This is a genomic window from Streptomyces sp. NRRL S-340 (genome assembly GCF_000720185.1).
In the GTDB taxonomy this organism is placed as follows: domain Bacteria; phylum Actinomycetota; class Actinomycetes; order Streptomycetales; family Streptomycetaceae; genus Streptomyces.
The window spans coordinates 1-115,343 of record NZ_JOIY01000027.1 but is presented as its reverse complement, the minus strand read 5'-3'; the positions used below and the strand labels follow the sequence as shown (position 1 = coordinate 115,343).

Sequence of the window (115,343 nt, the reverse complement as noted above, 5' to 3'; positions counted from 1 at the left end):
GCCTCGTCGTCGAGGACCGTCCAGCGTTCGTAGGAGCGCAGCAGCTCCGCCCAGCTCGAGACGCCGTCGGGGAAGTCACCGAGGCGCAGCCGGACGCCGGGCACGTCGGGGCTGGTGTCGGGGAAGAGCCGCAGCCTGATCCGGCGCGGGGAGTCGGTGCCACCGTCCAGCACGTCGACCTGGCCGTTCCACAGGCAGCACAGCAGCCGGTGCAGGATGGTCTGCCGGTCGTCCTCGGTGCTCACCATCCAGGTGTCCCTGAAGCCGAGCCGCTGACGCCACCGCAGCACGTCCTGGGCCTGCTCGTTCTCCTTGGCGCGGGCCCACTGGCGCAGCACCTTGCGGGCCTCGGGCACCTGGGTGAGGCTCATCTCGCTGCGGAAGAGGACCACGGTGACGGAGTCGCTCTCCACGCCCCGGTACTCGACGGAGTTCTTCGCGTCCGAGGGCAGCCGCAGCGTCTTGCCGAGGAACTCCTGCACCTCGTCCACCGCCTGCACCCGGGGGTAGGTGACCAGGACCCGCAGCGGCCCGGTGCCCTCAGGGGTGAAGCCCACCGGCAGCAGTCCGGCCAGCTTGCGGCCGAACACGTCGAGCGCGTCCTTGCTGACCTGGTCGCGGGCGTCGGCGTCGCCCGCGGCGGCGGCCAGCAGCGTGCCCATGGCCGGCAGCAGCGGACGCTCCTCCAGATGGGTGCCGCTCTCGGCGAAGAGCCGGGTGATACGGCCCTCCAGCTGGCTCTTGATGCGGGCGACCGCGCCCTCCGGGTCGCGGCGGCTGAGGGTGTGCACCTGGCGCCAGGCGTCGCCGTCGATCAGCTTGAGCAGCAGCGCGGAGACGTGGTCCTGCTCGCGCAGGTTCTCCCGGTGGCGCAGCCGGGCGACCACGTCCTCGTAGAAGTGGTTGAGGGTGCGCTGCGGCGGCAGCAGGTAGGAGATGCCGGTGCGGTCCTCGTAGAGTTCGCGGCCCTTCTGCTGCGAGGCCTTGCGTTCCTGGTCGCTGTGGCCGAGGAAGGCCCGCACCAGGCGGTCGAGGTCGATGCCGGCCACGTCCGCCTGGGGCTGCCAGTGCTGCTGCTGTTCGCGCCAGGCCTCGTGCCAGATCGAGCGGCAGCGCCACTGGTACCAGGTGTTCTGCTCCTGAAGGGCGGCCTGGACGTCGTCGTCGCCCCAGCGGGCCGGAGCCAGGCCGGCCAGCTGGCCCTTGATGCGGGGGATCTTGGGCGGCTGCTCCGTGACGCCCGGCGGGCGCTGCGGGGCGCGGGCGCGGCTGTCCAGCATGCCGAGGAAGCCGAGCCGGGCGATCTGTTCCTCACTGTCCGGGACACCCCGGACGACGCGTTCGACGAGGAAGGGGTCGGCGCTCTGCAGGAGTTTGTCGATGGCGGGGCGCGGGGCGAACCGGTCGGCCATCACGGCGGCCTGCCGGCTCGCCTCGGCCCGCAGGTCGGACAGCAGCGCCTGCATGTCGGTGATGCGCTGGCCGAGGGCCTGCTCTATGTTGCGGCCGCCGCGCGGCAGCGGGTCGGGTTCCGGCACCGCCAACTGCCGCCGCTCCCAGAGTTCTTCGAGGTGGGAGTCGGCGAACAGCTGCCGGATCATGGGGACGGCGCCCTCGCGCAGTTCGGCGCGCGGCCGTTCCACCAGGTCGGTGACGGCCTCCCGCAGCATCCGGCCGGCCACCAGGTCGGCGAGCTGGTCCATCGGGGCGGTCATGGACGCCACCAGACTGGTGGACACGCCGCGCCTGCCGATGCCGGTGGGCGAGATGGAACTGCGGGCCACGCCGCGGTTGATGAAGCTGGCGGCGAAGGTCTGGTAGTCGTCGTCGGCGGCCATCTTGCGGCCCTGCGGGCGGCCGTCGCCCAGTTCCGTGCCGACCAGCGACATCACCAGGGAGACGATGGAGCGGCGCAGGTCGTCGGCGCGGATCCCGGCGGTCGGGCTGAACAGGAAGGCCGTGGGCAGGATGCCGGTGCGCAGCCGGACCGGGGTGATGCCCGGGTAGCGGATGCCGAACTTCGCCTCGTGGTCGAGGTCGCCGATGTCGGGGCGTTCGACCGGCGCGTTCTGCTGGTCCACCAGCCGGAACAGGTCGACCAGGGCGCGGGCCGCGTTCAGTTCGGCCTCGCGTCCGCCGCCGGTGGCGGCGGAGAACGACGACGGCATCACGACCAGCGGGTAGATCTTCACCCCGTCGAAGCTGCGCAGCCGGAAGGCGTGGTTGATGAGGTGCAGGTAGTCCAGGAAGATGCCGGCGCCGGTGCCGCCGGCCACCGAGAAGGCGACGAACACGTCGCAGCCGTTGACCTTGCCGCCGCCCAGCTCGCTCAGTTCGCCCGCCGACTTGGCGATGGCGTCGATGGCCTGCAGGAGGGGCTCGAGGACCGGGGCGAGGCTGTGACGGAGGGTGGCGAAGAGGGCGGCGCGGCCGACGGTGGGCAGTTGTCCGGCGCCGTTGTGGAGCGGGGTGACCTCCGGTTCGCCGGTGATCGGCGGCAGCCAGCCGGCCACCTCCTCGCGGAGGCTGGCCCGGAGCATCTTGGTCACTTCGGGTGAACTGTCGAAGTTGGGCAGCAGGTTGTGGGTGGCCCGTGAGGTGCGGGCGTAGGCGGCGCGCAGCGAGGGGTCGACGTTGAACTGGGGCAGGCGCTGGAGGTCGCTCTCGCTGTAGTCGGCGTACACGAACTGGAGGCAGTCGGGCAGTTGGAAGGGGGCGTGGCCGTTCATGCGGCTCAGGGCCATGCCGTCCGGACCGCACAGTTCGACGCGGAGCCGGCGTTCCAGTTCGGCTCCGACCAGTCCTCCGGTGCCGCCCAGGCCGACGAAGAGCATCGGCTGGAAGATCTTCATGGTTTCCTCCCCGCTCGCGGCCGGGCCGGCCGCGGTTCGTGCTCGGTGCGTTCGTGGATTGCGTGCGGTGCGGCGACCGCGGCGCGCGGCAGGACCGCGGCGGCGTGCGCCGCGACCGGCGCCGTGCGCGGTACGGGCGCCACCTCGTGCGCCGTGACGGTGACGGCCTCGGGCAGCGTGACGGCGACCGCCCCGGGCACCATGACGGCCGCCGTGCGCGGTGCGGCCGCCACCTCGCGCGCCGTGACGGCGACCGCCCCGGGCGCCGCGACGGCCACCGCTTCATACGCCATGACGGCCGCCGCCGCCCCGCGCGCCCTGGCGGTCCCGGCGTGCGGCCGGGTCCGGCCGGACGTCGTGCCGGTCACAGGTAGTCGCCGTACGCGCTGTTGCCGCCGTCGCCGTCACCCGGGGCGGGCACGGCGGTGGGCGTCCGCGGGGTCCCGCCCGGGTGCGGGTCCTCGCCCAGTTCCAGGTACAGCCGGTCGGTCAGCTGGACGCGGCTCCCGGCGCGCAGCGGCATCCGGCCGCCCTGTTTGCGCAGGACCGCTCCGCCCTCGGGGTTGCGCCGGACGGCGTACGGGCCGTGCGGGCGCTTCTCCAGGCGGGGACTGCGGTGGGCCTCGGCGACCGCGAACTCGTACCACTGCTTCTTGCTGCCGTGTCCGGCCTTGTGCTCGCCCAGTACGTCACCGTCCTCCGCCACCAGGCGCAGCTTCAGCCCGTACGGGTCCCGGCGGCGCCGGCGCAGCCGGACCCAGGCGGCGGTGACCACGACGAGCGCCACGAGCACGAGGACCGCGATCAGGAACGCCCACCAGTACTGGTCCCAGATGCCGGGCGCGGGCGTCACCCGCAGGGAGAGCGGGGTGGCCGTCAGCGCCCGGTTGCCGTCGGTGGCGTCGGTGACCTTGACGGTGGCGGCGAGGCTCAGCCCGTCACCGAGGCGGTCGCCGAAGACACCCGCGGGGGCCACCTCGACGCTCACCTTCCGGGTGCCTGACTCGCCCGGCGCGAGGGTCACCGTGGCCGGGCTGACGGACAGCAGCCCGGCGCGGACGTCGGCGACGGACAGGTGCAGGGTGTGCGCGGTGGAGCTGCTGTTGTGGACGTCGAGGGTGCCGGTGACGGTCGCGCCGGGGTGGACGTCGGCGGCGGGCAGGTCGAGCGGCGCGGTGACGGGCGGGGGCCCGGGCGCCACGTCGATGCCCAGGTCGCGGGTGTCGGCCTTGAGCCCGGAGGCGGTGAGGGTGGCGCTCACCTTCAGCGTGCCCCGTGCGCTGCCGGGGATCTCCACGGTGCCGGTGAAGAAGCCGTCGCCGGCCGTGCGGTCGGCCCCGGTGCCGTCGTCGGTGAGGTTCAGCGTCTGCGGGCCGACGCCCTCGCCGGTCAGCCGGCCGGCGACGCGCAGCCCGGCGTAGTCCCGCGGGTCCTTTATCTGATAGCCCTCGCGGGTCTGCAGCCGCATGGCGACGGTGACCTTCTCACCGGCCTGCGGTGAGGGCGGGTCGGCGGTGAGGGCGCCGCGCAGTTCTCCCTGCCACAGCACGCTGACGGCGACGGGCAGCGAGCGGTGTCCTTCCGGTGCCTCGGCCTTCACCTTCCAGGTGCCGGGCAGCGGGTCGACGACCTTGAGCGCCTCCACGGTGCCGGAGCCGCCGGCGAGTTCGAAGGTGGACTTCTCGTACGTGCCGTGCGTCGGGACCTTGTTGCCCCGCGGGTCGTAGTACGTGATCTCGACGGCGGGATCGCCCTTGTCCACGACGATGCTGCCCACGGTCGCCAGCGGGGAGATGCCGATCCGGAGGGTGGCCGGCGGGCGTTTGCTGGGTCCCTGCTCGTGGCGCAGGCAGTGGGCGGCGGCGAAGATCTCCTCCAGGGTGCTGCCGATGTCCTTCGCCCCGGAGACCTTGTGCGCCTTCGGGGCGGCGGAGGGCAGGGCGACGCAGCCCTTCTGGTAGCCGCCCGCGGCCATCCGGTCCAGTTGGTCCTTGTCCGGATCGGCCCCGAAGCCGAGCGGCCAGATCTGCACGCCGTGGGAGGCGGCGTTCGCCAGTTCCTGCTTGAGCTGGCTCTCGCCCTCCGCGGTGCGGTGCGCGGGGTCGCCGTAGGCGGGGCTGCCGGTGACGTCGAGCTTCCCGTCGGTGAGCAGGAACAGCACCCGCGGCTGGGAGGGGTCGGTGCCGTCGGTGAGGTCGTGCACGCCCTGCCGTATCGCGCTCGGGAAGTCGGTGCCGGTGCCCTCGTCCTTCTTGCGGCCGCGGAGCTTGCCGACGCACGCGTCGATCGTCTCGCGGCCCGCCGCGTCCAGCGCGGTGCGCGGGCAGACCGGGTCCACCGCGCGCTGGTCGGCGGATTCCGCGGCGGCGAATCCGTAGACGGTGACGTGGGAGTCGGAGGAGACGTCGCCGAGCGCGATCCGGGCGGCAGCGGCCTTCTCCGCCTTCATGTCGTCGGCCGTGAGACTGGCCGACTCGTCCACGGCGACCGCGTAGTTGACGGCCGGGAACGCCGGGGCGGTGTCCGCCACCGGCACGGCGTCCCGGCCGGCCGGTGCCAGCAGGGACACGAGCACCGCGGCGCCGCCCAGCACCGAGACCGCGGCGCGGCGCGCCCGGCCTCTCCCCGTCTGCCGTCTTCCCGTGACTCTTCCCACGGCATCCCCTGTTTCCTGGTGCGTGTCGGTGGTTCTTGGTTCGCGAGGTGGTTCTTGGTCCGTGACGTGCTGCTTGGTTCGTGACGTGCTGCTTGGTTCGTACCGGTGATCGGTGACCGCGGGCCGGTCGCCGGCGGGCCGGCCGTCGGCGGTCGGTGGTGGTGGTCAGTTGTCAGTTGTCCGTGGCCAGTCGTCACTCCCCGGTCGTCGCTTGCCAGTTGTCAGTGGTTCAGTGCGAGGTCAGGCCCCAGATCAGGGCCAGGGCCGAGGACGGGGCGAGCGCGCCCACCCCCCAGCGGATGGCCCGGTACTTGGCGGACAGGATCGAGCTGACGTCCACCGCCTGGACGAGCAGCCACCGGGTGGGATCGAGGCCGGCCTCGGTGACCCGGGCGGACAGCCCCGCGAGGTCGCGGGGCGCCACCAGGTCACCGAAGTACGTCACCCCGTCCCCGCCCCGGACCGTGCCGGTACGCGGCAGCAGCGCACCGACCAGCGCGCCCACCGCGACGGCCCAGAACACCCCGGCGAGGACCAGCGTCACGTCCGCCGGACCGTGCCAGCCCGGGGTGCCGTGCCAGCCGGCCAGGAACGCGGGCAGCGCCAGCGTCCCCGACAGCAGCACGGCCGCCTTGGAATCGGCGCGGCCGAGGTCCTCGCGGACCGTGCTCAGCAGGCGCTCGGCGATGCGCTCCTCCGCCCGGTCGTGGCTGTGCCGACCCCCGTTCGGCACGGGCACGACCGGGTCGGAGGAGGTCTGTGACCCGCCCTGGGCGCTCATCGGTCCTCGTCCACCCAGGACCAGCCGTCGTCCTCGGCGCGGCTGCGGCGCGGCGGCGCGGGATCCGGTTCGTCGTCCTCGGGGTGGTAGGGCTCGGGCCGGTGGACGCGCTCGGGCGGCGGATCGTGCCGGACGTCGTCCGCCGGCCGGCGCCGCGGCCGGTCGGGTCCGGGCTCGTCCCAGGGCGGCTCGGGCCGGCGGGGCCGGCGGCGGGGCGGCTCGTCCGACGCCCACTCCGGGGTGAACTGCCGGTCACCGGCGGCCGGTTCCAGCTCGCGCGGCTCGCGGCGGGCGGGCAGTGAGCCGATGGGGCCCTGGATGGGGCGGCGCCGGTCGCGGTTGAGGAGGTTGAGGACCTGTGTCTCCACGTCGGCGGCGTGGAGTTCACCCGCCATCGCCATGGAGTACAGCCGGTCCAGCCGGTCCTTCTCGTCCTGCCGGCCCTCCTGCCGGATCTTCTCCAGGAAGTCCTTGGCACCGGCGGGGTCGGCGGCCAGCATGTAGGTGAGCTGCTCCATGTCGCCGCCGCGCAGCATCCGCCGGAACTCGTCCTGGCGGACCCGGGTCACCTCGGCGTCGGCGTGCACCTCGCGCTTCTTCTGCGCGTACGCGATGGCCTCGTCGTCCACGCCCAGCCGGACGTAGAGCCTGACGCGCAGGCCGAGTTCGGCGCCGAGGTCGCTCCAGCGTCCGCCGACGCACTCCTGGGTGATGACGCGGTTGGCCTGGTCGGCCTCGGTGACGCGGTGGCCGAGGGTCACCTCCCGCAGCCGTTCCAGCACCGGGGAGGTGAGCCGTGCGGCGACGTCGGTGACGACGTTGACGGCGACCAGGTGCGGGTCGGTGACCTCCCATTCGATGTCCACCTCGGCCTTGAAGAAGCTGGTGCCGCCGGAGGCGGGCAGGTCCATGTCGAGGGTGGTCACGAAGGTGCCCTGGGCGATCTCGCACACGGTGTAGGGCCGGGCCAGGGCGCGTTTGCCGACGTGCTGGATCCCCGAGACGGTGATCACGCTGTAGCCGCCGTTGCGGTAGAACACCACGGAGGCCCGCTGGGCGCTGACCGGCGGGTAGCCGCCCGTCGGCGCGTACTCCCGCAGGAAGGGCCCCGCGGGAGCCGTGCCCCCGGTACCGGCCCGGTTCTCGTCCTCAGCCATGCCTCTCCTCCTCGCGCGTGCTCTCCCGGCGGGTCCGCTCCTGGCGCGGTGGTTCGTGGCGCGCCGGTCCCTGGCGCGCCGGGTCCTGGCGCGGGGCTTCCTGACGCGCCGTGTCGGGGCGCGGCGGCCGGCGGCTCGCGGGGTCCTGGCCCGCGCGCCGGGCCGGGGTGACGGCGAGCCACCACAGTTCGCGCGCCCGTGCGTCGGACAACGGCTTCTCCGGGTCGTTCATCATGCGGCGCAGCAGCCAGTCCAGCCGCCGCCGGTCGTACTCGTCGCCGGCGAGCGCGGGCAGCAGCGCCGCCAGTCCCCGCCGGGTCCACTCCGTGCCGTCCTTGCGCACCGCCGACCGCAGCAGGGTCTCCAGCGCGTCCGTCGCCACGTCCTTGGAGCGGGCGGTGTTGAGCGCCGTCCACATCAGGTCGGCCATGGGGCCGACGAGTTCGGGCCGGTCGGCGGCGAGGGCGAGCGGCAGCGGCCAGTCACCGCGGTCGGCCAGCGGCGAGTCCGGGTCGTCCGTCAGCACCTCGTCGACGGTGGTCAGGGCGAGCCGGACGGTGGTGACCAGGCCCATGTCCTGGTAGGGCGGGCGCTTGTGGTGGGTCCAGTCGGCCATCCGCGCCAGCACGCGGCCCCCGTCCCGCAGTGCCAGCAGGCGTACGACGTTGAAGGAGGCGACGGCGAGCTGGTCCCCGTCCTGGTGGATGCCGATGCGGGCCAGGGCGTCCAGGGTGTCGTCCGTGGTGGCGGCCGCGTTGCCGTAGCCGAGGGCCATCGCCGCCGTCCAGCGCAGCGTTTTCGTGCCGTGCCGGCTCCACTCGCCGACCAGCCGGTGCACGGCCGCGCGGTGCGAGTCGTGCCGTGCGGCCTGGTCGAGCGTGGTGGCCGCGAAGATCCGCCGCAGTGGTGTGGCCGCCTCGGCCAGCGGGCGGACCAGCTCCGTGTAGCCGTGGTCGAAGTCGCGGACGCAGAGTTCACCGGCGGCGACCGCGGCGCGCATCCACACCTGGGGGCGCGGATCGTCGGCCAGCAGCCGCAGCCAGCGCATCACCGGCGCCCGCGCCGGGAAGTGCCGGTCCCACAACTCGGTCAGCACGGCGGACGGCAGTGCGGAACCCCGGTACCAGATCAGCCGGGCCGGCACCTGCGCACCGGCCACCTCGACCTCGCCGTCGGTCAGTTCGGCGCGCGAGAGCGCCAGGTCGGCGTCCGGGTCGTCGCAGAACAGCGGGCGGGCCGGGGTGTGGTCCGGGTCGCTCTGCACGGACAGTTCCCAGGTCAGCAGGTGGGCGGCGGAGGCCACCGCGCTGTGCGGGGCGCCGCCGAGCACGGCCAGCGCGATCCGGAACGCCACCGGGTGGAACAGGGTCGCCGTGCCCGGCCGTCCCGTCTTGCCGTCCGGGTCGGCCGCCGGGGCCGTCAGCGCGCGGTCCACGCCCGCGAACCACTCCTGGGCCTGGGCCGCGGCCAGGCTCCGGCAGCCGGACAGCAGGTCCTCGCGGGTGACGTCCCCGAGCACGTGCCCGGCCAGCAGGGAGGCGAGCAGTTCGGCCTCGGCGGGACGCAGGTCCTTCAGGCCGACGGCGTCCTTGACCTCGTCGCGTTCGGCGAGTGCCTCGGCACGGGCCAGCAGCCCGGCCGGGCCGGCGCCGTCGCCCTGCGGTGCCGCGCCCGCGTGGCGCTCCAGCCGCTCGCGCAGCCGGGTGCGGAGGAGTTCCTCGGTCGGCGCGGGCGGGCACAGCATGCCGTACCGGCCGGCGAGCAGCGGGCCGGCCGCCGCCCCGACGGCGACGACGACCACCGCGAAGGCCTCGCGGCGGTCCAGGGCCGCGGCCAGTTCGTCCAGGTCCATCTCGGCCGGGGGCAGGACACCCGGCCGGGTGAGGGAGACCTCCAGCAGGTACCCGCCGCCGGAGCGGCCCTCCTCGTCCTCCCCGGCGTGCGATCCGGCCAGCAGGGCGGCCAGCCGGCGCACTCCGTCGTCCGGGTCGACCCGCCGTACCCGGTGGCCGGAGGCGGACTCGGGGCCGCTGCCGCGGGCGGCGCCGGTGGTGACCTCGTCGAGCAGGGAGAGCGCGGTGCTCGTCCGTCCGGTGCCCGGAGCGGCGCCGAGCACCAGCAGGCGGCGGGTCCTGAGCGCGTTGCGCAGTTGTACGTACCCGTCGGGCTCCACGTGGATACGGCGCAGCCGGCGCAGTTCCTCGTCGGGCACCGGTCCGCTGCGCATGCCCGCTGCCGGACGGCGGCTGTCCAGCAGCAGGTTGACGTCACCGATGTGGGCGCTGCGGAAGTAGTTGCGGTCGAAGCTGGTGTGGTCGCGGCCGACGTCGAACAGCCGGTGGGTGGCGCGGCGGGTGCGGGCGGCGGCGGCGAGGTCGGTGGGGCCGTCCTCGCTCTCCTCCTCGGCCAGCGGGTCGCGGGTGTGCTCCTTGAACCGCCCGGCGGCGCGCTCCCGTTCCCTCTCCCGCTCCCGTTCCTTCTCCCTTTCCTTCTCCTTGTCCCTGTCCCGTTCCCCGGCCTTGTCCGGGTCGTCCTCGTCGTCGGTCCGGGACGGGCGTCCGCCGCCGGCGGCCCCGTCGTCGCGGGGCCTGTCGTCCTTGTCCCGCTTCTCCTCGTCCTGCGGCGGGCGCGCCCGCTCCGGCTTCCGGTCCCGGTCCGGCTGCTCGCGCCGCTGCGGCCTGTCGGGGGCCTCCCCGGCCGGGCCGTCCGCCCGCGCATCGTCGCTCACGCGGCTCAGCCCTTCCGCTGCTCGGTGTCGCGGCCGCTGATCCGGCCGATGTGCACGGGCTGGTGGTAGACGTTGTCGTGGTGCTCGGACATGTCACCGTGGACGGTGTACCGGGTCCCGGCCTGACCCCCGGTGGAAGAGGCGGCGGGCCCGCCCGCGGACGGCTCTTCGGCGGGGTGCGGCTCTTCGGCGGGGGCGGGTGCGGCCTCGGGGATCCGGGGAGCGGGCCGGCCGGGCAGGTGGAACCAGGCGGTGACCTCGCCCTCCTTGAGTTCCAGCCGGGCGGGGGCGTAGCGCTCGGGCTCGATGAACTTGCCGCCGCTCCTGACCACGTCCTCGTACAGGGACGAAGAGGTCACCAGAACGAGGTCGGCGTCCTCGGCGTCCAGGAGCTGCCGGGCGAGCGGGGAGTCGGCGAGCCGGCAGGCGAGGTCGACGGCGCGTCCGCTGATGCCCCGGTCGTCGTGGCGTACCGGGCCGACGTGCATGCCGATCCGCAGTCCGAGGGGGACCCGCAGACCGCGGTTCTCGTCCCGCAGCTTCTCGTGCACCTCGATCAGCCACAGGCCGAGCATGCGGTCGGCCGCGATCCGGCCCTGCACCGCGAGCAGCACGCCGTCGCCGCGGTCCTCGGTGTGCAGGGCGTCCGGCGGGACGGCGGCGTGCGTGAAGGCCGTCTCCAGCACGCGGTAGATCCGGGCGCGCATCCGCTGCTTGTCGACGTCGTCGTACTGGCCCGACCGTCTGGCGTCGACGCTGACGACCAGCTCGTAGTGCGCCTCGGTCGGTTCGGTGGCGTCGTGGTTCACCCGTGTCCCCCTGCAGGTCCTGTGCGCTTGCCGAAGAGGTGGTGGTGCTGGTCGTGCCGGTCGCTCCGGGGGCCGTCGCGGCCCTGGTGGTCCGTCCCCAAGAGCGTGTCCTGCGGGGCGGGAGACGTCTGTAGCCGTTTACACACGTGGGGGCGGGATCTCCTCGTGATGGCCGTCCGCGAGGAGTGCGAGCAGGTCCGGGTCGAGGATCTCCACCATCCGGTTGCCGGTGCGCACGATGTTCTGGCCGCGCAGCAGCCGCAGGGCCTTGGCGACGGCCTCGCGGGTGGCGCCGACCGTGGCGGCCAGTTCGTCCTGGGCCAGGTGGACGACGGGGCCCGCGGGTCCCGGGCCGCCGGGCGCGGGACCCGCCCGGGAAGGGGCGTAGGGGCCGGAGGGGGCGGCCGCGGACAGTTCGGTGAGCCGGCTGGCCAGGCGTTGCAGCACGGTGAGGGAGGCGAGCGCGGACCGTTCCTGGTCGGCGCTGCGGAGCCGGAAGGTGAGCTGGCGTATCACCAGCCCGCTGACGCGGGGGTGCAGGGCGAGGAAGCGGCGGAAGGCGTCGCCGGGTATGAGGCGGGCGTCCACGGGTCCCAGCGCGCGCACGGTGGCGCTGCGCGGGTGCGGGTCCAGCGCGGCCATCTCGCCGAGCAGTTCACCGGGGCCGCGCAGGCCGAGTATGAGCCGGGTGGCGCCGCGGTCCGTCGACACCGAGACCGTCACCCACCCGCGGTCGAGGATCATGACGTGGCTCGACCGGTCCCCCTCCGTCAGGAGATGGGTGTCGGCCGGGTAGTGCCTGCGGCTGCCGAGCGCCATCACGCTCTCGCGTTCCTGGGCAGTCAGGGCATGCGCGAATGCCAGCTCACCGCCGAGCAGCCCCATGCCACGCCCCCCGCCGCAGTCCGGATGCCTGTGCCTCGTTGGCGATGATGGTGACAGAGAGTCGATTTAGGGCGAGTGAATTACGCCACATTGTTGTACTGGCCAGTAGGGTACGAGCTGGCAGGTGGGCCGCCCGGTCGTCTCACGGCCCTGCGGCACGGCGCCGGTCCGGGCCCGCTCGCGGCCCCTCGGCACCGCGCGGCCCGTACGGACGAGGGTGAGGTCAGACCCGGCCCGGCGGCGGCGCCGGCCCCCGGCGGCGCGAGGCGGGCGCCGAACCGCTTTTGGCGAAAACTCAGGTTTCCCCGCCGCGGAGGCGGTGACGGCTCCGTGGTGAGGTCGTGAGAGTACGGTGACGCCCCGCCCGCCCGGCTCGTTCCGCTTACGCCCGCGCCCCGCGCACCCGCCCGCGTGCCCCGCCCCGCACCCGCCCGCGCACCCGCCGGCGCGTCCGGCCCGGAACCGGGCGCGGCGCCTGCCGCTCCCCCGCGGCCGCCCGCGCACGCGTTCGCGCGGTCGGCTGGGGGCGGAGTGCGGCAGGGGCGCGGCGGGGCCCGGCCGGCGGTGGGGGGCCGTTCTGACGCGGCGCCCGCCGCCGTGCCCGGCGGCCGCGGGACGGGCGTTCAGTTCAGGTGGCAGGCGTGGCCGTCGAGCGTGAAGCCGTACGGCCCGCCGCCCGCGGCGTCCCCGGCGCCCGAGGACCCGGCCGGTCCGGTGGCGATGAAGCCGAAGGAGAGGGTGCCGCCCGCGGCCACCGAGCGGTTGTAGGCGACGGAGGTGGCGGTGACCCGGGTGCCGCTCTGCGCGACCGTGGCGTCCCACATCTGTGTGATGCGCGGCCCGTCGCCGAAGGTCCAGCCGATCCGCCAGGTCTCCAGCGCCCGGCCGGTGGTCACGGTGACGGCGGCCTGGAATCCGCCCGGCCACCGGTCGACGAGGTCGTAGCGGACCCGGCAGCCCCGCGCGGTCGCGGCGGAGCCCGAGGCGCCGCCCGCGGCGGCGGCCGAGGGGGTGCCCTGCGGCTTTGGACCGGGGGCGTGGCGGCCGGGGCCGTGCGCCGCACCGCTCGCGGTGGACCGGCCGGACGGGGACGCCGTGACCCGGCCGGGGGCCGGCGGACGCCCGGCGGACGGCGGGACGGTCGTGGAGTCGGCGACCGCCCGCCGGTCCGCGTCGCCGTGGGCGGCGTCGCTCGCCGCGCCGTCGAAGGGCATCAGCGAGACGGCCAGGGCCAGCGCCGACAGCGCGACGGCCGTGGCGAGCAGACCGCCGCGCAGCAGCCGCGCCCGTCCCGCGCCGTCGGCCCGCGGGTCCCGGTCCGCCGCGCCGGCCGCCGGCCCGCGCGCGCCGAGGCGCACGTCGGCCGCCCGGCGGCGGCGCTCCAGGTAGGCGAGGCCGCCCCAGCCGATCACCCCGCCGGCCAGCGCGGCGGGCAGGGTGCCCGCGTGCGGCCGCAGGCAGGCGGCGGCCTCGGCGCACCCGGCGCAGGTGGCGAGGTGCCGGGAGAGGTCCTCGGGGGTCTCGACGGGCGCCGCCGGCCGGGTCACCGCGTCCAGCAGCCGCGCGTAGCCGCGGCACTCCGGGTCCATCGGCGTGTCGAGGTGGCCGCGCCGGCAGCGGTCCCGGAACAGGCCGCGCACCTGCTCCAGTTCCTCCGAGACGCGGGCCGGGTCGAGCCCGAGCCGGCGGGCCGCGACGACCAGCGGCAGCGCCTCCACCTCGGCCAGCCACAGCAGTGCCGCGTCCGCCTCCTGGAGGTCGCGCAGCGCGCGCAGCGCAAGGGGCCGGTGGAGCGGCGGGCCGGGGTAGCGGGCGGCCCGCGGGGAGTTGAGCCACAGGCGCAGGTCGGGGTCGAGCCGGTCGCCGAGCCCGGCGGCCTCCCAGGCCGCGGCGGTGGCGCGTACCGCGGTCAGCATCAGCGGGAGCGCGGGCAGCCGGGGCGTGCGGCGGCCCCGGGAGGCGCCCGCGTCCGCGGCGCGCACCTCGCGCAGGCCGAGCGCGAAGGCCTCCGCGGCCAGTTCCCCGGCCGCGGAGGAACCGGCCGTGCACAGGTCGGCGTAGGAGAGCACCGCGTCCCAGCACTCGGACAGCAGCGCGGCCTCGGCGGTGTCCCGGGGACTCGGCTGGTCGGGCATGGCTCTCCTGCGTCCACGGGCGGGGGGTCAACCGACCCCGTTCAGAACGGAGTTGAGGCAACTCTCGCGGTGGACGCCGAGCTTTTCACGTGTTCGACACAACTGACAAGCCACGTCTCCACATCGCACGGAGGACGTGGCCCGCACTCACGGCGGGGTCAGTTCCTCTCCCCCGCCGCCTCCCGTGCGCCACCGTCCGCGCTCGCGGCCGCGCTCCCGTCCGCGTCCTCCTGCGCCGGCAGGCTGTCCATGAAGGAGCTGACCGAGAAGACGGCGCGGCCGGGTCCGGGCGGGCCGTAGCCGGGGGGCGAGGAGAGGCCGAAGTCGTCCATGGTGTTGCGGTAGGCCTCCAGCAGCCGGATGTGGTACTCCAGCGGCGCGCCCTGCGGGTTGGCCTTGCCCAGCGGGGTGGTGGGCTCGGGGCACCAGGTGGTGAAGCGCGGCGTGATGCCGTGCGACATGAAGAAGCGCAGGCCCTCGGTGGTGGAGGCGATGGCCTCGTCGACGGTGGTGAAGCCGAACGGCTCGGCCATCTCGACGCCCGCCACGAAGTTGGGGATCACGTTGCGCGCGCCGAAGATGTCGGCGGAGTCGAGGATGCGCCTGTGCCACTCGTCCCGGCCGACGTAGCGCTCCTTGCCGGGGCAGTACAGCTCGAACAGACGGCGGTCCCACACCTCGAAGTTGGGGTGGTAGATCTGCACGCCGTAGTCCTTGAACCGCTGCACGTCGTCCTTGGGCAGCGCCTGCGCGACGACCTTGCCGATCCAGCGGCCCGGGAAGCGCTCCTCGATGGCCTTGGCGTAGTGGCCGTAGAAGTCGGCCTCGTCGCGGCCCGCCACCTTCGACGTGATCGCGCCGCCGGTGAGCGTGTAGGCGGTGGAGGCCTTCTGGGTGTCGTACCGGTCGATGATCTCCAGCGCCTCCAGGACCTCCTCGACGTCCTTCACGCCGGTGTAGGGCCGCCCGGCCGCCTTGTGCTGGCGCCAGTTGTGGTTGATGTCGCAGTACTGGCACTCCTCCTTGGCGCCGAAGTACTGGCAGACCCGGAAGACGGTGAGGTAGATCAGATAGCCCCACTGGATGGTGGGCGCCACCTCCATCACGGACTTCCCGCTGGCCAGGGTGTGCCGGTAGTACTCCGGCATGGGCGGCACGCCGACGTCGGCGATCCGCTTGCCGTCGAGGTAGAGCCCGAGCAGGCCCTCGTCGTCGGCCGCCACCCGGTAGGGCGAGGCGGGGTTCACCCGTACGGAGACGACGGTGCGCCGCAGGCCGTAGGGCCCGCCGGTGAGGATGATCTCCTCGGGCGGGCGGCGCAGCGCGGCCTCGCCCAGCTCGGGGAGGGTGCCGTGGTCGAAGGAGAAGATGAAGTACGACTTGGGTTTCACCTCCCCGCCCTCGTTGTCGCTGAGCGCGGAGGGGTCGAAGGCCACACCGCCTCGCAGCAGGTCCTCCTTGAAGACCGCTTCCCTCGGCACGTGCGGGAAGCGGTCCATCAGATCCTCGACCAGCGCGGTACGGCTGCCCATCCCGTCTCTCCTCCTGGCTCGTACGTACGACTCCTCACGGTATGCCCCCGCGACCCGGAGGGCGGTGCCGGGTCCCCCACTCGCGGGCGGCGCCGGCGGACGAAGGCCCCCACTGAATTAGTATTGTCAATTGACAAATTACGTGGCACCGTCGGCGGTCGGACGGGGCCCCGCTGCGGCCGGGCCCGGAGCGCTGGAGGGACGACACGATGACCGAGGCCGTGACCAACTGGGCGGGCAACATCACCTACACCGCCGGCCAGGTGTGCCGGCCGGAGTCGGCCGGCGCGCTGCGGGCGCTCGTCGCCTCCGGCGCGAAGGTGCGCGCCCTGGGCAGCGGGCACTCCTTCAACACGATCGCCGATCCGGGCGCCGGCGGCGTACTGCTCTCGCTGGCGGCGCTGCCGGCCGAGGTGGAGGTGGACACCGCGGCCCGCACGGTCCGGGCCGGCGGCGGTGTGCGGTACGCGGAACTGGCCCGCCGGGTGCACGCGCACGGGCTCGCGCTGCCCAACATGGCCTCGCTGCCGCACATCTCGGTGGCCGGGTCGGTGGCGACCGGCACCCACGGCTCGGGGGTGGCCAACGGCCCGCTCGCCGCCGCCGTGCGCGAGGTCGAACTGGTCACCGCGGACGGCTCCACCCTGCGGATCGGCCGGGGCGACGCCCGCTTCGGCGGGGCCGTCACCTCCCTCGGGGCACTGGGCGTCGTCACCGCCCTCGTCCTCGACCTCGAACCGGCCTTCGAGGTGGAGCAGCACGTGTTCACCGAACTCCCGCTGGACGGGCTGGACTTCGAGACGGTGGCCGCGGCGGCCTACAGCGTCAGCCTGTTCACCGACTGGCGGGACCCCGGTTTCCGGCAGGTGTGGCTCAAGCGGCGCACCGACCAGCCGCTGCCGGACTTCCCGTGGGCCGCGCCCGCCCGCGTCGCGCTCCATCCGGTGCCGGGGATGCCGGCGGAGAACTGCACGGAGCAGTTCGGCGTGCCGGGGCCCTGGCACGAGCGGCTGCCCCACTTCCGGGCGGAGTTCACCCCCAGCAGCGGCGCCGAACTCCAGTCCGAGTACCTGCTGCCGCGCGCTGACGCCCTGGCGGCCCTGCACGCCGTCGACGCGGTCCGCGAGGCGGTCTCCCCCGTGCTGCAGACCTGCGAGGTGCGCACCGTCGCCGCCGACGAACAGTGGCTCGGCCCGAGCCACGGCCGGGACACCGTGGCCCTGCACTTCACCTGGATCGAGGACACCGCGGCGGTGCTGCCGGCCGTGCGGCGACTGGAGGAGGCGCTGGAACCGTTCGGCCCGCGGCCGCACTGGGGCAAGGTGTTCACCGTGCCCGCCGCCGCGCTGCGCGAGCGCTACCCGCGGCTGGCCGACTTCCGCGCCCTGGCGCGCGAGCTGGACCCCGACGGGAAGTTCACCAACGACTTCGTACGGGACCTGCTCACCGACTGACAGACGCACGGAACCCGCCCGGCGCCCGTACGAGACGTGCCCGCCGCCCGCCGCCCGTACGAGACCTGCCCGCCGCCCGGCGCCCGTACGGAACCCGGTCGCGGGGCGACGGCCGCCGCCCCTTGATTCCTGCTCTCACCAGGCGCCATCCTAGAGGCTCTAGGAAACGCGAAGGCGGGGCGGCGCCCCGGACAGCCGAGGGGGCGGGAACCGCATGGCCCGAGCCGGACTCACCGCGGACCGCATCGTCGCGGCGGCGGCCGAACTCGCCGACGAGGCCGGCCTCGACGGTGTCAGCCTGTCGGCGCTGGCGCGGCGCTTCGGCGTCAAGGACGCGAGCCTGTACTCGCACGTCAGAAGCGTCCAGGACCTGCGCACCCGGCTCGCGCTGCGGGCCGGCGGCGAGATGATCGACGCGATCGCCGCCGCGGTGGCGGGCCGGGCCGGGAAGGACGCGCTGGCCGCGTTCGCCGGTGCCTACCGGGCGTACGCGCACCGCCATCCCGGCCGGTACGCCGCCACCCGGATCCGCGTCGACCCCGCGACGGTGACCGACGCGCCGGCGATGCGGCGCACCGCCGAGATCACCTACGGAATGCTGCGCGCCTACGGCCTCCAGGAGCCCGATCTCACCGACGCCGTCCGGCTGCTGCGCAGCACCTTCGACGGCTTCTGCGCCCTGGAGGCCGCCGGCGCCTTCCACGCGGGCCGGGACGTGGACGCCTCCTGGGACAAGGCCGTCGAGGCCCTGCACACCGCACTCAGCAACTGGCCGAGGGAGACTCCACGCCATGCACGACACGACTGACTTCCACCACGACGTGCGCGGCGACGGGCCGGTGCTGCTCGTCCTGCCGGGCGGGGCGGGGCACCCGATGGGGCTGGAGGCGATGACGGCCCGGCTCGCCCGGCGTTTCACCGTCGTCACCTGCGACCCGCTCGGCCTGGCCCACGGCCGCCTCGGGCAGCCCGTCGCCGACCAGCGCGTCGAGGACTGGAGCGAGGGGGCGCGGCGGGTGCTCGACGCGGTGCTGCCCGAGGGCGAGTCGGCTTACGTGTTCGGCACCAGCGCGGGCGGTGTCGTGGCGCTCGACCTGCTGGCCCGGCACCCGGAGCGGCTGCGGCACGTGGTCGCGCACGAGCCGCCCTGCGTGGGGGTGCTGCCGGACGGGACGCGGCAGCGGGCCAGGATGCGCGAGGTGTACGACGTCTACCGCGCGGCCGGCCCGCGGGCCGCCGGTGCGCGCCTGGCCGCCGTGCTGGCGGAACGGGAGGCGGACGGCACCGGGGAGCCCGGCGCCGGGGGCACCGTCCCGGGGTCCGGCCCCCTGTCCCGCGAGGAGGAACTGTCCTCCCCCATGGCCCTCTTCCTCGCCCATGTGCTGGTGCCGTTCACCGGCTACGTCCCGCCGCTGCCGGGGGCGGAAGCGGGCCCGGGGGCGGCGGCCCCGCGGGGCGGTGCGGCGCTCGTCACGCCGGCCGCGGGCGAGGACCCGCACAGCCGGCTGCTGCACCGCACCGCGACCGCCCTCGCCGAGCGCCTGGGCGCGGGGGTGGCCCGCTTCCCGGGCGGTCACATCGGCGCCGTCCAGCAGCCGGAGGCGTTCGCGGACCGGCTCGCCGAGGTGTTCGACCGGGTCCCGGGAGGTCAGGACAGGTCGCCCACCGCGTCGGCGTAGTACGTGGACTCGGCGAGGTGGCGGGCGAGTTCGCGGAAGGTCCAGCCCTCGCCCGGGGAACGGTCGAGCTGGTCGGCGGTGAGGGCGTCGAGCCGGACGGCCCAGATCCTCGCCAGCCGGGTGAGGCGGCTGCGGGCCTCGTCGAGGTCCTGCCGCGTGAAGGGCGCGAGGTCCGCCCCGGTCGTGATCGTGGAGGCGTGCCAGTGGTCGGGCTGCGGTGTCTCGCCCGCCAGCCGCGCCTCCAGCTCCGCGAGGTGGTCCACCATGTGGTCGGCTACCCGGCGGACCGCCTTGTGCGGGGTGTAGACCCGGTCGTCCGCGGGCAGCGGCGTGCCGTCCCAGGCGGTCCAGGTGGCGGCCAGGGCCAGCACGTGGCCGACCATGCCGGTCACCGCCGCGGCGGGCGTGTCGTCAGGAGTGATCTCGCTCATGCGGCCACCGTAGGAGCCGGTCCGTTCGGTACCGGCCGAACTGTGGGCGGCGCACGGCGGCGGCCCGCCCGCCGCCGTACGCGGCCCGCGCCGCCGCCCGCCCGCCTCCGTAGCGGCTCAGTCGCCGCGCTCGGCGGCGCTGCGCTCGACGCAGAACTCGTTGCCCTCCGGATCGGCGAGGACGGCCCAGCCGGTGCCGTCGGCCCGGCGGCGGTCGTCGACGAGGGTGGCCCCCAGGCCGAGCAGCCGCTCGACCTCCTCGTCCCGGGTGCGGTCCTGTGGCTGGAGGTCGACGTGCACCCGGTTCTTGACCGTCTTGGCGTCCGGCACGGTCACGAAGAGCAGGCCCGCGCCCTCGATCAGCACCTCCTCGTCACCCGGCCGGTCGTCCTCGTGCACGGGCAGGTCCAGGACCCGCGACCAGAAGCCGGCCAGGCCGTACGCGTCCGAAGAGTCGATCGTCACATGGCGGATCCTCGAAGTCATGCCCGTGATCCTGCCAGGCGCTCCGCTGACGCGGGTACGGGATGTCCCGGCGGCACGCCGGCCGGTGCCGCGCCAGGAGCACGCCGTGCCGCGCGCCGGGGGCGTGCCGTCGAGGAGGCAGGTGTCGACGGCCCCGGTCACACGGGAGGTGTACGGGCAGGAGCCGTGGCCCTCGGCCCGCACCGTCAGCAGGGCGCCGGCCTCCTCGCCCGGCTCCGCCGCCATGTGCCGGCCGCCCTCGTACGGAGTCGTCGGGTCGCCGGTGCCCGCGACGACGAGGACCGGAGCCGCGCCGTCCGCGCGGACGCCGCGGCGGCCCGCTCGCCCTCGACCGGCCAGTCGTAGCAGAGGTGGACGCCCGTCGACCAGGCTTCACCGAAGACGGGCGAGGCCGCCTTGATCCGCTCGATCATCTGCTCGGCCTCGGTGGATCCGGGACGGCTGCCGGAGCCGGCGCAGTTGATCGCGACATAGGCGGACACGTTGTTGTCGTCGCAGGGGCGGGGCGGCGGCGGAGGCCGGGGCGGCGCCCGAGGCCGCAGCGGCGGAGGCGGGGACGGCGGAGGCCGGGGCGGCGCCCGAGGCCGCGACCTCGCCCGTCGTCCGCCCGGCGGGCGGGCCGCGCGGCGTCGGGCGCGTGCTCCGGGTGTGGCGGGAGTGCGGCACGGGGTCGCCCGGTGGGCGGGAATGCGACGGCAGGGCCTAGCGTCGTGGCATGACACACGGCACGAACGGCGCGCCCCCCACCGGACTCGCCCAGGCGCTCGCCGCCGGGCCGGTCGTGCTCGACGGCGGGCTGTCCAACCAGCTCGAGTCGGCCGGGCACGACCTCGGGGACGACCTGTGGTCGGCCCGGCTGCTGGCCGAGCGGCCCGAGGCGATCACGCAGGCGCACCTCGCCTACGTCGAGGCGGGCGCCGACGTGGTGATCACCGCCAGTTACCAGGCCACCTTCGAGGGGCTGGCGCGGCGCGGGTTCGGCCGCGACCGGGCCGCGGCGCTCATCGCGTCGAGCGTCGCCCTGGCCCGGGAGGCGGTGGCGCGGGCCCGGGCGAAGGGCGTCTCGCGCCCGCTGTGGGTGGCGGCCTCGGCCGGCCCCTACGGCGCGCTGCTCGCGGACGGTTCGGAGTACCGGGGCCGCTACGGGCTCACCGTCGACGAGCTGGAGCGCTTCCACCGGCCCCGCCTCGAGGTGCTGGCCGCCGCCCGGCCCGACGTACTGGCCCTGGAGACGGTGCCGGACGCCGACGAGGCGAGCGCGCTGCTGCGGGCCGTACGGGGGCTGGGGGTGCCGGCCTGGCTGTCGTACACGGTCGACGGTTCCCGCACGCGGGCCGGGCAGCCCCTGGAGGAGGCGTTCGGGCCGGCGGCCGGGGTCGAGGAGGTGATCGCGGTCGGCGTGAACTGCTGTGCCCCCGACGACGTGGAAGCCGCCGTCGAGACGGCCGCCCGGGTGACCGGCAAGCCGGTCGTGGCCTATCCCAACAGCGGTGAGGTCTGGGACGCCCGGTCCCGTTCCTGGACCGGGCGCCGCACGCTCACCCCGGACCGGGCCGAGCGGTGGCACGCCGCCGGTGCCCGTCTGATCGGCGGCTGCTGCCGGGTCGGCCCGGCGACGATCGCGCAGCTCGCCCGCACGCTGCGGGCGGGGTGACCGGACTCGCCCGACCCGGACTCACCCGCCGGACCCGCGCATCTCCGTCTCACGCATCCCGAGCCCGCGCCCCGCGTCGGGGCGCCCGAACCCGCGCGGCCCCGAACCCGCGCGGCCCGGGACCCACCCGCCCCGGTCACGCGCCCCGGACGCCGCCGGAGCGGCGCAGTCGCCGTATCACCGCGCGCAGTTCCGCACCCCGGGCCGGGGCGGCGACGGCCGCAGTGCCCACGGATGCCCCGGCCGCCGCGCCGGCCGGTGCGGCGTGCGGCCGCGACAGCGGCGGCGGGCCGGCGGCGGGCGGGGCGGCAACGGGCGGGGCGGTCCACAGGGCGAGTTCCGCGTCCCGCGGACCGTACGCCGTGTGCGGCGGCCCGTCGCCGAAGACGCGGACCGGGTGGGCCGGGTCCCACGCCTCCCAGCCGGGGTCGCCGTCCGTGGCGAAGCGGACCCAGGCGGCGTGCATGGCGTCGGCGAGTTCCTGCGGGGCGCCCTCGCCGGCGAGCCGGCGCGCGTCCGGCACGTCGCCGGTGTCGAAGACGAAGCCGAGTTCGAGGGCGTGGCAGGCGCCGAGACCGGGCAGCAGGGACGGCCACGCGAACTCGTACACGTACGCGGACCCGGCGCGGGCGTCGGCCAGCCGGTGCAGCGGGCGGCGCAGCAGGTGGTCGGTGACCAGCTGGCCGACGATCTCGGCGGCGCCCGCCCGGGGCCGCAGGGAGCGGTAGCCGCGGACCACCTCGTGCCCGCAGTGGCAGCGGGCCATCGCACCGGCCAGGGCGACCGGGCCGAGCCGGTCGACGCGCTCCAGCAGACCGCCGGGCACCAGCCACAGCCGGTACTCGTCGCGGGTCCAGCCCATCAGCAGGCCGGCGCCGCGGGCGGCCTCCCCCTCGACCAGCGCCTCCAGCGGGTCACGGGGTACGAGGTCGCCGTCGACGACGATGCCGAAGGCCGGGCCGCCGAGGACCGGGCTGCTGAGCCGGCCGACCTCGGCCTGGGTGCGCAGCAGCAGGCCGCGGTCGACGGCGGCGAAGGCCTCGGCGGTGGCCGGGACCTTCAGCCGGGCCGCCATCCGGCGCACCATCCGCCGCACCTTGTCGCGGTCGGCGGCCTCGGGCGGGCCGCTCTGCAGCACGGCCCGCCGGAAGAGCCCCTGGGCCTGCGGGGCGGCGATCAGGGCTCCGGTGCTGATGGCACCGGCCGACTGGCCGCACAGGGTGATCCGGCCGGGGTCGCCGCCGAAGGCGCCGATGGCCTCGTGGACCCAGCGCAGCGCGGCGAGCTGGTCGCGCAGGCCGGGGTTGGCGGGGGCGTCCGGGAACAGTCCGTAGCCCTCCACGCCCAGCCGGTAGTTGACGGAGACGAGGACGACACCGTCCCGGGCGAAGGAGTGGCCCTCGTACACGGGCACGGCCGACGAGCCGCGGGTCAGGGCCCCGCCGTGCAGCCACACCAGGACGGGCAGCCGGGCCCCGGGACTCGGGTCGGGCGTCCACACGTTGAGGTTGAGGCAGTCGTCGCCGGGCACGGAGGGGTCGGACAGGTACTGGGAGAAGGCCTCGGAGTACGGCGGTTTCGGCGCGGTCGGCCCGTAGGCGCCCGCGTCGCGCACCCCGTCCCACGGCTCGGGCGGCCGGGGCGGCCGGAACCGGAGGGGGCCGAAGGGCGGTGCCGCGTACGGGATCCCCCGGAAGGCGGCCACCCCGTGCTCGTACCTTCCGCGTACCGCCCCGTGCGGCGTTCTGACCACGGGAGCCGTCCGGTCCGACGTCATGTGCCCACCAGCCCTTCAGCGCGCTCGCTGCACCCCGCTCGCGCCCGGCCGACCGCGCACGAGCCCCGGTAACCCAAGAGCACCACTGCGCCTCGTGGTATTCCGCCGCCGGCGCCCGGGGCGGGACCGCCGGGCGTCCCCGGGCGGGCGGGACGGGGCCGCGGCAGGCACCCCGCCCCCGCGGCCCCTCGGCGCCCACCGTCTGCCGGTCACCCGCCGGTCACCGGCCGCCCGCCGCCGCTGCGCGCGGTCGGCGGGCGGCCGGGGGTGCCGGGGTGCCGGGGCGGTCAGGCACCGTCCTCCTCTCCCGCTCCGCCGCGGGACGCCCCCACGAGGGCCTCCATCAGGTCGACCGCGCTTCCGTCGTGGTCGCTGCCGGCGGTGCCGCTGCCGGTCTGGAGGTTCGCCGTGCGGTCGACCTCGAGGATGGAGTCGGCGTGCGAGTTGTCGAGGACGGTGATGAGGCTGCCGGCCGCCGCGGCGGGCGCCGGACCGGCGACCAGGGCCACCGCCAGCGCGGCCGCGGTGCGCAGCCGGGGCGGGCGGACGCTCACGCGACGACGCCCGCGCCCACGCCGGCGCTCGCACCCGCGCGCTCGGGCCGCCGGTGGGCCATGTTGCGCTCCAGCAGACTGGTCGCCGCCTTTACGCCCACGCCACCGGCGGGGTCCACCTCGGGCAGCCGGCCGTCGGCGCGCCGCAGTTCGGCGAGCGCGCTGTCCATCGCCTCGTGCGCCGCGAACAGGCACGGGGTGGAGTAGATCGCGACGTCCACGCCCAGGTCGGACAGTTCGCCCAGCGACAGCCGCGGCGACTTGCCGCCGGCGATCTGGTTGAACAGCAGCGGCTTGCCGCCGACCACCTCGCGCACCCGCCGGATCCAGTCCACGCTGCGGATGCCGTCGACGAGGATCACGTCCGCGTCGGTGGCCGCGAGCGCCTCGGCCCGGCGCAGGATGTCCGCCTCGTCGGTGGCGTCCGTACGCGCCACGACGACCAGGTCGTGCCGGGTGGCCAGCACCTTCTCCAGCTTGGCGAGGTACTCGTCGAGCGGCAGCACCTGCTTGCCGTCGGCGTGCCCGCAGCGGCGGGGCCGCTTCTGGTCCTCCAGGATCACCCCGGAGGCGCCGATGCGTTCGAGTCCCTCCACCACGTGGCAGGCGACCTCGGGGTCGACGTAGCCGTCGTCGATGTCCACCAGCAGGTGGTGCGCGGGGAAGGCGCCCCGCAGGCGCTGGACGAACGCCACCATGTCCGGCCAGGCGATGAAACCGATGTCCGGCAGTCCGTAGTAGGAGGCGGCGAAGCCGAAACCGGAGACGAACATGCCGTCGTAGTGTTCGGCCGCGATCGACGCCGAGTACATGTCGTAGACACCGATCAGCGGGGTGGTACCCGGCCCGGCGATCTGCTGGCGCAGCTTCTTGCCGTAGGTCAACGTGACTCCTCTGATGGGGGGTCGGGCGCGCGCGGCGCCCCCAGGGGCGGCTGCGTGCCGGTGAACGGCGGCCCGCTGCCCTTTGCCGAGACAAAAGGATCCCTAGACCGAGCCGAGATCGGGACTTGGGGCGTCCTTTACTCACCCGGACGGCGGAACGCCTTCACCGGAGAAACGTCACTGACCGGCGTGTCACGTCGCGGGGTTGATCCGGGCCGTCCGATTTCTTCAAGACCGCCGGCACGCGGCCGTGCCACCGTGGCGGCATGACCCCACGATTCGCCGTGGTCGGCCTGGTCGTCTCGGACCTGGCCGCCTCCCTCGCCTTCTACCGCCGCCTCGGTCTCGTCTTCCCCGAGGGCGCCGGACAAGAGCCGCACGTCGAGGCCGAGTTGCCCGGCGGCCTGACCCTGGCACTGGACACCGAGGACACCGTGCGCTCCTTCCATCCCGGGTGGCGGCCCCCGGCGGCGGGCGGCCGGGTCTCGCTCGCCTTCCGCTGCGCCACGCCCGCCGACGTGGACGCCGTCTACGAGGAGTTGGTCGGCGCGGGGCACCACGGGGAGCTGAAGCCGTGGGACGCGTTCTGGGGGATGCGGTACGCGGTCGTCCACGACCCGGACGGCAACGGCGTCGACCTGTTCGCGCCGCTACCCGCGGACGCCGAGTAGTCCACCCAGCGGCACGCCGGCCAACTCCCGCACGTCGCGGGAGAGATGGGCCTGGTCGGCGTATCCGGCCCGGATCGCGGTGTCCGCGAACGGCACCCCGCTCCGCGCCAGTGCCAGGGCCCGCTGGAGCCGCAGCACCCGGGCCAGCGTCTTGGGTCCGTAGCCGAAGGCGGCCAGGGAGCGCCGGTGCAGCCAGCGGGCGCCGACCCCGAGTTCGTCGGCGGTCGCGGCGACCGGGCGTCCCGCGTCCAGGGCCGCGACCAGGCGGCGCAGCAGCGGGTCGGGCGGCCCGGCCGACTCCGCCCGCTCCAGCGCCGCCTGTTCCAGGGCGGCGGCCGGGTCCCGCGCCGCCTCCAGGCGGGCGCGCAGCCGCCGCACCGCCGGGGCGGGCCACAGGTCGGCCACGTCGACGCGCCGGTCGCGCAGTTCGTGCGCGGGCACACCGAGGCAGGCGGGCGCCGTACCGGGGAAGAAGCGCAGGCCGGCCCAGTGCGCCGACGGCCCGTCGGGGGCGTACGCCCGTGTGTCGGGCCCGGCGACCAGCAGCCGCCCCTCGCTCCACAGCAGGTCCATGCACCCGTCCGGCAGGACGAGTCCGGCACCGGCGCCGGGCGCCGCCGGGCCCTTCGTCCAGAGCACCGCGCCGGGCAGCCGGGCGGGCCGTTCCGTGTATCCGCCGGGCTCTGGGGCCGCGTCCGCGGGAGCGGTCGGCGCCCGGCGCGCGCCGGGCGCACCGCCCGCTCCCCCCGCCCGGCGTGTCCCGCGGGCCCTGCACGCCCCGTTCGCGCCCTTCACGCCGCTCATACCGTTCACACCACTTACGCCTCTCAGGCCGCTCACACCGCTCACGTCCCTGACGCGCCGGAGCGCGGGACCCGCGTGCGGTGTTCCTGCGGGCTGACGCCGTAGGCGCGTTTGAACGCGGTGGAGAGCGCGAACGCGCTGCCGTAGCCGACCTGGCGGGCGACGGCGGCGAGTGGCTCGTCGGTGTCACGCAGCCGGTCGGCGGCCAGAGCCAGCCGCCAGTTCGTGAGGTACGCCATCGGGGGCTCCCCCACCAGGGCGGTGAAGCGCCGGGCGAGCGCCGCCCGGGAGACGCCGGCCCGCGCGGCGAGCGCCGCGACGGTCCAGGGGTGCTGCGGCTCGTCCTGGACGAGCCGCAGCACCGGGCCGACGACCGGGTCCGCGAGCGCTCCGTACCAGGCGGGCGCCGCCGCGTCGGGCCGGGCGAACCACGCCCGCAGCGCGGCGATGACCAGCAGGTCGAGCAGACGGTCCAGGACCACCTCCTGACCGGGTTCGTCGCGCACGATCTCGTCCGCGAGCAGCGGGGTGAGCGGGCACTGCCACACGTCCGGGGTCAGGGTGAGCAGCGGCGGGAGCGCGTCCAGCAGCCGGTTGCTGATCTCGCCCTTCATCAGGTAGGTCCCGATCAGCATCACCGTCCCGCCGTCGATCCGGTCGCCCCAGGTGCGCACCCCGAGGTCCATGGAACCGTTCAGGGAACGGCCGTCGGGGTGACTGCACTCGCCGCCCGGCAGGATCAGCGCCTGCGGCGCCGTGCCGGGGTCGTCGGCGCAGGTGTACGGGCCGGGGCCGCGCGCGATGGCGAGGTCGCCGGGGCCGATGCGCACCTTCTCGCCGCCGTCGGGCACGATCCAGGCGTGGCCGCGGGCCATCAGCATCACCGTGAGCGGGGCCTCGTCCTCGACGCGTACCGCCCACGGCGGCTCCAGGCAGGCACGGATCATGAAGGCGCCGCGCGCGCGGGGGCCCTCCAGGAGGCCGGCGAGTGCGTCCATGCGGACAGCGTAGACAGGCGCTTATGCGCGCGAGCGGTTCGGCGATGGTTCCCGTACGGGGCCCGGCAGTTGACTGTCCGCATGACACAGAACACGCGGAACGCACAGGACGTACCGAACACGCAGGACGTACCGAACGCGCAGGACGTACGGAACGCGTCGGGCGTACGGACCGGCGCGCGGCCGGCGCGGGGGACCACCGTGGTGGTCACCGGCGCCTCCGGCCGTACGGGGAGCAGGGTCGCCGCGGCGGCCGCGGCGGCGGGCCTGACGGTGCGGGCGGCGTCCCGGTCGCACGGCTTCGACTGGCGGGACGCGACGACGTGGGCGCCGGTGCTGCGCGGCGCGGACGCGGCCTACCTGGTGCACCCGTCGGACGTCGGCGCACCGGACGCGGCGGACACGGTCGGGCGGCTGGCCCGCGAGGCGGTCGCGCTCGGCGCAGGGCGGCTGGTGCTGCTGTCGGCGCGGGCGAGGAGCAGGCGCTGCCCACGGAGGAGGCGCTGCGCGCGTCGGGCGCGCGGTGGACGGTGGTGCGGGCCGCCTGGTTCGCACAGAACTTCAGCGAGGGCCCGCTGGCCGAGGAACTGCGGCGAAGCGGGGAACTGGTGTTCCCGGCCGGTGACGTGCGGGAGCCGTTCGTCGACGTGCGGGACATAGCGGACGTCGTGGTGGCCGCGCTGACCTCGGGCGACCGGTACGCCGGACAGGTCGTCGAGGTGTCCGGACCCCGGCTGCTTTCGTTCGGCGACGCGGTCGCGCAGGCCGCCGCCGCGGCCGGGCGCGCGCTGACGTACCGGTCGGTGCCGGTGCCGGCGTACGGGGAGATGCTGGCCCGGTCGGGGGTGCCGGCCGAGGAGGCGGAGTTCCTGGTGGAGCTGTTCGGGACGCTGCTGGACGGCCGGAACTCCTCCCTGTCGCACGGGGTGCGGCAGGTGCTCGGACGCGAGCCGCGGGACTTCGCCTGCTTCGCGCGGGAAGCGGCGGCGGCCGGGGCGTGGGACAGGCCGTGAGCCGGGCCCGGGAGCCCCGAGGCCCCCGGGGCCCTCACTCGTGCGGCGCCGGCCCGTTCCCGTCCTCCTTGTGCGGGCCGCGCGCCTGGGTGCTCTTCGCGTGCGCCCGCAGGCGCGCGGTCACGTCCTCCGGGGGCAGGAAGCGCGACCAGCGTTCGGGGAACTCGGAGGGCATGTCGGCGTCGCCCAGGCCGTCCGCGTCGTCGGTGTCGTCGGCGTCGTCGTCGAAGGCGTCCGGGTCCGCCCCGCGGACGGCGGCGGCCCGGGCGACGTACTCGGCGATCTGCGCCTCGCGCACCCGTTCGTTGGCGGCGCGGGCCGCGGCGGTCGCAGCGGCGGGCCAGACCCGGTCGATGGCGGCGTTGACCGCCGCCCCGACGAGCACGGCGAACGCGGACACGCCGATCCACAGCAGCACGGCGACCGGCGCGGCCAGCGAGCCGTAGATCGTGGGTCCCTCGACGGTGCTGGTCAGGTAGATGCGCAGGACGAAGCTGCACACCACCCACATGGCCAGGGCGACCAGCGCGCCGGGCACGTCCTCGATCCACGGGGAGCGCACGGGCACGGACACGTGGTAGAGCGTGGTGAGGAAGGCGATGGACAGGACGATGACCACGGGCCAGTACAGAACCTGCACGACCGTCGTCGACCAGGGCACGACCCGTACCACCGCGTCCGGTCCCGCCACCATCAGCGGCAGCGCGACGGAGCCGATCAGCAGCGCGACCACGAAGAGCAGGAAGGCCATCAGGCGGGTCCTGACGATGCCGCGCACGCCGTCGAGGCCGTACATGACGGTGATGGTGTCGATGAAGACGTTCACCGCGCGGGAGCCCGACCACAGGGCGAACACGAACCCGATGGAGATGATGTCCGGCCGGCCGCCCTGCATCACGTCCCGCAGGATCGGCTGGGTGATCTCCTTGACTCCCTGGTCGGACAGGACCGTGCGGGAGGCGTCCATGATGTTGCGCTCCAGGCTGGCGATGGTGTGCGCGCCGGTCCAGGAGTCGACGTAGAAGAGCAGGGCGATCAGGCTGAGCAGCAGCGGGGGCACGGAGAGCAGGGTGAAGAAGGCGGCCTCGGCGGCGAGGCCGAGGATGCGGTACTCCATGCACGAGTTGACGGTGTCCTTGAGCAGCAGCCAGGCGGTCCTGCGCTTGGAGACGTTCCGGTAGAGGGCACGGGCCCGGTGGAAGCGGCCGGTCGGCCTGTCGGGGGTTTCACTGGCTGGCTGCACGAGCCAAAGGTATCCCTGTCCCGCCCCGCCGCCCTCATCCACCGGGACACCGCACGGATCACCGCGCCGGACGCCACCGCCGCACCCGGCGCGTACCGCCGCCCCGGGCGCGGACCGCCCCGGCCGGACGGCCGCCCCCGCCCCGCCCCCGGCCCGGGACGGAGATCCCGCCGGTGTGGTGGCAGGGGGCGCGGCGCGGGTAGGTTCCGTGCCATGGCAGCCCGCACTCACTCCGTCACCAACCAGGTCCCCCCGCTGACCGGGTACGACGTCTTCGCCGCCGACCGGGCGCTGACCGAGGCGGTCGAACGGCATGTCGGACCGGGCTCCGGTCTGCTCGACGAGGTCCGCGGCGAGCTGTCCGCGCTCGGCCGGGCCGCCGGCTCCGCCCAGCTCCAGGAGTGGGGGGCGCAGGCGAACGAGAACCCGCCCCGGCTGCGCACCCACGACCGCTACGGCCACCGCGTCGACGAAGTGGACTTCCACCCGGCCTGGCACCGGCTGCTCGGCAAGGGCGTCTCGGCCGGCCTGACCGCCGCCTGGACGCGCCCGGCCGGACATGTGCGGCGGGCGGCGGCCTTCCTGGTGTGGACCCAGGTCGAGGCGGGCAACGGCTGCCCGCTGTCGATGACCCACGCGGCGGTCCCCGCGCTGCGCGCCGACCCGGAGCTGGCGGCCGAGTGGGAGCCGCGCCTGACCTCGACGGTCTACGACCGCGAGCTGCGGCCCGCCCGCCTGAAGGCCGGCGCCCTGCTCGGGATGGGCATGACGGAGAAGCAGGGCGGCAGCGATGTACGGGCGAACACCACGTCGGCGCGTCCGCTGGCCGAGGACGGCACGTACGAGCTGACCGGGCACAAGTGGTTCTGCTCGGCCCCCATGTCGGACGGCTTCCTCGTGCTGGCGCAGGCCCCGGGCGGTCTGACCTGCTTCCTCGTCCCGCGCGTGCTCGCCGACGGCACGCGGAACGTGTTCCTGCTCCAGCGGCTGAAGGACAAGCTGGGCAACCGTTCGAACGCCTCGGCGGAGGTCGAGTTCGACGGGACGTGGGCGCGCCGGGTCGGCGAGGAGGGGCGCGGGGTGCGCACCATCATCGAGATGGTCGCGGCGACCCGGCTGGACTGCGCGGTCGGCTCGGCCGGCCTGATGCGGCAGGCGGTGGCGCAGGCGGTGCACCACTGCACCCACCGGGAGGCGTTCGGCGGACCGCTGGCCGGCAAACCGCTGATGCGCAACGTCCTGGCCGACCTGGCGCTGGAGTCGGAGGCGGCGACCGCACTGGTGCTGCGGCTCGCGGCGGCCTGGGACGACGGCGGCGAGCAGGAGCGGGCGCTGCTGCGGATCGCGGTGCCGGCCGCGAAGTACTGGGTGACCAAGCGGTGCGCGCCCCTCGTGGTGGAGGCCGCGGAGTGCCTGGGCGGCAACGGGTACGTCGAGGAGTCCGGGCTGCCCCGGCTGGTGCGGGAGTCGCCGCTCAACTCCGTCTGGGAGGGCGCGGGCAACGTCCAGGCCCTCGACGTGCTGCGGGCGCTGCGCCGCGAGCCGCAGGCACTGGACGCCTTCCTGCGGGAGGTGGGGTCGGCGCGCGGCGCCGACCACCGGCTGGACGCCGCGATCAAGTCCCTGCTGACCGAATTCGCCGACCTGGAGGGCATCGAGGCCCGCGCCCGCCGTCTGGTGGAGCGGCTGGCGCTGGTCCTGCAGGGTTCGCTGCTGGTGCGGTACGCGCCCCCCGAGGTCGCCGACGTCTTCTGCGCCTCCCGGCTGGGCGGGGACCACGGCGCCGCCTTCGGCACACTCCCGCACACCCTGGACCTGGCGGCGCTGGTGGAACGCGCCCGTCCGGTGTCCTGACGCGGCGGACCGTGGCCGGGCCCGGCCGTCAGGGGCGGCCCGGCGCCCGGGGTCCGGCGGTGCCGGGCGATGCTTTTCGGACACCCCGCGGGGGTGGTGCCGCGCCGACACGGCACCACCTCCGCCGCAGGCCCGTCGCAGGCCGCGGACGCCGCGCGGGGCGGCACAGGACAAGTCTCGGGCAGCGCGGCCGGGTTCACCAGGGTTGCGGGGGGTTGCAACCGGCCTCGCGGATGGCCGGAGCCGTCCCCTGCGGCGGCGGCGGACGGCACTATGAACCGGACAGTGGCCGACGGCCGGTGAACGGCCGGGCGAGAGCGGGGCAGGGCGCCGGCGCGTGCCCGCGGCCCCCGGGGGATCCGGGTGCCGGCGGCCCCTTCTGGCGGGAGGATCCAGTGGCACAGGCGCCGGTGGACGTGACACGGCTCGCCGCCGTCGACGCGGCGGGGGCGGCACGGCTGCTCAGCGAGGTCCGTTCCCGGACGCTCGCCGGCCGCCCCACCCGCGTGGCCCCGCGGCCGGTGATAGGCCGGTCCTGGGAGCGGATGCTGCGCAGCGGCGTCGATCCCGACCACGACTTCCGCTCCGGGCTGCTGCCCCGCGACGAGGTGGAGCGGCGGCGGGAGACCTCCGCGCTGCGGCACGTGCTGCCGGTGCTGCGCGAGGGCCTGCTGTCGTTCGCGGACGCGGCGCAGCACATCATGGTGGTCGCCGACGAGGACGGTCGGGTGCTGTGGCGCGAGGGGCACCCGTCGGTGCTGCGCAAGGCGGACGGCCTCGGCTTCGAACTCGGCGCCGACTGGCGCGAGGACGTCGTCGGCACCAACGGGGTCGGCACCGCGGCGGTGGTGCGCCGGCCCGTGCAGGTCTTCGCCTCGGAGCACTTCGTGCGCTCGCACACCACCTGGACGTGCACCGGGGCGCCCGTCACCGACCCGCGCGACGGCCGGCTGATCGGGGTGGTGGACGTCAGCGGCCCGCTGGAGACCGTGCACCCGGCGACGCTGGCCTGGGTGGACTCGGTGGCCAAGCTGGCCGAGGCCCGGCTGCGCGAGCTGCACCTGTCCTCGCTGGAGCGGCTGCGCGCGGTGGCCGCTCCGGTGCTGGCCCGGCTGGGCGGCCGGGCGGCGGTGGTGGACCGCGACGGCTGGACGGCGGCGGTGACCGGGATGCCGTACACCGCGCGGATCACCCTGCCCAAGTCGCCCGTTCCCGGCCCCCGTTGGCTGCCGCCGATCGGACCGTGCTCGCTGGAGCCGCTGGCGGACGGCTGGCTGCTGCGGGCCGGCGAGGAAGCGGCCCCGCACGGTGAGGCGCACATCGTGCTCGACCTGTCCCGCCCGCACCGCTGGTCGCTCACGGTCTCGGGCGGCGCCGGCAGCTGGACGCGCGAACTGAGCCCGCGCCACGCGGAACTGCTCTGCCTGCTGGCCGTGCACCGGACCGGCCGCAGCGCGGCGGAACTGGCCGGGGAGGTGTTCGCGGATCCGGCCCGCACGGTCACCGTCCGGGCGGAGATGTCCCGGGTACGGCGGTACCTGGGCGCGCTGCTCGAACACCGTCCGTACCGCTTCCGTGAGGACGCCGGGGTCCGGCTGCTGCTCCCGGACGATCCCCGCGATCTGCTGCCGCAGTCGACGGCGCCGTCGGTGCGCCGGGGGCGGGCGGCGTCCACGGTGCCCTGAAGGGGCCCGCCGTGCCGCCGTCCCGTATCTCGCGCGAGTTTGCGGGGTCTTCGGCGTACGGCGCGCCGGACTGCCGTAGCATCACTGTGGGTCGCCCCATCCGCTCCTTGCTCAACGCTGGGAACCCGCGGCGCAGTTGGCCCGCCCGGCCGGCGGGCGTCCCGGAGGCGGACCGAGCCCTGGAACAAGGGGGGTTGGATGAAGCAACGCGGGCGACACCGCCGGCGCAGACGGGGCAGGGCGCTGCGCGCGGTCCTGGCCGGAGCCGGCCTCGCGCTGACCGCCACCGCCACCTTGATCAGCGCCTCGCAGGCCACGGTCACCGACGACCCGGGCGCCCTGCGACCACTCACCTCGGCCACCGAACTGGCCGGACTGCGGCTCACCGAGCAGCCCGTGCCCGCCGCGTCCCTCGACCGGCTCGCCGCGGCGATGGGCCGGCCGGTCGACGCCGGTACGGTGCTCGGCGCCGCCGACCGCAGCCTGCGCGACGCCGCCGACTGCACGGACGAGGAGAAGAAGGCCCTGCCCGTCGAACCGGCGGCCACGCGCGCGTACTGCTGGGACACCGAGGACGCCGCCACCGGCGAGTGGCGGCCGCAGTCGGTGGCCGCCGCGGGCGACGCGTCGGGCACCGGCCGGTGGGGCACGCACCGGGTGATCCTCTCCGGCTGGACCCACCGCGGCGACGGCACCGGCCGCGGGCGGCTGGCCCGGGTGGCCTTCGTCGACGCCGACGACCCGGCCCGCCTCACCTACACCTGGGCGCTGCTCGCCGTGCCGGTCGACGGCGGGCGTGACTACCGCGCGCTCGCGTCGCGCGTCACGGGCATGGTCCGGTACCAGGACAAACTGCTGGTCACCACCTCCGGTGCCGAGCGGGACGCACTGTACGTCTACGACCTGCGCCGCATCCAGCGGGCCACCGTCACCGCCGACGCGGTCGGCCGGGTGCCGGGCGGCTGGTCGGCGCACGGTTACCGCTGGGTCCTCCCGGCGGTCGCCTCCTACCGCCCGGCCGCGGGCGGCTGCGACCGCACGGCGGGCCCGGACGGCACGGGCGGGGCCGGGAGCGGCCCGGGCACGGCGTCCGCTTCAGCACGTATGTCCGTCTCCGGCGGCGGGTACGGGTCCGGCGCACCGGGCCGGGAGGGTTCCGCCCCTCCCTGCCCCACGGGCCTCTCCCTGGACGACAGTTCGACGCCGGACAGCCTGGTCGCGAGTCAGACGGCGGCGGCGGACGGCGACCGCCACACCCGTCTGTGGCGCTACCCCTTCAGTACGGACCCGGCCCGCGCCGGGCTGCTGGCCGCCGACTCCGCCGGGACGGTGGGCGCGGCCGAGGCGTACGAGACCGACGCGAACGGCGTGCGGGGCGTGTTCGCGCACCGCACGGGCCCCTCGGGCCACACCGACTGGTACCTGGGCCGCACGGCGGGCAAGCGGGGCGGGCACGGCACGCTGTGGCGGCAGGACGAGCACGGCGCCGAGGCGACGGAGTGCGGGGCGTCGGGCGACACGCACCGCTGCTGGGGCGACGGCGCCGGCTCCCTGTCCTACGAGCCCGGGACCGGCGAGCTGTGGTCCGTCTCCGGCCGCACCCTGTTCGCGGTGCCCCTGTCCGCCGTCGAACACGAACTGCACTAGGCCCTGTCGTCCGGGTCCGGCCCGACCCGGACGAGGGTCGCCGGCCCCGCACCGGGCCCCTCCCCCGGCGCCCGGGCAGCCCCTGTCGATCGACACGGACCCCGGCCGGATGATTCCCTGGCCGGCATGACGAACATCGCCGTGACCACCTGGTCCCTGGAGCAGACCGCCCCGACCGACCTCCTGCCGGCCACCGCGCCCGAGGGGGACGTCCGGGTCGTCCGTTCCGAGGTGCCCTCGCCCGAGTTCAGCCGGTTCCTGTACGCGTCGGTGGGCGGCGACATCCGCTGGACGGACCGGCTCGGCTGGACGCACGCCCGGTGGCGGGCGTACCTGGAGCGTGCGGGCGTCGAGACCTGGGTGGCGTACGACCGGGGCACTCCGGCGGGCTACGTCGAACTGGAGGCGCAGGACGACGGGGTGGTCGAGATCGTCTACTTCGGGCTGATCCCCGCCTTCCGCGGCCGTCGGATCGGCGGCCACCTGCTGTCCCACGGCGCCGCCCGCGCCTGGGACCTGGCCGACCGCTGGCCGGGGCTCGCGCCGACGAAGCGGGTGTGGCTGCACACGTGCAGCAAGGACGGCGAGCACGCGATGGACAACTACCAGCGCCGCGGTTTCAAGCTGTTCGACACCAAGGTCGAGGAGGAGGCGGAGGTGGCCGCTCCGGGTCCTTGGCCCGGCGCCTTCCCGGCCTGATCCGCGGGCGCTTCCCGGCCTGACCCGCCCGACGCCCCACCGGCCCGATCCACCGGCGCTTTCCCCCCGACCGGATCCGCCCGCGCCCGTCCCCACCTGACCGCTGCCGGGCGCCTTCCCGGGCGGATCCGCCCGCGCCCTCCCGGCGCGATCCGCCCCGCGCCCCGGCCTGGCCCGTACAGGGGGCAATCGCTTTCCCGTATGTGACCGCCGACACCTTGTCCCGCATCTCGGGACAAGGGTGTCCGCAGTCTGGACAAAGGTGGACTGTGTCCAGATCTCCGTGCCACTCTGCGGTCATGCCTGGAACTGGAACCGCCTTGGTGAGCCGACGGCACGTCGACCACGGCCGCATGTCCAGCGCCATCTGTCCGGCGAGCTGACTCGCCCGCGGTGGCCTGAGCGGCCGCCGGCACAGCACCACCGGATCTTCTCCCTCCCCTTCCCGCGCAACGACGCGCCCGCCTGCCTGTCTGCCCGTGCGCCCGCATCCGCGCAGGTCAGAGCCGCATACCCCGCTGTCCCGAAGGACGTATCGACCATGGCCGCCGCCTCTTCGCAGAACTCCGCCGCGCCCCGCCGCAAGGTGAGCCGTCACCGTGGCGAGGGACAGTGGGCCGTGGGGCACCTGACCCCGCTCAACGGCAACGAGCAGCTCAAGAAGGACGACGACGGTCTCAATGTGCGGACACGCATTGAGACGATCTACTCCAAGCGCGGTTTCCACGCGATCGACCCCAATGACCTGCGGGGACGTTTCCGCTGGTGGGGCCTGTACACCCAGCGCCGTCCCGGGATCGACGGCGGGCGCACCGGCCTGCTGGAGCCCGAGGAGCTGGAGGACGAGTACTTCATGATGCGCGTCCGCATCACGGGCGGACGGCTCACCACCGAGCAACTGCGGGCGATCGGCGAGGTCTCCGAGACCTACGCGCGGGGCACCGCGGACATCACCGACCGGCAGAACATCCAGTTCCACTGGGTGCGCATCGAGGACGTGCCCGCCATCTGGGAGCGCCTGGAGTCGGTCGGCCTGTCCACCACCGAGGCGTGCGGCGACTGCCCGCGCGGCATGCTCGGCTCCCCGGTCGCGGGCGTCGCCGAGGACGAGATCATCGACGGCTCGGCCGCACTGGACGAGATCGCCCGCCGCTACATCGGCGACCCGCGCTTCTCCAACCTGCCGCGCAAGTTCAAGACGGCCGTCTCCGGCTCGCCGCTCCTGGACGTGGCGCACGAGATCAACGACATCTCCTTCGTCGGCGTGGTCCACCCCGAGCACGGCCCCGGCTTCGACCTGTGGGTCGGCGGCGGTCTGTCCACCAACCCCCGGTTCGGCGTGCGGCTGGGCGCCTGGGTGCCGGAGGCCGAGGTGCCCGACGTCTGGGAGGGCGTCACCTCGATCTTCCGGGACTACGGCTACCGGCGGCTGCGCAACCGGGCCCGGCTGAAGTTCCTGGTCGCCGACTGGGGCGCGGAGAAGTTCCGCCAGGTACTGGAGGACGAGTACCTGCACCGCAAGCTGATCGACGGTCCCGCGCCCGAGATGCCCGCGCAGGCGTGGCGCGACCACATCGGCGTGCACCGGCAGAAGGACGGCCGGTTCTACGTCGGTTTCGCCCCGCGCGTGGGCCGGATGGACGGCTCCCTGCTCACCAAGGTCGCCGCGCTGGCCGAGGAGCACGGCTCGGGCCGGGTCTCCACCACCGTCGAGCAGAAGATGATCGTCCTGGACGTGCCCGGAGACCGGGTCGACTCGCTGGTCGACGGCCTGGAGGCGCTGGACCTGCGGGTCAGCCCCTCCCCGTTCCGGCGCGGCACGATGGCCTGCACGGGCATCGAGTTCTGCAAGCTCGCCATCGTCGAGACCAAGGACCGCGGCAGCGACCTCATCGACGAACTCGAGCGCCGGCTGCCCGGCTTCGAGGAGCCGGTCACCATCAACATCAACGGCTGCCCGAACGCCTGCGCCCGCATCCAGACCGCGGACATCGGTCTCAAGGGCCAGCTGGTCACCGACGCCGACGGCAACCAGGTCGGCGGCTACCAGGTCCACCTGGGCGGCGCCCTCGGCCTGGAGCCGTCCTTCGGCCGCAAGGTCCGCGGTCTGAAGGTGACCTCCGCCGAGCTGCCCGACTACATCGAGCGGCTCCTCAAGCGCTTCCAGGCGGAGCGCGAGGACGGCGAGCGCTTCGCCGCCTGGGCGGCCCGGGCCTCCGAGGAGGCGCTGTCGTGAGCGAGCGCGCGGCGCCCTTCTACTGCCCCTACTGCGGCGAGGAGGACCTGCGCCCGGGTGAGCAGACCCACGGGGCCTGGGAATGCGCGGCGTGCAACCGCGGCTTCCAGCTGAAGTTCCTCGGGCTGCTGGCCCGCGGGATCCAGCGGACCGCCGACGACGGAGGGAACGAGCAGACGTGACGGCCACTCAGCAGGAGCGTTCCGCCGAGGAGTTGAAGACGCTGGCCGAGCAGGCCGGCCGTGACCTGGAGGAGTCCTCCGCGCTGGAGATCCTCCGGTGGGCGGCCGACACCTTCGGCAAGCGGTTCTGCGTGACCTCGTCGATGGAGGACGCGGTGGTCGCCCACCTCGCCTCCCGGGCGATGCCCGGCGTGGACGTGGTGTTCCTCGACACCGGCTACCACTTCCCGGAGACCATCGGCACCCGCGACGCGGTCGAGGCCGTGATGGACGTCAACGTCATCACCCTCACCCCGAGGCAGACGGTCGCCGAGCAGGACGCCGAGTACGGTCCGAGGCTGCACGACCGCGACCCCGACCTGTGCTGCGCGCTGCGCAAGGTGCGCCCGCTCCAGGAGGGCCTCACCGGCTACCAGGCGTGGGCCACCGGGCTGCGCCGCGACGAGTCACCGACCCGGGCCGGCACGCCGGTGGTCGGCTGGGACGAGAAGCGGCAGAAGGTCAAGATCTCCCCCATCGCCCGCTGGAGCCAGGACGACGTGGACGCCTACGTCAGCGAACACGGCGTCCTGACCAACCCGCTGCTGATGGACGGCTACGGCTCCGTGGGCTGCGCGCCCTGCACCCGGCGCCTGCTGGAGGGCGAGGACGCGCGGGCCGGCCGCTGGGCGGGCCGCGCCAAGACCGAGTGCGGGCTGCACGGCTGACCATGACACACATACAGGAGAACCACGTGACGACCGGAGCCACCGTCTGGCTCACGGGTCTGCCGAGCGCCGGCAAGACCACCATCGCGCACGAGCTGGCGGGCCGGCTCCGCGAGGAGGGCCACCGCGTCGAGGTGCTCGACGGCGACGAGATCCGCGAGTTCATCTCGGCGGGCCTCGGTTTCAGCCGCGAGGACCGGCACACCAACGTGCAGCGGATCGGCTTCGTCGCCGAACTGCTCGCCCGCAACGGTGTCCTCGCGCTGGTCCCGGTGATCGCGCCGTACGCGGACAGCCGGGACGCGGTCCGCAAGCGGCACGCGCAGCACGGCACGGCCTACGTCGAGGTGCACGTCGCCACCCCGGTCGAGGTGTGCTCGGTGCGCGACGTGAAGGGCCTGTACGCCAAGCAGGCCGCGGGCGAGCTGACCGGTCTCACGGGCGTCGACGACCCCTACGAGGAGCCCGAGAGGCCCGACCTGCGGATCGAGTCGCAGCACCAGAGCGTGCAGGAGTCCGCGGCGTCGGTGTACGCCCTGCTCAGCGAAAGGGGACTGGCATGACGACGACCGTCACCGAGGCCGAGGAGGGCACGGCGGGGCCGTACGCGCTCTCCCACCTGGACGCGCTGGAGTCCGAGGCGGTGCACATCTTCCGCGAGGTGGCGGGCGAGTTCGAGAACCCGGTGATCCTTTTCTCCGGGGGCAAGGACTCGATCCTCATGCTCCACCTGGCGCTGAAGGCGTTCGCGCCCGCGCCGGTGCCGTTCGCGCTGCTGCACGTGGACACCGGGCACAACTTCCCCGAGGTGCTGGAGTACCGGGACCGCACGGTCGAGCGGCACGGGCTGCGCCTTCACGTCGCCTCCGTGCAGGACTACATCGACCGGGGCGTGCTCAAGGAACGCGCGGACGGCACCCGCAACCCGCTGCAGACGCTGCCGCTCACCGAGAAGATCCAGGCGGAGCGGTTCGACGCGGTCTTCGGCGGCGGACGCCGCGACGAGGAGAAGGCCCGCGCCAAGGAGCGGGTGTTCTCGCTGCGCGACGAGTTCTCCCAGTGGGACCCGCGCCGCCAGCGCCCCGAGCTGTGGAACCTGTACAACGGCCGGCACGCGCCCGGCGAGCACGTCCGCGTCTTCCCGCTGTCCAACTGGACCGAGCTGGACGTGTGGCAGTACATCGCCCGCGAGGGCATCGAGCTGCCGGCGATCTACTTCGCGCACGAGCGTGAGGTCTTCTCCCGGAGCGGCATGTGGCTGACCGCCGGCGAGTGGGGCGGCCCCAAGGACGGCGAGCGGGTGGAGAAGCGGCAGGTCCGCTACCGCACCGTCGGCGACATGTCCTGCACCGGAGCGGTCGACTCGGACGCCGACACCATCGAGAAGGTGATCACGGAGATCGCCGCCTCCCGGCTCACCGAACGCGGTGCCACCCGCGCCGACGACAAGCTCTCCGAGGCCGCGATGGAAGACCGCAAGCGCGAGGGGTACTTCTAACCATGACCAGCATCACCGAACCCACCGAGCCGCTGTCGGTCGAGCAGCTGCCGGAGACGACGCTGCTGCGGTTCGCCACCGCCGGGTCCGTCGACGACGGCAAGTCCACCCTCGTCGGCCGGCTGCTGCACGACTCCAAGTCGGTCCTCACCGACCAGCTGGAGGCCGTGGAGCGCGCCTCCGCAGGCCGCGGCCAGGACGCCCCCGACCTGGCGCTGCTCACCGACGGCCTGCGGGCCGAGCGCGAGCAGGGCATCACCATCGACGTGGCCTACCGCTACTTCGCCACCGCACGCCGCCGGTTCATCCTGGCCGACACGCCCGGCCATGTGCAGTACACGCGGAACATGGTCACCGGCGCCTCCACCGCCGAGCTGACGGTGATCCTGGTCGACGCCCGCAACGGCGTCGTCGAGCAGACGCGCCGGCACGCCGCCATCGCCGCCCTGCTGCGCGTCCCGCACGTGGTCCTCGCCGTCAACAAGATGGACCTGGTCGAGTACCGGGAGCCGGTGTTCGCGGCGATCGCCGAGGAGTTCACGGCGTACGCCACCGAGCTGGGCGTCCCGGAGGTCACCGCGATCCCCATCTCGGCGCTCGCCGGTGACAACGTGGTGGAGCCGTCCTCGGTGATGGACTGGTACGGCGGCCCGACCGTCCTGGAGCACCTGGAGACGGTCCCGGTCAGCCACGACCTGGCGCACTGCCACGCCCGGCTGCCCGTGCAGTACGTGATCCGCCCGCGCACCGCCGAGCACCCGGACTACCGGGGCTACGCCGGTCAGATCGCCGCGGGTTCGTTCCGCGTCGGCGAGGAGGTCACCGTGCTGCCCTCCGGCCGCACCTCGCGGATCTCCGGGATCGACCTGCTCGGCGTGCCGGTCGACGCGGCGTGGACGACGCAGTCGGTGACCGTGCTGCTGGAGGACGACATCGACGTCTCGCGCGGCGACCTGATCGTGCCGAGCAAGGACGCGCCGGCCACCACCCAGGACGTCGAGGCGACCGTCTGCCACGTCGCCGACGCCCCGCTGACCGTCGGCCACCGGGTCCTGCTCAAGCACGGCACCCGCACGGTCAAGGCGATCGTCAAGGACATCCCGTCCCGGCTCACCCTGGACGACCTGTCCCTGCACCCGCACCCCGGGCAGCTCGCCGCCAACGACATCGGCCGGGTGAAGATCCGGACCGCCGAGCCGCTGCCGGTCGACTCCTACGCGGACTCGCGCCGCACCGGCTCCTTCATCCTGATCGACCCCTCCGACGGCACTACGCTGACCGCGGGCATGGTCGGCGAGTCGTTCGCCGCGCCGGACCCGGTCACGGACGCCGCCGACGAGGACGGCTGGGACTTCTGACCATGAACTCCTGCGATTTCTACTCGATGTTCGCCAAGGAGGGCGGCCGGGTCGGCAGCGGCGCCCTCGGCAGCGGACAGGGCGGGGTGGCCCGATGTGTGCGCTGACGTACGCGCACCGCATGCGCGCCCTCACCCCCCGCCTCCGCAGTAGACGAAGACCTGCCGACCTCCCGGCCACGACCTGAGAGACCGTGACCGCCGGGCCAACGAGAGGAACACCTCCCGTGCCTGCCATCCGCTCCACCGCCCTGCGCCGCGGCCTCGCCGCGCTCACCGCGCTGCCGCTGCTGACGCTCGCCGCGTGCGGTTACGGCTCGAACGCCAAGGACGACCCCGCCGGCCAGAAGATCGCCGCCGGCGCCCGCAAGACCGACGGACTGGACTCCGTCAAGATCGGCTACTTCGGCAACATCACCCACGCGACCGCCCTGGTCGGCGTGCAGAAGGGCTTCTTCCAGAAGGCACTGGGGGCGACCAGGGCCAAGTACCAGGTGTTCAACGCCGGTCCGTCGGAGATCGAGGCCCTGAACTCCGGCTCCCTCGACATCGGCTGGATCGGCCCGTCCCCCGCGATCAACGGCTACACCAAGTCGGACGGCAAGAACCTGCGGATCATCGGCGGTTCGGCGTCCGGCGGGGTCAAGCTCGTGGTGAACCCGGCGAAGATCAAGTCCCTGAAGGACGTCAAGGGCAGGAAGATCGCCACCCCGCAGCTGGGCAACACGCAGGACGTGGCGTTCCTCAACTGGATCGCCGAGCAGGGCTGGAAGGTCGACGCCCAGAGCGGCAAGGGCGACGTGTCGGTGGTCCGCACCGACAACAAGGTCACCCCGGACGCCTACAAGTCCGGCTCGATCGACGGCGCCTGGGTGCCGGAACCGACCGCGTCCAAGCTGGTCGCCGAGGGCGCCAAGGTGCTCCTCGACGAGTCCACGCTGTGGCCGGACCGGAAGTTCGTCATCACGAACGTCATCGTGTCGCAGAAGTTCCTCGAGGCGCACCCCAAGGCGGTCGAGGCCGTCCTGAAGGCGTCCGTCGAGACCAACCAGTGGATCAACGCCCACCCGGACCAGGCGAAGGCGGCCGCCAACGCGCAGCTCGCGGCGGACTCCGGCAAGGCCCTGCCGGCCGAGGTCCTCGACCCGGCGTGGAAGTCCATCCGGATCACCGACGACCCGCTGGCCGCCACCTTGAACACGGAGGCCGCGCACGCCGTCAAGGCCGGTCTGCTCCAGCAGCCCAGGCTGGACGGCATCTACGATCTGTCCCTCCTGAACAAGGTCCTGAAGGCGCAGGGCCGGCCCACTGTCAGCGACGCCGGTCTCGGCGCCCGGTAGAGCCCGTAGCCGAAGAGTTCCCAGGAGGTGACGACCATGGCCACGACCACACTCGCCAAGGCCCCCGAGGCCGTCGAGCACGCGGCACGCCTCGAGAACGTCTCGAAGTCCTTCGCGGCTCCGGGCGGGCAGCAACTCGTCCTGGACGACATCAGTCTCGATGTCGCGCCGGGCGAGTTCGTCACCCTCCTGGGGGCCTCGGGGTGCGGCAAGTCCACGCTGCTGAACCTGGTGGCCGGCCTGGACCGGCCGAGCGCCGGTTCCATCACCACGGACGGCCGCCCCGCGCTCATGTTCCAGGAACACGCCCTGTTCCCGTGGCTGAGCGCGGGCAAGAACATCGAACTCGCCCTGCGGCTGCGGGGCGTGGCGAAGCAGGACCGGCGCGGCAGGGCCGAGGAGCTGCTCGAACTGGTCCGGCTGGGCGGCGCGTACGGCAAGCGCGTGCACGAGCTGTCGGGCGGTATGCGCCAGCGCGTGGCGATGGCCCGCGCGCTCGCCCAGGAGAGCAACCTGCTGCTGATGGACGAGCCGTTCGCCGCGCTCGACGCCATCACCCGTGACGTCCTGCACGACGAGCTGACCCGCATCTGGCAGGAGACGGGCGTCTCCGTGCTGTTCGTGACGCACAACGTGCGCGAGGCGGTCCGGCTCGCGCAGCGCGTGGTCCTGCTGTCCTCCCGGCCGGGCCGGGTGGCCCGTCAGTGGTCGGTGGACATCCCGCAGCCGCGCCGCATCGAGGACGCTCCCGTCGCGGAACTGTCCCTGGAGATCACCGAAGTACTGCGTGGGGAGATCCGCCGCCATGGCCAGCACTGAGACGACGCCGGCGCGGGACGCCGAACCGGCCGGCCAGGACTTGGGCCTGGGCGGTGTGGAGGCCGGGCTGGACGCCCTGGAGCTCCCCCAGGGCGGCCGTACGCCGCTGCGCAAGACCTTCGTGGACAAGATCCTGCCGCCGATCACGGCCGTGGTGGTGGTCCTGCTGCTGTGGCAGGGGCTGATCACCTTCCACGTGGTCGACGACCCGGCGAAGCTGCCCTCACCGGCCGACGTGGGCGGCGAGTTCAAGGACGCCTGGCTGCAGGGCACGCTCCTCGGCTTCATCTGGACGTCCGTCTCGCGCGGTCTGCTGGGCTTCCTGTTCGCGCTGGCCATCGGCACGCCGCTGGGTCTGCTGGTGGCCCGGGTGAAGTTCGTGCGGGCGGCCATCGGTCCGGTGCTGTCGGGGCTCCAGTCGCTGCCGTCGGTGGCGTGGGTGCCGCCGGCGGTGATCTGGCTGGGCCTGGACAACTCGATGATGTACGCGGTGATCCTGCTCGGCGCGGTCCCGTCCATCGCCAACGGCCTGGTCTCCGGCGTCGACCAGGTGCCGCCGCTGTTCCTGCGGGCGGGCCGCACGATGGGCGCGACCGGCCTGCGGGGCGCCTGGCACATCGTGCTGCCGGCCGCGCTGCCCGGCTACCTCGCCGGTCTGAAGCAGGGCTGGGCCTTCTCCTGGCGGTCGCTGATGGCCGCGGAGATCATCGCCTCCTCGCCCGACCTGGGCATCGGCCTCGGCGCGCTGCTGGAGAACGGCCGCAACGCCAGCTCGATGTCCATGGTGTTCCAGGCCATCGTCCTCATCCTGTTCGTCGGCATCGCCATCGACCTGCTGATCTTCAGTCCGCTGGAGCGGTGGGTGCTGCGCAGCCGCGGCCTCTTCGTGAAGAGCTGAACGCCCGTGTCCCTGCACCCCGTCCTCCTGGTCGTCGCCCACGGCAGCCGCGATCCGCGGCACGCCGCGACCGTGCACGCCCTGGTCCGGCGGGTGCGGGCCGCGCGCCCGCAGCTGCGGGTGGAGACCGGCTTCCTGGACTTCAACGTGCCCTCCGTGCCGGGGGTGCTGGAGTCCCTGGCGGCCGACGGGGTCCGGGACGTGGTGGCGCTGCCACTGCTGCTGACGCGTGCCTTCCACGCGAAGGCGGACATCCCGGCGGTGCTGCGTCAGGCACCGCCGGGGCTGCGGATCCGGCAGGCCGGTGTGCTGGGGCCCTCGCCGCTGCTGACGGCGGCCCTGGAACGCCGGCTGTACGAGGCGGGCCTCGGGCCCGCCGGCAAGTCCTCGACCGGGGTCGTCCTGGCCTCGGCGGGGTCCTCCGACCCGGAGGCGATCGCGGTGATCGCCGACATCGCGCGGGAGTGGTGGCGTACCGGTTGGTGCGCCGTGCGGCCTGCGTTCGCCTCCGCGTCCCTTCCCCGCACCGAGGACGCGGTGCGGGAGCTGCGGGAGCTGGGCTGCGCGCGGGTGGCGGTCGCCCCGTACGTCCTGGCGCCCGGGTTCCTGCCGGACCGTATCGTGCGGGGCGCGGCCGGTGCGGACGTGGTCGCCGATGTGCTCGGCGCGGCGCCGGAGGTGGCGCGGGTGCTGCTGGAGCGCTACGACGCCGCGCGGCTGCCGCGGGTCACGGCCCTCGGCGCCTGACCGGCCGCTGCGCGGCGGCCGGGCCGGGGGCCGTTCAGTCGAAGCGGAGGGTTCCGGTGCGGGTGCGTTTGAGTTCGAAGAGGTCGGGGTGCGCGGCCAGTACCCGGAAGCTGTCGAACAGCCGGGCCGCCTCGGCGCCCCGCGGGACGGCCCGCAGGACCGGCCCGAACCACACCGTCCCGTCCACGTGCAGGGTCGGCGTCCCCACGTAGCCGCCCGACTCCGGTTCGGCGCCGGCCTCGTGGCTGCGGCGCACGGCGTCGTCGTACGCCGGGTCGTGGGCCGCGCCGGCCAGCTCGGCGGCCAGGCCGAGTTCGGCGAGGGCGCCCGCGACGACCGCGTCGAAGTCCGTCTCCTTCCGCTCGTGGATGCGGGTGCCGAAGGCGGTGTACAGGTCGCGCAGCACCTTCTCGCCGTACCGCTCGGCGGCGGCCACGGCGACCCGCACCGGGCCGGTCGACCTGTCGACCAGGTCGCGGTACCAGTCGGGCAGTTCGTTGCCGGTGTTGTGCAGGAACAGGCTCATCACGCGGAAGCGGAGGTCGAGCGGGCGCTCCCGCTCGACCTCCAGCAGCCAGCGGGAGGTGATCCAGGCGAAGGGGCAGGCGGGGTCGAAGAAGAAGTCGACCCGGGCGGGGGCCGCGGGGTCCGGATCGGTACGTGTACGGGTCATGCCCTGGACGCTAGTGCCCCATTGGGGCACGATCACGACCCAATCAGCGGCTGTTTTCCTGATCCACTTCTCCCCTCCCGCCCCCCGGCGGCGCCACCGGCCGCACCTGCCCCGATGATGAGGGAGCGCACGGGGGGAGCCTCCCCCGCGCCGGCCACCTCCCGTCGGGCGTCCCGCGTCCCAGAGACCCGGAAACCCCCGAGCCCCGCAGACCCGCGGTCCCCGCGGCCCCGTGGACCGGGGCCACCGCAGACCAAGGAGCGCATGTGCAGTACCGGCAGACCTTCACGCTCGGCGGCGGCCTGCCCGTCCGCCGTCTCGGCTACGGCACCGCCCAGCTCACCGGCCCCGGCTACTGGGGCCCGCGCGGTGATCCCCGGGAGGCGGTGGCGGTGCTGCGGCGGGCGGTGGAGCGCGGGGTGACCCTGATCGACACGGCCGACAACTACGGTCCGTCGCTCGCCGAGGAGCTGGTGGCCGAGGCACTGCACCCCTACCCGGAGGGGGTCGTCGTCGCCACGAAGGGCGGGGTGGTCCGTACCGGCGACGACGCCTGGCACGTGGACGGGCGGCCGGCCTCGCTGCGGGCGATGTGCGAGGCGAGCCTGCGCCGGCTGCGGCGCGAGCGGATCGACCTGTACCAGTTGCACCGGCTGGACCCGGCCGTCCCGATGGCCGAGCAGCTGGGCGCGCTGGAGGAGTTGCGGACGGAGGGGAAGATCCGGCACATCGGCCTGGACACCGTCACGGCCGGGCAGCTCGCCGCCGCGCTGGAACTGGTGGAGGTGGTCTCCGTACAGAACCGCTACCACCTGCTGGACCGCGCCTCCGAGCCGCTGCTGCGGCTGTGCGAGGAGCGCGGCATCGCGTTCCTGCCGTGGTTCCCGCTGGGCAACGGCGAGCTGGCGGGGCATCCGGCGTGCGCGCGGATCGCCGCCGGGCACGGGGCGACGCCGGCGCAGATCGCCCTGGCCTGGCTGCTGCACCACTCCCCCGTGCTCTGCCCGACCCCGGGCACGGGCACCCTCGCCCACCTGGAGGAGAACCTGGACGCGACCGGTGTGCGGCTGGCGGACGCCGAGCTGGCCCGGCTCGACGCCCTGGCCCGGCCCGGTGACGTCCCCGCTTGACCTTTCCCCTGGGGCAAGGCGGAGGGTCGCGGGCATGGACGACTTCCACGGGAAACAGACGCCGTACAGCGATCCGGGGGACCTCGACGTCAGCGGGCTGCCGGACGATCCCGGCCGGCTCGCGGGGATCGTGCGGGACCTGATCATCCACCGGGTCGAGGGCGGACGCTTCGGCTACGCGATCCCCCAGGACCGGCTGCACCAGGACGCCGAGTCGCGGTACGTCCGCGAGATGCTGCGGCTCCTGCGTGAACGCGCCGGTACCCCGCTGACCGTGCCCCGGCCGCCCGAGGTGCGGTTCGTGGGCACCTGCCGCGACTTCGCCCTGCTGCACTGCTCGCTGTTGCGCGCCACGGGGACGCCCGCCCGCGTCCGCTGCGGCTTCGCGACCTATTTCGAGGACGGCGCCCACGCCGACCACTGGGTCACCGAGTTCCGCACGCCGCGGGGAGACTGGCGGCTCGCCGACCCTCAGCTCCACCACACCTACGAGGGCCTGGACTTCGACCCGATGGACGTGCCGCGCGACCGTTTCGTCGTGGCCGCCGACGCCTGGCGGGCCTGCCGGGCAGGGCGGGCGGACCCGCGGCGGTTCGGTGTGATCGGCCTGGAGGGGATCGCGGGGCTGTGGTTCGTCGGCGGCGGGGTGCTGCGCGACCTGGCCGCGCTGAACGGCGTCGAGCTGCTGCCCTGGGACTACTGGGGCCGCGAGATCTCCGACGACGCCTCGCTCACCGGGGACGACCTCGCCCTCCTCGACGAGGTCGCCGCCGCCCGCACGGAGGCGGAGCTGCGGCGGCTGTACGCCGAGGACCCCCGCCTGACCGTCCCGGACGTGATCACCTCGCACACCACGTACACCGGTGTGCGCGAGGTCAGTCTGCGGTCATCTCCACCAGCTTGACCACCGTGTTCCAGTTCCGGGTCGTGGCGATCAGGCCGCCGGTCACGGGGCGCCGGGCCAGTCGCTCGGCGAGCCGGGAGCGGCCGAGCCCGTCGGGTGCGTACAGGTAGAGCGCGCGGTCGCCGAGGCGGAACTCCTCGGGCAGGTGGGCGGCCCGGTCGATGTCCGCGTAACGGGACGGGTCGGCCGGGGCCGAGAGATAGGTGACGTGGAGCTGGCGCGGCTCCAGGGCGGCGGCCGGGAAGGGGCAGGCCTCGGCGACGGCCCGCAGATAGGCGTGGTCGCGCACGATGACGTCCACCGCGAAGCCGAACCGCGCCTCGATCGCGGCGGCGAGTTCCGCCGCGAGGGACTCCTCGTCACCGTGCCCGCAGGTGAAGACGGCCTGGCCGCTCTGGAGGTGGGTGCGGACGTCGTCGTACCCGGTCTCCTGCATCAGCGCGCGCAGTCCGGCCATGGGGAGCTTCCTGTTGCCGCCCACGTTGATCCCGCGCAGCAGCGCCGCGTACGTCGTCGTCATCCGCCCACCCTAGAACGCCGGACCGCCCCGGTCATGGCCTTCGCCCTCCGGCCGTCACCGGCCGGCCGTCACGCCGCCCGCGGTCGGCCGGCCGTCGCGCGACGGCCTCCACCACCGGCCTGCCTGCCTCCACGACCGGCCGGCCGCCACCGGACGGTCGTCGCCACCGTCAGGCCGTCACCACCGTCAGGCCGTCGCCTCCGTCAGGCCGTGCGGGCCGTCCGGGACGCCGCCAGTTCCGCCTCGATCAGGTCGGCCGCGCGGCGGGTGCCGCCCTCCTCGGCCATCCCCGCCTGGACGTCCGCCAGCCGCCGCGCCACCTCGGGGTCGTCGACCAGGGCGAGGGCGGCGGTGCGCAGCGCCTCGGCGGTGGCCTCCTCGGTGTCCAGGCGCCGGGCCACGCCGAGCCCCTGGAGCATGTCCGCGTTGCCGAACTGGTCGACGGCCTGCGGGACGGCGATCATCGGAGTCGCGGTCGCCAGGCCCTCCTGGCTGCCGCCGGCCCCCGCGTGCGTGACGAACAGGTCGGCCTGGCGCAGGACCGTCAACTGCGGCACCCACGAGTGGACTTCCACGTTCGCGGGCAGGTCGCCCAGCTCGGCGGGGTCGACGTGCTTGCCGATCTGGAGCACCAGGTGCCAGCCGGACAGCCCGCCGAACGCCTCCACGCAGGCCCGGTAGAACCCGGGCCGCTTGGTGAAGGAGGACCCGAGCGAGACGAGGGCCACCTTCTCGGCGCCGGCCGGCCGCTGCCAGTCGCCCTCGGCGCCGCGGTCGCCCTGGCAGGCGCCGACGAAGGTGTAGACCGTCTCGTCCACCCGGTCGGCGTTCGGCTGGAGCGCCTTGGGGATCAGCACCAGGGAGCGGGCCGGGTGGCCGGTGAACACGTCGGGGTGCTCGGTGATGCCGTTCTCCTCCAGCCAGGCGCGGAACCGGGCGTAGTAGGCCTGGCCCCGTTCGGTCTTCAGCGGCTCCTTCCACATCGGCTCGGCGATCTCCTGTTCGTACCCCTTCCAGGCGACCAGGTTCGGTGAGAGGGAGACGACGGGCACGCCCCAGCGGTGGCCGAGGACGCGGGCCGGGTAGGAGGTGATGTCGTGCAGCACCAGGTCGGGCTCGTCGCCCTTGTAGGCCTCGACGAGCTGCGGGAGTGCCTGGACGGCGTCGGCGAGGAACGGTTCGACGTTGTCCAGCAGTGTCGTCCCCCAGGCCTCCGGATCGGCGTCGGGTCCGGGCAGGGTGCTGTTCCACGGTTTGACTTCGGCGCCGGTCTCGGCGACCTTCTCGGCGAACAGCGGCGGGATCGCGTACGTCACCCGGTGTCCTCGTGCGACGAGTTCGCGGATCACCTCCAGGCTGGGGTTGACGTGGCCGTGCAAGGCGGTGGAGAACATGGCGATGTGGGCGGGAGCGGTCATGCACCCGACCCTAGGCGAGACGAGACGTCTCGTACAACGCCTTTTTCAGCGCTGGTAGCGGGCCAGGACGAGGTTGCCGTCCTTCTCCAGCCGTTCGCGCAGTGCGTCCAGGCCGATCGCGCCGCTGTAGTACTCCTGGAACGCCGGGGTGGCCACCTTGTCCTTCCACTCGGGGTAGCCCCGTACGGACTGCGCGGGGGCGCCGCGCAGGCGGGCGGCGAGGGCCGTGCCCGTGGCCCAGCCGTAGCGGGTCGTGTGCAGGGCGGGGTCCGCCAGTGCCCGGGTGCCGGTGGGCAGCATCCAGTCGCCGAGGGCGAGGCGCACCATGCTGTCCGGCTGGAGGAGGAAGTCGAGGAACGCGGCGGCCTCCTTCTTGTGCGGGCTGTCCTCGGCGATGGACAGGGTCTGCGGGCTGACCCCCTGGGTGAGTCCGCCGGCTCCGGCCGGGGCGGGCAGCACCTGCCACCGGAACCCCTTCGGCGCCTGCTGCCGGATCTGCTGCCGGTAGGAGAAGCCGAGCGGCACCATGGCGTACTTGCCGGCGAAGAACCCCGGGAGGGTGTCGGAGCCGCCGCTGCCCAGGGTGGAGGGGGAGGCGCTGCGGTCGGTGGCGACCTGGTCGTGGACGGTGCGTGGCACCACCTGGTCGGCGTCCTCGAACCGGACGGTGACCCGGCCGTCGGGGCCGCGGTGGAACAGGCGCCCGCCGGCGGACAGGGACAGGTTGAGCGTGGCGGAGACGGGTTCCTTCAGCGGCCAGGCCACCCCGTACCTGCCCGGGCCGCTCAGCCGCCGGCTCACCTGCCGGAACTCCTCCCAGCTCCAGGGGCGCTCCGGTGTGGGGATCCGCACGCCCGATTCCTCCAGCAGCCGCGTGTTGGCGATCAGCACCCGCGGCTCCTGGAGGAACGGCACGCCGTAGACGCCGTCCCCGAACGTCGTCGTCTCCCAACTGTGCTGCGGGATGCCGGACTTCAGCCGCCCGGACAGCAGAGGGGTGAGGTCGGCGAGGTAGCCGCCGTAGGCGAAGTCGGCGAGGTCGTCGGAGGCGTCGTGGATGACGTCCGGTGCCTCGCCCCCCTCGAAGGAGGTCAGCAACTGGTCGTGGACGCTGTCCCAGCTGCCCTGGACGTACTCGACCCGTATGCCGGGGTGCGCGGCGTTCCACTCCCGCACCAGTGCCCGGGTGGCGGCCACGGACTCCTGCTGCCACGCCAGGGACTGGAAGCGCAGGGTGATCCGGCCACCCCCGCCGGCCCCGCCGCCCGAGCAGCCGGCGAGCAGGACGGTGAGGACGAGGGCGAGGACCCGCAGGCTCCGGCCGCGCATCAGCTCTTCACCGCCCCGGTGAGCATGCCGCCCGTGATCCGCCGCTGGATGAGGGCGAAGACCAGCAGCGAGGGCAGCGTGGCCAGGAAGGCCGCCGCCGCGAGCGGGCCGAGGTCGGCGACGCCCTCGGCCCCGATGAAGTGGGTGAGGACGACCGGCAGGGTCTGTCTCCCCGGTGTCTTGAGCAGCACCAGCGCGAAGAAGAACTCGTTCCACGCGGTGACGAACGCGAACAGGGCGGTCGCCACGATCCCCGGTGCGAGCAGCGGTGCCGTCACCGAGACCAGCGTCCGCAGCCGGCCGGCGCCGTCGACGGCCGCCGCCTCCTCCAGTTCGGCCGGCACGGCGCGGACGTAGCCGGTGAGCATCCACAGCGCGAACGGCAGCGACCAGACCACGTAGACCAGCACCAGCCCGGCGAGGGAGTCGATCAGCCGGAGGTTCCTCAGCACCAGGAAGAGCGGGATGATCAGCAGGACGAAGGGGAAGGCCTGGCTGACCACGACCCATCCGGTGGCCGCCCGGGTGAGCCAGGAGCGGCGCCGGGCCATGACGTACGCCATCGGCGTGCCGATCAGCACGGCGATCACCGCGGCCCCCAGGGCGGCCAGCAGGGAGTTGAGGGCCGCGTGCAGCAGCGGCTGTTCGCCGAAGGCCTGCCGGAAGTTGCCGAGGGTGGGGTGGCGGGGGATCCAGGTGGGGTGCAGGTCCGCCAGTTCGCGCGGTGGTTTGAACGCCGTGGACAGGAGCCAGAGCAGCGGGAAGGCCAGGAAGAGGAGGTAGGCGAGCAGGGCTGCGTACTGGCCCGCGCGGGCGCGGGTCGACGTCCTCACGCCGGGTCACCTCCGCGGAGCCGGCCGGCGAGGAAGACGGCCAGCAGGACCGAGACGACGGCGACCAGGACGCAGCCCATCGCCGCCGCGTACCCGAACTGGCCGTATCGGAAGGCCTCCTCGTAGGCGAAGAGCGTGGGCAGCCGGGTCCGGCCGCCGGGGCCGCCGCCCGTCAGCACGTAGACGAGGGCGAAGGAGTTGAAGTTCCAGATCAGGTTGAGTGCCGTGACGGCGAGGGCGACCGGTCTGAGAGCGGGCCAGGTGACCGCGCGGAAGCGGCGCCAGGCCCCGGCGCCGTCCACCGCGGCGGCCTCGTGCAGTTCGCGCGGGGTGTTCTGGAGTCCGGCGAGCAGGGCGACCGTGGTCTGCGGCATCCCCGCCCACACGCCGACGACCACCACGGCGGGCAGGGCGGTGGCCAGGGAGCTGAGCCAGTCGCGGCCGTCCCCGAGGCCGAGGTCGCGCAGGGTCTCGTTGAGGATGCCGGCGTCCGGGTTGTAGACGAGCCGCCACATGATGCCGACGACGACCTCGGGCATCGCCCAGGGGATGACGGCCAGCGCCCGGGCCAGCCGGCGCAGCCGCAGGTTCTGGTCGAGCAGCAGGGCGAGACCGAGCGCGAGCAGGAACTGCGGCACGGTCACCGCGACGGCCCACACCAGACCGATCCGGAACGACTGCCAGAACAGCGTGTCGTGCGCGAGGTCCTGGAAGTTGAGGACGCCGGTCCACCGCGTGGGGTCCGTCCGCCCCGACTGCGCGTCGGTGAACGCGAGCAGGACGCCGTACAGGAGCGGGCCGACGCTGAGGAGCAGGATGGGGACGAGCGCGGGCAGCACCAGGAACCAGGCGCCGGGGTCGTGACCGCGCCGGGGCAGGCCCGGACCGGACGCGCGGCGCGCCGGTCTCCTCACCTCGGTCAGCGATGTCACGTGATCCACCCTCTGCGCGGCTCGGACGGGCCTGGTCATGGTCGTGAACGCGCCGCGGTCCGTCAAGACACCGCGCAAACGCCCCCACCTGTGCGAATGCGAGACTGGCCGATGCAAGGCGGGAATCCGGCGGACAGGGAGGCGGACGATGGACGAGGCACGGGCGCGCGAGGTGCTGGCGGCGGTGCGGGCGGTGCCGGGCCCGGCGGCGCGGCAGGCACGGCTGCTGGCGCTGGGCGAGAACGCCGTGTTCGCCGCCGGTGACCTGGTGGTCAAGGTGGGCCGCGACGCCGAGCTCCTGGACCGCGCGCGCCGGGAGCTGGACATCGCGGGCTGGCTGGCACGGGCCGGTGTGCCGGCCGTGCGGGCGGCCGCGCCCGAGGCGCTGCTCGTCGAGGGCCACCCGGTGACCGTGTGGCACCGGCTGCCCGACGCGGTCCGCCCGGCCGAACCGCGCGACCTCGCCGAACTGCTCCGTCTCGTCCATGCGCTGCCCTCCCCCTCCTTCCCCCTGCCGCCCCGCGAACTGCTGGGCGGCGTGGAGCGCTGGCTGCGGCTGGCCGGCGACGCGATCGACCCGGCGGACGCGGCGTACCTGCGCGAGCGCCGCGACGGTTTCGCGGCGGCCGCCGCCGCCCTCACCCCGCACCTGCCGCCGGGCCCGATCCATGGGGACGCGCTGCCCCGCAACGTGCACATCGGCCCGGACGGGCCGGTCCTGGTCGACCTGGAGACCTTCTCCGCCGACCTGCGCGAGCACGACCTGGTGGTGCTGGCCCTGTCCCGGGACCGCTACGGCCTGCCCGCCGAGGCCTACGACGCCTTCACCTCGGTCTACGGCTGGGACGTGCGGGAGTGGGCGGGCTGCTCGGTGCTGCGCGGCGCCCGCGAGACGGCCAGTTGCGCCTGGGTCGCCCAGCACGCACCGAGCAACCCGAAGGCGCTGGCCGAGTTCGAACGCCGGGTGGCGTCCCTGCGGGACGGCGACGAGACGGTGCGCTGGTACCCCTTCTGAGCGGCTCCGCTCCCGCTCTCCTCCCCCTCGCCGCCCGGGCGGCCGTCCTCAGACCGTCTCGTCCGCCGGATCCCGCAGCGGCCAGGTGCCCTCGACCACGGCGGCCGGGTCGCCCTTGCGGCGCAGGAAGTCCTGGAAGTCCGCCGCCCAGGCGGCGTACCACTCGATCTGGCGGCGGTGCAGCTCCGCCGGGCCGAGGGCCGCGACCTTGGGGTGGCGGTCGGCTATCGCGGCGGCCAGCCGGGCCGCCGCCAGCGCGTCGGCCGCCGCGTCGTGGGCGGAGTCGAGGACGATGCCGTACTCCGTGCACACCGCCTGGAGGGTGCGCTTGCCGCGCCGGTAGCGCTCGACGAAGCGGTCGATGGTGTACGGGTCGACGACGGGGCCCGGCTCGGCGCCGCCCAGGCGGTCGCTCAGCGACGGCAGCCCGTGTCTGCGCAGTTCGGCGGCGAGCAGGGTGAGGTCGAAGGCCGCGTTGTACGCGACCACGGGCACGCCCGTCTTCCAGTAGCCGGTGAGCACGTCCGCCAGCGCGTCCGCCACCCGGTCGGCGGGGCGGCCCTCGGCGGCGGCCCGCTCGTTGCTGATCCCGTGCACGGCGACGGCGTCCTCGGGGATCGGGACGCCGGGGTCGGCCAGCCACTCCCGGCGGCCCAGCGGCTCGCCCGCCCTGACCTCGATCACGGCGCCCGTGACGATGCGCGCCTCGTGCGGGTCCGTCCCGGTCGTCTCCAGGTCGAACCCGATCAGCAGCTCCCGGTGCCAGCCCATGGCGGCCCCCCTTCTCGGTGGTGCTTCCCCCAGTGGCTCCCACCTTCGCATGCGCCACTGACAATCCGGGGGCCGCGTTCCGCTGCCGACGGCATCTCAGGACACAGGGCGCGAATCAGCCCACATCAGCTCGAACTCCTCGCGGTAGACGGAGAAGAGTCCGCCTTCGTCCATCTCGCCCGACTTGACCACCTTGTTCCCGTTGCGCAGGACGAACACCGGCGCCTCCATGCCCCGGCTGCGCCGCAGGTGGGACTGGACGACCGCGATGCCGTCGGAGCCGTCGCCGTCGACCAGGTAGGCGGTCAGGCGCGGCGTCTCGTCGTAGACCTGGATCTCGAAGGCGTCCGGGTCGCGCAGCCGGGAGCGGACGCGGCGCATGTGCAGGATGCTCATCTCCACCGTCCGGCTCAGCTCGCCGCGCTTGAGCCCCAGCTCCCGCTCACGCCGCTTCACCGCGCTGGAGGCGGGGTTCAGGAACAGCAGCCGCACCCGGCAGCCGGACTCGGCCAGGCGCACCAGGCGGCGGCCGGAGAAGTTCTGCACCAGCAGGTTCAGGCCGATGCCGATGGCGTCCAGGCGGCGCGCGCCGCCGAAGATGTCCTCGGCCGGGAACTGGCGCAGCAGCCGCACCCGGTCCGGGTGCACGGCGACCACGTCCGCGTAGCGGTCACCGACCAGGTCCTCGACCGCGTCGACCGGCAGCCGCCGGGCGGAGGGCACGTCGCCGCCGGCGCCGAGGATCTCCAGCAGGCGCGCGGAGGCGCGCTCGGCCTGGTTCAGGACGGCCTCGGACAGGGCCCGGTTGCGCGAGACGACGTTGCGGGTGACCTCCAGCTCGTCGAGGGCGAGTTCGACGTCGCGGCGTTCGTCGAGGTAGGGCTCGAAGCAGGGCCAGTGCTGCACCATCAGCTCGCGCAGCTGGGGCAGGGTGAGGAAGCTGATGACGTTGTCGTCGGCCGGGTCGAGCAGGTAGCCCTTGCGGCGGCTGACCTCGCGGACCGCGACGGCGCGCTGCACCCACTCCTGTCCGGCCGGTCCGGCGGCGGCGACCACCCAGTCGTCGCCGTGCACGGGTTCGTAGACGGGGCGCAGCACGGCGGAGACGACGGCGCGCAGCCGCTGTTCGACGAGGTTCAGCCAGATGTAGGCCCGGCCGGCCCGCTGGGCGCGGGTGCGCACCTCGTGCCAGGCGTCGGCGTCCCAGTCCAGCTCCGGGCCGATGGCACCCGCGTCCATCGGCCGGGCCAGGGACACCGCGCCGGGCGGGACGTCTGCGGAGTTCCCCTCGTGACCCTCGTCACCAGGGGGAAGCTCCAGGCCTCCCGAGCCCACCCGTGCACCGCCTTCCGCTCCCCCGAGCATCCCCGTCCCAACGATCAAGGAAGGGTACTCCGGGAGCGGTGCGCGGTGCAGCCGGATGGACAGCTCCTTTCCCAACTTCCCCCTGCCGCATACGCGTTCCGGCATGGCCCGTCGGCACAGTGAGCGAAATCATGCCGTTGACGCCGCATCATGCCCGGCACCCGGGGTAATTCGAACACCTTCGGACGGGACCGGCGGGGCGACGCACCCGCCGCGAAGTCATAGGTGGCGGCCCCACTTTCGGGGACACTCGGGACCAGGGGCGCCACCCGCGGCGCCGTACACCTGAGAGAGTCGTGTCCATGCAGGTCTGGCCTGGAGAGGCGTATCCGCTCGGCGCCACGTACGACGGCGCCGGCACCAACTTCGCGGTCTTCACGGAGGCCGCGGACCGAGTAGAGCTGTGTCTGCTGCACGACGACGGCTCGGAGACGGCGGTGGAACTGCGGGAGAGCGACGCGTTCGTGCGGCACGCGTACGTGCCGGGCGTCATGCCGGGGCAGCGGTACGGGTTCCGTGCGCACGGGCCGTACGCCCCGGAGCGCGGTCTGCGCTGCAATTCCGCGAAGCTGCTCCTGGATCCGTACGCACGTGCGATCAGCGGCTCCGTCCGGTGGGGCGAGGAGGTCTACGGCTACCACTTCGACGACCCGGAGCGGCGCAACGACCTGGACTCCGCCCCGCACACCATGACCTCGGTCGTGGTGAACCCGTACTTCGACTGGGGCGACGACCGGCCGCCCAGGCGCGGCTACCACGAGACGGTGATCTACGAGGCGCACGTCAAGGGCCTCACCATGCGCCACCCCGGGCTCCCGGAGGAGCTGCGCGGCACCTACGCGGCGCTGGCCCACCCGGCGGTCATCGAGCACCTGACCGAGCTGGGCGTGACGGCGCTGGAACTCATGCCCGTACACCAGTTCGTGAACGACCACCGTCTGGTGGACATGGGCCTGAACAACTACTGGGGCTACAACACGATCGGCTTCTTCGCCCCGCACAACGCGTACACCTCCTGGGGCGACCGCGGCCAGCAGGTCCTGGAGTTCAAGTCGGCGGTCAGGGCGCTGCACGAGGCCGGCATCGAGGTCATCCTCGACGTGGTCTACAACCACACAGCCGAAGGCAACCACCTGGGTCCGACGCTGTCCTTCAAGGGCCTGGACAACCCCCAGTACTACCGGCTCACGGACGACCCGCGCTACTACATGGACACCACGGGCACCGGGAACTCCCTGCTGATGCGGTCCCCGCACGTGCTCCAGCTGATCATGGACTCGCTGCGCTACTGGGTCACCGAGATGCACGTGGACGGCTTCCGCTTCGACCTGGCGGCCACCCTGGCGCGGCAGTTCCACGAGGTGGACCGGCTGTCGTCGTTCTTCGACCTGGTGCAGCAGGACCCGGTGGTCTCCCAGGTGAAGCTGATCGCCGAGCCGTGGGACGTCGGCGAGGGCGGCTACCAGGTGGGGAACTTCCCGCCGTTGTGGACGGAGTGGAACGGCAAGTACCGCGACACCGTGCGGGACCTGTGGCGGGGCGAGCCGCGGGCGCTCGCGGAGTTCGCCTCCCGGCTGACCGGCTCCTCCGACCTCTACCAGGACGACGGCCGCCGTCCGCTGGCCTCGATCAACTTCGTGACCTGCCACGACGGCTTCACGCTGCACGACCTGGTGGCGTACGACGACAAGCACAACGAGGCCAACGGCGAGGACAACCGGGACGGCGAGAGCCACAACCGCTCCTGGAACTGCGGGGCCGAGGGTGCGACGGACGATCCGGAGGTGCTGGAGCTGCGGGCGCGCCAGATGCGCAACTTCCTCTCCACGCTGATGCTCTCCCAGGGCGTGCCGATGATCAGCCACGGCGACGAGTTCGCCCGCACCCAGAAGGGCAACAACAACGCCTACTGCCAGGACAACGAGCTGGCCTGGGTGCGCTGGCCGGAGCCCGGCGAGCAGGGCAGCGACCTGCTGGAGTTCGTGCGGGCGATGGCCCGGCTGCGCAAGGAGCACCCGGTCTTCCGGCGGCGCCGCTTCTTCCACGGGCGGCCGGTGGAGGGCACCCACGACGAGCTGTCCGACATCGCCTGGTTCACCCCCGAAGGCAAGGAGATGACCCAGCAGGACTGGGGCTCGGCACGCGCCTCCGCGCTGACCGTGTTCCTCAACGGCAACGCGATCTCCGAGCCGGGCCCGCGCGGGGAGCGGATCAGCGACGACTCGTTCCTGCTGCTGTTCAACGCCGCGCCGAAGTCCCTCGACTTCGTCGTCCCGGTCGATCACGGACGCCAGTGGCAGGTGGTCGTGGACACCGCCCGCACCGCACCCGTCCCGCCCGGTACCGGCCGCAAGGCCCAGGCCGGCGACCGGCTCACCCTCAAGGACCGCAGCATGGTCGTGCTCCAGCGCCCGGCCTAGTCCGTGTCGTCACATTCCCGTCGTCCGCCCGCAGGACGGGCCGCGCGGCGTCAGGTGCGTGCTCTCGGCGTGCCGGGCCCTGACGCTCGTAGGCCTCCGGACCGGGCCGGATCGCGGGGCGGGGTCTCAGCGGGCCGGGCCGGCGCGGTCGTCGGCGGGCACGCGCGCGCGGGCGGCGCCCGCGCGGTCCTCGCCGCGGACCGCCGGCCGCGCCGTCAGGGCGAGCACGGCGGCCAGCCCGGCCGCGGTGCTCGCCACGGCGAAGGCCGCACCGGGTCCCCGGGCGTCGGCGAGACGGCCGCAGACGGCGACGGCGAGCGCCTGTCCGGCGACGATCGCGCTCGTGGCGCAGGCCATCGCCTCGGCGAGCCGGGCCGGCGGCACCACCCGTTCGGTGAGCCCGAACACGGTGACCAGGTGCGGGGCGTACGCCACTCCGAGCACGGTCACCACGACGTACAGCCCGGTCAGTGTGTGCGTGCCCGGCAGCGGCAGGGACAGCGCGAACGCCGCCGCGGTGGCCGTGCGCCAGCGCGCCCGCAGCCCGAAGCGGGCGGGAAGGGCCGCCATGGCCAGCCCGGCGACCGCGCTCATCACCCCCATGGCGGCGTACACGAGCCCGGCCTGGTCCTCCTGCCCCAGCCGCCCGGTCAGCGCCGTGATCCCCGCCTGGCAGGCGCCGAACATCGCCCCCTGGAGGGCCAGCGCGGCCCGCAGCGCGTGCACGGAGCGCGGCATGGGCGCGCGTCCGGAGCCCGCCCGGCGGCCACCACCCGCGCGTGTGAGGACCCGGCGTACACCGACGGCCGCCCGGCGCCCGTCCACCGCCCGGCCTGCGTCCGCCGCCCGGACTCCCTCCGCCCGACGGTCCGCCGGGCCGGTCGCCGCGGCCGTCGGGTGGAGGGCGAAGCCCGTGCCGCACACGGCCACCAGCACCGCCGCCGCGCCCAGGGCGTACGCCGGGTGCGCGAGGACCGACGCCAGGCCGACGAGGGCGGGACCGAGGACGAAGGAGATCTCGTCGAGCGTGCTTTCGAAGGACAGGGCCGCACCGACCGTGGACTCGGGAGCCGCGGCCCGGCGGGCGAGGGCGACGAGACGGGCGCGGGCCAGCGGGCCGATCAGCGGCACGGTCGCCCCCGCGCCCGCGCCCAGCAGCGCGAGCGCCGGAGTGCCGAGCCCGGCGAGCGCCCCGGCGACCAGTGCGGTGACGGCGACGGCGTTGGCCCAGGCGCACAGGAGGACGACCGTCCGCTGGCCGTGCCGGTCCGCCAGGCGCCCCACGAGCGGCCCGCAGGAGACCTGGCCGAGGGCGAGCGCCCCGCCGGTCGCCCCGGCCGCGGCCAGCGAGTCACTCGTCCGGGCGACGAGCAGCACGCTGCCGAACTGGATGGTGGCCGTGGGCAGCCGCCCCAGGAACGACACCACCGGGAGCAGCGGCCCGGTCAGGCCGATCACGTCGCCGTAGGTCTCCCGTGTGCTGCGCGGCCGCGGTGTGGTCATCGTCCGAAGCTAGCCACGCGCGCGGGACACGTGGACGGACGGATGACACGAAACCCGGCCGGGCGGGTACGTAGCATCGCATGACACCCGAGCACCCCGTACCCGTCGTGCCCACGGCCACCTACCGGCTCCAGCTCCAGCCCGCGTTCCCGTTCACGGCCGCCGCGGCGGCCGTGCCGTACCTGGCGTCGCTCGGCGTCTCGCACCTGCACCTGTCCCCCGTCCTGGAGGCCGTGCCGGGTTCGCCGCACGGCTACGACGTCGTGGACCACACGCGCGTGCGCGGCGAACTCGGCGGCGAGGAGGGCCTGCGCGCGCTGGCGCGCACCGCGCGGGAGCACGGCCTCGGCCTGATCGTGGACATCGTGCCCAACCACATGGCGATGGTCCCGCGGCACAACCCCGCCCTGTGGGAGGTGCTGCGCGAGGGGCCGGCGTCCCCGTACGCGCGCTGGTTCGACATCGACTGGGAGGCGCAGGGCGGCAAGGTGCTGCTGCCGGTGCTCGGCGGGCCGGTCGGCGAGGAGACCGGCCACCTGAAGGCGGACGGCGACGTCCTGCGCTACCACGACCACGCCTTCCCGCTGCGCGCGGGCACCGAGGGGCTGCCGCTGCCCGAGCTGCTGGACGCGCAGTGGTACCGCCCGGTGTGGTGGCGGCTGGCGCGCACGGAACTGAACTACCGGCGCTTCTTCAGCATCTCGCAGCTGATCGGCCTGCGCGTGGAGGACCCGGAGGTGTTCGCGGCCACCCACGCCAAGATCCTCCAGCTGCTCGGCGAGGGCGTGATCGACGGGCTGCGGATCGACCACCCCGACGGTCTCGCCGACCCCGACGGCTACCTCCGGCGGCTGCACGGGGCGAGTGGCGGGTGCTGGACGGTCGTGGAGAAGATCCTCTCCGACGGCGAACCCCTGCCGCCCTCCTGGCCGGTGGCCGGCACCACCGGCTACGACGCCCTGCGGCACGTCGACGGCCTGTTCGTCGACCCGTCCGGCGCGGGCGAACTGCTGGAGCACTACCGGCGCTTCGCCGCCCCGCAGACCGACCGCGGCGGCGACTGGGCGGCCACGGTGCGGCGGGCCGCCTACAAGGTGATCACGCACGAGCTGGCCGCCGAGACCGAGCGACTGACCCGGGTGGCGGACCGCGCGTGCTCGTCCGCGCCGGATCCGGCGCTGCGCGACCGCGCGCCCTGGGCGCTGCGCACCGCGCTCCAGGAGCTGCTGGTCCGCCTGGAGGTGTACCGGCCCTACGCCTCCGTGGACGCCGCCTCGGTGGTCACGGAGGAGGCCGCAGGGGCCGCCCGGCGCGCCTTCACCGTGCCCGAGGAGGGCGGGGCCGTGGACGTCGTACGGGATCTCGTGCTCGGGCGGGCCGGTGCGGGGCCGCAGGCGGTGGAGCTGCGGACCCGGTTCGCGCAGGCCGCCTCCGCGCTGCGCGCCAAGTCCGTGGAGGACACGGCCTACTACCGGTACGTGCCGCTGCTGTCGGCCAACGAGGTCGGCGGCGATCCGGGCCGTCCGGCCGTGTCGCCGCAGGACTTCCACGCGTACTGCGCGCGCGTGCAGCGCGACTGGCCCGTCACCGGGACGGTGGTCTCCACCCACGACACCAAGCGCAGCGCGGACGTGCGGGCGGCGCTGGCCGTGCTGACCGAGTGCCCGGGGCGGTGGGCGGAACTGCTGGCCGGGCCGCTCGGTGAGGGGGTGGGCGCGCCCGACGCGCAACTGGCGTGGGCGGCCTGGCAGACGGTGTTCGGCCTCGGGGAGGCGGACGCGGAGCGGGTGGGGCCGGCGCTGCTGAAGCACGTGCGCGAGGCGGGCCTGTACACGAGCTGGACGGAGCAGGAGGCGCCGTACGAGGAGGCGGTGGAGCGGTTCGTCGCCGAGGGGCCGTGCGGGCCGTCCGGCGCGCGTGTGGCGGCCTTCCGCGCCGCGCTGGAGCCGCACATCCGGGCGAACGTGCTGGGCACCGCCCTGGTGCACCTGACGATGCCGGGCGTGCCCGACCTCTACCAGGGCACCGAGGCCGAGTACCGGGCCCTGGTGGACCCGGACAACCGGCGGCCCGCGGAGCTGCCGCCCGCGGACGCCGGCGTCAAGGGCGCGGTGACGGCGGCGGCGCTGCGGCTGCGCGCGCGCCGCCCGGACGTCTTCGGCGCCGCCGCGACGTACACCCCGCTGCGGGCCGAGGGCGCGGCGGCGGACCACTGCGCGGCGTTCGCGCGCTCGGACGAGGTCGTCACGGCCGTGACCCGGCTGTCCCTGCGCCTGGCCGAGGCCGGCGGCTGGCGCGGCACCCGGCTGCCCCTGCCGCCGGGGCGCTGGACGGACGTCCTCGCCCCGGGACGGCACTTCGAGGGCCACGCGCGCGCGGAGGACCTGTTCGCGGCCCTGCCGGTGGCCCTGCTGGAACGGACCGGCGGGCCCGGCGGGCAGGGCTGAGCACGGGCCGGGCCGGGCGTCCGGGGCGGCTGGGAGTGAGCGGCCACTTGACAGTCACCACCGGCCGTGGGGTACTGCGGATGCGAAGCCGGGCGGGCCAGTACGGGGGTGAGTCCAGTGCCGGAGCCGCGCTATCCCAGTGTTCCCGAACTCGTGGCCTCGGCCCGGTCGCTGGCCGCGCACCGGCCGGGCCTGTGCACCCTGGACCAGGTCGGCGTCTCCCGCGCGGGCAGACCGCTGCACCTGCTGTCCGTCGGCCGTGCCCGGCGGGCCGTCCTGGTGGTCGCGGGCGCCCACGCCAACGAGCCCACGGGCGGTTCGACCCTCCTCGCACTGGCACGCCGGGTGCTGACCGAGCGGGAACTGCGGGCCGGGACCTCCTGGCACTTCCTGCTCTGCGCGGACCCGGACGGGGCGAGCCTGCACGTGACGCCGGCCCCGCGCAGCCTGCTCGACTACCACCACGGCTTCTTCCGCCCGGCCGGGGCGGAGCAGCCGGAGTGGTCGCCGTCCGTGCTGCCGCCCGACCGGCTGCCGCCCGAGACCCGTGCGCTGACCGGTGTCATCGACGCGCTGCGGCCCTACCTCCAGGTGACCCTGCACGGCACGGAGCTGGGCGGCAGCTGGGTGCAGCTCACCCGCGACGTCCCGGGGCTGGCGGAACCTTTCGCCAAGTCGGCGGCGGAGCTGCACATCCCGGTGGAGACGGGCGCCTGCGACGCGGCCGGCTGGCCCGTCTCCGGGCCCGGCGTACGGGTGATGCCGACGCCCGGCTCAGCGCCGGCGTACCCGAGCCTGCCCGACGACGCGCGGCTGAGCACGTGGTACCGCGCCCACCGCCACGGCGGCCTGACGGCGGTCGTGGAGGTCCCGATGTGGGCGAGCGACCTGGTCGACGACCCGGCCCCGCACCCCGCTCCGCAGGCGGCGATACGACGGCTGGCGGCCCGGCTGCTGCGGGACGCGCGGGAGGTGGAGCTGGTGCTCGCCGACGCGCTGCCCCGGCTGCGGGGCGCCGACGGGCCGCTGCTGCGCGCGGCGCGCTGGGGGCTGGGCCTGGTGCCGGGGCTCGCGGCGGACTGGGTGCACACCCCGCCCGCCGACACGACGATGGCCTACGTCGGCAGCGTCGACGCGTTCGGCCGCCGGCTGCCGCTGCGGGCCGCCGCGATGCTGCTGCGGGTGCTGCGCGAGGCCGACGACCGGGCCGCGCCGGGCCTCGAACGGCTCGTCGCGACCTGGAGCACGGCCTTCGCGGACCGCTTCCGGGCCCGCTGGGTGCCGCTGGAGCACCAGGTCGAGCACCAGTCCCGCACGGTGGTGGAGACGGCCCGCCACGCCCGGGACGTGGGCGCGTGAGGGCGGGGACGCGGACGGGTGCCCGCGCCCCCGCCGGCGCGGATCCTCACCCGTCCAGCGTGAACACGTTCCCCGTCCGGGCGTTCATCTCGCACGCGTTGGCGAAGGTCTCCGTGTAGTCGACCGCGCGTCCCTGCCACTCGCCGCGCGCCTGGACGGTCACGGGGGCGTAGATCATCGAGCAGAAGACGTCCTTGCGGGGAATGCCGCGGATGTCGCCGCGCGCCGACCGCAGCTCGGCGCAGGCCTGGGCCGCGTGGGAGTGCCCGTGGGGCGGGTCGCACAGCAGCAGGGTGCCGCGGGTGTCACCGCCCGAGCGGGTGTCGCCGTGGGTGACGGTGACGTAGAGCCAGTCGCCGCGGTCCGCCTGCCGCGGGGAGGTCCGGGCCGCCTGGGCGGGGACCGCGGCCGCGATGAGGAGGGCCGCGGTGACCGGCAGCCCGCGGCGCAGCCACCGGGTCGCCGCCTTGGTGATGGAGTGGGTCATGGCCGGTGTATCGGCACGCCGCCGCGCGGACCGCAGTCCCGCTCACCCGAACGGGAGCACCGCCGGGCCTCCCGCTGCCCCGTCCGGGGGCGGTCCGGGCCGCTCAGTCCGCCGAGAGCCGGTACGTCACCTGCCCGAAGCCCACCTGGTCGCCCTCGCGGACGACGGCCGCGCCGGTCACCCGCCGGCCGTTGACGGTGGTGCCGTTGGTCGAGCCGAGGTCGCGCAGGATCCACAGACCGCCCTGCCGGCGCAGTTCGGCGTGGGCCCGCGAGACGGTCTCGTGGTTCAGTCTCAGGCCGCTCGCCGGGTCGCGGCCTATGCGCAGCGGATGGCCTCCGGCCGGGTGCGGCAGCAGCAGCTTGGGCAGCCGCTCGGCCTGCCAGGCCCTGCGCAGCCGTACGGTGAAGCCGGAGACGGCCTCCACGGTGCCGAACACCATGCGGGAGAGCCTGCCCTCGGTGGACAGGTCCGAGGTCAGCACCGCGAGTTCGTCGGGGCGACGGGCGGCCAGCGCCAGTTCCATGCGCCGCACGAACGTGTCGTGCGACAGCCGGCCCGCCGCGACGCCGTCGCGCAGCACCTTCAGTGCCCGGTCGCGCTCCGCGTCGGACAACCGCGCGGGGTACGGATGGATCTCGAAGGACGACGTCACGTTCGTGATTGTCGGCCAACGGCCGCGGGGTGTCCAGGAAACGCGAGGAGGGCCACGCGGCGCGCCGAAGTGACGACACCTCGCGCGAATGGGTGGATTCAAAAGCGCATCGACCTCCTTTGGAGGACGATGGAGGACTCCGTCACGGTGGACAGACGAAGGGGAACCGTCCGTGCAGTTCGAGGTGTGGGCACCGCAGGCCGGCCGTGTGACGCTCCAGTGCGACGGCGCCACGCGCGCGCTGGAGCGCGATCCCGAGCGGCCGGGATGGTGGAGCGGGCAGGCCGCCGCGCGGGACGGCTCGCGCTACGGCTTCGCCCTGGACGACGGCCCCGTGCTGCCCGATCCGCGGTCGCGGCGGCAGCCGGACGGCCCGGACGGGCTGAGCGCGGTGGTCGACCACGGGCGCCATGCCTGGCGCACCCCCGACTGGCCGGGGCACCCGCTGCCCGGCGCGGTCCTCTACGAGCTGCACGTGGGCACGTACACGCGCGAGGGCACGTTCGACGCGGCGGCGGCACGCCTGGAGCACCTGACCGGACTCGGCGTCACGCACGTGGAGTTGATGCCCGTGTGCCCGTTCCCCGGCCGGCACGGCTGGGGCTACGACGGGGTGTCGCTGTGGGCGGTGCACGAGCCCTACGGCGGACCGGAGGGGCTGAAGCGCTTCGTCGACCGGGCGCACGAGCTGGGGCTGGGCGTGGTCCTGGACGTGGTGCACAACCACCTGGGCCCCTCGGGGAACCACCTTCCGCGTTTCGGCCCGTACTTCACGGACACCCATCACACGCCGTGGGGCTCCGCCGTCAACCTGGACGCGCCCGGCTCCGACGAGGTGCGCGACTTCCTGGTCGGCAGCGCGCTGGCCTGGCTGCGCGACTACCGGCTCGACGGGCTGCGCCTGGACGCGGTGCACGCGCTGGTGGACACCCGCGCGCGCCACTTCCTGGAGGAGCTGTCCACGGCCGTGGACGCGCTCTCGGCGGACCTCGGCCGCCCGCTGTTCCTGATCGCGGAGTCGGACCTGAACGACCCGCGGCTGATCACCCCGCGCGCGGAGCACGGCCTCGGGCTGCACGCCCAGTGGAGCGACGACTTCCACCACGCGCTGCACGCGGCCGTGACGGGCGAGTCCCAGGGCTACTACGCCGACTTCGCGCGGGCCCCGCTCGCCGCGGTCGCCAAGACGCTCACCGGCGGCTACTTCCACGACGGGACGTACTCCAGCTTCCGGGGCCGCCACCACGGCCGCCCCCTGGACCGCACCCGCGTGGCCGGCCACCGGCTGCTCGGCTACGCCCAGACCCACGACCAGGTCGGCAACCGGGCCCAGGGCGACCGGCTGTCCGGCCTGCTGGCGGACGCGCCGGGGCTGCTGGCGTGCGCGGCCACGCTGACGCTGACCGCGCCGTTCACGCCGATGCTCTTCATGGGTGAGGAGTGGGCGGCGGGCACCCCGTGGCAGTTCTTCACCGACCACACCGACCCGGACCTGGCCGAGGCCGTGCGCCGGGGCAGGCGGAGGGAGTTCGCGGCGCACGGGTGGGCGGAGGAGGACGTGCCCGATCCGCAGGACGAGGCGACCCGGGACCGCTCCTGCCTGGACTGGTCCGAGCCGGAACGCGAGCCGCACGCGCGCGTGCTGGCCTGGTACCGGCGGCTGATCGCGCTCCGGCGCCGGCTGCCGGACCTCACCGACCCCGACCTCGCCGCGACCCGGGTCGCCTACGACGAGGAGGCGCGCTGGCTGGCCTTCCGGCGCGGGGACGTACGGGTGGCCGTCAACCTCGGCACCGGTGCGGCGGCGATCCCGCTGGGCACCCGGCCGGCCCGGGTGCTCGCCGCCTGGGAGCCGGTCGAGGCACCCGACGAGGACGGTCTGCTGCGCCTGCCCGGCCGGTCGTGCGTGGTGCTGGCGCAGAGCTGAGCCCGCACCGCCCTCGCCCGGCCGCGGGGCCGCCGCAGCCCCCGCCCTCGTTCCGGTGCGGCCTCCCGCCGTCGCCGGCCTCGTCGAGGTGCGGGGCCCTCGCCGTGGCCGGCCTCGTCAGCGTGCGGCGTCCCCGGCGTCCCCGCCTTCGTCCGGGTCCGGGTCCGTGCCCGGGTCCGCGTCCTCGCGGAATTCCGTGACCCGCTCCAGGAGGATCGCCTCCCAGGCGTGCCGCAACTGGACCCGCAGCAGCGGCAGCGGGCTGTCGTCGCGGCCCTCCAGGCGGGCGGCGAGGCGGATCACGGTGTCGCAGCGGGCCAGCCACAGGCCGCGCAGGCAGGGCCGGGCCCCGTACCCGGCGAGGGTGGCGGCGCGCACGGCGGCGGGTGACCCGACGGCCAGGGCGAGGCCCGCGATGTCCTCGGCGGGGTCGCCGACGGCCGCGTCGGTCCAGTCCAGAACGCCGCGGACCCGGCCGTCGGGGGCGACCACCAGGTGCTCGGCCGACAGGCCGTGGTGGACGAGGACCGCCGTGCCCGGCTGGGCGGCCAGCTGGGCCGCGGCGGACGGGGCGAGCTGGTGCATCCGCGCGGGTTCGAACTCGTCGGCCTTCCCGAGGAGTTCCGCGGCGTGCACGGCCATCCGGCGCAGCGCCTCCAGGGAGCGGGGGGCGGCGCGCGGCACGCCGAGCGTCTCGGCCTGCCGGACGGGCACCGCGCGCAGCCCGGTGAGCAGCCCGGCCAGGTCGTCCTCGCCGAGGGCGGAGACCTCGTGCTCGCCGGCCGTGCCGCCGGGGATCCTCGTGTCCAGGGTGTACGCCAGTCCGGGCGCCCAGTCGCCGTGCGCCACGCTCGCGGGGACGGCCACCGGCAGGTGCGGGCGGGCCAGGTCGCGCAGGCGCAGTTCGCGGCGCCGGCGCGCGGAGGCGGCACGGTCGGGGGCGAGGCGCAGCACATGGCGGGCGCCGACCCACCAGGTGGAGTGCTCGCCGCCCTCGGCGACGGGCCGGACGTCGGGTCCGCCGGTGCCGCCGCCCCGGCCCCCCGGGCCGTCGGGGAGCAGGGTGCGGACCAGCCGGCGGACCGTGTCCGCGGTGGGTGTCGGTGCCTGGGTCATCGTCGCGCCGTGTCGTTCGGGTCGGGGGTGGGGGCTGCCGGCGGGTCAGTCCACTATGACCATCTCCCGGGTGGTGTCGTTGAGGCGGCGGCCCCCGTCCTCGGTGACCGTCACGATGTCCTCGATCCGCACTCCGAAGCGGCCGGGCAGGTAGATGCCGGGTTCCACGGAGAAGCACATGCCGGGCACGAGGGGCTGCTCCTCCCCTTCGATCATGTACGGCGGCTCGTGCGTGGTGACGCCGATGCCGTGGCCGGTGCGGTGGATGAAGTACTCGCCGTACCCGGCGTCCGCGACGACCGCGCGGGCGGCCCGGTCGACGTCCTGGCAGGCGGCGCCCGGACGCACGGCGCGGAAGCCCGCCTCCTGGGCCTCGCGGACGACGTCGTGCACCCGGCGTTCCTCGTCCGTGGGTTCGCCGACGTGGACGGTGCGGGTGGTGTCGGAGCCGTAGCCGTCCTTGAGGCCGCCGAAGTCGAGGACGACCATGTCGCCGCGCTCGATGACCCGGTCGCCCATCTCGTGGTGCGGGTTGGCGCCGTTGGGGCCGGAACCGACGATGGTGAAGTCCACCTGGGAGTGGCCGAAGCGCCGCAGCAGGGCGGCGAGGTCGGCGCCGACCTCGAACTCGCGGCGCCCGGCGAAGCGGACCGTGCGGATCTCCTCGAAGGCCTGGTCGGCGGCGGCCGCGGCGGCGGCCAGGAGTTCGAGTTCGGCGGCGTCCTTGACGGCCCGGAGCATGGGCAGGGCCTCGGTGAGGGAGGCGTAGGAGGTGCCGGGCAGGGTCCGCTGGAGGCCCAGCAGGTGCATGGCCCACGCGTTGTCACTGATGCCGAAGCGGCCGCGGGCGTCGAGGAGGGCGGCGGTGACGGCGTAGGGGTCCTTGCCGTCGGTCCAGTCGCGCAGGGTCATCGCGGGCGCGCCGGTGGCCCGGGCGGCGTCCGGGGCCTCCAGGGTCGGGACGACGAGGACGGGGTCCTGCCCGGGGGCCAGGACCAGCAGGGTGAGCCGTTCGGTGTCGGCGGGCGGCGCGTAGCCGGTGAGCCACACCATGTCGGGGCCGGGGGCCACGAGGAGTCCCGCGAGCCCGGCGTCGGCCGCCGCCCGTGCGGCGCGTGCCATCCGGGCCCGGTAGTCGTCGGCGGTGAAGGGCGCGGGCGCGGTGCCGGTCATCCGGTCCTCCGTGTGCGGCTGGGGTGCGGTGAGGGACGAGCAGTGACCACGGGCAGCATCCTGCCCGCGCGCGAGGGGCCGCGCGAGCCGGTCGGCGGGCCCGACGGGTCACGCCCCCATCCTCGCCGGTGGGACGGCCCGAGGACCACCGCTTTGCCGGATCCATGTTAATGGTCAATGCTTGCCCAACCATTAATCCTCGTGGTGGGATCGCCTCACTGCCATGAGCCGGGGGACCGGGCGACAGGAGGGCGACGCCGTGCTCGTCATCGCGCACATCAGCGATCTGCATCTGGACGGCACCGCGCGGGCGACGGAACGCGCCGTGCGGGTGCGTGACACGCTCTGGGAGCTGCCGGGCCGGGTGGACGCGCTGCTGGTGACCGGGGACATCGCCGACCACGGCGCGGAGGCCGAGTACGAGGAGGCCGCGGCGCTGCTGGGACTGGCCGGCGGGGCCGCGCCGTTCCCGGTGCTCACCTGCCCCGGCAATCACGACGACCGCGCCGCCTACCGCAAGGCGCTGCTGGGCCGGGCGGCGACCGGCGGACCGGTCAACTCCGTGCACGTCCTCGACGGCGCGGCGGTGCTGATGTGCGACTCCAGCATCCCGGGCAGCGACGAGGGCGCCCTCGACGAGGAGACGTACGGCTGGATCGAGCAGACGCTCGACGGCCTCGGCGACGGCGTACCGGCGCTGCTGGCCCTGCACCATCCGCCGGTCGCACTGCACCACCCCCTGCCCGACCGCTACCGGCTGCGCGAGCCGCACCGGCTGGCCGCCCTGCTGCGGCGGCGGCCCGCGATCGCCGGGCTGATCACCGGGCACGCCCACACGGCCGCCGCCACGACGTTCGCCGGGCGGCCGCTCGTCGTCGGCCCCGGGGTCACCTGGACACTGCGGCTGCCCTGGGAGGGCGAGGGCGCGGCGGACCGGGACGCTCCGCCCGGAGTCGCCTACCACGTCCTGGACGACGAGGGGCGCCTGACGAGCCACTTCCGGGTCGCCGGGTGATCCCTGGCCCGATCCGCGGCGTCAGGTGGCCCGCGACTTGATAGGGGGCGCCGGGTGTGATCCGTGACGTCAGGTGGCCGGCGGCCTGATCCGTGGCATCAAGCGGCCCGGCATCTGTTGGGTGGCGCCCGGTGTGCCGTGACGTCAGGTGAGGACGCCCGGCGTGACGTGGAGCTGCTGGTACCCGCCGCCGGGGTGCCGCACGGTCAGGACCACCCGGTGGCCCGGGCCGGCCCCGGCCACCGCGCGCGCGAGGTCCGCCGCCGAGTCGATCCGCGTTCCGTCGAACACGAGCAGGACGTCCCCGCGGACCAGCCCGGCCGAGTACGCGGGCCCCGGCACGTGCACACCGACGACCCGGGCTCCGGGCCCGTCGTCGTCCACCGCCTCCAGCCCGAGGGCCGGGCCCACCGGCGCGGGCGCGTCACTCGCGGCCGGTGTCCGGCCCGCCGGCCCGGACCTCGCCGGCGGCGCCTGCCCGGCGGCGGCCGCCGCCCCCGCCGTCCCCGCCAGGCGCTGCACCTCGGCCAGCCTGCTCATGCCGATGACCGTGGCGCCCACCGCGCCCAGGCCGACACCGGCCAGCAGCAGGACCAGGCCCGCGACCAGGCCGCACACCGCCGCGGTGAACCGGCGGCCCCGCCGGTTCCCGGGCTGCGGGCGGACGCGCTCGCGCGCGGCGCCCGCACCGGGCTCGCCGCCGGGCAACGGCTTGGGTCGCAACGCAGTCTGTTCCATCGTTCTCCTCCGGCCTCCTTCGGCCTCCGGCTGGTGCCTACCCGGCTCCCGGGCCCGCCACGAGCCACGAACGAGTGAGACTGAAGGCGACGGGAGGAAAAGCGGCGGGACTGAGCGGCCGCCCACGGCGAGCGCCTGTGCCGGGGACGGGTTGTCGGCGGTGATGACTGTTGTCGGGCACGGCGGTTGGCAGTGATGACTGTTGTCGGGCACGGCGGTTGGCGGGGACGGTTGTTTTCTGTGATGACTGTCGTCGGGGACGGCTGAGGTCGGGGACGTCTGCCCGCGGCAAAGGCCGTTGTCGGTGGCGGCTGCCCGCGGCGAGGACCGCTGCCGGTGAGGGCTGTTACGTTCGGCGGCATGAGCGACCACCTCCTGCGCAAGCTGCGGAGCAGCCCGCGCCTGGCCGAACTGGCGGCCTTCCCCTTCGAGTTCGACCTGGGAAGCGCCGACCACGTCGAGCCGGTCCGGCTCGCCTCCGGCGGCCCCCTGGAGCCGATCGCGGGCGACGCGTCGGGCGGCACGTACTTCGTGTGCGGCGACGGCTCCGTGCTCTACGCCGACTCTGAGGGCTCGGCGGGGATCATCGGCTCCGACGTGGACACGGCGCTCGAGGTGCTCATCGGCCTGCCCGGGTGGCAGGACTGCCTGGACCTGTCACCGGCCGACGGCGCGGAGGAGATCCTCGCCCTGGTCGCCGAGTCCGAGGCGGAGATGCGCGAGGACTACGGCATCGACGAGGAGCGGGCCGAACTGCGTGCCGCCCTCGGCCTGCCCGAGCGCTCGCCCGTGGAACTCGTCGCGCTGCTGCACGCGGCGCTGCTGCGCACCGAGCCCGGCTTCCTGCTGCTCAACGCCGAGGAGGGATGTGCCTACGCCCTGCTGGACTCCCACCCCCGGCCGACGTTGCGCGAGACGGTCCTCGCCCACGCCCCCGACGCGCTCCCCCGGCCCGCGACCGGCCCCGACGGGCCACGCGGTCCCGGTGAACCGCTGCTCGCCTGGGCCGGGCCGGCCGTGGACCTGGGCCTGAGGGAGCACGCACGGGCGGCCCTGATCCGCGGGCTGGACGAGATCGTCATGAACCAGAGCACGCGGCGCTGGCCCGGACCGGCGCCGACCGCCGCGCCCCCACACCCTGACCTCCACCGCCCCCGGCTCCGGCACGGGCACCGGGGCCGGCCCCCGCACCGGGCGGAGCTGAACCGGTGCCCGTTCAGCCGACGGGCAGGGCGGGGGCCGGCGGGTGGTCGGGGAGGAAGGCGTGGGCGCGGCGGGCGAGCCACTCTGCCTTGTAGCGGTTCACGTTCCGGTGCCAGTTCAGAATCCCGGCCAGCCAGTTCTCCAGGTCCGCGACATACCGCCCCATGGCCGCGCGGGCCTCCGACGACAGCTGGAAGTCGTCGTAGACCACGGGCAGTTCGTGCGCGACGACGTGTTCGAACTGGCGCATGCGCTGGGTCATCAGATCGTGCACGACGGCGAGCGCCGCGGGGTAGCCGATGCCGAAGAAGTGCTGCACGACGAGGATCGCGTTGTGGATCTCGCCCTCGTACTCGATCTCCTTCTGGTACGAGAAGACGTCGTTGAGCAGGCAGGCATAGTCCATGGCCGCGTTCTCCAGGGAACGGACCGGGCCGCTGCGGTAGACCTCGGGCGGGATCGCCGGGCCGTGACCCATCCGGCACAGGCTGAGGGTGAGGTCGGAGCCGAAGGTGGCGCGCCGCATCTCCAGGTAGTCGACGGGGTCGGGCACCCGGTTCTGCATCTGGTTGGACAGCTCCCACACCCAGCTCTCGGTCATCGAGTCGACCGCGTGTTTGAAGGTGCGCCGCTGGTCCGGGGTCATCGCGGCGGTGGTCCGGGCCCACAGATCGGCCAGAGCGCGCTCCATGGCGTTGAGGGGGGCGGGGACCTCCTCGCCGTCGACCGGCATGCACGCCGACAGACGGGCCGTGGTCAGCCGCGCGGCGGCGAGGTCGCGGCGGTGGCCGTAGACCAGTGGGTAGTAGTCGTCGCCGTAGGTGCCCCAGGCGAGCCACTGCGCGCTCAGGTCGAGTTCCCCGGGTGCCGCGTCCGGGTCCAGCCCCGCCGAGCACAGGGCCAGGTCGTAGGCGGCGAGCTTGTCCTCGTCCCAGACGCCTTCCGTGAGGATGCCCATCCGGTGGCACCAGTCGGCGAGCCGGGCCCGTGAGCGCTCCAGGTGCGGGCTCAGCTCCAGCGGGAAGGGCATGTACAGGTCGGGGATGCGCGAGGGGCCTACCTTCTGGTACGGGACGTGGGTGTAGGCGCGCAGGCGTTCGGCGCCGGCCGCGGCGAGCAGCGCGCCCACGTCGACGGCCGAGGTGCCGGGTCCGGACGGGGTCTGCCAGGGGTTGACCGGGCGTGCCCGGGCGTTCATGTACCGGCTGGAGCGCATGTGCCATTCGTGGCCGCCGGACTGCCAGTCCTGCAGGCCCTTGGTGTACGCCGCCACCGCCGCGATCTCGCCGGGGGTGAGGCCGTGCTCCGCGGCCACGGCGGGCACCTCGGTGAGCGCGGTGTGCTCGAACTGGTGCAGGCGCGAGGTGAGGACGTCGTTGACGGTGTCCGCGGCCTCCTGGGTGGTGCAGCCGAAGAAGGTCTCCAGGACCAGCACGCCGTTGCTCAGCTCACCCTCGTCCTCCACCTCCCGCTGGTAGGAGAACAGGTCGTTGCGCAGGTGCACGGCGTCGGAGAAGGTCTCCATCAGCACCCTGAGCGGCCTCGACCGCGCGACGGACGCGGGCACTTCGGCGGTGGCGTACTCCACGAGCCCCGCCGACCAGGGGGCGCCGCCGACCTTGCGGCGCATCTCGATGTACTCGACGGGGTTGGCGATCCGCCCCTCGTTGATGTTGGACAGCTCCCACAGGGACTCGTTCAGCAGGTGCTCGGTGGCCACCGCGAACCGGCGTCGCCAGCCGGCCGACATCGACGGGACCGTGCGCGCCCACAGGTCGGCCAGGCCGGCCTCCACCGGGTTCTGCGGCTCGGGGACTTCGGCGCCGTCGTCCAGGGGCATGAACAGGGGCAGCCGGTCCAGGTAGGCCTTGCCGCCGGTCCGGTCCTGGGTGCGCTTGAACGTCTCCAGGAAGTGGTCGTCGAAGAAGAAGACCCACACGTACCAGTCGGTGATCAGGGACAGGGCGGGGCCGTCGCAGTCGGGGTGGGTGTAGGCGCACAGCAGTCCGTAGTCGTGCGCGTCGAGATCGGACTGGTCCCAGATCCCGGAGCCCTCCAGCATGCCCATGTTGCGCGCCCACCGCGTGGAGTGGGCGCGCGCCTCGTCGAGGTGCGGGTTCAGCCGCGCGGGGTACGGCATGTAGAAGTGCGGTAGTTCGAAGGGCTGCTGCGTCATGGCCGGGCCCTACCCGGCGTGCCCGGCAGCCATCCTCCGGCACGCATCCGATCACACCATCGCGTGAATCACCGCCGAACGCGCCCCGGGCGCGGGTCCGGTGACGTCGGACGCCGTCGCCCGCGGGCCGCCCCCGACGGACGTCAGGGGTCCGGTGCGGTCGTTCGGACCGGGTCTCCGGCTGTTCCGGTCCCTGCGGTCGGCCTCATGGAACGAGAACCGCGGAAGAATGTCCGAGCCGGCCGGCCGCTCGGCGCGCCGGCCGTCCTGGCCGTGGGTGCGGGAGCCGTCATGCGGCTCTCCCCCGGCGGGCTGGGCGAGGCACCGTCGGTGATGGTGCTGTCCACGCGGACGACGGTACGGACAGCGGGCACCCTCCGGCCACTGCCGGAAGTCGAATCCACGCCGGTGAGCGGCGAGCGCGGCGGGACGAGCACCGCACGGGCCGCACTCTCGCGCGGCCCGGTCAGCCGCGACCGGTCAGCCGGGGCCCGGTCAGCGGGTCAGCGGATCGGCGAGGGCGGTCTCCCGCTCCAGCTGGGCGGCGAGGCCGAGGTAGCGCGGTCGCCGGGGGACGGGCACCAGGCCGCGGATCAGCAGGTGCCACATCTCGGTCGTCCTGCGCGGCAGCCGGGCCACCGGTTCCAGGGGCCGGCCCGCGACCCGGGTGCCGACGAAGAAGGAGACCAGGGAGCGCGCGGCGGCATGGACGTCGACGTCGGGGTGGACGTCGGCCTCCCGCACCGCGGCGAGGAGCCGGTTCGTGGCGATCTCCAGCCACTCCGTGAAGGGGTGGCGCAGCGGTGGCCGCACCTCGACGCCGCCGGTGGCGAGCCGGAAGCCCGCGCGGACGACCGGACCCTCGACGGACAGCCGGGTGAAGGCGAAGGTGATGCGCATCAGCGCTTCCAGGGACGGACAACCCCGCTCCTCCACCTCGCCCGTCACCTGGCGCACGGCCCGGGACTGAAGCTCCATGATGGCGTGGGCCAGGTCCTCCTTGGCCGCGAAATGGAAGTACAGGGCGCCCTTGGTGACCTGGGCGTGCTCGACGATGTCGCTCAGGCTGGTGCGCTCGTAGCCGTGCCGGTCGAACAGGTCGGCAGCCGCCGTGATGATCGTCGAGCGTGTCTGCTCGGCGCGTAACTGCCTCGCCATGGCCAGAAGACTCCTGCTCTAACGAACGGGGCGCGCTGTTTGTTTCCTGCTCGTTCCACGATAGCCCACCGGCCAACCCCGTCACCAGACAGGTGAGTTGGTTCGTTCATGGCGACACACCGGTCTAAAAGCTGCCAAATACGCACAAACGGAGGAGTGTTCAAAACCAGCAGGACGGTTTCTTCTGTACCGCCTCGTGGGATCGCACGGGTGGGGATCCGGCGACCGGTGGAAGGCGACCGGTACTCGTCGGCGCCGCGCGGAACTTATCCGCGCCGCCGCTAGTTTCTACGGTGCTGTAGAACTGAACGATCCGACATTTGGAGAGCACCATGGCCCTGTGGGACCGCATCAAGGATTCCGCGACGCAGATGCAGACCCAGCTGGTGGCGAAGAAGAACGACCTGAAGAGCGGCGCCTTCCGTGACGCGAGCATGGCGATGTGCGCGCTCGTGGCCGCCGCCGACGGCACCGTGGACCCCTCGGAACGCCGGCGCGTCGCCCAGCTGATCGCCGGCAACGAGGTCCTGCAGAACTTCCCCGCGGACGACCTGCGCCGCCGCTTCGAGGAGAACCTGGACAAGCTGACCGCCGACTTCGACTTCGGCAAGGTGAGCGTGCTCCAGGAGATCGCCAAGGCGAAGAAGAAGCCCGCAGAGGCGCGGGCCGTCGTCCAGATCGGCATCGTGATCGGCGGCGCGGACGGCGACTTCGACAAGACCGAGCGGGCCGTGGTCCGTGAGGCCTGCTACGCGCTGGACCTGCCGCCGCACGAGTTCGACCTCTGAGAAGCGCCGCCGGCACCGCCGCGCCGCCCGTCGCCGCCCGCCCGCGCGATCACAGTCCCGCCAGGACCGGCAGGATCTCGGTCGCGGTGGTGACGTCCGCCGTCAGCGGGCGGTCCTCGGTGCCGGCGGGCAGCGCGGCGGCGGCCACGGCGAAGGCCGCGGTGCGCGGCGGCCGCGCACGCCGGCGCAACGCCCGGACGGCGACCACCAGTTCGCACGCCAGGACGGTCGCGTAGGCGTCCACCGCGCGCAGCGCCTGGCGGGCTGCCTGGGAGGCGAAGCTGGCGGCCTCCTCCAGGCCGTGGGAGAGCACCGCGTGACCGGCCGAGGCGGGCGCGGCGCAGGCGCGCAGCTCGGCGAGGGCGGAGTTCGCGGTGTACTCCAGGATCATCGTGCCGGAGCTGCCCGGCGGACCTTCGGCCAGGAAGGCGGGCAGGCCGGTGAGGTCCGGGCGGCCCAGCGCGGCGAGACGGGCGGCCGACAGCTGGGCGGTCTGCAGCACGGCGAGGTCGAGGGCGTCCAGGGCGAGGCCGAGCGGGGCCGCGTAGAAGCCGCCGTGGTGGTAGGCCGTCGTGCCGTCGGCGCTGATGAGCGGGTTCTCCGAGGGGCAGTTGACCTCCACCTCGACGATGTGCCGCAGCGCGTCCGCCGCTTGGAGGGCGGGGCCGTGCGCCTGCGGGAAGGCGCGGAAACCGAACGGGTCCTGGATCCGTTGCTCTCCGGTGCCGTGCGGCGGGCCGGGCGGCCCGGACAGTCGCCGCACCTCCGCGGCGGCGCGGGCGGCCCCGGGGTAGGGGCGCAGCGCGTGGACCTGGTCGGCGTACGCCTCCAGGGAACCGGAGACCGCGGCGAGCGACAGGGCGGCCACGGCGTGCGTGGCGCGCAGCAGCACGTCGAGGTCGTGGCAGGCGAGCGCGGCCTGGCCGAGGGTGAGCGCGTTGCTGCTGAGCAGTGCGAGCGCGTCGCCGGGCTGCGGCACTACGGGGGCGGGCAGCGCGGGAACGGCGGTGGCGGTGCCCGCGAGGGGCGCCTCCCGCGCCGCGCCGCCCGGACGCGGTGACATCTCGGCCGCGGGACCCGGACGGTGCTCCGGCTCCGCCACAGGGCCCGCGCGGTGCCCCGTCTCCGCGCCGCCGCCCGGACCGGGCGAGGTCTGCGCCGCACGGTATCCGCGCGCGGGCGGGACGCCGTCGGCCGGGGTGTTCTCCACGAGGGCGCCCGGCGTCAGGGATCCGCCGAGTCCGTCGCCCGGGTCGCGGCGCCCGGGCACGCCCTGCTGCGGTGCCATCGCGCGGGACCGGCCCGCGCCGGCCGGGGTGCCGTTCAGCCAGGGGCGTTCGCCGATGAGGGTCAGGCCCGTCTGCGCGAGGGCCGTCAGGTCTCCGGTGCCCAGGCCGCCGTACTCGTTGACCGCCGGGTGCACACCGAGCCGGAGTGCCTCGGTGAGGGCGGTGACGAAAGCGGGCTGGATGCCGGAGCCGCCGGCGAGGAGCTGGTTGGCGCGGACGGCCAGCATCGCCCGGATCTGCCGGGCCGGGAGCACCGCGCCCGCCCCGCCCGCGTGACTGCGCAGCAGCCGCAGGCCGTGCTCGGCCTCGTCCCGGCTGTCCACCGGCACCGAGCGGTGCGCGCCGACACCGGTGCCGCGGCCGTAGAGCCTGCCGCCCGCGGCCAGGCGCCCGGCGGCCCGCCAGGAGCGGTGGGCCCGTGCCAGCGCCTCGCGCGGTACGACGGGTTCGGCCGCGGCGTCGGCGAGGCGGACCACGCCGGCCGGCGAGAGGTGGCGGCCGTCCAGCGCGACACGGGTGTCCTCCGCGTCCCGGGGCGCCCGCGTCGCACTGTCCACTGCCGGTCCGGTCAGACGAGACCGGCCGACTTCAGCCAGGCCTTGGCCACGTCCAGCGGGTCCTTGTTCTGCGACTGCACCTGCGTGTCGAGGTCCAGCAGGGTGGCCGTGTCCAGCTTGGCGGAGAGCGCGTTGAGCGCTTCGACGCCCTTCTGGTCGAGTCCGCTCTTGTAGACGAGCGGCTGGACGTTCTCGAACCCGAAGAGGTTCTTCGGGTCCTGCAGGACGACGAACTTCTCCTTGGCGATGGTCGGGTCCGTGGTGAAGACGTCCGCGGCCTGCACGGTGTCCTTCTTCAGCGCCGCCTGGGTCAGCGGGCCGCCCGCGTCCAGCGCCTTGAAGGACTTGAACTCCAGCCCGTACAGCGACTTCAGGCCGAGCAGGCCCTGCCGGCGCGTCTGGAACTCGGGCGAGCCGCCGATGACGATGTCCTTCGCGGCGTCCTTGAGGTCCGCGATGGAGGACTTGTCGGTCAGCCGGTACTTCTCCGCCGTCGCGGCGTTGACGGTGACCGAGTCCTTGTTCTGCGCGGGCGACGGCTCCAGCAGCGTCAGCTTGGGGTCGAGCTTGGCGTTGATCGCGGCCGTCGTGGCGGCGACCGTCTTCGGGGCGGCGTTCTTGTCCAGGTAGGCCAGCAGCGCGCCGTTGTACTCGGGCAGGACGGTCACGGAACCGTTCTTGAGCAGACCGTAGGTGGTCTCGCGGCTGCCGATGTTGTGCTTGTAGGTGACCTTGACACCCTTGGCCTTCAGGGCCTCGCCGTAGATGTCGGCCAGCAGGATGCTCTCGGCGAAGTTGTTGGAGCCGACGACCACGCTGTCACCGCTCGCCTTGCCGCCCGCGAGCGGGTCGCTGCCGGACTTGTCGCCGGAGGACGAACACCCGGCGAGGAGTGCGACGGTGGCGGCGAGGGCGACGGTGGCCGCGCCGGCGCGCCTCGTGCTGGACCTGGTGCTCTTCGCGTAAGAAGTCACGATTCTCGTTCCGGGTTGGGAAGTCGTGGGGCAGGGCGGGGACAAAGGAGTACGGCATGCGGAACACCGCACTTTACTGATCCAATCCAGCCGCTTCTCGATCAGTCAAGAGCAGCCAGGTCACCGATCGGCTTCGTTTCCCTGGTACTTGTGAAGCGCAAGCGATTGCTTTGTAACGCATTCTTGACATGGGACGAGCCGGGCGCGGCTTCGAAGAGACGGTAGATTTCACGGCGGTTGACGTCGGTCACAGCGGTGTACACGGGCCGCACCGGTGTCGTCGCGCAACGTCGTCGTCACGTACGTCCTGGGTGGAGACACCCTTCGAAGGAGGCCCGGTGTCCACGAACGAGGTGGACGCGCCCACCCGGCAGGCCGCCCCGCCCCGGACCGGTGGCATCGGGGGATTCGCCGACCGCTGGCCCTTCCGGCGCAAACTCAACGTCCTGGTCGGCGTCCCGCTCACCGTGGTCGGTCTGCTGCTCGCCTACCTCATCGCCGACCAGGTCGGCCAGGCCAGGGACGCGGCCGCCGCGGCCCGGCTGGTACGGGACAGCGCCCAGGTCGCGGTGCTCGTCGACCGGGTGGAGGCCGAGCACCAGCAGGCCGTCCTGCTCTCGGTGCGCTACGAGGCCCAGGGCATCGGCGCCCGGCCCTCCGCCGCCGCCTACCGCACGGCGCAGGCGGCGGTCGACGCCCAGGTGGCCGTGGTACGGCACGCCTTCGGCGACCGGCTGCCCGGCACCGAGGCGCAGGCGCTGAGGGAGATCGAGGGCCTGAGCAGCCTGCGCGACACCGTGGAGCAGGGCTACCTGCCCGCCGACAACATCGACCCGGCCTACACGGGCGCCGCGAAGAACCTGATCGACGGTCTCGGCCTCGACCGGAACGCGGCCCTGGCGGCCACCTTCACCGGCAACCTGCTGGACTCCCTGCTGCGCGCCGACGCCGCGCACAGCTCCTTCGAGACCAGCGTGTTCTCGGCGACGACCGGCGACACCAACGCGCTCATCGAGTTCACCGGCGCGGTCGGCTCCTACGAGCTGTACACCTACCAGGCCGACCGCTTCGCCCGGTTCGCCACCGCCGCGCAGGCCGACCGGCTCGCGGAGATGGAGCACACCCCCGCGCAGCGCCGGATCGCCGAGGCGTACGCCGAACTCCGGATCGACCCGAGCAGTCTGCAGGCGAACACCCCGGACCAGATCCGTCGCGCCTTCCAGGACGCGCTGGGCGACTACCCCTCCTATCCCGAACAGGCCGCCGCCCGGCTGAAGATCGCCTCCTCGCTCATCGGCGAGATCGCCGGCTCGGCCGACGACGCCTCGGCCGACGCGTGGTGGCGGGCCGCCGGGCTGCTGGCCGCCGCCCTGTTCGGCTTCCTCCTCTGGCTCGGCTTCTCGGTGGCCGTGCGCCGCTCGGTGGTCCGGCCGGTGCAGGCGCTCACCGGGGCCGCGCAGGAGGTGTCCGCCGCCACCGGACGGGAACTCGCCCGGGTCGCCGACGACGACTCCGACGACAGCGGGCCGCCGCGCCTGAAGGACGTGCCCGTCACCGCGCGCGACGAGATCGGCGACCTGGCGGCGGCGTTCAACCAGGTGCAGAGCACGGCCGCGGCGCTGCTGGAGCGCCAGGTGCTCAGCCGCCGCAACGTCGCCGAGATGTTCGGCAACGTCGGCCGGCGGGTCAGCAACCTCACCACCCGTCAGCTCGCGCTGATCGACGCCGTCGAGCGCGGCGAGACGGATCCTGCCCTGCTCGAACGCCTCTACTCCATCGACCACATCGCCGTGCGCCTGCGCCGCAACGCCGACAGCCTGATGCTGCTGGCCGGCATCCGCGAGGCCGTCCTGGACTCCGGCCCCACCGCGCTGACCAACGTGGTGCGCGCCGCGCTCGGCCAGATCGAGGGCTACCAACGGGTCCGGCTGTACGCCGGGACCGAGATCATGGTCGCGCCGGACGTCATCGGCGACCTCACGCTGATGGTGGCCGAACTCCTGGAGAACGCGGTGGCGTTCTCCCCCGCGGGCAGTCCCGTCGAGGTGACGGTGCGCTCGGACGCCAAGGGCGCCTCGATCGCGGTCACCGACCACGGCCTCGGCATGAGCGCCGAACGCCTCGCCGAGGAGAACGCCCGCCTGATCCGCCGCGAACGCCTCGACGTGGTGCCGACGAAGGTGCTCGGCCTGTTCGTGGTGGGCACGCTGGCCCGTCGCTGGGAGGTCGGGGTCACCCTCACCCGCACGGCGGGCGGCGGTGTCACGGCCGAGGTCACGATCCCCTCCGCCCTGCTGCTGCCCCCGGGGGCGGCGGCCTCCGGCGGCGACGCTCCGGCGGACCGGGCCGCGAGCGAGGCGACGGCGGCGGAGCGGAACGGAACCGGCGGCGAGGCCGCGGCCGGGTCCCCGGGCGCCGGCGCCGTCGAGACCACCGGGCCGAGACCGTCCACCGCCGTGGTACCGGAGCCCGCCGCGGACACCGGCGACGAACCCGGCGCGCTCCCCCGCCGCCTCCCCCGGCGCGAGACGTCTCCCGCCGCGTCCGACGCGGAGACGACCGAGGGGCCGGAACCGGCCGGAGCCCCGGACACGGCCACGAATCCAGGAACAGCCGCGGTCCGGGAACCGGACGAACGCCCGGAACGGACCACACGCCCGGAACCGGCCGTAAGCCCGGAACAGGCCGCACGCGAGCAACCCGCCGGACGCCGGGATCAGGCCGCAGACCCCGAACCGGCCGCAGTCCGGGACCAGACCGCTCGCCCGGCATCGGAATCGGCATCGACATCGGCATCGGCATCGGCCCCAGGCTCGCAACCCGCCGTCGGGCCGCCCGCGGGGCGGACCCCGTTCATCCCCCGGGCCCGCAAGGAGACCGACCCGGCGCAAGCGGCGTCCGGCCGGACGGTGCCGGGTCAGGCGGGGCCCGGTCAGGCGCCGGCCTCCCGTCCGCTGCGCCGGCGGGTGCGCGGCGCGACCCTGCGCGCCGCCGGCGGCCCCTCCCCGAGCGCCCGCGAGAGCGCACGGCCCGCCGACGCCGACGCCGTGCGGTCCGCCCTGGAGGAGTTCGAGGCCGCCGTGGAGCGCGCCCACCGCGACACCGGCGCCCGTCCCGCCGGCACCCCCGCCCGCGTCCCGGGCGGGACCCCCGCGGACCCACCGCCCGCCGGCGGCCCGAACGGCCCCGCCGAGCCCGCCGACCCCGCCCCGGACAGCCGTACCGGCCCCCGCGCGGGCGCCCGGACCACCCCGGCCGCCACCGCGCACCCGACCACCGGGGAACCGACCGCCCCACGCCCCACCACCCCCGACACCCCCGACTCGCAGTACCAGAACGACCTCCCGGAAGGAGCCGAGCAGTGAGCACGTCGACAGGTGACACTCCGACGGGAGGCACCACGCCGACCGATCTGCGGGCCGCCGCAGCCGACTTCACCTGGCTGCTGAACCGCTTCGCGACCGAGACCGCCGGTGTCGTCGACGCCATCGCCGTCTCCTCCGACGGACTGCTGATCGCCGTCTCGCAGTTGCGCGAGCACGCCGACTCCGAGCGGCTGGCCGCGATCGTCTCCGGCATCACCAGCCTGGCCGCCGGCGCCTCCGGCAACTACCGCCTCGGTGCGCTCAACAAGGTCATCATCGACCTGGAGGGCGGTCACGTCCTGGTGTCCGCGATCGGCAGCGGCGCGGTGCTCGGCGTGGTCACCGACAAGGAGGCCAAGCTCGGCAACATCGCCTACGAGATGACGCTGTTCGCCAACCGCGCCGGTGCCGCGCTCAGCCCGCAGCTCGTCCTCGAACTGAAGAACAACGTCGGCGCCGCCTCGGCGCGCTGACCGGTCACCGCCGGTCGAGGAAGGAAGAAGAACCCATGGCGGACGGCTCCCCGCCCCCGGGAGGAGACCCGGTGGGCCCCGCCCCCGCCGTGCGCCCGTTCCTGGTCACGGCCGGCCGGGTGGCGCCCACCGCCTCCGGCCGGCCGGTGCCCGTGGAGACCCAGGTGGTGGCCACCGCCGCCGGGCTCGCGGCGCTGGGCGGTCTCTCCTTCGAGCAGCACGACATCATCGCCGCCTGCCGCCTGCCGCTGTCCGTCGCGGAACTCGCGGCCCGGCTGCGGCTGCACCTCAACGTGGTGCGGGTCCTCACCGAGGACCTGCGCGCCGCGGGGCAGCTGACGGTGCACGTGCCCGACTCCGGCGTGATCCACGACGCCTCCGTCCTGCGCAGGGTTATCGATGGCCTGCGGGCCATCCCCGACTCCCGGGGAGTACTCCGTGACACCGACTGAACAACTCGCCCGCGGCACCGCCGCGGCGGCCGGCCAGAGCGCCGTGCGGCCGCCGCTGCCGGTCAAGATGGTGATCGCGGGCGGCTTCGGCGTGGGGAAGACCACCGCGGTCGGCTCCATCTCCGAGATCGAGCCGCTGACCACCGAAGCGGCCATCACCGAGGTCGCCGCGGGCGTCGACGACCTCACCCACACCCCGCGCAAGACGACCACCACGGTCGCCATGGACTTCGGGTGCATCACCATCGACCCGACGCTGAAGCTGTACCTGTTCGGCACACCCGGCCAGGAACGGTTCGGCTTCATGTGGGACGACATCGTGGAGGGCGCGGTCGGCGGACTCGTCATCGTCGACACCCGCCGTCTGGACGACTGCTACGCGGCCGTCGACTACTTCGAGCACCGGCGGATCCCGTTCGCGGTGGCGCTCAACGCCTTCGACGGGCGGGTGGACCACTCCATGGAGGAGGTCCGCTGGGCGCTCGACGTCTCCGAGCACGTCCCGGTGGTCGTCTTCGACGCACGGGAACGCGGCTCGGTGCGCGACGCGCTGCTGGTCGTACTGGAGCTGGCGCTGGCCCGGACCGAGGCGTGACCCCAGACACCGGGGCGACCGCCTCACCGGCCGGCACGCTGACGCGAGGTGACCGGGCGGGTCGTGGCACGGCCCGCCCGGTCGGCTCCGTCAGGTACCGCGCCGCACGCCCCGGGACACCGTGAGCCGGGCCGCGGCCCAGAACAGCAGCAGCGTGGCGAGCGCCAGCGCCGCGACCAGGCTGGCGCCGCCCACCACTTTCTCGTAGTTGCGCTGGTAGAGACCGTCGATGACGTAGCGGCCGAGGCCGCCGATGCCGACGTAGGCGGCGATGGTCGCCGTGGAGACGATCTGGATGGCGCCCGAGCGCAGGCCGCTGAGGATCAGCGGGAGCGCGACCGGCAGTTCGACACGGAAGAGGATCCGCGACTCCTGCATGCCCATGCCCCGCGCCGCGTCCACCGGCGACGGGTCGACCGAGCGCATCGACTCGTAGGTGGTCACCAGGATCGGCGGGACGGCGAGGACGACCAGCGGGACCATGACGGGGACCAGGCCGAAGCCGGCCAGCGTGGTCATCAGCACCAGCAGGCCGAAACTGGGCAGCGCCCGTCCGGCGGTGGCCAGGAACGCGAGGACGTTGCCGCCGCGCCCGTAGTGCCCGGTGACCAGGCCGACCGGCAGCCCGATGGCGGCGGCGACGCCGAGCGCGATCAGGCAGTAGCGCAGGTGCTCGGCCAGGCGCGTGGGGATGCCGTCGTAGCCGTGCCAGTGGGCGCTGTCGCTGAAGAAGGCGTTGACGAAGTGCAGTACGTTCACCGGGCGGCGTCCTCCCGTACGGACACGGCCGGCTCCGGCCGCTCCTCGGCGGTCCGGGGCCCGCGGCGGCTGGTGCCGCGCGGCATCCACGGGGTCAGCAGGAACCGTACGCCGACCAGCACCGCGTCGACGAGGATGGCCAGGACGGCGGTGGTGACCACGGAGTTCACCGCCAGCTCGGGCCGGTGGTAGATGTTCGCGTCGTTGAGCAGGTTGCCGAGGGCGCCCTGGTTGCCGATGAGCATGCCGACGCTGACCAGGGAGATGCTGGACACGGTGGCCACGCGCAGCCCGGCGAAGACGGCGGGCACCGCGATCGGCAACTGCACCTGGAAATAACGCCGTACGGGACCCAGTCCCAGGGCGGTGGCGGCGGCCAGCGTCTCCTGCGGCACCGCGCGGACGCCGTCGACGATGGCCGGGACGAGCACGACCAGGCTGTAGACGGCCAGCGGGATCATGACGGTCAGCTCGGTCTGGCCGGTGTAGTCGATGAGGAAGACGATGAAGGCCAGGGACGGGACGGCGTACAGCACCGTCGTCAGGCCGAGCACCGGCGGGTAGAGCCAGCGGAAGCGCACACACAGCTGGGCGATCGGCAGGGAGGCGACGAGGCCCGCGAGGACGGGCAGCAGCGCCTCGCGCAGGTGCAGTCCGATCAGGCCGAACCAGCTGTGCTGGAGGTCGCTCGGCAGGTCGAAGAAGCGGTTCACCGGACGGCCTTGGCGTCCGCGCCGGCGTGCTCGCCGGCCTCCGTGCGCCCTTCTGCGTTCGCAGGGCCCCCGGCGTGCGCGGCGCGGATGGCCGCGCCGATGGTCTGCTGCGAGACCACGCCGACCGCGCGGCCGGTGTCGTCCACGCCGACCGCCCAGCCGGTCGGCGAGAGCACGGCGCAGTCCAGGGCGGCGCGCAGGGACTCGCCGCCCCGCACGAAGGGCCGCCCGTGGGGCAGCAGCCGGGCCGGGTCGATCCGGCCGCCCGTCAGGTCGCCGGGCTCGCTCCAGCCGAGCGGGCGGCCGTCGAGGCCGGTGACGAGGAGGTAGGGCACGTCGGCCCTCGCGCGGGCGGCGATCTGCTCGGCGGTGGAGTCCACGGCGACGATCGGCGAGGTGAGCAGTTCCAGTTCCGCGGTGCCGAAGAAGGACAGCCGGCGGATGCCTCGGTCGGTGCCGAGGAAGTCCTCGACGAAGGCGTCGGCGGGGTGGGTCAGCAGCTCGGCGGGCGGGGCGTACTGGGCGAGCCGGCCGCCGGTGCGCAGCACCGCGACCATGGTGCCCAGCCTGATGGCCTCGTCGATGTCGTGGGTGACGAAGACGATGGTCTTGCCCAGCTCGTCCTGGATGCGCAGCAGCTCCTCCTGGAGGCCCTTGCGCACCACCGGGTCCACGGCGGAGAACGGCTCGTCCATGAGCAGCACCGGCGGGTCCGCGGCGAGCGCCCGCGCCACGCCGACGCGTTGCTGCTGGCCGCCCGACAGCTGGTAGGGGTAGCGCTTGGCGAGGGCGGGGTCGAGGCCGACGCGCTCCATCAACTCCACCGCGCGCGCACGGGACTTCTGCTTGCCCCAGCCCAGCAGCCGGGGCACGGTGGCGATGTTGTCGACGATGGTGCGGTGCTGGAAGAGCCCGGCGTTCTGGATGACGTAACCCATCGACCGGCGCAGGGTGTTGACGGGCTGTTCCTTGACGTCGGCGCCGTCGAGGAGGATGCGGCCCTCGCTCGGCTCGACCATGCGGTTGATCATGCGCAGGGTGGTGGTCTTGCCGCAGCCGGACGGCCCGACGAGAACGGTGATCGAGCGGTCCGGTATCTCCAGCGAGAGCCGGTCGACAGCCACCGTGCCGTCCGGATACCGCTTGGTGACTGAATCTATGCGTATCAAAACGCCGCATACCCTTCGGGTCTGGCAGTAGCTGCCCGCTCTCGGCCACGGTCGCGCGGGCCGTTGCGGAGAGAGTCTAGACGCCCGTGATTGCGGCAGGATTGCAGCACCCGTGCGGGGCGCGGCCGTCGAGGGGCCGCCGCGCCGGGCACGACACCGCACCCGGCGCGGCGGCTTCGGCCGTCACACCGGGTGCGGTGCGAGGTGGTGACGGTGCACCGGGCGCGCCCGCCCGGTCACGGGATGAACCCGCCCGGGACGCGGTGCGTGGAGGCCCGCGCCACGGGTGCGGCGCGTGCTCGCCCGACCCGGTGCACGCACCGCCCGCGTACCGGCGCGGTACACGGAGCCCGTGGTACGGGTACGGCACCCGCCTCTCCGACCCGGTGCACGTACACGGCCGCGCCTACCGGCACGCTGCGCGAAGGCCATGGTAGGAGTGCGGCACCCGCTCGCCGGCCCGGTGTACGCACGCGGCGCCGTGTGCGGCATGTGCGCCGCCGGCCGGACGTGTCACGCGCGCCGTTCGGCACGGCGCGCGTGTGTTGCGTACGGACGCGTGGACGGCGCGGCCGGCAGGCCCGGTCAGGTACGGCCGGGTCCCCCGCTGCCGAAGGATCCGCTGCTGCCCGGAGCCCAGCGGCTGCGGTGCTGGTCCTGGCTGCGCCGGGTGCTCGCGGCGTGCAGCTCGTGCGGCAGGAGCCGCTTGCCGTCGTCGCCGCAGTGCACCTCGTCGGGCTCGCGCCTCTCGCTGATCTCCTCGACGGCGCCGGTGACCGGCAGGTGCGGCTGTTCGGACGTCTCGGGCCGATCCGGCTCGCGGCGCATCACACCGATGCCCATGCTGACGGCCCAGACGAGCGCCACCACGATGACGAGCCCGCCGATGAAGGCACCGAGCGTGGCCCACACGTGCGGAGCCATGGCCAGTACGACGTTGGACGCTGTGCCCATGTCTTCCACCCGCCTCTGCGGAGATGCGGCGAAACAACCGGTGGCGCCGACGACGCCACCAATGTCCCATATTGTCCCACCGTGGCCATTGTCCCACCACGGCAGGCCACCGCAAAGCGCCGCCCGGGACGGCGCCTTCCGCCCGGCCCCGGCTCAGCCCTCGGCGGGCGTCAGCCGCAGCGAGATGCTGTTGATGCAGTACCGCTGGTCGGTCGGGGTGGGGTACCCCTCACCCTCGAACACGTGCCCGAGATGCGACCCGCAGCGGGCGCAGCGCACCTCGGTGCGCACCATCCCGTGCGAACGGTCCTGGAGGAGTTCCACCGCGTCGGTGTCCTTCGGGTCGTAGAAGGACGGCCAGCCGCAGTGGGACTCGAACTTGGTGTCGGAGGTGAACAGCTCCGCGCCGCAGGCCCGGCAGGAGTAGACACCCCTGGTCTTGGTGTCGGTGTACTCGCCGGTGAAGGCGGGCTCCGTCGCGGCCTGGCGCAGCACGGCGTACTCGGCCGGGTTCAGCTCCTCACGCCACTGCTCGTCCGGCTTGTCCACGTCGTACGCCATGAGCCCTCAGCCCCTTCGCTCAGTTCTGCTGCAGTCGGTCCAGGATGCGCGGCCCGAGGTCGGTGACGTCGCCCGCGCCCATGGTGAGAACGAGATCACCGGGCTTGGCCATTCCCGCGATCACGTCGGGGATCTCGGTCTTGTCGTGGACCGCGGTGACGTCGGCGCCGGCGGCCCGGGCGGAGGCGATGATCAGTTCGCTGGTGACGCCCGGGACGGGGTCCTCGCGGGCCGGGTAGATGTCCAGGACGACGGAGGCGTCGGCGAGGGCGAGCGACTGGCCCATCTCCTTGCCCAGTTCCTGGGTGCGGGAGAAGAGGTGCGGCTGGAAGACGACCAGGATCCGGGCGTCGCCCGCGGCGGCGCGCATCGCCTCCAGGTCGGCGGTCATCTCGGTGGGGTGGTGGGCGTAGGAGTCGATCACCTGGACGCCGGCGGCCTCGCCCTTGAGCTGGAGGCGCCGCTTGACGCCGGTGTAGGCGGCCAGGGCGGGGGCCAGTTCGGCGGCCGGGATGCCGAGGGCCGCGCCGGCGGCGAGCGCGGCGACGGCGTTGTGGGCGTAGTGGCGGCCGGGCACGGAGACCGTGAAGGTCAGCTCGGTGCCGTCCAGCACGACGGTGACCTCGCTCTTGAGGCCCTGCGGCACCACGGACAGGATGCGCACGTCGGCGTCGGCGGACTCGCCGTACGTCACCGTCCGCACCGATCCGGCCAGGCGCCGGGTCAGCTCGCGCGCGCCCTCGTGGTCGGCGGCGATCACCAGCGTGCCGCCGGGGACGATCTTCCCGGCGAAGGTCTCGAAGGACTCGTAGATCTCGTCGATCGAGGCGTAGTTGGCGTGGTGGTCCAGTTCGACGTTGAGGACGATGGCGACCTCGGGCGCGTACTTGTGGAAGCTGCGGTCCGATTCGTCCGCCTCGGCGACGAAGATGTCGCCCTCGCCGTGCAGCGCGTTGGAACCGGGGGCGTCCAGGTCGCCGCCGATGGCGTACGACGGTTCCAGGCCCAGCTCGGTCAGGCAGACCGCCAGCATCGAGGTGGTGGTGGTCTTGCCGTGGGTGCCGGCCACCGCGATCGGGCGCAGGCCGTCCATCAGGGCGGCCAGGGCGTCCGAGCGGTGGACGGCCGGGATGCCCAGTTCGGCCGCCCGGACCAGCTCCGGGTTGTCCGCGCGGATCGCCGAGGAGACGACGACGCAGGTCGCGTCGGCGGCGAGGTGGTCCGCCGCGTGCCCGATGTGCACGGTGACGCCCAGCGCGCGCAGCGCCCCGGCGGTCGCCGACTCCTTGGCGTCGCTGCCGGCCACCCGGGCGCCGCGCTGCGCGAGGATCTTGGCGATGCCCGACATCCCGGCGCCGCCGATGCCGATGAAGTGCGGTCGGTCCATGGCGGTAGGAAGGCCGGGTGCCATGCGCTGTTCTCCCCAGGTGGTGCGGCGTCGGTACGGGCGTGCGGCGCACCGCGGGCGCGGGCGCCGCCCCAGCCTATGCCTTGCTGTGGGAGAAGAGCTTCAGGACCGGCACGCCGACCTTGTGGCGGGCCCGCGAGGCCCAGTCGCGGTGGAAGAACTCCTCCACGTAGTGCGGGTCGGTCAGCACGATCACCTCGTCCGCCCCGGCCTGGGCGACCAGGGATCTGAGGGCGTCCAGCGGGTGGTTCTCGACGAGCCGGCCCTCGGCGTCGGCACCGGCGGCGCGCAGCGCCCTGAGGGAGACGTCCAGGGCCTGTTCGCCCTCGCCCTTGGCGGCCTCGCCCTCGGGTGTCCCGCCCTCGCGCGCGGCCTCGTCGATCTCGCCGAGGGCGATGTCGTCGATGGCCCGCAGCAGCCGGTCCGCCTGGTCCCCGCGCGGCTGGAGCAGCACCTCGAAGCGGACCGCCTCCTCCCCGTGCAACGTCGTGACGAACTCCACGTCGGCGGACGTCAGGGCCTTCTCGATCATCAGTACGCTTGTGAACACCAGACGCCCTTTCTCGTGTGAGGGCCGCGCCCTCTCGCTACCTCCGTGTGGGCCGGAAACAGCCCCCGCAGAAACCATCCTGCCCTGTGATCGCACGGGTATCGCCGGAATTCCTCCCGCTGCCACCACCTGAACGGAATTACCAATTCCGCTTTCGGGCGACGCCGGGACCTCCCGGCCGGCCCCGGCCGGGAGGTCCCGGGGCGGAAGTGACGGGGGCGGCGCCTCCTCGTCACGCCCGGGGCGGACCGGCGCCCGGTCGTCACACCCGCTGGTAGCGGCTGAACAGGAACCCCTCCTCCTCCAGCAGGGAGGCCAGGGCGAAACGGTGCGGGACGGCGACCGGGGGGCCGCCCGCGATGCGCTGGGCGTCGCCCGCGGTCAGCGTCGGCGAGACGGTCAGGCACAGCTCGTCCAGGACCCCGGAGGCCACCATCTGCCCGAGCAGACGCGGACCGCCCTCGGTCAGCAGACGGGTGTGGCCCAGTCCGGCCAGCGCCCGCACCGCACGCGGGGGGTCGATGCCCACGCCGTCGCCCGCGGTCACCACGCGCGCCCCCGCCCGCTCGGCCGCCGCGATCCGGTCGGGAGCCGCGGCGGCGCCCGTGAGGATCAGCGTGGGCACCAGGGGCGAGGTGAACAGCGGCAGGGAGAAGTCCAGCTCCAGACCGGCGGTGACGACCGCGATCGCCGGGGCCGGCCCCTGCCCGGCCGCCGCCCGCACGGCCGCGAACTCCCCGCGCGCGCGGGCCGGACGGTACCCCTCCTGCCGTACCGTCTCGGCGCCGACCACCACCACGTCGGCCAGCGCCCGCAGCGTGCCGAAGATCCGCATGTCGGCGGCGCCGGAGATGGGCTGCGAACGGCCCTCGTGCTGCGCCGCCCCGTCGAGCGTGGAGACCATGTTGGCCCGCAGCCAGGGCTCCCGGCCGCCGGCCGCGGGCTCGGGATAGGCGTAGGCCTCGGCCAGCTCGGCGAGGGTCCACTCCCGGTCCGCGAGGGCGGCGCTCACGCGCTCACCGCCGGCCCCGGCGGCCCCGCGCGAGGTCTGGGCTGCTGTTTCGTCGGTCACAGGGAACAGGCGTCGCATGCCGTGCAGTGTTCCACGCGGCTTACCATGGGGAACCGTGTCGTCCTCCACAGCCGCCTCCCGGCCCACCCCCGTGACCGGTGCCGCCCCGCTCTCCCTGTGCGCCCGCGAGCCGCACGTCCCGGCGGACCGGCTGGTCGCCGAGATGGTGCCGCCGCCGCGGTTCGACTCGGTGCGCTTCGCGACGTACATCCCGGACCCGAAGCAGCCGAGCCAGACGGAGGCGGTGCACGTCCTGGAGGAGTTCGCCGCCGGACTCGGCGGCGCGCCCGGCGCCGGTTCCGCCCGGCGCGGCCTCTTCGGCTTCGGCAGGGCCCGGAGCAAGACGCCGAAGACCCCGGCCGCACCGCGCGGCGTCTACCTGGACGGCGGTTACGGCGTCGGCAAGACGCACCTGCTCGCCTCCCTGTGGCACGCCACCGAGGCCGAGCCCGCGCTCAAGGCGTTCGGCACGTTCGTGGAGCTGACCAACCTGGTGGGCGCCCTGGGCTTCCAGAAGACGGTCCAGACGCTCTCCGGGCACCGGCTGCTGTGCATCGACGAGTTCGAGCTGGACGACCCCGGCGACACGGTGCTCGTGTCCACCCTGCTCGGCCGCCTGGTCGAGGCGGGGGTCGCGCTCGCCGCCACCTCCAACACGCTGCCGGGCAAGCTCGGCGAGGGCCGCTTCGCCGCCGCCGACTTCCTGCGCGAGATCCAGGGCCTGTCGGCGCACTTCCGTACCCTGCGCATCGACGGCGAGGACTACCGCCACCGGGGTCTGCCCGAGGCTCCCGCGCCCTTCTCCGACGAGCAGGTCACGAAGGCGGCGCACACCACCGAGAACGCCTCGCTCGACGACTTCGCCCAGCTCCTGGAGCACCTGGCCAGGGTGCACCCGAGCCGCTACGGTGCGCTGACCGACGGTCTGGGGGCCGTGTGCCTGACCGGGGTGGGGCCGGTGCCCGACCAGTCGACCGCGCTGCGGCTCGTCGTGCTCGCGGACCGGCTCTACGACCGTGAGGTGCCGGTCCTGGCCTCCGGCCTGCCGTTCGACCGGCTGTTCAGCGAGGAGATGCTGAACGGCGGCTACCGCAAGAAGTACTTCCGCGCGATATCCCGGCTCACCGCCCTCGCCCGCGACGCCAAGGGCCTGGTCGAGACCGCCTGACCCGGCCAGCCGCGGCCGGCACCGGCCGAGCGGTGGCCTTTACTCGAACTCACGGGCGACCTGTCCGAACATCCGGGCGGCATCACCGCACGCCGGCGTCCGGTTCGCGCCAACACCAGCACACTTTTCGGGCGCCTTACGCGCCGTAACACGGCGTTAACCCAGCGGAAAGCCATGCCGGGTTATCGTGCTTCTTGACCATCCATTGACCAATCCTTGGTGTGTTCTAGAGCTACGTGCGGTGCGGAGGGAGGCGCATGTTCCGAGGCCCGGCGGCCCGTGCCGCACTCGCGCTCCTCACCGCCGCCCTGCTCGCCCTCGTCCTCGCCGCACCGGCCGCCCCCCTGGCATCCGCGCAGGCAGGGCACCACGCCGGGGCCGCGGCGCAGCCCGGCGGCACCCCGCTCGGCGCGTCGCAGCAGGAGGAGCGCGCCGCCCCGCGCGAGCGCGCCCCGGCCCATGACCCGGCCGGACCGGTGCGCGCCCGCGCCTGTCACCGGACCGCCGGCCCCCCGCACCCCCCGGCCCGCGGACAGCGGCCCGCCGCCGCCCACGAAGCGGCCGGGCCCGGCGTCGTCCCGTCCGCCCGCCCGCCAAGACCCCTGACCGGCGCCACCCCGGCCGCGCTCCAGGTCTTCCGCTGCTGAACCGCGCACCCGTCTCCCTCGCGCACACCCCCCACCTCTGTCGTGTCAGTCCGACGCGCCCGCGCGGCGCGCCAGGAGGAGTCACCGCACATGCAGCCGCTCATCGACAACGCCCGTACGTTCGGACAGCGCCCCGAGGAGTTCGCCGAACTCGCCGCGGGCCAGTCCCCCCAGGTCCTGTTCATCACCTGCTCCGACTCACGGGTCGTCCCGGCCCTCATCACCGGCGCGCGCCCCGGCCAGCTCTTCGAGCTGCGCACCGCGGGCAACATCGTGCCGCCGTACGACCCGGCCCGTCCCACCGGCGAGGCCGCCACCGTCGAGTACGCCGTGCAGGTGCTCGGCGTGCGGGACGTCGTGGTCTGCGGTCACTCGCACTGCGGCGCCGTCGGCGCCCTGGTCCGCGGTGACGACCTCGACGCCGTCCCCGCGGTGCGCGACTGGCTGGCGGGCGCCACACCCCCGCCGACGGGACCGGCCGAGGACCCGTGCGTCGCCGAGGGCGTCCAGAGCCATGTCCTCACGCAGCTGCTGCGGCTGCGCTCGTACCCGTGCGTCGCGCGCGGGCTGGCCGACGGGACCGTGTCCCTGCACGCCTGGTACTACGAGGTGCACACCGGTGCCGTCCTCGCGCACCGGCCGCGGACCGACACCTTCACGGCCCTGTGAGCGCCGCCGTGAAGACCGCGATATCCAGGTTCCCCTTCCTCCGGCAGGACTTCACCGCCTCCCTCGTCGTCTTCCTCGTCGCGCTGCCGCTGTGCGTCGGCGTGGCCGTCGCCTCGGGCGTACCGGCCGAACTCGGCCTCGTCACGGGCATCGTGGGCGGTCTGGTCACCGGATTCCTGCCGGGCAGCAGTCTGCAGGTGTCCGGGCCGGCCGCCGGACTGACCGTGCTCGTGTTCGAGGCCGTCCGCGAGTTCGGGCTGCCCGTGCTGGGCGTGATCGTGCTGTGCGCGGGGCTGCTCCAGCTCGCCATGGGCGCGCTGCGGCTCGGGCGCTGGTTCCGGGCCATCTCGGTCTCCGTGGTCGAGGGGATGCTGGCCGGCATCGGGCTCGTGCTCATCGCCGGTCAGCTCTACACGGCGGCCGGGCTGAAGGCCCCGGCCGCCGGCCTCGACAAGATCACCGGGCTGCCGGGAGCGCTCGTCGGCGCCCTGGGCAGTACCGGGGCGGCGGCCTCCCTCGCACTCGGCGCGGGCACCGTCGCCGTGCTGGTGCTGTGGACGCGCCTGCCGGACCGCACCCGGGCCGGCGGGGCGGCGCGGCGGCTGTGGACGGGCGTGCGCGCCGTCCCGGGCGCCCTGGTCGCGGTGGTCCTGGCCACGCTCGTCTCCCTCGCGTCCGGCCTGCCCGTCGCCACGGTCCGGGTCCAGGGCCTGTTCGACGCGGTCCAGCCGCCCGGCGCCGGGGCCTTCGGCGAACTGGCCGGCCCCGCGGTCTACGGAACCGTCCTCGCCTTCACGCTCATCGCCTCGGCGGAGAGCCTGTTCAGCGCGGCGGCCGTGGACCGGCTGCACGACGGACCGCGCACCCGGTACGACAGGGAACTGATGGCCCAGGGCGCGGGCAACTGCGTGTGCGGGCTGCTCGGCGCGCTGCCGATGACCGCCGTGATCGTCCGCAGTTCGGCCAACGTGCGGGCCGGTGCGCGCACCAAGGCGTCCCGGGTGCTGCACGGGGTGTGGCTGCTGCTGTTCGCGGCGCTGCTGCCGTCCGCGCTGGCGCTCATACCGCTGCCCGCGCTCGCCGGCATCCTCGTGCACGCGGGCTGGAAGCTGATCCCCTTCCGCCAGGTGGCCTCGCTGTGGCGCACGCACCGGGGCGAGGTGCTGGTCCTGGTGGCGACGGCCGTGTCCATCGTCGTGCTGAACATGTTCGAGGGCGTGCTGATCGGGCTGGCCCTCTCGGTCGTCAAGACCGCCTGGGAGGCCTCCCACGTGAAGCTGGACGTCGTCGACAAGGGCGCGGGCCCGGTCCAGGCGTACCTGACGGGCAACGCGACGTTCCTGCGGCTGCCGAGGATCCTCGACAGCCTGGAGTCCCTCCCCCGGGACCGCCCGGTCGAACTGCACCTCGCCGGCCTGCACCACCTCGACCACGCCTGCCGCACGGCCCTGGAGACCTGGGCCGAACGCCACAGCACGGCGGAGACGGAGCCGGTGAGACTGCTGGCGCCGGCGCCTTGACGGCAGGACCGCCGGCGCGGTGAGGACGGCGGGGCGGGCGGCGCGGCGCAGTGACGCGGGGCGACGGCGGCGAGCCGGCGCCAGGGCGGACGGCGACGCGGGCCGCCCGCCCCGCCGGGCCGACCGGGCCGCCCCGCCCGCCCGTCGTCCGGCCGCCCTTGCCCGCTGCCCGGCCGGCCGTCCCCGGCGGGGACTCGACCGTGTTCTCGGGGCGGGCATATCGTTGAACAAGGCCCCTCACGGGCGTTCGGACGACTGGCCGAGGAGTCGTCATCATGCTTCAGGACGTACTGACCGCCGTAATCGCCGCGGGCTGCGCCGGTCTCGTGTACCTCGCGGCGGCGGCGCGGGTCGTCAAGCAGTACGAACGCGGGGTGGTGCTGCGGCTCGGGCGGTTCGCCGGAGATCCGCGCCCGCCCGGCTTCACCATGATCGTTCCCTTCGTGGACCGGCTCTACAAGGTGAACATGCAGATCGTCACGCTGCCGATCCCGGCCCAGGAGGGCATCACCCGGGACAACGTGACCGTGCGCGTGGACGCCGTCGTCTACTTCAAGGTGGTCGACCCGGCCAACGCCGTCATCCAGGTCGAGGACTACCGGTTCGCGGTGTCGCAGATGGCGCAGACCTCCCTGCGCTCGATCATCGGCAAGAGCGACCTGGACGACCTGCTGTCCAACCGCGAGAAGCTCAACCAGGGCCTGGAGCTGATGATCGACAGCCCGGCCATCGGGTGGGGCGTGCAGATCGACCGGGTGGAGATCAAGGACGTCTCCCTGCCGGACACGATGAAGCGGTCCATGGCCCGGCAGGCGGAGGCCGACCGGGAGCGGCGGGCGAGGATCATCAACGCCGACGCGGAACTGCAGGCGTCGAAGAAGCTCGCCGAGGCCGCCCAGCAGATGGCCGACACGCCCGCGGCGCTGCAACTGCGGCTCCTGCAGACGGTGACGGCGGTGGCCACGGAGAAGAACTCGACCCTCGTCCTGCCCTTCCCCGTCGAACTGCTGCGCTTCCTGGAGAGGGCGGCCCAGCAGCAGCCCCCCGGGCAGGCACCCGCGCCCGCTCCGCCCCCGCCGTCCGGGACGCCGAAGCCCCTCGGCAACGGCACGGCACCGGTCCCGGACACATCCGGTGCCCCGCTCGACACCGCTTCGGGGACACCCGGCACCGCTTCCGTGACGCCGGTCCGGGCCGCCGCGGACGCCTTCTCCCCGTCCGAGGCCGAACCCTGACCGGTCCGCGGTGTCCCGCGCGCGCCGCCCTCGTCTGAGATCAGGCCGCCCGCGACGGGGTACCCGGCGGCCATGAGCGAACATCAGCAGGGCCGGGAGCGGCGGCACGGACGGCGCCGCGTCACCGGTTCGTACTGGGTCGAGACGGCACCGGGGCCCGAGCGCCCCGCCCTGACCGAGGACCTGGACGTCGACGTCGTCGTGATCGGCGCGGGCATGGCCGGGCTGAGCACGGCGTACGAGCTGACGCGGGCGGGGCTGGGCGTGGCGGTGCTGGAGGCGCGGCGGGTCGCGGCGGGCGTGACCGGGCACACCACCGCCAAGCTGACGGCGCTGCACACCCTCGTCTACGACAAGCTGCGCCGCACCCGCGACGCGCAGGCGGCCCGCCTGTACGCCCGTTCGCAGTGCGAGGCGCTGGAGCACGCCTGGGAACTGGTGGACGAACTGGGCATCGAGTGCGAGTGGGAGACCCGCAGCGCGTACACCTACGTACGCGATCCGGGCCGGGTGGAGGAGGTGCGTGCCGAGGCGGAGGCGGCCCGGGACGCGGGACTGCCGGCGTCGTTCGTGACGGAGACCGGGCTGCCGTTCCCGGTGGCGGGCGCGGTGCGGGTGGCCGGGCAGGCGCAGTTCCATCCGCGCAAGTACCTGCTGGCCCTGACGGCCGACCTGGTGGCGCGCGGCGGGCAGGTGTTCGAGAACACCGTCGTGCGGGGTCTGACCGAGGGCGAGCCGTGCCGGGTGACGACCGCGACGGGCGCCACCGTCCGGGCCCGGCACGTCGTGGTCGCCACGCACTACCCGATCTTCGACCGGGCGCTGCTGTTCGCCCGGCTCTCCCCGCGCCGGGAACTGGTCGTGGCCGGGCCCGTCGACGCCGCGGAGGACCCGGACGGGATGTACATCACCCCGGAGGAGAACACCCGTTCGGTACGGACCGCGCCGTACCGCGAATTCGGGGCCGAGGGGACCGCCGCCGACGAGGACGGGACCGGCGAGGACGGCCGGCGGCTGCTCGTGGTGACCGGGGAGCACTTCACTCCCGGCACCGGTGACACCCCAGCCCGCTTCGACCGGCTGACGCAGTGGGCGGGCGGGCACTTCCCGGGAGCGGACCTCCGGTACTCCTGGGCCACCCAGGACATCGACCCCACCGACACCGTGCCGATGGTCGGCCCGCTGCACCAGGCCGCCCGCAACACCTACGTGGCGACCGGCTTCGGCGGCTGGGGCCTGAGCGGCGGCATCATGGCGGGGCGGCTGCTCACCGCGCTGATCACCGGACGGGACTGCCCGTGGCAGGAGCTGTACGACCCGCGCCGGCTGCGGACGGCCGTACGGGAGGCCCCGACGTTCCTGAAGAACCAGGCCGAGGTCGCGCGGCACTTCGTGGGCGACCGGCTGCGCTCCACACCGCCGGTGGAGGCCATCGCGCCGGGCGAGGGCGCGGTGGTCCGCAGCGGTCTCGACCACCTCGCCGTGTACCGGGACGACGGGGGCGACCTGCACACGCTCTCCGCCCGGTGCACGCACCTCGGCTGCCTGGTCGCCTTCGACTCCGCCGAGCGCGCCTGGGAGTGCCCGTGCCACGGCTCGCGTTTCGACACCGAGGGCAACGTGCTCCAGGGCCCGGCGACCCAGCCGCTGGAGCGCCGCGAACGGTGAGCACGGGGCCGCGCCCCGCGGGTGGCGTCCGGCCGGGTGACCGCGCGGCCCCGCTGCCGCTCATATGATCACAGGCCGCTCTACGTTCGTCAGGTGATCCCACTTGTACGACGTATTACCGGTCTCGCCGCGACCTGTGCCTTGAGCGTCGCCCTGGCCTCGCTCGCCGCGTGCGGCACCACGCGGGCCACCCACGCCGCTCACCCCGTCTCCCACACGTCCCCCTCCGCCCCCGCCGAATCGTCCGCGACCGCGCCGTCCAAGCCGCCCAGGCTCACTCCGGGGCCCGGCGGGCTGACCCCCGTGTTCACCAACGGCCCGCGCGACCAGGGCAAGACGGTCGCGTTCACCTTCGACGCCGACATGACCGCCGACGAGGGCCGGCGCGCGGCGTCGGGCGAGCACTTCGACAACCCGCAGCTCATCGCCGCACTCCGGGCCCTCAAGGTGCCCGCCACGGTGTTCATGACGGGCAAGTGGGCGGAGACGTACCCGGACGAGGCCCGCTCCATCGGCACGGACCCCGGGTTCGAACTCGCCAACCACTCCTACAGCCACTACGCGTTCACCGGTGACTGCTACGGCCTGCCGACCGTCTCCCCGGACCAGGTCCGCTCGGACGTGGAACGCGCGTACACGGCCTTCGCCAAGGCCGGGGTGCCGCACCCGATGCCGTACCTGCGGTTCCCCGGCGGCTGCTACGACACGCGGGTGCTGCGCACCCTCGCGCCCCTCGGCGTCACCGCGGTCCAGTGGGACGTGGTGAGCGGTGACGCGTTCGCCACGGACGCGGACGCCGTGGCCCGCCAGGTCCTGGCCGGCGTGAAGCCGGGCTCGGTCGTGGTCATGCACTGCACCCGCAGCGCCGCCCCCACGACCGAACGCGTGGTGCGCGCCGTCGTGCCGGAGCTGCGCAAGAAGGGGTACCGCTTCGTGAAGGTGTCCGAGATGATCGGCGCCTCGGCGGGCCGCTCCTGACCCGCGCGGCAGGCCCGGGCGGCCGTCCCGCGCGCCGCCCCGCGCCGGCCGCGCCCGTCCCGCTGCCCGGCTGCCCGGCTGCCCGGCCGGCCCGTATCCGGCAAGGGCGCCCTACGCTGGACGCATGAGCGAGGACGCCAGGAACGACGACGACGAGGACGGCGGCGACCAGCACGGCCGCGACAGCGGTTACTGCCTGATCGACGCGACCCGGCCGCCCCGGGCCGACGGGCCGCCGTACGCCGAGTGCGTGCTGTGCCGCGAGCCGACCGAGTACCCGCAGTCGTACAAGGGGATCACCCTCTGCCCCGTCTGCGAGTGGCAGGAGGCGCAGCGCACGGCCTGCTCGGGATGACCTCCGCACGATGAGCACGGCTCAGGACGGCGGCCGGCCCCGTCCGGCCGTGGCCCTCTCGCGCGGGGGCCGTCCGCCGGTGCGCGCCGCGGTTGGCACACTGGGGGGCGTGACGTACGAGACCTCCGCCGAAAGCTCCGCCGCCGAGAGCCCCTTCCGCACCGAGCCCACCGCGCGGGACCTGGCCCCGCAGTTCGTGCTGCCGCTGGTCGTCCGCATCGAGCGGGCCGCCCCGCCCGCCCGCACCGACGCGCTGGAGACGGCCGCCCGCGCGGTGCTGGTGCTGCTGGACGACGAGCGTTCCGTCGGCGACGGCGTGTGGGCGGGGCCGGTGCGGGACTGGCAGGACGCCCGGATCCGCAAGGTGGTGCGGCGGGCGCGCGGCGCGGAGTGGCGGCGGGCCGGGGCGCTGGAGGGCATCACGGTCACCGGGGCGACCGCGGAGGTACGGGTCTTCCCGCCCGTCCCGCTGGACGGCTGGCCCAAGGACCTGGCGAAGCTCCAGGTCTCCGGCACCGACCTCGACGACCCGGTACCGCCCGCCCCGCCCGCCCCTAACGTCCCGGTGCTCTGGTTCAACCCCGGTCTTCGGATGTCCGCGGGCAAGGCGATGGCCCAGGCCGGTCACGGTGCGCAGCTCGCCTGGTGGGACCTCACCGACGAGCAGCGCGCCGCCTGGCGCGACGCCGGTTTCCCGCTCAGCGTGCGCACCGCGGCCCCCGCGCAGTGGCAGCGCCTCACGGACAGCCGACTGCCGGTGGTGCGCGACGCGGGCTTCACCGAGATCGCTCCCGGTTCGTGCACGGTGGTCGCCGACCACCCGGCGCTGCGGCAGGGCTCCTAGGTGTGCTGTCCCGGGACGCCGGTGACACGCGTGGCGCGAACATCGGCGTCATCTCGTCCAGGCTCTGCAGCTTCGCCATCTTCGGTACTCCCTCTCGCTTCTTTCCGGGACTTCTCCATCGTCCCGGCGCGAACGGGCCCTGAAGTCAGCCGCAGCTCCTGTTCCGGCGGACGACTCCGGTCGGAGCACATGACGGCGTGTCAGACCTGGGGATGACACCGGCCCCGCCCGGCCGCGATGCGGGCGAACCCTCAATTCTTGCTCTGAAGAGGCGCGCGGTGCGGTTCCCCGCCGCCCGGCTGGGCCATACCCTCTTCACCCGCGCCGCGCGCGGGCGTCCGGTGACAGGGGGCGAAGGGACCAGTGGGGGGCAGGACTCATGGAGCGACTGGGGACGGGGATCGGCTGGCGGCCGGAGATCGCGGACGCCGTGGAGGGCATGCCGGGGATCGACTGGGTCGAGGTGGTGGCCGAGAACCTGTGTCCCGGCCATCCGCCCGCCTCGCTGCGGCGTCTGCGCGAGCGCGGGGTGACCGTCGTGCCGCACGGGGTGTCCCTCGGTCTCGGCGGCGCCGAACGGCCCGACGAGGGACGTCTGCGGGCACTGGCCGAGCGGGCGGAGGCGCTCGGCTCGCCGCTGGTGACCGAGCACATCGCCTTCGTGCGTGCGGGCGGGCCCATGACGGCGTCGGACCGCATCGAGGCGGGCCACCTGCTGCCGGTGCCCCGCACGCGCGAGGCCCTGGACGTGCTGTGCGAGAACGTCCGCATCGCCCAGCGGGCCCTGCCCGTGCCGCTCGCCGTGGAGAACATCGCCGCGCTGCTGGCGTGGCCCGGTGAGGAACTGACCGAGGGGCAGTTCCTGTACGAACTGGCCGACCGCACGGGCGTACGCCTGCTGATCGACGTGGCCAACCTGCACACCAACCACGTCAACCAGGGCGAGGATCCGGCGCGGGCGCTGGCCGAACTGCCGCTGGAGGCCCTGGCGTACGTCCATGTCGCGGGCGGGTTCGAGCGGGACGGCGTCTGGCACGACAGCCACGCGCACCCGGTCCCCGAACCGGTGCTCGACATCCTGACCGACCTCGCCTCCCGGGTGTCCCCGCCGGGCGTGCTGCTGGAGCGCGACGAGAACTTCCCCGAGGCGGACGCCCTGGGCGGCGAACTGGAAGCCATCCGGAAGGCGGTGGGGCGGGGACGCGCGGGCGCCGCGGAGCGCGCCGCCGTCGCCGCGGCGCCGGGGGGCGCGAACACCGCTTCGCGCGGGCGTGCCGTCGTCGGAGGAAAGGGGCTGGCCGGGAGCCGGGAGCACCGGAGCGCGGGCACGGACGGGAGCCGGGAGCACGCGAAAGGGAGCGCGGACGGGCGGGTCGGCGAGCCGGCGGCGGCCGTCGCGGAGCCGGTCCGGCAGCGGCTCGCGCTCGCGCAGACCGCGCTCCTGTCGGCGCTCGTCGCCGGGACGCCCGCCCCGGAGGGCTTCGACCGGGGGCGGCTCGCGGTGCAGGCCCGGGCGCTCGCGTCGAAGCGGGCCGGTGTGGTGGCCAAGGTGGCGCCCGAGCTGCCGGTCATCCTCGGCGCCGGATACCGTGCCGCCTTCCTCGCGTACGCGCAGGAGCATCCGATGCGCGGGGGCTACCGCCTGGACGCGATGGCGTTCGCGGAGTCCCTGCTGCTCGCCGGGCAGCCGCAGGACGCGGGCGCCCGCCGGGACCTGCGGGAGTGGTGGCTGGAACGGTCGGGGCCCGTACCGCGGTCCCGCAGGCCGGTGGTCCGCGCGGCCCGGGCGGCGCGCCGCATGCTGCTGCGGCGCTGAGACGGAAAGGTGCGCGCCCCCGCACGCGGCCGGCGCGCACGGTCCGGCACCTCGTCCTGTCGGCGGTGCCGCGGGCGGCCGTGCCCGGCTCACGGACCGTGGGAGCCGGGCAACCGGGCGCACCGGCCCGCGCGCGGCCTTCCCCGTCGAGTCCGGCCCCCGGACATCCGAAGCGACGCGCTGACCTCGAAAAACAAACGGAACGTCACATACAGGCCACACGTGGTCCGGGATGTGAAAAGGGCATGGAGTTTCCCGGATCCCTGACATAGAAATTTGTCATGCTCTGGCTCCTTCTCCTCCTGCCGGCCTGGGCCGCCGCCGGGACGGCGTGCACGCGGCTGTGCCTGGCCGCCGTACGGGCGGCGGCCGCCGACACCCCCGACGCCGCCGTGGGCCTGGACCGGGAACTGACCCTGTACGAGGCCGCGTTCCTGTCCGGCGGTCCCGTCCGGGTCGCCGACGTCACCCTGGTCTCCATGGCCCGCCAGCGCCGGCTGCTGCTGGCGCACACCGGCTGGGCCACCGTCGTCGACCCGCGCGGGCGCGACGAGATGGAACGGTCCGTCATAGGAGCCATCGGCCCCGAAGGGCAGTCCCGCATCGCTGCGGTGCGGGCCGCCGCGGCCTGCGCGGACCCGGTGCGCGACCTGGCCGGCCGCCTGGTGAACGCCGGCCTGGCCGTCCCGGAGGGGACGGGTTCGGCGGTCGCGGCCGGGATGCGCCAGGTGCGGGCCGCCGCGCTGGCCGTGACCGCGCTGGCGGTGGCGGCGCTGCTGCTGCCCGGCCCGACCGGCATGCCGCGCGGCCTGGTCGCCCTCTGGTTCGCGCTGCCGCTGGCCCTCACCCTGAGCTGTCTGGCGATAGCCCGCGTCGAGGTCCACCCGTACTCGCGCTGGGCGTCCCCGGCCGGGCAGCGGCTGCTCGGCACGCTGGCCCGGCGCGCACGCGGCCGGGGCGACGAACGCACCTGCCTCGCCTCCGTCGCCGTGCGCGGCGTCCGCGCGATCGGCGAACCGGACCTGCGCGCCGCCTTCGCCCACCGCGACCAGCCCTGGCGGAAGTAGCCCGGGAGCAGCCCCGCCGGGCAGGAGCGCGCCCGGGGCCGTCCCGGCACGGCACGGCGCGCGGCCGTTCCGGGGGCGCATCGGGCGCATCCGTGCCGACATCCGCCATCCGGTGCTTGCCTTCCTCCCCCGGCGAACGAAACATCCCTTGTGCCGCCGCCGGGCGCGGCCTGGTCACCGGTGCGCGGCGAAGGCGAAGCCGCCGTGCGCCGAAGGGATGACACCGATGAGAGCAGCCGCCGTGTGGACGGTCGCCGGGTCCTTGGTCCTGACCGCCCTCGCCGCCGCACCCTCCGGCGGCGTGCCGCAGACCGGCCGCGCACCGCGGAGCGGGCCGTGGCCGGCCGGCGGGGCGGCCGAACTGCGCGGCACCGTCGTGGCCGCCGCGCGCGCCCGGCTGACCGGCATCGCCTTCGGCCCGTGCCCGGACGCACGGGAGACGCCGGGGTCCATGGAGTGCGGCACCGTGTCCGTACCGCTCGACTACGCCCGGCCCGACGGCACGCGGATCGAACTCACCGTCAGCCGGGTGCGGGCCACCGGCAGGGATCCGCGCTCCGCGTCCGGTGCGCCCGCGGTACCGCGGCAGGGCGCCCTCGTGTTCAACCCGGGCGGACCGGGCGGCGACGGCATGTCCTTCCCGCTGGTCGCCCTGCTGCCGGAGTGGAAGCGGGTCGCCGCCGCCTACGACCTCGTCGGCTACGCCCCGCGCGGGGTGGGCCGTTCGGCGCCGCTGTCCTGTGTGGACCCCGGGAACTTCTTCAAGGCGCCGAGCGCGGTCCCCGAGCATCCCTCGGCGGCGTACAAGAGGAAGCGCGTCGCCGAGGCGCGGGCCTACGCCCGAGGGTGCGCCCGGCGTTCCGGGCCCGGTCTGCGCTTCTACACCTCGCTCGACAACGCCCGGGACCTGGAGGTGCTGCGCGCGGCGCTCGGCGAGGACCGGCTGACATTCATGGGCGCCTCCTACGGCACCTACTTCGGCGCGCTGTACGCGACGCTGTTCCCCGCACATGTGCGCCGGATGGTCTTCGACTCGGCCGTGAACCCCGACCCGTCGCTGGTGTGGTACGGCGACAACCTCGACCAGTCGGCCGCGTTCGAGGCCCGCTGGGCGGACTTCAGGGCGTGGGTGGCCCGGCACGACGACGTGTACGGCCTCGGCCGCACGGCGCGGGCGGTGCGGGCCGCCTACGAGAAGGCGCGCGCACGCCTGGCCGCGCGGCCGGCGGGCGGCACGGTGGGCCCCGGGCAGCTGCAGGGCGCGTTCCTGAACGCCGGGTACGACGACGGCTTCTGGCCCATGGCCGCCGACGCCCTGGCCGCCTATCTGAGGGGCGACGAGAAGCCGCTGGTCGCGCTGGCCGCGCCGTACCGGGCGGGGGCGGCCGAGGCGGAGAACAGTGCCGCGGTGTACACGGCCGTGGAGTGCAACGACGCGCCCTGGCCGACCGACTTCCGGGTCTGGGACCGGGACAACACGCGGCTGGCCCGCACCGCGCCGTTCGAGACATGGGGCAATGTGTGGGCGAACCTGCCGTGCGCCTACTGGCCGGTGCCCCGGCAGCGGCCCCTGGACGTGCGGACCGCGCCGGGCGCGCTGCCGCCCACGCTGGTCCTGGCCGCCGAGCGGGACGCGGCCACGCCGTACGGCGGCGCGCTGGAACTGCACCGGCGGCTGGCCGGTTCCACGCTGGTGACCGAGCGGGGCGCGGGCACGCACGGTCTCGCCTACGGCCCGAACCGGTGCGTCAACGCGTACCTGGACGCCTACCTGCTCCAGGGGCGGCTGCCGGGCCGGAGCGCGGACTGTGCCGCACGCCCCGAGCCGCGGCCGGACCGGCCGGCCTTCCGGGAGACCCGCGGCCGGGAGCTGCGGGACGCCCTGAAGAGCAAGGCCGACCGGCCCTGAAGGACAAGGACGACCGGTGGTGGAAGGCGGGAGGGCCGGCCCGCGCGGGCGACCACGGCCGGCCGCGGACCTCGGGGGCGGCCGGCCGTCGGCCGGGACGTGAGCGGAAGCGTCAGGCGAGCCCGGCGACCAGGTCCGCCACGTCCTTGCGGCGGCCGGTGAAGAACGGCACCTCCTCGCGGACGTGCCGGCGGGCCTCCGAGCCGCGCAGGTGACGCATGAGGTCGACGATGCGGTACAGCTCGTCGGCCTCGAAGGCGAGGACCCACTCGTAGTCGCCGAGGGAGAAGGAGGCGACGGTGTTCGCCCGCACGTCCGGGTAGCCGCGGGCCATCTTGCCGTGGTCGGCGAGCATGCGCCTGCGGTCCTCGTCGGGCAGCAGGTACCAGTCGTAGGAGCGTACGAACGGGTAGACGCTGATGTAGTTGCGCGGCGTCTCGTCGGCGAGGAACGCCGGGATGTGCGAGCGGTTGAACTCGGCGGGACGGTGCAGCGCCATGTTCGACCACACCGGCTCCAGCGCGCGGCCCAGCTCGGTGCGGCGGAAGAGGTTGTACGCCTCCTGGAGCTGGTCGCTCGTCTCGGCGTGCCACCAGATCATGATGTCGGCGTCCGCGCGCAGGCCCGAGACGTCGTACGTGCCGCGGACGGTCACGTCCTTCGCGGCGAGCTGGTCGAACAGCTCCTGGACCTCGTCGGCGTAGCCCGCGCGGTCCTCGGGGAGCACGTCCTTCAGCTTGAAGACGGACCACAGCGTGTAACGGATGACCTCGTTGAGGTCCTTGGCCAGCTTGCCCTTGTTCGGGATCCTGCCGGAGTCGGTGGTGGAGGCGTCGTCACTCATGGGCCTATTCTCCCGCTCCGCCGTGCAGACTCTGCACCGGGTGGGCGGTGAGTTCCTGCACAGCGCGCAGGTCGCCCGCCAGCTGGTCCACCGCGGCGTACGCGCTCGCCACGCACGCGGGGATGCCCACGCCGTCGTACACCGCGCCGCACACCGCGAGGCCCGGCAGCGCGGCGACGTGGGCGCGGACGCGGGCCACGCGCGCGTGGTGGCCGACGGGGTACTGGGGCAGACCGTCGGTCCAGCGGGTGACGCGGGTCCGCAGCGGCACGGCGTCCAGGCCGGTGGCCTCGCGCAGGTCGTGCCGGGAGAGACCGACCAGCTCGGCGTCCTCGCGCTGGAGGATCTCCGTCTCGCCGTACCGCCCGACGGAGGTGCGCAGCACCAGCACGTCCGGGTCCTCGTCGGCGATCCAGCCCCACTTGCGGGAGGCGAAGGTCGACGCCTTGACGGTGCGCCCGTCGACCGGCGGCACGAGGAAGCCGCTGCCCTCGGGCAGGGCTGCTTCGGCGCGGCGGTAGGCGAGGGTGATCAGGGCCATGGAGGCGTACTCGACGGCCCGCAGCTCCGCGGCCGCGCCGGGGGACTCGGCGTCCAGCAGCCCGGCGGCGGCGGGCGCGGGCGCGGCGAGGACCACCGCGTCCGCGTGCAGGACGCGGCCCGCCGCGACCACGCGCCAGCCGCCCTGCGGCCGCCTGCGCAGCTCGGTCACCGGGCAGCCGGTGCGGATCTCGCCGCCGCGCGCCCGTACCGACTCGGCGACCGCGAGGGGCAGGCTGCCGACGCCGCCCCGGATGCCCATGAAGACGGGTCCCGTCCGGCCGCCGCGCTGGGCGTCGGCCGCGGCGGCCTGGATCCCGCGGACCGCCTCGGTCAGGGAGGTGTGCCGCCGCGCGGCCTCGAAGAGCTGGGGGACCGCCGAGCGCATCGAGATGCGGTACGCGTCGCCCGCGTAGACACCGCCGAGCAGCGGTTCGACCAGGCGGTCGACGACCTCGCGGCCCAGGCGGGCCGCCACGTACTCCCCCACCGCCACGTCGTCGCCGACCTCGGTGCGGGGCAGGTCGGCGTCGCGCTCGACGCGGGCCAGGCCCTCGGCGGAGAGCACTCCGGTGAGGGCGGCGGCGGTGCCGGGGACGCCCATCACATGGCCCTTGGGCATCGGGCGCAGGGTCCCGCGGGTCCACAGGCAGGCGCCGGCGGTCGCGGGCGGCTCCAGCCGGTCCGCCAGGCCGACCTCGCGCGCCAGGTCCACGGCCTCGGGCCGGCGGGCCAGCATCGACTCGGCGCCCAGGTCGACCCGGACGCCCGCGATCTCGCCGGGCAGCAGCTTGCCGCCGACCCGGTCCGCCGCCTCCAGCATGGTCACCCGCGCGCCGCGCTCCAGCAGCCGGTGCGCGGCGGCCAGCCCCGCGATCCCGCCCCCGATGACGACGACCTGCCCCGTGCCCGTACCCGTTGCGCTCATGTCCCCCACTCTCTCAGACCCCGCTGACGCTCCCCGCGGGCGCTCCCGCCGGGTCCCGGTGTCCCGGGCGAGTCCTGACCGTGACCGCATCGGAACCCGATTCCGGCAACGCCCCGCGCACCCGGCGAGTCGAAGAGGCGTCAGAGGTCAACACGGCCCAGGGGGTACGCGTCATGCGCGCACGGTGTTCTGTTCGACGTCCGGTCCCGTCCGCGCCGGCCCTGGCCGGGCTGCTGCTCGCGGCGGCGCTCGCGCTCACCGGCTGCGGCGGCGCCGGGGACTCCGGCGGCAGCGCGTCCGACAAGGCCGCGGGGAGCGGGGCGCAGCGGGGCGTTTCCGCCACCGGGAACGGCGGCAGCGGGTACGGCGGCAGCGGCGCGTCCGGCGCGAGGGCCACGGCGCCGCCGAAGGTCATGGCGAGTCAGATCGTGCGCACCGCCTCGGTGACCGTGGAGGTCGAGGACGTGGGGAAGGCCCTCGCCGCCGCCCGCGCGGCCGCCGTCGAGGCGGGCGGTTACGTCGGCGACGAGAACACCAGCCGCGACGCGGAGGGCCACGAGCGGACCCGGGTCGTGCTGCGCGTGCCCTCCGGGAAGTACGACGAGGTCCTCGCCGGTGTGCAGGGCACCGGCCGGCTCGTGGAACGTTCCGCCAAGGCGGAGGACGTCACCGGCCAGGTCGTGGACGTGGACAGCCGCATCAGGTCGCAGCGGGCCAGCGTGGCCCGGGTCCGCGGCCTGATGGACAAGGCCGGCAGCCTCGCTGACGTGGTCGCCCTGGAGAGCGAGCTGAGCCGCCGTGAGGCCGACCTGGAGGCGCTGCTCGCCCAGCAGGCGTCGCTGAAGGACCGTACGAGCCTGGCCACCATCACGCTGTCGCTGTCCGTGACGCCCGCGCCGGGGACGAAGGACGCCGACGACGGCGGTCCGGGATTCCTCGACGCCCTGGCGGGCGGCTGGCACGTGTTCGTGACCGTGGTCCGCTGGATCGCCCTGGCGCTGGGCGCGGTCCTCCCGTTCGCCGCCGCGGCCGCGCTCCTGACCGTGGCGTGGCTGCGCCTCGTGCGTCCCCGGCTCCCGCGCCGCGCCGCCCCCGCCGCGGCGGCGGCGATGACCGCGCTGGGACCGCTCGGACCGGTCGGGCCCGCAACCGGAAGCGCGACCGGAACCGGAACCCGGACTGGAAGCGGCATCGCACCAGGAACCGGCACCGGCACCGCCACCACAACAGGCATCGCAACAGGAACAGGAACAGGAACAGGAACCGAAGGCTCCGGTGAGGCGTCCGGCGACGGCTCCCGGTGAGGCGGGCCGCCCCGGGAGTCCGGCCGCGGGACCGGGCGGTACCGGCGCCGGTCCCGGCCGGCCGTAGCGTGTCCGCATGACCATGAGCAACAGCACCAGCGGCGGCACCGGCACGGACACGGCCGGGGCGCGCCGGGCACGGGGTGGGCGGGAACGACTGGTCGTGATCGGCGGGGACGCCGCGGGGATGTCCGCGGCGTCCCAGGCGCGCCGGCTGCGCGGGCCCGGCGAGCTGGAGATCGTGGCGTTCGAACGCGGCCACTTCAGCTCGTACTCGGCCTGCGGGATCCCCTACTGGGTGGGCGGTGACGTCACCGACCGGGACCGGCTGATCGCCCGCAGCCCCGAGGAGCACCGCGCCCGGGACATCGACCTGCGGCTGCGCACCGAGGTCACCGAGATCGACGTGGCCGCGGGCCGCGTCCGCGCGCGGGACGTCGATTCCGGGGCGGAGTCCTGGACGTCGTACGACAAGCTCGTCATCGCCACCGGGGCCCGCCCGGTGCGGCCGGAGATGCCCGGCATCGACGCGCCCGGCGTGTACGGCGTGCAGACGCTGGACGACGGCGAGGAGCTGCTCGCCGGCATGGCACGCGCGCGTGGCCGCCGGGCGGTGGTGGTCGGCGCCGGCTACATCGGCGTGGAGATGGCCGAGGCCCTGATCAAGCGCGGGTACGAGGTGACGGTCGTCGACCGCGGCCGGGAGCCGATGTCCACCCTGGACCCGGACATGGGCCGGCTGGTGCACGAGGCCATGACGGGCCTCGGGATCACCATGGCCGGCGGCACCGAGGTGACCCAGGTGCTGACCGGGCCGCGGGGCCGCGTGCGGGCCGTGGCCACCGGCGAGGCGGAGTATCCGGCGGACGTGGTCGTGCTGGGCATCGGGGTGCGCCCCGAGACGTCCCTCGCGCGCGCGGCCGGGCTCCCGCTCGGGGCGCACGGCGGCCTGCTCACGGACCGCGCGATGCGGGTGCGCGGTCACGAGAACATCTGGGCGGGCGGCGACTGCGTCGAGGTCCTCGACCTGGTGTCCGGCCAGCAGCGCCACGTTCCGCTGGGCACCCACGCCAACAAGCAGGGCCAGGTCATCGGCACCAACGCCGGCGGTGGTTACGCGACCTTCCCCGGCGTGGTCGGCACGGCGGTGAGCAAGGTGTGCGACCTGGAGATCGCGCGGACCGGGCTGCGGGAGCGGGACGCCCGGCGGGCCGGACTCCGCTTCGAGACGGTCACCGTCGAGTCGACGAGCCGGGCGGGCTACTACCCGGGCGCCTCGCCCATGACGGTGAAGATGCTCGCCGAGCACCGCACCGGCCGGCTCCTGGGTGTCCAGATCGTCGGCCGGGAGGGCGCGGCCAAACGCGTGGACATCGCGGCGGTCGCGCTCACGGCGGGGCTGACCGTGGAGCAGATGACCGCCCTCGACCTGGGCTACGCGCCGCCGTTCTCACCGGTGTGGGACCCGGTCCTGGTGGCGGCCCGCAAGGCGGCGGCCCAGGTCGACGCGGCGCGGGGGTAGCGCCTGCGGCGGGGCCGGACGGGGGACGCGGGGGCGCGTCCCCCGCGCGGGGGGACACCGGTTCGCCCGGCGCATCCCGGGCACTACTCCTGTGTGGTGATCCCCGTCCATGACGTGAACCCGGTGCGGCGCACCCCCTGGGTGACGTACGCCCTGATCGTCGCGAACGTCGTCGTGTTCCTGGCCACGCCCGGCATCTCCGGCTCCCTGACCGGGAGCAGCACCCTGGCCCAGCTGTGCCACGGGCAGGCCTTCACGGAGCACTGGGCGCTCGTCCCGCGCGAGCTGATCCACCACCGCATGCCGTCCCTGGTGCCGACGGGCGCGGTGGGCGTGGGGGCGCACGGACCGGGCTGTGTGCTGGGGCCGCCGGCGTACGCCAAGTCTCCCGTGCTGTCGGTGCTCACCGCGATGTTCCTGCACGGCAGCTGGCTGCACCTGCTGGGGAACATGCTGTTCCTGTTCATCTTCGGCAACAACGTCGAGGACCGGATGGGGCACCTGCGCTTCACCCTGTTCTACGTCGTCTGCGGCTACGCGGCCGGGTACGGCTTCTCGTTGCTGGACGCGGACTCGGGCCAGCCGCTGATCGGCGCGTCGGGGGCGATCGCCGGGGTCCTCGGCGCCTATCTGGTGCTGTATCCGAGGGCCCGGGTCTGGGTCCTCGTACCCTTCCTGATCTTCCTGCCGCTGCGCCTGCCGGCCTGGATCGTGCTCGGGTTCTGGTTCGTGCTCCAGGCGTTCTACTCCGCCGGGGAGGGCGTCTCGGGCGCGGGCACGGTGGCGTACACGGCCCATGTGGTCGGTTTCGTCGTGGGCCTGCTGATCGCGCTGCCGCTGCGCCCCGGCACCCCGCCCCCGCCCGAGCCGCGGGGGCTGCTGTTCGGTCGGCGGGCCCGCACGGGCTGGTGAGGCCCGCCCGGGCGCCCGCGGGCCCCGGGACGCCCGACCGGACCTGTTGACTCATTGGTCCAGACCTTCTACGTTGTGGGCGCCTGCCCGAAGCGGCACGGCCGTGCCCCGGACCGCCCCGCGCACCGGCCTGCCTTCGTCCGGGCACACGCATGCGCACGCGCACGGTTCACCTCACCCCTGTACCACCCCACGATCACAGGGAGAGCCATGTTCCACAGGCGCAGACCACTTCCCGGAACGGGACCACGGCCCGGCGGACGGGCGATGCCCGGCGCGGCGGCACCACACGCACCCGGCGACCGCGGCGCCGCCCGGCTGAGGCGGCGGCTCGCCGCCCTGGGGACCGCGCTGCTGCTGCCGGTCGCGGCGCTCACCGTCCTCGCCACGCCCGCCCACGCGGCCGGCACCCTGACGGCGGCCTTCAGCACCCAGGACAACGGCTCCTGGTGGAAGGGGACGTACGTCGTCCGCAACAGCGGTCCGGCGGCCGTCAGCGGCTGGACCCTGGAGTTCGACCTGCCGGCCGGGGTGTCCCTGACCGGGAACTACAACGGCGACGCGACCGTCTCCGGGCGTCATGTGACCGTGAAGAACGCCTACTACAACGCGAACGTCCCGGCCGGCGGCAGCACCGAGCCGTACAGCTACTGGTTCACGGCGACCGGCACGGCCGCCGCGCCCACGGGCTGCACGGTCGACGGCGACAAGTGCGACGGCACCCCCGACGTCCCGCCGACCGCCCCCGGCACGCCGAAGGCGACCGCCGTCACCGCCCACTCGGTGGCCCTGAGCTGGGCCGCCGCCCAGCCCGGCGACCACACCGTGGCCTCCTACGAGGTGCTCAGCGGCACGGACACCGTCGCGACCGCGACCGGCACCTCGGCGACGGTCACCGGCCTGACGCCCGCGACGGGCTACAGCTTCACCGTGCGGGCCAAGGACTCCCGCGGCAACACCGGGCCCGTCAGCGCCCCGCTGACCGTCAGGACGGTCGATCCGTCGACCGACCCGACGCCGCCGACCGCGCCGGGCGGCCTGCGCACCACCGGCAAGACCTCCTCCAGCGTCAGCCTGGCCTGGGACAGGTCCACCGACAACGTGGGCGTGGCCGCCTACGACGTCTACCGCGGCTCCACGCCGGTCAGGTCGGTCGGCGCGGACACCACCTCGGCCACGGTCGACGGGCTCTCCCCGGCCACCGCCTACACCTTCACCGTCAGGGCCCGCGACACCGCCGACAACCCGTCGTCCGCCTCGAACGCGGTGACCGTCACCACCGACGACGTGGCCGGGCAGGGCAAGCAGCTCAAGGTGGGCTACTTCGTGCAGTGGGGCATCTACGGACGCCAGTACTTCGTGAAGAACCTCGACACCTCCGGCGCCGCCGCCAGGCTGGACGTCGTCAACTACGCCTTCGAGAACCTGGATTCGAAGGACCTCACCTGCAAGGCGGGCGTGACCAAGGGCACCTCCACCGACCCGGAGGACCCCGACCAGGGCACCGACGCCGGCGACGCGGACGCCGACTACGCGCGGCCCATGTCCGCCGGTCAGTCGGTCGACGGGGTCGCCGACGACGGCTGGGGCAAACTGCGCGGCAACCTCAACCAGTTGAAGAAGCTCAAGGCCAAGTACCCGAAACTGAAGGTCCTCGCCTCGATCGGCGGCTGGACCTACTCGAAGTTCTTCTCGGACGCCGCCGCCACGCAGGCCTCCCGGGAGAAGTTCGTCAAGTCCTGCATCGACGTGTGGATCAAGGGCAACCTGCCCGTCTACAACGGCGCGGGCGGCCCGGGCACCGCGGCCGGCATCTTCGACGGCTTCGACATCGACTGGGAGTGGCCGGGCTCGGAAGGCCACCCGGGCAACCACTACGGCGCCCAGGACAAGGACAACCTGACCGCGCTGCTCGCCGAGTTCCGCAAGCAGCTCGACGCGCTCGGCGGCGAGCACCGGCTGCTGACCGCGTTCACCCCGGCCGACCCGGCGAAGATCTCCGCGGGCTGGGACCTGAAGCGGATCTTCGACTCCCTCGACTACGCCGACGTGCAGGGCTACGACTTCCACGGTTCGGGCAGCGACAACTCCTGGGAGCCGAAGCGCACCGGTGACGCCTCCAACCTGTACACCGACGCCCAGGACCCCTATCCGTTCCACTTCAGCATCGAGAACGCGATCCGGGCGTACCTCGACGCGGGGGTCAGCCCGCGCAAGCTGGTGGTGGGCTTCCCGTTCTACGGGCGCGGCTGGCAGGGCGTGAGCGACGGCGGCGCCGCCGGTGAGTGGCAGGACGCGAACGGCGCCGCCCCCGGCCAGTTCGACACCGAGGCCGGGGTCCGCGGCTACGGCAACCTGATCATCAGCTTCCCGTCGATGACGGTCCACCACGACGAGCAGTCGGTGTCGACGTTCGGCTACACCGGCGCGAACGGCCAGTGGTGGTCCTTCGACGACGCCTGGTCGATCGGGAAGAAGACCGCCTGGATCAAGTCCGAGGGGCTGCTGGGCGGGTTCGTCTGGGAGATGTCCGGCGACACACCGGACGGCCGGCTGATGACCGCGCTGGACGGCGGTCTGAAGTAGCGCGGCGCGGCCCGGGCACCGCCGGGCCGCGCACGGCTCCCGGGCGGGCGGCCGGCGGACCGCCCGCCCGGGTCACCTCCTGGCCGGACGCCTCAGCGGGCGGTGTGCGTGTGGACGTGGTCCACGAGCCGGGTCAGCGCGTCCGGGTCGGTGGACGGCATGACACCGTGGCCGAGGTTGAAGACGTGCCCCTCCAGCCCGGCGGCGGACTGGAGCACCTCGCGGGTCTTGGCCTCCACGGCCTCGCGGGGGGCGAACAGGACGGTCGGGTCCAGGTTGCCCTGGAGCGCCTTGCCCGGGCCGACCCGGCGGGCGGCCTCGTCCAGCGGGACGCGCCAGTCGACGCCGACGACGTCCGCGCCCGCCTCGCCCATCAGGCCCAGCAGCTCACCGGTGCCGACGCCGAAGTGGAGGCGCGGGACGCCGTACCCGGCGACGGCCTCGAAGACCTTCGCGGAGGCGGGCAGCACCGAGCGGCGGTAGTCGGCGGGGGACAGGGCCCCGGCCCAGGAGTCGAAGAGCTGCACGGCGCTCGCGCCGGCCTCGATCTGCACCTTCAGGAAGGCACCCGTGATGGCGGCGAGCCGGTCCAGCAGGTCGGCCCACAGCCCGGGGTCGCCGTACATCATCGCCTTGGCGTTCTCGTACGTGCGCGACGGGCCGCCCTCCACGAGGTAGCTCGCCAGGGTGAAGGGCGCCCCGGCGAAGCCGATCAGCGGCGTGCCGCCCAGCTCGCTCGTGAGCAGGCCGATCGCCTCGGTGACGTAGGAGACGTCCTCGGGGGTCAGGTCGCGCAGCCGGGCCAGGTCCTCGCGGGTGCGGAACGGGCGCTCGACGACCGGGCCCACGCCCGGCTTGATGTCGAGGTCGACGCCGATGGCCTTCAGCGGTACGACGATGTCGCTGTAGTAGATCGCCGCGTCCACGCCGTGCCGCCGGACCGGCTGGAGGGTGATCTCGGTGACCAGCTCGGGACGCGTGCAGGACTCCAGCATGCCGATGCCCTCGCGCACCTTGCGGTACTCCGGCAGGGAGCGCCCCGCCTGCCGCATGAACCACACGGGGGTGTGCGGCACCGGTTCGCGCCGGCACGCCCGGAGGAAGGCGGAGTCGTAGGGGGCCGTCGGCGGCCGGTGGCTGGCGGGCGTCTCGTTGGCACTCACGGGGGCAAGTCTCGCACGGCGCCGGGGGCGCGCAGGCCGCGGTGTGCGGCCCCCGGGCGGCGCTCCTGCCTGCGGCGGGGTGTCTTGCCCTGCACAAAGGCCCGGTTCCCCTTAATCTTCCCGGCATGGCTGCGGCTCAGGGACGACTGTCGGACGGCGCTGGCGGAATGGACGACGCGAAGGAGGGGGACGGCAATGCGGGCAGGGCGGATCAGGTCCCGTTGCCCTTCCGGGCCGCCGTCGACGCGCTGAGAGCCGCGCGGCTGCGGCCGCAGGTGGAGATCGAGCAGGTACCGCCGCCGCAGCGGCTGGCTCCGTACGCGCACGCGCTGGAGGCCACGGTCGTCGACGGCGAGCAGGACCTCGCCGACGGCCGCCTGGTGCTGCTGCACGACCCGGCCGGGCACGACGCGTGGCGGGGCACCTTCCGGCTGGTGACTTTGGTCCGGGCGGAGCTGGAACCGGAGATGGCCGCCGACCCGCTGCTGCCGGAGGTGTGCTGGTCCTGGCTGACCGGGGCGCTGCAGGCGCGCGGTCTGACGTACGGGGAGCCGAGCGGCACGGTCACGCGCGCCGGCTCGCACTACTTCGGCGGGCTCTCGGCACGACCGCCGGCCTCGCAGATCGAGATCAGGGCCTCGTGGACGCCGCGCGAGAGTCCGGGCGGGGCGCCGGACACGGGGGCGCACCTGGCCGCCTGGTGCGACCTGCTCGCCCAGGTCGCGGGGCTGCCGCCGGCCGGACCGGGTGACGCGTCGGTGGTGACACTGCCGCAGCGCCGGGGTCCGCAGTCACGCTGAGTCACCCCGGTCGGCGAAGCCCGCCGCCCCCTCTCCGTCGCATCCGCCCCTTCTCCCCCCTTCTCCACCC

The 115,343-nt window shown here is 74.4% G+C and carries 96 protein-coding genes and 3 pseudogenes (1 of these 99 running past the window's edge); 50 read left to right on the top strand and 49 right to left on the bottom strand.

The window, feature by feature from the left end; translation table 11 throughout:
- The 10 genes from IG64_RS21620 to IG64_RS21575 all read right to left on the bottom strand — a co-directional run.
- Positions 1–2,852 carry the 5' portion of a tubulin-like doman-containing protein gene (locus tag IG64_RS21620; protein WP_037858683.1) on the bottom strand. The gene continues 1,120 nt to the left of window position 1, outside the view, so the window shows 2,852 of its 3,972 coding nt (coding positions 1–2,852); its start codon is at positions 2,850–2,852; its stop codon lies off the left edge, out of view.
- Positions 2,849–3,145, bottom strand: a complete 297-nt coding sequence (locus IG64_RS21615; protein WP_158771611.1) for a hypothetical protein — start codon at positions 3,143–3,145, stop codon at positions 2,849–2,851. The genes IG64_RS21620 and IG64_RS21615 overlap by 4 nt, the downstream gene beginning before the upstream one ends.
- A 71-nt stretch (positions 3,146–3,216) precedes the next feature.
- Positions 3,217–5,508, bottom strand: coding sequence for a vWA domain-containing protein (locus IG64_RS21610; protein WP_051813161.1), 2,292 nt, complete (start codon positions 5,506–5,508; stop codon positions 3,217–3,219).
- Positions 5,509–5,737: 229 nt separating this feature from the next.
- A complete protein-coding gene (locus tag IG64_RS21605; protein ID WP_037858681.1) occupies positions 5,738–6,289 on the bottom strand; it encodes a Pycsar system effector family protein in 552 nt (183 codons plus the stop codon).
- Positions 6,286–7,446: a hypothetical protein gene (locus IG64_RS21600; RefSeq protein ID WP_037858680.1), complete on the bottom strand. Its 1,161-nt coding sequence runs from the start codon at positions 7,444–7,446 to the stop codon at positions 6,286–6,288. The genes IG64_RS21605 and IG64_RS21600 overlap by 4 nt, the downstream gene beginning before the upstream one ends.
- The gene (locus tag IG64_RS21595; protein WP_037858679.1) at positions 7,439–10,174 is read right to left on the bottom strand and encodes a hypothetical protein; all 2,736 of its coding nucleotides are present in this window, start codon (positions 10,172–10,174) and stop codon (positions 7,439–7,441) included. Before IG64_RS21595 ends, IG64_RS21600 begins: the two co-directional genes overlap by 8 nt.
- A gap of 5 nt (positions 10,175–10,179) precedes the next feature.
- Entirely contained in the window at positions 10,180–10,983 is an 804-nt protein-coding gene (locus IG64_RS21590) for a hypothetical protein (RefSeq protein ID WP_037858678.1), read from the bottom strand.
- 138 nt (positions 10,984–11,121) lie between these two features.
- Positions 11,122–11,868, bottom strand: coding sequence for a Crp/Fnr family transcriptional regulator (locus IG64_RS21585; RefSeq protein WP_037858677.1), 747 nt, complete (start codon positions 11,866–11,868; stop codon positions 11,122–11,124).
- A gap of 623 nt (positions 11,869–12,491) precedes the next feature.
- Positions 12,492–14,003 carry a cellulose-binding domain-containing protein gene (locus IG64_RS21580; RefSeq protein ID WP_037858675.1) on the bottom strand — a complete coding sequence of 504 codons (1,512 nt, stop codon included), beginning with the start codon at positions 14,001–14,003 and terminating at the stop codon, positions 12,492–12,494.
- A 158-nt stretch (positions 14,004–14,161) separates the two neighbouring features.
- On the bottom strand, positions 14,162–15,535 hold the full coding sequence (locus IG64_RS21575) for a radical SAM protein (RefSeq protein WP_037858673.1): 1,374 nt from the start codon (positions 15,533–15,535) through the stop codon (positions 14,162–14,164).
- A 209-nt stretch (positions 15,536–15,744) separates the two neighbouring features.
- Here IG64_RS21575 and IG64_RS21570 point away from each other — a divergent pair, with 209 nt between their 5' ends.
- The 3 genes from IG64_RS21570 (at position 15,745) to IG64_RS21560 (ending at position 18,668) form a co-directional block, all read left to right on the top strand.
- Positions 15,745–16,989: an FAD-binding protein gene (locus IG64_RS21570; RefSeq protein ID WP_037858671.1), complete on the top strand. Its 1,245-nt coding sequence runs from the start codon at positions 15,745–15,747 to the stop codon at positions 16,987–16,989.
- A gap of 214 nt (positions 16,990–17,203) precedes the next feature.
- Entirely contained in the window at positions 17,204–17,797 is a 594-nt protein-coding gene (locus IG64_RS21565) for a TetR/AcrR family transcriptional regulator (protein WP_037858669.1), read from the top strand.
- On the top strand, positions 17,781–18,668 hold the full coding sequence (locus tag IG64_RS21560) for an alpha/beta fold hydrolase (RefSeq protein WP_037858667.1): 888 nt from the start codon (positions 17,781–17,783) through the stop codon (positions 18,666–18,668). Before IG64_RS21565 ends, IG64_RS21560 begins: the two co-directional genes overlap by 17 nt.
- Here the strand turns inward: IG64_RS21560 and IG64_RS21555 are convergent.
- From IG64_RS21555 to IG64_RS42320, 3 genes and pseudogenes are all read right to left on the bottom strand, one after another.
- Complete coding sequence (locus IG64_RS21555) at positions 18,638–19,099, bottom strand: hypothetical protein (RefSeq protein WP_037858666.1); 462 nt, start codon at positions 19,097–19,099, stop codon at positions 18,638–18,640. The two genes, IG64_RS21560 and IG64_RS21555, sit on opposite strands and share 31 nt — an antisense overlap.
- A gap of 117 nt (positions 19,100–19,216) precedes the next feature.
- Positions 19,217–19,585: a VOC family protein gene (locus IG64_RS21550; protein WP_037858855.1), complete on the bottom strand. Its 369-nt coding sequence runs from the start codon at positions 19,583–19,585 to the stop codon at positions 19,217–19,219.
- Positions 19,586–19,723: 138 nt separating this feature from the next.
- Positions 19,724–19,924, bottom strand: a pseudogene (locus IG64_RS42320) (alpha/beta hydrolase); the annotation flags it as partial.
- 376 nt (positions 19,925–20,300) lie between these two features.
- Between IG64_RS42320 and mmuM the strand changes: the two are divergent.
- Entirely contained in the window at positions 20,301–21,239 is a 939-nt protein-coding gene (gene mmuM, locus IG64_RS21540; RefSeq protein WP_037858664.1) for a homocysteine S-methyltransferase, read from the top strand.
- A gap of 136 nt (positions 21,240–21,375) precedes the next feature.
- On the opposite strand, the gene IG64_RS21535 is transcribed toward mmuM, so the two are convergent.
- The 3 genes from IG64_RS21535 to IG64_RS21525 form a co-directional block, all read right to left on the bottom strand.
- A complete protein-coding gene (locus tag IG64_RS21535) occupies positions 21,376–23,016 on the bottom strand; it encodes a carboxylesterase/lipase family protein (RefSeq protein ID WP_199811635.1) in 1,641 nt (546 codons plus the stop codon).
- 287 nt (positions 23,017–23,303) lie between these two features.
- Positions 23,304–23,570, bottom strand: coding sequence for a hypothetical protein (locus IG64_RS21530; RefSeq protein ID WP_199811634.1), 267 nt, complete (start codon positions 23,568–23,570; stop codon positions 23,304–23,306).
- Positions 23,567–24,454, bottom strand: coding sequence for an isocitrate lyase/PEP mutase family protein (locus tag IG64_RS21525; protein ID WP_037858663.1), 888 nt, complete (start codon positions 24,452–24,454; stop codon positions 23,567–23,569). The genes IG64_RS21530 and IG64_RS21525 overlap by 4 nt, the downstream gene beginning before the upstream one ends.
- A gap of 266 nt (positions 24,455–24,720) precedes the next feature.
- Between IG64_RS21525 and IG64_RS21520 the strand changes: the two genes are divergently transcribed.
- Positions 24,721–25,125, top strand: coding sequence for a VOC family protein (locus tag IG64_RS21520; RefSeq protein ID WP_037858657.1), 405 nt, complete (start codon positions 24,721–24,723; stop codon positions 25,123–25,125).
- On the opposite strand, the gene IG64_RS21515 is transcribed toward IG64_RS21520, so the two are convergent.
- Both IG64_RS21515 and IG64_RS21510 read right to left on the bottom strand, forming a co-directional pair.
- The gene (locus IG64_RS21515; protein ID WP_078884127.1) at positions 25,105–25,929 is read right to left on the bottom strand and encodes a helix-turn-helix transcriptional regulator; all 825 of its coding nucleotides are present in this window, start codon (positions 25,927–25,929) and stop codon (positions 25,105–25,107) included. The genes IG64_RS21520 and IG64_RS21515 overlap by 21 nt on opposite strands.
- Positions 25,930–25,970: 41 nt before the next feature.
- The gene (locus IG64_RS21510) at positions 25,971–26,927 is read right to left on the bottom strand and encodes an AraC family transcriptional regulator (protein WP_037858656.1); all 957 of its coding nucleotides are present in this window, start codon (positions 26,925–26,927) and stop codon (positions 25,971–25,973) included.
- Positions 26,928–27,008: 81 nt separating this feature from the next.
- Between IG64_RS21510 and IG64_RS21505 the strand changes: the two are divergent.
- Positions 27,009–27,940 (top strand): annotated as a pseudogene (locus tag IG64_RS21505) (NmrA family NAD(P)-binding protein).
- A gap of 34 nt (positions 27,941–27,974) precedes the next feature.
- Here IG64_RS21505 and IG64_RS21500 read toward each other — a convergent pair.
- Positions 27,975–29,183 carry a YihY/virulence factor BrkB family protein gene (locus IG64_RS21500; RefSeq protein WP_037858655.1) on the bottom strand — a complete coding sequence of 403 codons (1,209 nt, stop codon included), beginning with the start codon at positions 29,181–29,183 and terminating at the stop codon, positions 27,975–27,977.
- A 213-nt stretch (positions 29,184–29,396) separates the two neighbouring features.
- Between IG64_RS21500 and IG64_RS21495 the strand changes: the two genes are divergently transcribed.
- The 14 genes from IG64_RS21495 to IG64_RS21425 all read left to right on the top strand — a co-directional run bounded on the left by IG64_RS21495 (position 29,397) and on the right by IG64_RS21425 (position 44,852).
- Complete coding sequence (locus IG64_RS21495; protein ID WP_037858654.1) at positions 29,397–31,037, top strand: acyl-CoA dehydrogenase family protein; 1,641 nt, start codon at positions 29,397–29,399, stop codon at positions 31,035–31,037.
- 395 nt (positions 31,038–31,432) lie between these two features.
- Positions 31,433–32,722, top strand: a complete 1,290-nt coding sequence (locus IG64_RS21490) for a GAF domain-containing protein (RefSeq protein ID WP_037858652.1) — start codon at positions 31,433–31,435, stop codon at positions 32,720–32,722.
- Positions 32,723–32,920: 198 nt separating this feature from the next.
- On the top strand, positions 32,921–34,369 hold the full coding sequence (locus IG64_RS21485; protein WP_037858651.1) for a hypothetical protein: 1,449 nt from the start codon (positions 32,921–32,923) through the stop codon (positions 34,367–34,369).
- Between the two features lie 126 nt (positions 34,370–34,495).
- A complete protein-coding gene (locus tag IG64_RS21480) occupies positions 34,496–35,068 on the top strand; it encodes a GNAT family N-acetyltransferase (protein WP_037858649.1) in 573 nt (190 codons plus the stop codon).
- 541 nt (positions 35,069–35,609) lie between these two features.
- Positions 35,610–37,304 (top strand): nitrite/sulfite reductase, encoded by a 1,695-nt coding sequence (locus IG64_RS21475; protein ID WP_037858648.1) that lies wholly within the window; start codon positions 35,610–35,612, stop codon positions 37,302–37,304.
- A complete protein-coding gene (locus tag IG64_RS21470) occupies positions 37,301–37,486 on the top strand; it encodes a hypothetical protein (RefSeq protein ID WP_037858647.1) in 186 nt (61 codons plus the stop codon). Before IG64_RS21475 ends, IG64_RS21470 begins: the two co-directional genes overlap by 4 nt.
- The gene (locus IG64_RS21465) at positions 37,483–38,193 is read left to right on the top strand and encodes a phosphoadenylyl-sulfate reductase (protein WP_037858646.1); all 711 of its coding nucleotides are present in this window, start codon (positions 37,483–37,485) and stop codon (positions 38,191–38,193) included. The genes IG64_RS21470 and IG64_RS21465 overlap by 4 nt, the downstream gene beginning before the upstream one ends.
- Positions 38,194–38,219: 26 nt before the next feature.
- The gene (gene cysC / locus IG64_RS21460; RefSeq protein ID WP_037858644.1) at positions 38,220–38,756 is read left to right on the top strand and encodes an adenylyl-sulfate kinase; all 537 of its coding nucleotides are present in this window, start codon (positions 38,220–38,222) and stop codon (positions 38,754–38,756) included.
- Positions 38,753–39,691, top strand: a complete 939-nt coding sequence (cysD, locus tag IG64_RS21455) for a sulfate adenylyltransferase subunit CysD (RefSeq protein WP_037858642.1) — start codon at positions 38,753–38,755, stop codon at positions 39,689–39,691. The genes cysC and cysD overlap by 4 nt, the downstream gene beginning before the upstream one ends.
- Before the next feature lie 2 nt (positions 39,692–39,693).
- Positions 39,694–41,049 carry a sulfate adenylyltransferase subunit 1 gene (locus tag IG64_RS21450; RefSeq protein WP_037858641.1) on the top strand — a complete coding sequence of 452 codons (1,356 nt, stop codon included), beginning with the start codon at positions 39,694–39,696 and terminating at the stop codon, positions 41,047–41,049.
- 226 nt (positions 41,050–41,275) lie between these two features.
- On the top strand, positions 41,276–42,388 hold the full coding sequence (locus IG64_RS21440) for an aliphatic sulfonate ABC transporter substrate-binding protein (RefSeq protein ID WP_037858639.1): 1,113 nt from the start codon (positions 41,276–41,278) through the stop codon (positions 42,386–42,388).
- A gap of 36 nt (positions 42,389–42,424) precedes the next feature.
- Complete coding sequence (locus IG64_RS21435; protein WP_037858638.1) at positions 42,425–43,207, top strand: ABC transporter ATP-binding protein; 783 nt, start codon at positions 42,425–42,427, stop codon at positions 43,205–43,207.
- A complete protein-coding gene (locus IG64_RS21430) occupies positions 43,194–44,105 on the top strand; it encodes an ABC transporter permease (RefSeq protein ID WP_037858636.1) in 912 nt (303 codons plus the stop codon). Before IG64_RS21435 ends, IG64_RS21430 begins: the two co-directional genes overlap by 14 nt.
- A 6-nt stretch (positions 44,106–44,111) precedes the next feature.
- The gene (locus tag IG64_RS21425) at positions 44,112–44,852 is read left to right on the top strand and encodes a sirohydrochlorin chelatase (protein WP_107474314.1); all 741 of its coding nucleotides are present in this window, start codon (positions 44,112–44,114) and stop codon (positions 44,850–44,852) included.
- A gap of 34 nt (positions 44,853–44,886) precedes the next feature.
- On the opposite strand, the gene IG64_RS21420 is transcribed toward IG64_RS21425, so the two are convergent.
- A complete protein-coding gene (locus IG64_RS21420) occupies positions 44,887–45,525 on the bottom strand; it encodes a DsbA family protein (protein WP_037858634.1) in 639 nt (212 codons plus the stop codon).
- A gap of 266 nt (positions 45,526–45,791) precedes the next feature.
- Between IG64_RS21420 and IG64_RS21415 the strand changes: the two genes are divergently transcribed.
- On the top strand, positions 45,792–46,655 hold the full coding sequence (locus IG64_RS21415) for an aldo/keto reductase (RefSeq protein ID WP_037858632.1): 864 nt from the start codon (positions 45,792–45,794) through the stop codon (positions 46,653–46,655).
- Positions 46,656–46,689: 34 nt separating this feature from the next.
- The gene (locus IG64_RS21410) at positions 46,690–47,559 is read left to right on the top strand and encodes a transglutaminase-like domain-containing protein (RefSeq protein WP_037858630.1); all 870 of its coding nucleotides are present in this window, start codon (positions 46,690–46,692) and stop codon (positions 47,557–47,559) included.
- On the opposite strand, the gene IG64_RS21405 is transcribed toward IG64_RS21410, so the two are convergent.
- The 5 genes and pseudogenes from IG64_RS21405 to IG64_RS21385 all read right to left on the bottom strand — a co-directional run bounded on the left by IG64_RS21405 (position 47,531) and on the right by IG64_RS21385 (position 52,591).
- On the bottom strand, positions 47,531–48,079 hold the full coding sequence (locus IG64_RS21405; RefSeq protein ID WP_037858628.1) for a DUF1697 domain-containing protein: 549 nt from the start codon (positions 48,077–48,079) through the stop codon (positions 47,531–47,533). The genes IG64_RS21410 and IG64_RS21405 overlap by 29 nt on opposite strands.
- Positions 48,080–48,282: 203 nt before the next feature.
- Positions 48,283–49,546, bottom strand: a pseudogene (gene mgt, locus IG64_RS21400) (macrolide-inactivating glycosyltransferase).
- Complete coding sequence (locus IG64_RS21395) at positions 49,543–50,826, bottom strand: ABC transporter substrate-binding protein (protein ID WP_037858625.1); 1,284 nt, start codon at positions 50,824–50,826, stop codon at positions 49,543–49,545. The pseudogene mgt and the gene IG64_RS21395 overlap by 4 nt, the downstream one beginning before the upstream one ends.
- Positions 50,826–51,659: a carbohydrate ABC transporter permease gene (locus IG64_RS21390; protein WP_037858623.1), complete on the bottom strand. Its 834-nt coding sequence runs from the start codon at positions 51,657–51,659 to the stop codon at positions 50,826–50,828. The genes IG64_RS21395 and IG64_RS21390 overlap by 1 nt, the downstream gene beginning before the upstream one ends.
- Positions 51,656–52,591 (bottom strand): carbohydrate ABC transporter permease, encoded by a 936-nt coding sequence (locus tag IG64_RS21385; RefSeq protein WP_037858620.1) that lies wholly within the window; start codon positions 52,589–52,591, stop codon positions 51,656–51,658. Before IG64_RS21385 ends, IG64_RS21390 begins: the two co-directional genes overlap by 4 nt.
- Positions 52,592–52,739: 148 nt before the next feature.
- On the opposite strand from IG64_RS21385, the gene IG64_RS21380 reads away from it, so the two are divergent.
- Positions 52,740–53,606, top strand: coding sequence for a phosphotransferase enzyme family protein (locus tag IG64_RS21380; protein WP_037858615.1), 867 nt, complete (start codon positions 52,740–52,742; stop codon positions 53,604–53,606).
- Between the two features lie 48 nt (positions 53,607–53,654).
- On the opposite strand, the gene IG64_RS21375 is transcribed toward IG64_RS21380, so the two are convergent.
- Positions 53,655–54,377 carry a 3'-5' exonuclease gene (locus tag IG64_RS21375; RefSeq protein WP_037858614.1) on the bottom strand — a complete coding sequence of 241 codons (723 nt, stop codon included), beginning with the start codon at positions 54,375–54,377 and terminating at the stop codon, positions 53,655–53,657.
- Between the two features lie 96 nt (positions 54,378–54,473).
- The gene (locus tag IG64_RS21370) at positions 54,474–55,742 is read right to left on the bottom strand and encodes an SAV2148 family HEPN domain-containing protein (protein WP_078884124.1); all 1,269 of its coding nucleotides are present in this window, start codon (positions 55,740–55,742) and stop codon (positions 54,474–54,476) included.
- Between the two features lie 302 nt (positions 55,743–56,044).
- Here IG64_RS21370 and glgX point away from each other — a divergent pair, with 302 nt between their 5' ends.
- Entirely contained in the window at positions 56,045–58,162 is a 2,118-nt protein-coding gene (glgX, locus tag IG64_RS21365; protein ID WP_037858611.1) for a glycogen debranching protein GlgX, read from the top strand.
- Positions 58,163–58,288: 126 nt separating this feature from the next.
- On the opposite strand, the gene IG64_RS21360 is transcribed toward glgX, so the two are convergent.
- Positions 58,289–59,665 carry an MFS transporter gene (locus IG64_RS21360; RefSeq protein ID WP_037858608.1) on the bottom strand — a complete coding sequence of 459 codons (1,377 nt, stop codon included), beginning with the start codon at positions 59,663–59,665 and terminating at the stop codon, positions 58,289–58,291.
- 80 nt (positions 59,666–59,745) lie between these two features.
- On the opposite strand from IG64_RS21360, the gene treY reads away from it, so the two are divergent.
- Both treY and IG64_RS21350 read left to right on the top strand, forming a co-directional pair.
- On the top strand, positions 59,746–62,112 hold the full coding sequence (treY, locus tag IG64_RS21355; RefSeq protein ID WP_037858604.1) for a malto-oligosyltrehalose synthase: 2,367 nt from the start codon (positions 59,746–59,748) through the stop codon (positions 62,110–62,112).
- A 108-nt stretch (positions 62,113–62,220) separates the two neighbouring features.
- Positions 62,221–63,471 carry a M14 family zinc carboxypeptidase gene (locus IG64_RS21350; protein WP_037858601.1) on the top strand — a complete coding sequence of 417 codons (1,251 nt, stop codon included), beginning with the start codon at positions 62,221–62,223 and terminating at the stop codon, positions 63,469–63,471.
- A 46-nt stretch (positions 63,472–63,517) separates the two neighbouring features.
- On the opposite strand, the gene IG64_RS21345 is transcribed toward IG64_RS21350, so the two are convergent.
- Both IG64_RS21345 and IG64_RS21340 read right to left on the bottom strand, forming a co-directional pair.
- On the bottom strand, positions 63,518–63,958 hold the full coding sequence (locus IG64_RS21345) for an SSI family serine proteinase inhibitor (RefSeq protein ID WP_037858598.1): 441 nt from the start codon (positions 63,956–63,958) through the stop codon (positions 63,518–63,520).
- A 103-nt stretch (positions 63,959–64,061) separates the two neighbouring features.
- A complete protein-coding gene (locus IG64_RS21340) occupies positions 64,062–64,613 on the bottom strand; it encodes a DUF1707 and FHA domain-containing protein (protein ID WP_037858596.1) in 552 nt (183 codons plus the stop codon).
- Between the two features lie 172 nt (positions 64,614–64,785).
- On the opposite strand from IG64_RS21340, the gene treZ reads away from it, so the two are divergent.
- A complete protein-coding gene (treZ, locus tag IG64_RS21335) occupies positions 64,786–66,540 on the top strand; it encodes a malto-oligosyltrehalose trehalohydrolase (protein ID WP_037858593.1) in 1,755 nt (584 codons plus the stop codon).
- Between the two features lie 117 nt (positions 66,541–66,657).
- On the opposite strand, the gene IG64_RS21330 is transcribed toward treZ, so the two are convergent.
- Both IG64_RS21330 and IG64_RS21325 read right to left on the bottom strand, forming a co-directional pair.
- Positions 66,658–67,656 (bottom strand): aminoglycoside phosphotransferase family protein, encoded by a 999-nt coding sequence (locus tag IG64_RS21330; protein ID WP_051813159.1) that lies wholly within the window; start codon positions 67,654–67,656, stop codon positions 66,658–66,660.
- Between the two features lie 45 nt (positions 67,657–67,701).
- A complete protein-coding gene (locus IG64_RS21325; RefSeq protein ID WP_037858591.1) occupies positions 67,702–68,829 on the bottom strand; it encodes an aminopeptidase P family protein in 1,128 nt (375 codons plus the stop codon).
- A gap of 259 nt (positions 68,830–69,088) precedes the next feature.
- Here IG64_RS21325 and IG64_RS21320 point away from each other — a divergent pair, with 259 nt between their 5' ends.
- Positions 69,089–69,844 (top strand): metallophosphoesterase, encoded by a 756-nt coding sequence (locus IG64_RS21320; RefSeq protein ID WP_199811636.1) that lies wholly within the window; start codon positions 69,089–69,091, stop codon positions 69,842–69,844.
- 144 nt (positions 69,845–69,988) lie between these two features.
- Here the strand turns inward: IG64_RS21320 and IG64_RS21315 are convergent, their stop codons facing one another.
- The 4 genes from IG64_RS21315 to IG64_RS21300 all read right to left on the bottom strand — a co-directional run bounded on the left by IG64_RS21315 (position 69,989) and on the right by IG64_RS21300 (position 75,119).
- The gene (locus IG64_RS21315; protein WP_037858588.1) at positions 69,989–70,582 is read right to left on the bottom strand and encodes a PDZ domain-containing protein; all 594 of its coding nucleotides are present in this window, start codon (positions 70,580–70,582) and stop codon (positions 69,989–69,991) included.
- A gap of 657 nt (positions 70,583–71,239) precedes the next feature.
- Positions 71,240–71,512 carry a hypothetical protein gene (locus IG64_RS41225; protein ID WP_158771609.1) on the bottom strand — a complete coding sequence of 91 codons (273 nt, stop codon included), beginning with the start codon at positions 71,510–71,512 and terminating at the stop codon, positions 71,240–71,242.
- 286 nt (positions 71,513–71,798) lie between these two features.
- Complete coding sequence (gene cyc2 / locus IG64_RS21305; protein ID WP_037858584.1) at positions 71,799–73,961, bottom strand: germacradienol/geosmin synthase Cyc2; 2,163 nt, start codon at positions 73,959–73,961, stop codon at positions 71,799–71,801.
- Positions 73,962–74,456: 495 nt separating this feature from the next.
- Positions 74,457–75,119 (bottom strand): ScbR family autoregulator-binding transcription factor, encoded by a 663-nt coding sequence (locus IG64_RS21300; RefSeq protein ID WP_037858582.1) that lies wholly within the window; start codon positions 75,117–75,119, stop codon positions 74,457–74,459.
- A gap of 332 nt (positions 75,120–75,451) precedes the next feature.
- Between IG64_RS21300 and IG64_RS21295 the strand changes: the two genes are divergently transcribed.
- On the top strand, positions 75,452–75,907 hold the full coding sequence (locus IG64_RS21295) for a tellurite resistance TerB family protein (protein ID WP_037858579.1): 456 nt from the start codon (positions 75,452–75,454) through the stop codon (positions 75,905–75,907).
- Positions 75,908–75,956: 49 nt separating this feature from the next.
- Here the strand turns inward: IG64_RS21295 and IG64_RS21290 are convergent, their stop codons facing one another.
- Complete coding sequence (locus IG64_RS21290; RefSeq protein ID WP_037858576.1) at positions 75,957–77,753, bottom strand: aromatic amino acid lyase; 1,797 nt, start codon at positions 77,751–77,753, stop codon at positions 75,957–75,959.
- Between the two features lie 11 nt (positions 77,754–77,764).
- A complete protein-coding gene (locus IG64_RS21285; protein ID WP_037858575.1) occupies positions 77,765–78,727 on the bottom strand; it encodes an ABC transporter substrate-binding protein in 963 nt (320 codons plus the stop codon).
- 338 nt (positions 78,728–79,065) lie between these two features.
- Here IG64_RS21285 and IG64_RS21280 point away from each other — a divergent pair, with 338 nt between their 5' ends.
- From IG64_RS21280 to IG64_RS21265, 4 genes are read left to right on the top strand one after another with little or no spacing between them, the layout of a single operon-like run.
- Positions 79,066–82,092 carry a sensor histidine kinase gene (locus IG64_RS21280; RefSeq protein WP_037858574.1) on the top strand — a complete coding sequence of 1,009 codons (3,027 nt, stop codon included), beginning with the start codon at positions 79,066–79,068 and terminating at the stop codon, positions 82,090–82,092.
- Positions 82,089–82,565: a roadblock/LC7 domain-containing protein gene (locus IG64_RS21275; protein ID WP_037858571.1), complete on the top strand. Its 477-nt coding sequence runs from the start codon at positions 82,089–82,091 to the stop codon at positions 82,563–82,565. Before IG64_RS21280 ends, IG64_RS21275 begins: the two co-directional genes overlap by 4 nt.
- A gap of 35 nt (positions 82,566–82,600) precedes the next feature.
- Positions 82,601–83,017 carry a DUF742 domain-containing protein gene (locus IG64_RS21270; RefSeq protein WP_037858567.1) on the top strand — a complete coding sequence of 139 codons (417 nt, stop codon included), beginning with the start codon at positions 82,601–82,603 and terminating at the stop codon, positions 83,015–83,017.
- Positions 83,004–83,612, top strand: a complete 609-nt coding sequence (locus tag IG64_RS21265; protein WP_037858565.1) for a GTP-binding protein — start codon at positions 83,004–83,006, stop codon at positions 83,610–83,612. The genes IG64_RS21270 and IG64_RS21265 overlap by 14 nt, the downstream gene beginning before the upstream one ends.
- A gap of 90 nt (positions 83,613–83,702) precedes the next feature.
- Here IG64_RS21265 and IG64_RS21260 read toward each other — a convergent pair whose 3' ends face one another.
- The 8 genes from IG64_RS21260 to IG64_RS21225 all read right to left on the bottom strand — a co-directional run bounded on the left by IG64_RS21260 (position 83,703) and on the right by IG64_RS21225 (position 90,816).
- Positions 83,703–84,371 (bottom strand): ABC transporter permease, encoded by a 669-nt coding sequence (locus IG64_RS21260; RefSeq protein WP_037858563.1) that lies wholly within the window; start codon positions 84,369–84,371, stop codon positions 83,703–83,705.
- Positions 84,368–85,084, bottom strand: a complete 717-nt coding sequence (locus tag IG64_RS21255) for an ABC transporter permease (protein ID WP_037858560.1) — start codon at positions 85,082–85,084, stop codon at positions 84,368–84,370. Before IG64_RS21255 ends, IG64_RS21260 begins: the two co-directional genes overlap by 4 nt.
- Positions 85,081–86,253 carry an ABC transporter ATP-binding protein gene (locus IG64_RS21250; RefSeq protein WP_078884123.1) on the bottom strand — a complete coding sequence of 391 codons (1,173 nt, stop codon included), beginning with the start codon at positions 86,251–86,253 and terminating at the stop codon, positions 85,081–85,083. The genes IG64_RS21255 and IG64_RS21250 overlap by 4 nt, the downstream gene beginning before the upstream one ends.
- 585 nt (positions 86,254–86,838) lie before the next feature.
- A complete protein-coding gene (locus tag IG64_RS21245) occupies positions 86,839–87,207 on the bottom strand; it encodes a DUF6479 family protein (protein ID WP_037858554.1) in 369 nt (122 codons plus the stop codon).
- Positions 87,208–87,360: 153 nt separating this feature from the next.
- A complete protein-coding gene (gene msrB, locus IG64_RS21240) occupies positions 87,361–87,768 on the bottom strand; it encodes a peptide-methionine (R)-S-oxide reductase MsrB (protein ID WP_037858553.1) in 408 nt (135 codons plus the stop codon).
- A gap of 19 nt (positions 87,769–87,787) precedes the next feature.
- Positions 87,788–89,179: a UDP-N-acetylmuramate--L-alanine ligase gene (murC, locus tag IG64_RS21235; protein WP_037858551.1), complete on the bottom strand. Its 1,392-nt coding sequence runs from the start codon at positions 89,177–89,179 to the stop codon at positions 87,788–87,790.
- A gap of 73 nt (positions 89,180–89,252) precedes the next feature.
- On the bottom strand, positions 89,253–89,726 hold the full coding sequence (locus IG64_RS21230; RefSeq protein WP_199811633.1) for an indole-3-glycerol phosphate synthase: 474 nt from the start codon (positions 89,724–89,726) through the stop codon (positions 89,253–89,255).
- A gap of 262 nt (positions 89,727–89,988) precedes the next feature.
- A complete protein-coding gene (locus IG64_RS21225) occupies positions 89,989–90,816 on the bottom strand; it encodes a pyrimidine reductase family protein (protein WP_037858546.1) in 828 nt (275 codons plus the stop codon).
- A gap of 37 nt (positions 90,817–90,853) precedes the next feature.
- Between IG64_RS21225 and zapE the strand changes: the two genes are divergently transcribed.
- The 12 genes from zapE to IG64_RS21165 all read left to right on the top strand — a co-directional run bounded on the left by zapE (position 90,854) and on the right by IG64_RS21165 (position 104,674).
- Positions 90,854–91,966, top strand: coding sequence for a cell division protein ZapE (gene zapE / locus IG64_RS21220; RefSeq protein ID WP_037858543.1), 1,113 nt, complete (start codon positions 90,854–90,856; stop codon positions 91,964–91,966).
- Positions 91,967–92,223: 257 nt separating this feature from the next.
- A complete protein-coding gene (locus tag IG64_RS41220; RefSeq protein ID WP_037858542.1) occupies positions 92,224–92,613 on the top strand; it encodes a hypothetical protein in 390 nt (129 codons plus the stop codon).
- A gap of 90 nt (positions 92,614–92,703) precedes the next feature.
- Positions 92,704–93,282, top strand: coding sequence for a carbonic anhydrase (locus IG64_RS21210; protein ID WP_037858539.1), 579 nt, complete (start codon positions 92,704–92,706; stop codon positions 93,280–93,282).
- An 8-nt stretch (positions 93,283–93,290) separates the two neighbouring features.
- Positions 93,291–94,802: a SulP family inorganic anion transporter gene (locus IG64_RS21205; protein WP_037858840.1), complete on the top strand. Its 1,512-nt coding sequence runs from the start codon at positions 93,291–93,293 to the stop codon at positions 94,800–94,802.
- Positions 94,803–95,077: 275 nt separating this feature from the next.
- Positions 95,078–96,037, top strand: coding sequence for a slipin family protein (locus IG64_RS21200; protein ID WP_037858538.1), 960 nt, complete (start codon positions 95,078–95,080; stop codon positions 96,035–96,037).
- Positions 96,038–96,109: 72 nt separating this feature from the next.
- The gene (locus IG64_RS21195; RefSeq protein ID WP_037858536.1) at positions 96,110–97,705 is read left to right on the top strand and encodes an FAD-dependent oxidoreductase; all 1,596 of its coding nucleotides are present in this window, start codon (positions 96,110–96,112) and stop codon (positions 97,703–97,705) included.
- Positions 97,706–97,798: 93 nt separating this feature from the next.
- Positions 97,799–98,683, top strand: coding sequence for a polysaccharide deacetylase family protein (locus IG64_RS21190; RefSeq protein WP_037858534.1), 885 nt, complete (start codon positions 97,799–97,801; stop codon positions 98,681–98,683).
- A 124-nt stretch (positions 98,684–98,807) separates the two neighbouring features.
- Positions 98,808–99,038, top strand: coding sequence for a hypothetical protein (locus tag IG64_RS21185; RefSeq protein ID WP_037858533.1), 231 nt, complete (start codon positions 98,808–98,810; stop codon positions 99,036–99,038).
- A gap of 109 nt (positions 99,039–99,147) precedes the next feature.
- Positions 99,148–99,882, top strand: a complete 735-nt coding sequence (locus tag IG64_RS21180) for a peptidyl-tRNA hydrolase (protein ID WP_037858837.1) — start codon at positions 99,148–99,150, stop codon at positions 99,880–99,882.
- A gap of 379 nt (positions 99,883–100,261) precedes the next feature.
- Positions 100,262–101,698: a DUF692 domain-containing protein gene (locus IG64_RS21175; protein WP_037858532.1), complete on the top strand. Its 1,437-nt coding sequence runs from the start codon at positions 100,262–100,264 to the stop codon at positions 101,696–101,698.
- A gap of 281 nt (positions 101,699–101,979) precedes the next feature.
- Positions 101,980–102,765 (top strand): TIGR04222 domain-containing membrane protein, encoded by a 786-nt coding sequence (locus tag IG64_RS21170; RefSeq protein ID WP_037858531.1) that lies wholly within the window; start codon positions 101,980–101,982, stop codon positions 102,763–102,765.
- Between the two features lie 226 nt (positions 102,766–102,991).
- Positions 102,992–104,674, top strand: a complete 1,683-nt coding sequence (locus tag IG64_RS21165) for an alpha/beta hydrolase (protein ID WP_037858530.1) — start codon at positions 102,992–102,994, stop codon at positions 104,672–104,674.
- 112 nt (positions 104,675–104,786) lie between these two features.
- Here the strand turns inward: IG64_RS21165 and hemQ are convergent, their stop codons facing one another.
- Both hemQ and hemG read right to left on the bottom strand, forming a co-directional pair.
- Complete coding sequence (gene hemQ / locus IG64_RS21160) at positions 104,787–105,518, bottom strand: hydrogen peroxide-dependent heme synthase (RefSeq protein ID WP_037858528.1); 732 nt, start codon at positions 105,516–105,518, stop codon at positions 104,787–104,789.
- Between the two features lie 4 nt (positions 105,519–105,522).
- Positions 105,523–106,986: a protoporphyrinogen oxidase gene (hemG, locus tag IG64_RS21155; protein WP_037858527.1), complete on the bottom strand. Its 1,464-nt coding sequence runs from the start codon at positions 106,984–106,986 to the stop codon at positions 105,523–105,525.
- Positions 106,987–107,159: 173 nt separating this feature from the next.
- On the opposite strand from hemG, the gene IG64_RS21150 reads away from it, so the two are divergent.
- From IG64_RS21150 to IG64_RS21135, 4 genes are all read left to right on the top strand, one after another.
- Complete coding sequence (locus IG64_RS21150; RefSeq protein WP_078884121.1) at positions 107,160–108,290, top strand: DUF4349 domain-containing protein; 1,131 nt, start codon at positions 107,160–107,162, stop codon at positions 108,288–108,290.
- 82 nt (positions 108,291–108,372) lie between these two features.
- On the top strand, positions 108,373–109,812 hold the full coding sequence (locus IG64_RS21145; protein WP_051813155.1) for an FAD-dependent oxidoreductase: 1,440 nt from the start codon (positions 108,373–108,375) through the stop codon (positions 109,810–109,812).
- Between the two features lie 93 nt (positions 109,813–109,905).
- Positions 109,906–110,724: a rhomboid family intramembrane serine protease gene (locus IG64_RS21140; protein WP_037858525.1), complete on the top strand. Its 819-nt coding sequence runs from the start codon at positions 109,906–109,908 to the stop codon at positions 110,722–110,724.
- Between the two features lie 267 nt (positions 110,725–110,991).
- Positions 110,992–113,310: a glycosyl hydrolase family 18 protein gene (locus IG64_RS21135; RefSeq protein ID WP_051813153.1), complete on the top strand. Its 2,319-nt coding sequence runs from the start codon at positions 110,992–110,994 to the stop codon at positions 113,308–113,310.
- Between the two features lie 92 nt (positions 113,311–113,402).
- Here the strand turns inward: IG64_RS21135 and hemE are convergent, their stop codons facing one another.
- Positions 113,403–114,473 carry a uroporphyrinogen decarboxylase gene (hemE, locus tag IG64_RS21130; RefSeq protein WP_037858523.1) on the bottom strand — a complete coding sequence of 357 codons (1,071 nt, stop codon included), beginning with the start codon at positions 114,471–114,473 and terminating at the stop codon, positions 113,403–113,405.
- 125 nt (positions 114,474–114,598) lie between these two features.
- Between hemE and IG64_RS21125 the strand changes: the two genes are divergently transcribed.
- Positions 114,599–115,273, top strand: a complete 675-nt coding sequence (locus IG64_RS21125; RefSeq protein WP_078884119.1) for a DUF3000 domain-containing protein — start codon at positions 114,599–114,601, stop codon at positions 115,271–115,273.
- The last annotated feature ends 70 nt before the right edge of the window (positions 115,274–115,343 follow it).

Bases quoted from the DNA above. Each gene is read 5' to 3' on its own strand.
- IG64_RS21615 (WP_158771611.1), bottom strand. From the start codon at position 3,145: ATGGCGTATGAAGCGGTGGCCGTCGCGGCGCCCGGGGCGGTCGCCGTC.
- IG64_RS21605 (WP_037858681.1), bottom strand. From the start codon at position 6,289: ATGAGCGCCCAGGGCGGGTCACAGACCTCCTCCGACCCGGTCGTGCCC.
- IG64_RS21600 (WP_037858680.1), bottom strand. From the start codon at position 7,446: ATGGCTGAGGACGAGAACCGGGCCGGTACCGGGGGCACGGCTCCCGCG.
- IG64_RS21585 (WP_037858677.1), bottom strand. From the start codon at position 11,868: ATGGGGCTGCTCGGCGGTGAGCTGGCATTCGCGCATGCCCTGACTGCC.
- IG64_RS21580 (WP_037858675.1), bottom strand. From the start codon at position 14,003: ATGCCCGACCAGCCGAGTCCCCGGGACACCGCCGAGGCCGCGCTGCTG.
- IG64_RS21575 (WP_037858673.1), bottom strand. From the start codon at position 15,535: ATGGGCAGCCGTACCGCGCTGGTCGAGGATCTGATGGACCGCTTCCCG.
- IG64_RS21570 (WP_037858671.1), top strand. From the start codon at position 15,745: ATGACCGAGGCCGTGACCAACTGGGCGGGCAACATCACCTACACCGCC.
- IG64_RS21565 (WP_037858669.1), top strand. From the start codon at position 17,204: ATGGCCCGAGCCGGACTCACCGCGGACCGCATCGTCGCGGCGGCGGCC.
- IG64_RS21560 (WP_037858667.1), top strand. From the start codon at position 17,781: ATGCACGACACGACTGACTTCCACCACGACGTGCGCGGCGACGGGCCG.
- IG64_RS21555 (WP_037858666.1), bottom strand. From the start codon at position 19,099: ATGAGCGAGATCACTCCTGACGACACGCCCGCCGCGGCGGTGACCGGC.
- IG64_RS21550 (WP_037858855.1), bottom strand. From the start codon at position 19,585: ATGACTTCGAGGATCCGCCATGTGACGATCGACTCTTCGGACGCGTAC.
- mmuM (WP_037858664.1), top strand. From the start codon at position 20,301: ATGACACACGGCACGAACGGCGCGCCCCCCACCGGACTCGCCCAGGCG.
- IG64_RS21535 (WP_199811635.1), bottom strand. From the start codon at position 23,016: ATGACGTCGGACCGGACGGCTCCCGTGGTCAGAACGCCGCACGGGGCG.
- IG64_RS21520 (WP_037858657.1), top strand. From the start codon at position 24,721: ATGACCCCACGATTCGCCGTGGTCGGCCTGGTCGTCTCGGACCTGGCC.
- IG64_RS21515 (WP_078884127.1), bottom strand. From the start codon at position 25,929: ATGAGCGGCGTGAAGGGCGCGAACGGGGCGTGCAGGGCCCGCGGGACA.
- IG64_RS21510 (WP_037858656.1), bottom strand. From the start codon at position 26,927: ATGGACGCACTCGCCGGCCTCCTGGAGGGCCCCCGCGCGCGCGGCGCC.
- IG64_RS21495 (WP_037858654.1), top strand. From the start codon at position 29,397: ATGGCAGCCCGCACTCACTCCGTCACCAACCAGGTCCCCCCGCTGACC.
- IG64_RS21485 (WP_037858651.1), top strand. From the start codon at position 32,921: ATGAAGCAACGCGGGCGACACCGCCGGCGCAGACGGGGCAGGGCGCTG.
- IG64_RS21480 (WP_037858649.1), top strand. From the start codon at position 34,496: ATGACGAACATCGCCGTGACCACCTGGTCCCTGGAGCAGACCGCCCCG.
- IG64_RS21475 (WP_037858648.1), top strand. From the start codon at position 35,610: ATGGCCGCCGCCTCTTCGCAGAACTCCGCCGCGCCCCGCCGCAAGGTG.
- cysD (WP_037858642.1), top strand. From the start codon at position 38,753: ATGACGACGACCGTCACCGAGGCCGAGGAGGGCACGGCGGGGCCGTAC.
- IG64_RS21450 (WP_037858641.1), top strand. From the start codon at position 39,694: ATGACCAGCATCACCGAACCCACCGAGCCGCTGTCGGTCGAGCAGCTG.
- IG64_RS21435 (WP_037858638.1), top strand. From the start codon at position 42,425: ATGGCCACGACCACACTCGCCAAGGCCCCCGAGGCCGTCGAGCACGCG.
- IG64_RS21430 (WP_037858636.1), top strand. From the start codon at position 43,194: ATGGCCAGCACTGAGACGACGCCGGCGCGGGACGCCGAACCGGCCGGC.
- IG64_RS21420 (WP_037858634.1), bottom strand. From the start codon at position 45,525: ATGACCCGTACACGTACCGATCCGGACCCCGCGGCCCCCGCCCGGGTC.
- IG64_RS21410 (WP_037858630.1), top strand. From the start codon at position 46,690: ATGGACGACTTCCACGGGAAACAGACGCCGTACAGCGATCCGGGGGAC.
- IG64_RS21405 (WP_037858628.1), bottom strand. From the start codon at position 48,079: ATGACGACGACGTACGCGGCGCTGCTGCGCGGGATCAACGTGGGCGGC.
- IG64_RS21395 (WP_037858625.1), bottom strand. From the start codon at position 50,826: ATGCGCGGCCGGAGCCTGCGGGTCCTCGCCCTCGTCCTCACCGTCCTG.
- IG64_RS21380 (WP_037858615.1), top strand. From the start codon at position 52,740: ATGGACGAGGCACGGGCGCGCGAGGTGCTGGCGGCGGTGCGGGCGGTG.
- IG64_RS21375 (WP_037858614.1), bottom strand. From the start codon at position 54,377: ATGGGCTGGCACCGGGAGCTGCTGATCGGGTTCGACCTGGAGACGACC.
- IG64_RS21370 (WP_078884124.1), bottom strand. From the start codon at position 55,742: ATGCTCGGGGGAGCGGAAGGCGGTGCACGGGTGGGCTCGGGAGGCCTG.
- glgX (WP_037858611.1), top strand. From the start codon at position 56,045: ATGCAGGTCTGGCCTGGAGAGGCGTATCCGCTCGGCGCCACGTACGAC.
- IG64_RS21360 (WP_037858608.1), bottom strand. From the start codon at position 59,665: ATGACCACACCGCGGCCGCGCAGCACACGGGAGACCTACGGCGACGTG.
- treY (WP_037858604.1), top strand. From the start codon at position 59,746: ATGACACCCGAGCACCCCGTACCCGTCGTGCCCACGGCCACCTACCGG.
- IG64_RS21345 (WP_037858598.1), bottom strand. From the start codon at position 63,958: ATGACCCACTCCATCACCAAGGCGGCGACCCGGTGGCTGCGCCGCGGG.
- IG64_RS21330 (WP_051813159.1), bottom strand. From the start codon at position 67,656: ATGACCCAGGCACCGACACCCACCGCGGACACGGTCCGCCGGCTGGTC.
- IG64_RS21325 (WP_037858591.1), bottom strand. From the start codon at position 68,829: ATGACCGGCACCGCGCCCGCGCCCTTCACCGCCGACGACTACCGGGCC.
- IG64_RS21315 (WP_037858588.1), bottom strand. From the start codon at position 70,582: ATGGAACAGACTGCGTTGCGACCCAAGCCGTTGCCCGGCGGCGAGCCC.
- cyc2 (WP_037858584.1), bottom strand. From the start codon at position 73,961: ATGACGCAGCAGCCCTTCGAACTACCGCACTTCTACATGCCGTACCCC.
- IG64_RS21300 (WP_037858582.1), bottom strand. From the start codon at position 75,119: ATGGCGAGGCAGTTACGCGCCGAGCAGACACGCTCGACGATCATCACG.
- IG64_RS21295 (WP_037858579.1), top strand. From the start codon at position 75,452: ATGGCCCTGTGGGACCGCATCAAGGATTCCGCGACGCAGATGCAGACC.
- IG64_RS21270 (WP_037858567.1), top strand. From the start codon at position 82,601: ATGGCGGACGGCTCCCCGCCCCCGGGAGGAGACCCGGTGGGCCCCGCC.
- IG64_RS21245 (WP_037858554.1), bottom strand. From the start codon at position 87,207: ATGGGCACAGCGTCCAACGTCGTACTGGCCATGGCTCCGCACGTGTGG.
- msrB (WP_037858553.1), bottom strand. From the start codon at position 87,768: ATGGCGTACGACGTGGACAAGCCGGACGAGCAGTGGCGTGAGGAGCTG.
- murC (WP_037858551.1), bottom strand. From the start codon at position 89,179: ATGGCACCCGGCCTTCCTACCGCCATGGACCGACCGCACTTCATCGGC.
- IG64_RS21225 (WP_037858546.1), bottom strand. From the start codon at position 90,816: ATGCGACGCCTGTTCCCTGTGACCGACGAAACAGCAGCCCAGACCTCG.
- IG64_RS41220 (WP_037858542.1), top strand. From the start codon at position 92,224: ATGTTCCGAGGCCCGGCGGCCCGTGCCGCACTCGCGCTCCTCACCGCC.
- IG64_RS21210 (WP_037858539.1), top strand. From the start codon at position 92,704: ATGCAGCCGCTCATCGACAACGCCCGTACGTTCGGACAGCGCCCCGAG.
- IG64_RS21200 (WP_037858538.1), top strand. From the start codon at position 95,078: ATGCTTCAGGACGTACTGACCGCCGTAATCGCCGCGGGCTGCGCCGGT.
- IG64_RS21195 (WP_037858536.1), top strand. From the start codon at position 96,110: ATGAGCGAACATCAGCAGGGCCGGGAGCGGCGGCACGGACGGCGCCGC.
- IG64_RS21185 (WP_037858533.1), top strand. From the start codon at position 98,808: ATGAGCGAGGACGCCAGGAACGACGACGACGAGGACGGCGGCGACCAG.
- IG64_RS21175 (WP_037858532.1), top strand. From the start codon at position 100,262: ATGGAGCGACTGGGGACGGGGATCGGCTGGCGGCCGGAGATCGCGGAC.
- IG64_RS21170 (WP_037858531.1), top strand. From the start codon at position 101,980: ATGCTCTGGCTCCTTCTCCTCCTGCCGGCCTGGGCCGCCGCCGGGACG.
- IG64_RS21165 (WP_037858530.1), top strand. From the start codon at position 102,992: ATGAGAGCAGCCGCCGTGTGGACGGTCGCCGGGTCCTTGGTCCTGACC.
- hemQ (WP_037858528.1), bottom strand. From the start codon at position 105,518: ATGAGTGACGACGCCTCCACCACCGACTCCGGCAGGATCCCGAACAAG.
- hemG (WP_037858527.1), bottom strand. From the start codon at position 106,986: ATGAGCGCAACGGGTACGGGCACGGGGCAGGTCGTCGTCATCGGGGGC.
- IG64_RS21150 (WP_078884121.1), top strand. From the start codon at position 107,160: ATGCGCGCACGGTGTTCTGTTCGACGTCCGGTCCCGTCCGCGCCGGCC.
- IG64_RS21145 (WP_051813155.1), top strand. From the start codon at position 108,373: ATGAGCAACAGCACCAGCGGCGGCACCGGCACGGACACGGCCGGGGCG.
- IG64_RS21135 (WP_051813153.1), top strand. From the start codon at position 110,992: ATGCCCGGCGCGGCGGCACCACACGCACCCGGCGACCGCGGCGCCGCC.
- IG64_RS21125 (WP_078884119.1), top strand. From the start codon at position 114,599: ATGGCTGCGGCTCAGGGACGACTGTCGGACGGCGCTGGCGGAATGGAC.